The sequence below is a fragment of the Bradyrhizobium sp. Pha-3 genome (genome assembly GCF_042258615.1).
GTDB lineage: Bacteria > Pseudomonadota > Alphaproteobacteria > Rhizobiales > Xanthobacteraceae > Bradyrhizobium.
In genome coordinates, this window is the sequence record NZ_CP170152.1 from 3,254,218 (window position 1) to 3,368,458 (window position 114,241).

Consider the following 114,241-nt stretch of genomic DNA (forward strand, 5'->3'; position numbering starts at 1 on the left):
CGACGGGCACTCGGGCTAATGGGGCGCGCTCATCGAAAGGCTCTGAATAGCGCGATGACGCTTTCCCAGATTGTTGCGCGGACGACTGTTTCGGCCGCGACTTGAGCTAAGCGATTGGTGGAGACGGACGGGGAGGAGGATGACACACCCATTCTAGCTATCAGGCCAGATCGGTCCCGCAGCGCCTCGTGGCCGTACTCTTCGTTCTTCATGTAGACCAGAGCAAGCAGCCTCTCTTGTTCGGCTTTTGGTAGATGTGAAACCTGAGCCTGCACGCTGTTGTTGAACTCAATTAGCCTCGCTTTAACAAAACTCCTGTCGCGCCCAAGGATTTCGCGCCACAAATGATCCACTTGCGGCAGAAGGTCCATCTTGGGCAAGGCGCTTTCGGCGGCGAGTTGCCCTAACCGATTGATGGCGGCCGATGGACCACGCAGACCTAATCTGACCCTCAGGTCCTCTTTATCGTGTTGCATCAAACCCCAGTAGACGGCCATCTGTTGTACAACCGGCTCCATTGCCCCTCGTTGGTCCTCCGGGGGCAGGCGTGCAACCTGAGCTTCCATTCTGTTGGTGAACTCGTTGAACTTCCGTCTTCTGATCTCAACGTCGCTCTCATCAATGGTTTCGCGGAATACTTCGTCCAGTTGCTCTAGCAAATTCATAGGTGATGCCCCGAATATAGAGACTGCGATCTAGCACCACAGCATGTAGACCAAGCTGACAGCGACGACAGCGGTCCAGACTCGATAGTCTAGGCCTTTCGGCCGGCAAACTAATAATGACGATCGCAAAAGCAAATTGGGAGAACAATCAAACCGACGGCGGGGATACCGTCTCGCCGTTGCAGTTTCAGCCAATCTCAACGCGGCTGAGGTTTCCCACGACGATCGTGACCGAACCCCGCAGCGCCAGTGCGGACGTGATCTGACAACCATCCACCGGCTTCCGGCAACGCCTTATGGTGACGGCGGAATGTGAACCCTATTTGCATTCGAGGAGACGATTGGTGCTACCAGGCATTCTTGCGCGCGCAGGGACAGCCATAATCCTATGCAAATCAACACCCGACCGACGATCCAACGCGGAGCGCTGGATCGGTCGTGTCGAGCACCGCTCTATGGATCCATCCCCAGCGACTGACCGCCAAACTTGGACGGATCGTCATAGCGTGGCGTGTCGTCATAGCCGGGCATCGTAACGACGAAACGCGAAATCACACTATGGCTGTGATGCAGGATGAGATGTGGTGGTCGAAGGTGATGCACAGTTGCAGCGCCGGCAGACCCGCAGAACCCGATCAAAAGGCCCAAGGCCAAAACATATCTACGCATCGAACCAACTCCAGTAGCATCACTCACAGGCATGGCGATGGCCGTCGTAACCGAGGAAGGTGCCGGATGCGGGATCGTAGGAGCGATGGAGATGATGTGCGCAGGATGAAGCCATGGCGCGATCTGCAGCATAGGCGTTGTTCGCTCCGAAGACGGGAGCCGCGCCGCCGGGCAGTTCGAGGCCCATTCTGCCCGCAGGGGTCAGCGCGCCATCGTTTAGCACACTACGGTCCGGATATTGCGCGTCAAAGGCGGCCGGATGGCTGGCCGCCCAGGTGGGCAACTGCGCGCGCGCGGCGGTGACCGCAGTCATCGATAGCAGCGTCGTAGTAATCAGAAGTTTGAACGTCGTCATAGTCGTTCTCCGTGTTGTTGTGTGCGGAGAACTTGCGCCAGCGATCACTGCGGCTCTGTTGAGAACGTTTCCTTCGAGTACTTTATCGACCTCCGTTATATAGGTGGTGCATCTAAGGAATTTCGTGGAGTGAACATCACACTTGCGCGAACGGTGCAGGTGACGAAGTTTCCTGTATGAGATCAGCGTTCGACACGTGTGGCGGTCGTGATCGAATTGAGATCGGTAGGCCACTGCGTGTGCGATGGCGGAGGCGTCGTAAATTATTGTTTAGCCTCCTTGATGCCGAAGAGATGGCGGTCCGATACGTGCCTGAATAACATAGTTGACGTTGAGCCGAGTCCTTCTCCAGGTGTCCCCTTTGAGTATCGCCCGAATACGTTCGGATCATCGGCGCAATGGCCGTAAGCGACGATCTGCTTGAATGACGACCCTCTGCAGTTGCTTGAATTGCATGCGAACGGCGGCCTTTGACGAGCGATCAAGAAGCCACCGCGCGTGCTAGGCTGCCCGCCGATAAGAAAACAGGGCTTCCAAAATAGTGGGTCTAGCGATGTAAGGGACCCCCGACGGACCGGCAGCCCCACGCGAACTTGTAGACCTCCTCGCGGGTGACCGCGTGCTTCTTGGTTCTGGTACGGCTCTTTAGGGTGAAATCGTCCCAGGGGCTCGGGTGTTTCTTGTCGAATAGCTCCGGGTGCAGCCGACGCATGATCCGCCATACCTTGCGGCAGAGCCCAGACGGGCAGTTGCTCCGCCGGACCGGTCGACTTCGATACCGGAAGAGACGGGTCCGGGGCTTGACCGGAAGCCTGAGCGAGCGGGGAGGCGAGCGTGTTTCCGGGCCGATGAGATACGTGCGTCTATTCCGCAGGCGTCGGATAGACATCCTGCGACACCGCCTGGTGCCGTCGCGTGCCGAACAGCCAGTTCTGCAATCGATCGAGGTAGAGATAGACGATCGGCGTGGTGTAGAGCGTGAGGACTTGCGACAGGGCCAAACCACCAACGATGGCGTAACCCAATGGCTGGCGGATCTCTGATCCGACGCCGGTGCCCACCATCATCGGCACGGCGCCCAGCAGCGCTGCCATCGTCGTCATCAGGATCGGGCGGAAGCGCTTGATGCAGGCCTGGTAGATTGCCTCCTCCGGTGCGAGCCCATCATGCTGCTCGGCTTGGATGGCGAAGTCGACGAGCATGATGCCGTTCTTCTTGACGATGCCGATCAGCAGGATGATTCCGACTACCGCGATCACGCTCAGATCGAAATGCGCCGCCATCAGCAGCAGCAGCGCGCCGACACCAGCCGACGGGAGTGTCGAGATGATGGTGATCGGATGGATCAGACTTTCATAGAGCACGCCGAGGATGAGGTAGATCACGAACAGCGACGCAGCGATCAGGACGGGCGTGCTCTTCAACGAGGCACCGAAGGCCTGTGCATTGCCCTGGAAACTCGTCTGCAGCGACAGCGGCGGATGCAGCTGCTTTGCGATGGCTTGAATGCCGTTCACGGCTTCTCCGATCGCCGCCCCGGGCGCCAGATTGAACGAGATCGTCACAGACGGGAATTGCCCCTGATGATTCACGACGAGCGGCGCCACCTTCACGGCTGAATCGACCAGCGTCGAGAGCGGCACCTGCTGACCGCTTGATGACTTGACATAGATTCCGTTGAGCGCCTCGGGCCCATACTGGAACTTCGGATCGACCTCGAGAACGACATGGTATTGCTGCAGTGTCGTGTACATCGTCGAGACGATGCGCTGGCCGAAGGCGTCATCGAGGGTGTTGTCGATCGTATAGGGCAGAATGCCGTAGGACGAGGCGACGTCGCGCTTGATCGTGATGTCGAGCAGTGGCCCGGAATTGAGCTGATCGGTCGTCACGTCAGCGACCGTGGGCAATGTCTTGATCCTGTCGAGGAACCGGTTTGCCCAGTGGTTGAGTTCGCCGGGATCGGCGTCGTTCATGGTGTACTGGAATTGCGTCTTGTTCAGCCGCGCGCCGATGGTGATGTCCTGCGCGGGCTGCATATAGAGGGTGATGCCCTGGATTTTGGCGAGGCTGGCGCGCAGCCGCGCGATAACCTTGTCGATCGGATCGCGCTGGTCGGCTGGCTTGAGCTGAATGAACACGCGGCCGTCGTTGACCGTGGTGGTGCCTCCGCCGGCGCCGACCGCCGAACCAACCGTGGACACGGCGGGATCGCGCACGACCGTATCGAGCATGGCCTGCTGGCGCTCCGCCATCGCCTGGAACGAAATGTCCTGAGCGGCTTCCGATTGACCCAGGATCAGGCCGGTATCCTGTTGAGGAAAGAAGCCCTTGGGAATGATGACGTAGAGATATCCGGTCACCGCGATGGTTGCGATCATCACCATCAAGGTGATGAAGCGATGCCGCAGCACGACCTTCAGGCCCTCCTCATAGGCATTGAGCAGCAGATCGAAACCGCGCTCTGACCAGCGATACAGGCGCCCATGCTCGTGGCTCTCCGGCTTGAGCAGATAGGCGCACATCATCGGCGTCAGCGTTCGGGAGATCACCAGGGAAAGCACCAGCGCGACGCTCACCGTGATTGCAAATTCACGGAACAGGAGACCGACATAGCCGCCCATCAGGAAGAGCGGAATGAAGACGGCGATCAGCGAGAACGTGATCGCCATGACGGTGAAGCCGATCTCGCCGGATCCCTTCATTGCGGCGTCGTAGGGGGACAAACCCTCCTCGATGTGCCGCGTGATGTTCTCGATCTCGACCACCGCGTCGTCGACCACGAATCCGACGGCGATCGACAGCGCCATCAGCGACAGATTGTCGAGGCTGTAACCCATTTCGTAGAGGATCGCGAGAGTGCCGATCAGCGAGAGCGGAACGGTGACGGCTGGAATGATGGTTGCCCAGAAGCTGCGAAGGAAGATGAAGATGACCATCACGACAAGGGCGACCGTCAGCAGCAGCGTGAACTGCACGTCCGCAACCGAAGCGCGGATCGTCTGGGTGCGGTCCGACACGACGTTGATCTTGATCGCGGCGGGGATCGACGCCTGGAGCGTCGGCATCAGCGACTTGATCCGCTGAACCGTCTCGACGACGTTGGCTCCCGGCTGACGCTGGACCGAAAGCATGATGGCGCGATGGTTGTTGTACCAGCCCGCAATCAGATCGTTTTCGCCGGCGCTGACCGCGCGCCCGATGTCGCGGATGCGCACCGGCGATCCGTTGCGATAGGCGATCACGAGATCGGCATACTGATCGGGCTGAAACAGCTGGTCGTTGGTATTGAGCGTGTAGGTCTGGCGCGGGCTGTTGAGCGTCCCCTTGGCGAGATCGACGTTCGCCTGGCCGAGGACGGTGCGTACGTCCTCCAGATTGATTCCGCGTGCGGCAAGCGCCTGCGGATCGACCTGGATGCGAACCGCCGCCTTTTGCTGGCCGCCGATGCCGACGAGGCCCACGCCCTGGATCTGCGAGATCTTCTGCAGCAGAATGTTTTCGGCATACGCATCGACCGTGGTGAGCGGCAGGCTGTCCGAGGTGAGACCCAGCACAAGGATCGGTGTGTCGGCCGGATTGACCTTCCGGATCGTCGGCGGATAGGGCATGCCGGTCGGCAAATACGGGCTCGCCGCGTTGATCGCCGAAAGCGTATCGCTGACCGCACCGTCGATCTGGCGGCTCAGATCGAACTGAAGCGTGACCTGGGTGTAGCCAAGCGCGCTCGCCGACGTCATCTGCGTGAGCCCGGGTATCTCGCCGAATTGCAGCTCGAGCGGCGAGGCAACCGAAGACGCCATGGTCTGCGGGTCGGCACCCGGCATCTGAGCGGTGACGGTCAGCGACGGATAGTTGACGTTTGGCAATGCGGCCACCGGCATCAGCGGGTAGGCGACAAGCCCTGCGGCCAGCAATCCGACCATCAACAGGGCGGTTGCGATCGGGCGCCGGATGAAGGGGGCGGAGATATTCATGGGATCGGCGCCTGCATCGCGTCCTGTGCTGCGGCTTCCTGCGCGGCCTTGCCATGCAACAGGACCACATGCGTTCCCGGTTGCAGCTTGTACTGACCGTCGACCACGACCTGCTCATTGGCTTCGAGGCCGGAGACGATCAGCGCCTGACCGTCGCTGATTTGCGCGACCTTGATCTGACGGATGGAGACCGTGTCGTCGGAATTGACGACATAGGCATATGCCCCGTTCGGTCCTTGCTGGACGACGGAGGCGGGAACGGTCAGGCCGTTGTGGCGCGTGTCGAGCAGCAGTCGCGCATTAACCAGCCCGCCGGGCCAGAGACTCCGCTCGGCATTCGGGAAATTCGCCTTGAGCTGGATCGAGCCGGTCGTCTGCAGGATCTCGTTGTTGACGAGTCCAAGCTGTCCCTCGCCGAGCCGGACCGTGTTGTCCTGATTGTAGGCCAGAACGGTGAAAGGCGCTTTCGTCTTTCGTTGCTGTTGCTGGATCTGCGGAAGCACGGTCTCGGGCAGCGTGAAGATCAGCGAGATCGGGTTCAATTGCGTCACGACGCACAGGCCGTTGGTGCTTGACGGGCTGATGATGTTGCCGACGTCGATTTGGCGAATGCCGACGGTGCCGTTGATCGGGGAGGTCAGGCGCGTGAAGCTCAACTGCACTTTCGCGGCATCGATCAGAGCTTGGTCGGCCTTGATCGCGGCCTGAAGTTGTCCAACCTGGGCATCCTGGGTCTCGATCAGCTGAGGTGTGGCCCAGCCCTTGTCGCCCAACTGCTTGTATCGGGTTTGATTGGTCCGCGCGTTCGCAAGCTGCGCCTGATCGCGCTCGAGATTGGCGGTATATTGGTCGACCAGGGCCTGGTAGGGCCGCGGATCGATCTGTGCGAGCAGGTCGCCGGCATGGACCTGTTGGCCCTCGGTAAAGTTGATGCTGATGATTTGCCCCTGTATCTGCGCCCGCACAATATCCGTGTTGTAGGCAATCACCGTGCCGACGCCGGTCAGGTAGATCGGAACGTCGTGCTGCGTCACCGTTCCGGCGACGACTGGAACGCGAGGGGGAGCGGGAGCGGCCGCGGCTTTCCGTATCGGATGGAGATCAGCAGAGTGCAGCAGAGCGGCGCTCACAATGGCAGCGACCAGTATCGCGGCGGAGATGACGATTTTCGTTTTCATGGATGTTGCTCCCAACGGCAAAGTGCACTCAGCAACTGCCTGGTAGTCCCGTGGACGTGCCGAAGGACGGTCATTGAGACGGCACAGTCGAAGCCGTCGCCGGAGCGGTCATCGTCGGCCCCATCGGGGCGGTCAACGTGACGCCGGCGGTCGCGACCGGCACGGCCGGCGTAGCAAGCAACGCGGCAGAGCTGACGCCGAGATTGCTAATCTCCGTCGAACCCAGGGGTACCCCGGTTCGCGGGTTTCCGCCGGGCGTTATCGGAGACGTCGCGGTGGGAGCAGACGATGCGGTGACGTTGGTTGAGCCGGATCCGCACATGCCCGACATGCCGGCGGTATCGAGCGTGCCCGACGAGGTCGACATCGTCGAACCTTGCATTAGGCCCGACATGACCGAAGTCGATGAGGTGAGGTCGCCCGACGTGGCTGTGTTGCCGGCGGCCGTCGCGACGGTTGAGCTGCCAATCGCAATTCCGCCGCCGTCATAGGTCGACGTCGAGCCATACATTGCGCTTGGCGAGACTCCGAGGATTGAACACGGGCTGCCGGTCGCCGGAGCGGAAATGCTGCCGGTGACGGTTGGCGCGGGGCTCACACCTGACGAAGGCAGTTCGGTCGCGCCCAGGCCGATCCCCACCGGTGAAATCGGCGCTCCAGTCACGCTGCCGAGCGGAGAGGTGGCACCGACCGCAGGAGTCGGGAGAGCCATTCCGGTCACTTGCGCAACCGCCGTTCCTGACGCGAAGAAGGCAAGACACACGGCCATCAACCAGCTTCTCACGTGCATCTCCATTGGCATGAGGGAGCTCAGTGGAAATCTATCGATTGCCGCTCGCGGGCCCTTGCCCGTTTGCACGAAAATCGCCCGGTGGTTGGGAGAAGACCAAAATGAGACCCGCCGAAGCGGGTCCATTCTTCTGGCCACTGGTGTGCCTGCGGCGGCATCGTCGTGCATGGGCGTTGAAATCGCCCCGGCAACATCAGTTGTTCAGTTTTGGACCGCCATGATAGACGTGCTGATTGAGCGCGGACGCCGAGGCCGGCATTTGCGATTCGCGCGCGGCATACGGGTTGTATGTGTAGACGACAGTCCGATCGGATTCGCGGGGCATATGGGCTGCGCTCTCCGCCAGAGCCGGCACGGCAAGTGCAACAAGCATTGCAGTGGATGTGATGACGGTCGATATCGTTCTCATGGTTTGCTCCTGTTGTTCGCCCCTCGTAAGCGATCTGGACACTTCATGATGGGAAGCAAGCCGGCGCGCGAGGAGTTGTACGCGTCGGTACGCGCCTGGGCCCGCTTGCCGATTCATGACCAGAAGGTGTCCGGAAGATTGACGACGATGGGTATCGGCGTGCTGCGCACCACGACCCAACGGAAAGGCTCGAGCCGTGATGGATTGATCTCCATGTGCGGAACGAAGGCTGGAATGTGAATGAAGTCGCCGACCTTGGCGTGCGCGGAGAACTCGCCCTTGTCGCCCCAGCGGACTTCGCACCATCCTGACAGGACGAACGCGATGGTCTCCTGTTCGCCGTGGTGATGGATCCCGGTTCGTGCGCCGGGCTCGACTTCGAAGAGTCCGCCCCAGATGCTCGAGGCGATGCCCAGCGACGGTCCAATCGCAGCATAGCGCTGGGCGCCGGATGTTTGGGCCGTCGCCAGGTCGAAGCGATTCCGGGTGACGACATGGATCATGGGTTGGGTGGGCATCATGCAGCCTCCCGAGCGGGAGGCGCCATGAATTCGGGCCCGACAGGATCCTTGATGGTCACTTGCAGAATTCGGTCGATCTCGGCCATCGCGGCCTCGTCGATCCGCCAGCCGAGCGCGTCGGCAATCGGCGAGAGCTGTTCTGCGCGTCGCGCGCCCCACAACGCAATGTTCAACTCGCCACGATCGAGCACCCAGCGCACAGCCAGATGAAGCACTCGTCTGTTGAAACGATCTCGCGCGAACTGGTCAAGGCGCCTCACGGCGTCCAGGTACTGCTCATAACGCGGCAATCGAAACTTGGGGTCGCTCTTGCGAAGGTCGCCGCCGGTGAAAGCGCTCGGTGATGACATCTTGCCGGACAGCAGGCCGCGGCATAGCGAGCCGTAGGCGAGGAGGGCGATCTTCTCCTCCCGGCAATAGGGCAGGACGTCCTGCTCGATCGACCGTTCGAACAGATTGTAGGGCGGTTGAGCCGCATGCAGCGGCGCGACCTTGCGGAATTCGTCCATCTGCGATGGGCTGAAGTTGCTGACGCCGACGGCGCGAATCTTGCCGTCGCGGTGCAGCGCGCCGATTGCTTCGGCGGTTTCCGCAATGGGTGTATGCGGATCAGGCCAATGCACCTGATAGAGATCGATGACGTCGGTTCGAAGTCGACGCAGCGAATTTTCGACTTCCTCAATGATGCGCAGCTTGCCGGCGTCGCGGAACGGCTTGTCGTTCTTCCAATCGAGGCCAACCTTGGTGGCTATGACGGCGTTGCGGCGGCGCCCGCCGGCAAGGGCCTTTCCAACAATCTCCTCGGAACGGCCAAACCCATAGACCGGCGCGGTGTCGATGAGATTGATCCCGCGGTCGAGCGCTTCCCGGATCGTCCTGATTGCATCGCCTTCATCGGTCCCGCCCCACATCCAGCCACCGATCGCCCATGTTCCGAGTGCGATCCGGGACGCACGGATTGACGTGCCGGGAATGTCGATGAATTCCATATTCGTGCTGGGTGCTTGGACGATCGTCATGGCTTGTTCCTGCTTGATCTAAGGCCCACTCGCGCGTGCGCTGACGTCCTGCGCGGACGTCGATGGCGCGTGCAACACATTGACGGTGTTGGAATGGGTCACTTGCGAAGCCCGAGATATGGCCGCCAGGATCGCGACGTCCATTAAACTGGACTTCAGAATAGTCACTTTGGATTGAGGGCGGCTTCTGCTCGCCCCCGCCGTCGATCCGGACCCGCGCGAATGGATCCGGACCGAAGGCTGAGTGCGACTTGCGCACTAGCTGCAACTCAGCGGCAACGGCTGATCGGGATGCAGCGCATACCAATCGACGCAGGAGGGATCGCTGTAATAGCCGCCGTACCCGCGCGAATACCTGCCGTCGTGATGCATGGCGTGGTCGTGGAAGCCGGCGCCAGGATGATCGCCTCCGACGTGGATCACGCCGCCGGTATGAACGCCTCCGCCGATATCGCCGACATGCATACCGCCGATGGCACCCATGCCGCCGAGATGAGCGCCGCCGCCGATGCCGCCGAGGTGCGCGCCGCCGCCAAACCCGCCCATGTGGCCACCGCCGCCAAATCCGCCCATGTGACCGCCGCCGCCAAATCCGCCCATATGGCCGCCGCCGCCTCCGCCGCCTCCGCCTCCCCGTGCGTCGGCCGCGCCGACCGCCAGCGCGGAGACAAGCGCGGCCGTTGCCAGGATGATCATTGCTCGTTTCATCAGAATACTCCTCTGTGCCTGGAGTCTTGCCGGTCAACGTTAGACAGGAGCGTCACCGCGTCACCGACCAGACCCTGCGATGACCAGACAATTAGGAACGATCGCCGGCCCTGCCATTAAATTTGCCTTCAACAATGGCTGGAAGGCTGCGTCATCGCGGCAAGTTGAGAATGCGCGATGCTGAGGAGCCGCTGATCTTGAGCGCCGAGGTCGAACGAACAACGAAGCGGGCTGGAACAGAGTCCAGCCCGCTTCGTAGTTCAGAACGGCGTTGCTTCGCTCGCGCAACGTGCGAGAGCAGGCCGACGCATGTTGGGGTGAACTAGAACGCACCCGTGCCCGGTTCACAGGGAACGTTGTCGCCGGTCCACGGCGCCGTCGCAAAAGAACCGACGCGCGGCGCCGGAACGCAGGCGCGTTCGCCCTGATAGATCGGCGCGTCCGAGGCAGCGGCATTGGTCTCTACCGCGACTCGCCGGGTAGCGGCGCCTTGCTCGCGAGCCATTGCAGGCGTAGCGAGCATTGCGACCGCAATCAGTCCGGCCGACAGAATCTTGAGATTGGTCATTGAGCTTCTCCGTTGAAACAGCGGGCCAGGTCGATGGACAGCCCGCATCTGCAAGTGGGATCGCGACGGATCAGCCAAACACACGATGTGCTCACACGAGTTCAACGCGGCGTGAGCCGCGCATCGACAAGACGCATCGTGGCGAGAGTTATCCCGCTCGTGATTGTTGGGCGCATTCTCCTGGCGTTCTCTTGGGATTGTCCTGGCGCGCGTTGCGTCACAGCTCATCGATCACTTCGCAGTGCACCCGCCGCCAGGCGTGCGAACTCGCAACATCGGCATCGATACGTCCGCACTTGAGGGATATCAGGCGAGCCGCGCAGAGTTCTTCGAAGTCGCGGCGCCAGCACTCAAAGGAGTATCTTATGTCTGTCAGGAGATCTGGAAGAATTCTGGTCGCGTTGGCGCTGTTGACGACCAGTGTACCACTCGCCTCGTACGTCAGTTGCGTGCCGAGGCCGGATCATGTCATGCGGCTTGATCACGTCATGCGGTCGCATTTCCCTACTCATCGAAACAGGACTGCTGCCGTGCAGAAGGTGTCGCCCGCTCGGGACCCGAATTACGATCCCTTTGCCGACATGATCCTGGGATGACGTGCCTTCGGTGCAGCAGTGCGCGACAGAACTGAACCGAGGGGAGGCGACGCTCGAGAGCGTCCTGGAAGGCTCAGCGGATCAGAGTCCGGCTTCCTCCGAAGCGACGAGGCCGAGCGCGGTCCAGTCAAGCGGACCGTGACCGCGCGCGATTCCGGTGATCAGGCGCTCGCGCACCACCCCCACGGACGGCATCGGAGCGCCGGCAAGCTCGGCTTCGGCCAACGCCAGGCGCACGTCCTTGAGAGCCAGTGGCAGAGCCAACCCGGCGTTGTAGCTGCCGGCGATAAGCCTGTTGCCATAGCTCTTGTGGACGCGGCTGTCGAACATCGTGCCCGTCATGATATCCACGAACTGCTGAGGATCCTGTCCACGCTTGCGCAGCACGGTCACGATCTCCCCGAGTACTTCGAGAGCCGTTGCCGTCATCATGTTGCCGAGCAGCTTGATCAGATTGGCCTGCGCGGGATCGGTTCCGATGACGATGGTCCGACCCAGCGCGTCCGTCACCGACCGGCAACGGTCGCAGGAAGCCTCACTACCCGCGAGAATGACCGACAACTGCCGGGCTTTGGCGGCATCCGGGTTGCCGAACACGGGTGCGGCAACGTAGCCCTGGCCACGACGTTCATGTGCATGCAGAAACTCAGTGGACGCTGCGGTGCTGATGGTACTCATCGACAGATGGATCGCGCCAGGCTGCAGGCAGTCCGCAATCCCGGATGATCCAAAGAAGACGTCCCGTACCGCGGCGTCATCCGGCAACATCGTGATGACGATGTCGCTGTCGAACAAGTCCGACAGGCTCGTGGTGGCAGCCACGGCCAGTGCCTGCAGATCCCCGATGCGTTCCGGGCGACGCACATAGGCACAGACGTTCTGACCGTCGGCCGCCAGATTGGCGGCCATGGCCGAGCCCATCAGGCCGAGCCCGACAAACCCGATCTTCCCGGGCCTCAGCCCATCCACGTGCGGATTGCGTTTGCCGTCGCCTTCGTCGACATCGTCCAACATGGCGGCTCTCCCTTGATCGCTTGCCGATGAACGGTAGGCGGCCGGCGGAAACAAGTCGTCTAAATTCGAGTTCAGTGTCTGGAAGGATTGCGGATGCCCAAGGGACGCCGTAAGGCCCCGACCCGGCGCCGCCTGGCGCGGTGTCTGCCAGACTCTCTGAATCGCAATTTAATGGCTGGGCCTGGCAAGGAGGGCTATGTCTGTCGAGGGTACCCGGCCGTGCTTTGCCAAGGCGGAGTACATCCGAAAGTGGATCGCACTACTTTCGCGCAGGTCAACGGGGTAGCGCGATCCGGCTCATTCTAACCATCTTGGCGGCAAACTATGACTTTGCCAGCGAGCGAGCATATGATTTCCTGCAGGTTGGCCGGGCGCTTTGGAATATCTGAGATCGAGGCGATGACGAAGGTTCTTCTGATCGAGGACGACAGCGGAACGGCCGAGGAGATCGTGGCCGAGCTCAGCGAGCTTGGCTTCGAGGTAGAATGGGCGGCGAACGGGATCGATGGCCTGGACAAGGCCCGCACAGCCCATCCTGATGTCCTGGTGGTCGATCGAATGCTTCCTGGCATGGACGGGCTCTCCGTCATTGAGGCGTTGCGGAAGGACCAGGTCGGCACGCCGGTGCTGGTGCTGAGTGCGCTCGGGGCGGTCGACGACCGCGTACGGGGCCTGCGAAGCGGCGGGGACGACTACCTCACGAAGCCCTTTGCAGTTGTCGAGCTGATTGCAAGAATAGAAGCCTTGCTTCGTCGTCCGACGGATAGCCGCGAGACGACGTTGCGGGTCGGTCCTCTCGAGCTCGATCTGATCGAGCGGACGGCAAGGCGCGGCGAACGCGACATTGAACTCCTGCCGCGTGAATTTCGGCTCCTTGAGTACATGATGCGGCGAAGCGGTCAGTTGTTGACGCGGGCGATGCTGCTCGAGGAGGTCTGGAGTTACAAGTTCGTCCCGGCGACGACCAACCTCGTCGACGTGCATATGGGCCGCCTGCGGCACAAGGTCGATGGGGCGGGAGAGCCACAGATGATTCACAACGTCCGGGGCTCGGGGTTCATTCTGCGGGCACACCAATAGGCGTCACCGGCGCCCCAGCCTGACGATCGGATGGGTACGAACACCGACCGGCGAGACCGATGCAGCAGCTGCAGTTCATACGTTCGAACACATTTCGCCTGGCTTCGGCGGTAGCCGCGGTTTTTGCGGTATTCGTGGTCGTGCTCTTTGGTTTCATCTATTTGAAGATCGACGGCTATCTGATTTCCAGATCCGATCGCATGATCAGCATGCAGCTCGATTTCATGGCGGCCCTTCCGAGCGGCCGTCGCGTGGACGCGATCTCTGATCACCTTGGGCAAGACTCCCGCGGCGTCCAGTTCGCCGGCTTGTTTGATTCCGCCGGCGACCGGGTTGCCGGCAATCTCGAAGGTCTGCCCCAGGGTTTCAAGGCCGATGGATCGGTGCAGCCGTTGCGAGCGGCGCGCGTTGGTCAACCCGCAGGTGGTGATGCGCTGATTCGGGCGGTCGGCAGGCGTCTGGAAAGCGGCGATATGCTTGTCGTCGGGCGGAACGTCGACGAGACGCATGAGATATCGAGTGTTGTCGGGCAGGCGCTTGCGCTCGGCCTGCTGCCGGCCTTCTGCCTCAGTCTGATCGCGGGAGCCTGGTTGAGCCTGCGCGCTCAACGACGCGTGGAAGAAGTCAATCAGCGGGTGCGGCGGATCATTGCCGGCGACCTGCGAGAGCGTTTGCCGCATCGTAACATCAACGAGCCGTTCTCGAGGCTGGCTGCGATCGTGAACGGGATGCTCGATGAAATGGAAGCGATGATCAACGCACTTGCCGGCGTCGGCAATGACATTGCCCATGACCTGCGAACTCCCCTGACGCGCGCCCGGCTGACGTTGGAACGGGGCCGGACCCATGCCACCTCGCTGGAACAACTTCAGGAAGTCGCGGACAAGGCGATCGGAGGCATCGATCAGTCGCTCGCGATCATCACCGCGCTGTTGCGACTGACGGAGATCGAAAACAGCCGCCGTTCGGCGGGCTTCGGCAACGTTGCCCTTCATGAAATCCTGCGCGAGGTGTGCGACGTCTACGAGCCGATTGCCGAGGACAAGGGCATCAATCTTGGTGCCGATATCGATCGCAGCCTGCATGTCTGGGGCGATCGGGATCTGCTGTTCGAGGCCATCGCAAATCTGGTCGACAACGCAATCAAGTTCACACCATCCGGTGGCAAGGTGAGCCTTGAACTGTTGCGGGACCAGAACAAGACTATTGTTTGTGTGACCGACACGGGACCGGGTATCAGCGAGCATGAGCGGGAAGCCGTGCTGCGTCGGTTCTACCGCTCAGACAAGATCCGCAACACGGCCGGCGTTGGTCTCGGACTGAGCCTTGTGTCTGCAATCGTCAAGCTGCACGGTTTTCGGCTGACGATCCACCCCGGTCCCGGCGGCCGCATCGAGCTCGTCTGCCCTGACAAGGACGACAACTAGAGCTTCGGTTCTGATTGAATCAGAACCGAAGCTCCAGCTTTTTGTCTTGACGCGCTTCCGCACGCGAACGGGCGTCCACTTCGCTTGAAACGCTCTAGTCCCGCAACCGCCTGCGCTAGGAGGTCGGCGTCGCCCGTTGGCGACGTCGACCTTCCGGCCCTGACGGTCAGGAGGCGGGCTTGGCTGCAGCTGGCTTCTCCGCGGATGAGACGCGCCACACGGCATTGCCGACGTCGTCAGCGACGAGCAACGCGCCGGAGCGATCCACTGCCAGGCCAACCGGTCTGCCGTGAGTGTGATTGTTTCCGTCAAGGAAACCGGTGACCACGTCCTGCTGCGGGCCCGAGGGCTTGCCATCCTTGAACGGCACGAAAACCACCTTGTAGCCGTTGAGCGGCGTGCGGTCCCAGCTGCCATGTTCTCCGACGAAAGCGCCAGCCTGATAGTTCGCGGGCAGATTGTGCCCGGACGACATCGCCAATCCGAGAGGTGCCACGTGCGAACTGAGCGCGTAGTCGGGCACAATCGCCTTCTCGACCAGATCGGGCCGCTGTGGTTGAACGCGCGGATCGAGATGCCGGCCATAGTAGCTGTACGGCCAGCCGTAAAAGCCTCCGTCCTGCACGGAGGTGAGATAGTCCGGCACGAGGTCTGGTCCGATCTCGTCGCGTTCGTTGGCAATCGCCCACAGCTTGCCGGTCGTGGGTTCCCATTGCAGCCCGGTCGGGTTGCGCACGCCGCTGGCGTAAATGCGGTGAGCACCGGTGGCGCGATCAACTTCCCAGATCGCGGCGCGCTCATATTCGGCCTGCAAGCCGTTTTCTCCGACGTTGCTGTTCGATCCGACGCCGACGTAGAGCTTGGATCCGTCCGGGCTCGCCAGCAGGCTCTTGGTCCAGTGGTGATCGATCGGGCCGCCCGGAAGATCGGTCAGCTTGGTGCCCTTGTCGGTGATGCTGGTCTGGCCGTCCTGATACGGATAGCGCATGATCGCATCGGTGTTCGCGACATAGAGATCGTGACCGACCAGGGCCACGCCGAACGGCGAGTTGAGATGATCGAGGAACACGGTGCGCGTGTCAGGGATGCCGTCGCCATTGGTGTCGCGGAGCAGCGTGATGCGATCGGCATCCTTCGCCTTGGCGCCGGCAAACAACTGAACGACACCGGTGATCAGGTCCTTGGGACGGAAAACCGGCGCCTTCGGACCGTTACTTTCGACCACCAGCACGTCGCCATTCGGCAGAACGTAGAGCGATCGCGGGTGCTGCAGCCCGGTGGCGAGGGCATGGACCTGCAATCCTGGCGGCACCTTAGGGGTCTCGGATCCCCAGCCCACGGGCGTTGCGATCCGGATCGGAGGCACCAGGTACTGGTGCAGCGGTGGCAACGCCGGGTTGGCGCCGATCTGCAGCTTCGGATCGCCGCCCGTATCATCGCAACCCGCAAGTCCCAAGCCGGCGACCGCGACCATCACGGCGGCGACGCGCGGCAAGCTCTTCTTCAATTCGGTCATGCTTTTGCTCCCAGGCGACGGCGATTGGTCAAGGTCCAGCGCGGCGAGATCGTCGACAGCAGAAGGGCCAGGGTTAGGCCCGAAAGTATCAGCCCCGTGGGGACGACCGCGGTGTAGCCGTCGCGGCTGTGAACAAGGACATTGACAATGGACAGCACGGCCGCGGATGCGTAGGCCAGTGCACGGACCCATGCCGGTCTCTGGCCACGGAAGAGATCGATCACGGCAACGAGCGCGACCAGCGCGGCCATGACCAGTCCTCCGGCTATCAGCCAGATGGAAAAGCGTTCCCACGTCACCTCGGCGGTTCGCCAGTAGGCCAGGTCGGCGACGAACGCTGCGGCGAAGTAGGCGACTGGAAAGGGCACCAGTATCTGGTGAATCGGTTGTCTGTCGGGCTTTGCCCGTCGTTGGCCGGCATCGGCGGTGCTTTTCAGTTCGGTCACGGTTGTTTGCTCCGTTGGTTCAGGTTCGCGCTCTTGCGCCGGAGGAAGCAGCTCTATGGCCCGCATGCCCAAACGAAGGCGCCTGTCCTGGAAGTATCGTCACCTCGGGCGGATCATCTTTCGAATTCGCACGCACGCATCGCAGCCGCACGACCTGACACGATCCGGGAACGGCGGATTCGCAATCGTGCAAACAGGAAATCGCCAGGCGTGATGTGAAATAACTTGTCTATGATCGGGGCAGTCTGCCCAGCAACGGAAGCCGGAAGGACAGCAATGATCGTCGATCGTTCGCTCAAGCAACGGGCCAAGCTCATCTGGCGGGGCGGAAACCCCACGCTGTCATCGCGGCTCGTTGCCGAGGAGAAGGCGATCGCGCTCACCTTTGGCGGATCGACCCACGCCGTGATGATGGCGACGCCGGCCGATCTGGAAGATTTTGGCTTCGGCTTTGCCCTGACTGAAGGGATCATCGAGCGCGCCGATGAGATCGCTAGCATCGAGTTTATCGAGAGCGACCTCGGGGTCGAGGTTCGAATCTGGCTGGACCGCGACCGTTCCGATGAGCTCAGGGCGCGTCGCCGCGCGATGGTCGGTCCGGTCGGTTGCGGATTGTGCGGGATCGAGAGTCTGGAGCAGGCCAGCCAGGCGCCGCCGAGCGTATCGAGCCAGGCGACATTTCATGCACGCGACCTCCTGCAAGCCATGGGGGCGCTCGCGCCGTTGCAGCAGCTGAATCAGAAGACACAGGCCGTTCACGCAGCGGCGTTCTGGCGACCGCACGGCGGCGTCGGCCTGGTGCGGGAAGATGTCGGGCGTCACAACGCACTCGACAAGCTCGCCGGCGCGCTCATGCGCCAGAACATCGCGCGAGCCGACGGAGCCGTTCTCCTGACCAGCCGGGTGTCGGTCGAGATGGTGCAGAAGACCGCGCGGATCGGCGCGCCTGTCCTCGTCGCGGTGTCGGCCCCTACTTCGCTTGCGATCGAGACGGCGGATCAGGCCGGGATTTGCCTGATTGCGGTTGCCCGTGCGGACGGCTACGAGATCTTTACCCACCCCGATCGCATCGACTTCTCGGAGTCTCGCACCGTCGCAGCCTGAACGCTGCGCGCGGTCACGCGCGGCCGCATCAAGGCGATGCTGCGCACGTGCAAATCCGCAAGAGTCATTCGCTCCGGAAATGGCTCGTTTGAAAGGCCGCCTACCTGCAACCAGGCGGAAACATACCGCCGGTCAGGTGAAGGACAGATCAGATGGACGCCACGGCGCTGCTACTCTCCCGGATACAGTTCGGCTTCACCATCTCGTTCCACATCATCTTCCCGGCCTTCACGATCGGCCTTGCGGCCTGGCTCACCGTGCTCGAGGCCATGCACCTGCGGACTGGCCGTCCGGTCTATCAGTCGCTGTTCGAATTCTGGCTCAAGATCTTTGGCGTTGCCTTCGGAATGGGTGTCGTCTCGGGGGTCGTCATGGGATTCCAGTTCGGGACGAACTGGAGCGTGCTTGCGAAGATGTCCGGCCCGATCCAGGGACCGCTGCTCTCCTACGAGACCTTCACGGCCTTCATGCTGGAGGCCAGCTTCTTCGGAGTCCTTATCTTCGGTCGCAAGCGGGTGCGGCCGTGGTTCTATCTGTTCTCGACCGCAATGGTGTCGCTCGGGACGACACTGTCCGCCTTCTGGATCATGGTCAACAACAGCTGGATGCAGGTGCCGGTAGGCTATCTGCTCCAGAACGGCTACTTTGTCCCGGACGACTGGACCAGGATCATCTTCAATTCGGTCGTCTGGTCGCGCTTTCCGCACATGTTGCTGGCGGCGTATCTCACCGGCGCGTTCTGCGTTGCCGCCACCGGCGCCTGGTACGTGCTCCGCGGTGATTGCTACGCGGAGTCGAGGGTGATGCTGCGAATGGGTCTCTTCCTAGCAGCGCTGCTGCTCCCGGTCCAGCTGCTGTTCGGTCATCTGGTCGGCGATTACGTTCACGACTATCAGCCGGCAAAGTTCGCGGCCATCGAAGGCCGCTGGCACGATGAGCAATCGGCGAGCGAGGTGCTGATCGGCCTGCCCGATGCGGCGACCGGAAGCAACAAGTACGAAGTCAAGGTGCCGATCCTCGGAAGCATTATCGGCAGCATGAGCCTGTCCTCGAAGGAGGTCGGACTGGACGATTTCCCGCCGCAGGATCGTCCTCCGGTGCTGATACCGTTTCTCACATTCCGCATCATGGTCGGCTGCGGGCTGATCATGCTCGCGGTCGCCTGGCTCGGGTCTTACCTCAGCATCAGGCGTCGCCTACGGCGGAACCGCTTGATGCTTTGGACGATCTTTCTCTGCTTCCCGCTTCCGTTCGTCGCAATCCTCACCGGCTGGTATGTCGCCGAGGTGGGACGGCAGCCCTGGGTGATCTACGGACTGCTGCGCACGGCGGATGCCGTGACGCCGTTCCTGACGGCGCCGGCGGCGATGACCTCGCTCGTGCTGTTCGGCGCAGTCTATCTCTTCATCTTTTCGTTCGGCACTTTCTACATCTACCGGTTGCTGCGCGCCGGGCCGACGCGACTCGCGGTCGAGCCGCCGCATGGTGCCTCGCCAAATCGTCCGTTGTCGCTGGCCGAACCCGAACTCGTCGAACCGGCGACCGCAGGAGAATAGAGATGGTCTTGTTCTGGGTTGCACTTCTCGCCGTCAGCATCCTCATCTATCTGCTGCTCGACGGCTTTGACCTCGGTGTCGGCATGCTGTTCGGTCTCACCCGCAGCGAGGCGGACCGGGACACAATGCTGAACACCGTCGCGCCGGTCTGGGATGGCAATGAAACCTGGCTGGTCGTCGCCGGCGTGATCCTGTGGGGCGCGTTTCCACTCGTCTACGCCACGCTGTTGTCGGCTTTCTATCTGCCCGTCGTGGTCATGCTGCTTGGACTGATTCTGCGCGGCGTCGCGTTCGAGTTTCGTCACAGGGCGACATCGCGGTTTCGCTGGATCTGGGACCTGAGCTTCGTCGGCGGGTCACTGGCCGCGAGCTTCATGCAGGGCGTCACGGTCGGCGCCCTCGTGCAGGGATTGAAGTTCACCGACGGGGTCTATACCGGCGGCATATTCGGATGGCTCAGTCCGTTTTCCGTCCTGTGCGGCGTCGGGCTGTGTCTTGGCTATGCCCTGCTGGGCGCCTCCTGGCTGGTCCAGAAGTGCCATTCCGAAGTCCGTGACGCGGCGCGCCGCCAGATTCCCGTGCTGGCGACCGCCGTCCTGGCGTTTCTGATCATTGTCTTTGTGCACGCGTTGATCGAGAACCTTCCGATCATGCATCGCTGGCTCGACCGACCCTATCTCTTCGTCTTTCCGGCGATCGGGGCTGCGGCCGCGGTCGTGCTGGCAAGCAGCATCCTGCATCACAATGATCGCTGGCCGTTCTTCGCCGTCGCCGTCATCTTCAGCGCCTCCTTTGGGACCCTGGCGCTGTCGTTCTGGCCCTGTATGATCCCATTTGCCATTACGATTGACGAGGCGGCCGCGCCTCACGCCAGTCTTGCCTTCATGTTCTGGGGCGAAGGTCTGTTCGTTTTTCCGCTGATGCTGCTCTACGCAGCCATGGGATATCGCGTGTTCGGAGGCAAGGTGGGAACGAAGCCCGGTCACCACTGAACCGGCAAGATTGTCCGCGAAACGTTCGCGGCATTTCGCTCGAGCGCGGTGCTAATTCGTCTCGGAGGACGCAACGCTTCACATCGGGATTGGTGAACCGGAAGATCGACGCCACACGCCGCGGCGGCCTGTCGGTATCCTCGAGCGAGCGTCGCGCCGAAGCTACGCAGGCCATTCCACGCGACCACGCCCGTGTGACGGCGGTGTCGCTATTGGGTGATGGCGTGCTTGGGCCGTTGTCAGCTTGCGGCGAGCCGGGTGCGATGAACCTGAGTGGCCTGTCGCTGCGTGATCTCGAATATGTCGTCGCCATCGCCGTTATTCCGAGGTCTCCCTCGTTCTCAGCGAAGGCCTGACCGACGATCTCGTGCCGAAGCTGATCGGCGGCGAGATCGATGCCGTGCTTCTCTCGCTGCCGCAGACAGATCGCCGCGTTGGCGACGGCTGCCATCTTTTCAGAACCCTTCCTGCTGGCTTGCCCGAAAGGACATCCCGCCTCGCGGAGGGGCGGGCCGACCTGGGACGGACTGGATGTGGATGAACGGCTGCTTCTGGAGGAGGGGCATTGCTTGCGTGAGCAGGCGCTCGCCGGTTGCTCGACCTTGCGACGGAGCAATCGCCTGGGAACCAGCCTGGAAACCCTGAAATACATGGTCGCCGCCGGCGAGGGTTGCACGCTCGTGCCGGCGCTTGCCGTGTCTGAGCGTGATGCGGTGGTTTATTCGCGGCTGCAGGGCTCGACCTATTCCCGAAAGGTAGGGCTCGCCTGGGGCAGAAGCGATCCGCGCGCAACGGAGTTTTCGACGCTCGCGGCGAAGTTGAAGCAGATTGCGAATTCGTTCGACGTCGGCGTCGAGCCGATTTGACGCGGTCGCCTCGTCGTGCCCTGTGAGCACTCCGGATGACCGCTGAATGTCCGGGAAGCCATTGATCGAGATGGAATGATCAATGGCTTCCGGCATGCTCGGCTGCGATCGTTGATTGAACGAGATCGTGCCTAACTCTTCGGCATGATGCCCGGGCCCGTGTCCGGCCATTTCGCGATCGTAGCCTCGTCGACGTTGAGATGCTGCGCCACGAGCGCCGGCGGCGTGTGCGTGAGCCAGTTGGAGAGGGAGACCTCTTCGTAGCGGGAAGCGCGGAACACGGCGACGAATTGCATGTCGGTATCGCCGACATTTTCGACATAATGACCGAGATTGCGTTTGACATAGCCGATGTCGCCGGCATTGAAGTCCGTCGTCAGCGCGTTCGGTCCGGTATCGAACACGGTCATGCGCGCCTTGCCTTTGATGTAATACTGCCATTCGTCCGCATTCGGGTGCCAGTGCATCTCGCGAATGCCGCCGGGCCGGACCGTGACCAATGCCGCGGCGACGCCGGTGGAGACCTTGAAGTTGGTGCTGTCGGCGACCTGGAGGTATCCCGTATCTGACGACTTGACGGGGCGCGAGCATCCGAGCGGGAAGATGAAGGGATGCGTTGCGGCGGGGGCATCCTTCTGAATGGCCGCACGATCGGCGACGAGATCGCCGGGGACGGTGCCCTGGAAGATCCACAGATTGTGCAACGGAATTTTCGCGAACGTCTCGGCGGGGACGCCGAAGTTCTTGGCGAGCACTTCGGGTGGGGTATGCGCAAACCAGTCGGTGACGAGCAAAGTGTTGAATTCGTCGGCATGGCCGTCATCGAAGCAGATGACGAATTCGCATCCATCCGGACCCAGGCCCTGAAGTGAATGCGGCGCTCCCGGCGGGAAGTACCAGAGATCGCCTTCCTTGACGTCGGCAACATATGGACGGCCTTGCGCATCGAGAACGGTCACGCGGCAAGTACCATAGGTCATGATCGCCCACTCGGCAGCCTGGTGCCAGTGCAACTCGCGGATGCCGCCGGCGGTGAGGCGCATGTTGACGCCGGCGATCTCCTTGGAGATGGCAAAATCATCGACCGTGACCTGACGCGCCCATCCGCCGTTCTGAATTCGCTTCGGCGCATTGTTGAATGACGCCCAGGTTGTCGGCATGCCGCCGACGTCGGTTGCCGGAGGCGTTTGCGCCGACGGAAACTGACTGCCGAGCGCCTGGCTCTGGGGACCGGGATCAGCGAGATTCCCTGGTCCCTTGGCGTTGATTGCACCCTGCGGCGGCTCGTCCGGATTGCCAAAGGTCGCCGCCTTTGCCGCGGAGACCGTCATGGCCGCGCCCACCGCCGAGGCTGCCAGGAGGTTACGTCTGGAAATCATGGTCATACCCTCAAAAGGATTGCTCTGGAGCCGCCAGCGGCGGTCTCTTGCATCAACTTAGGCGAACGCTGGCAGGGCCCAATCCCGGAAAGGCGACAGGTTTTCCGGAACGCACTACGGCATTGTGCGTGATCGAACTCGCATGGCCGACGCTCCGCTGCGATCCGGGCATTTTCGAAAGAAAGCTCCGGGCGAGCGACGTAACTGATCTGACATCGGTATCCGCAGAGGTCCCCGCGATGTCGGAACGGAAGTCAATTCAGCCCTATCACCATCCCGCCGGAGGATGGGGCGCGCTCAAGGCCGTCGGTGCACACCTGATCGAGCAGGGGATTCCGGTGAAGGGCGCGGCCACGCTCGGATGCATGAACCAACCAGAGGGGTTCGATTGCCCGGGTTGTGCCTGGCCGGATCCGAAACATACGTCGTCGTTCGAGTTTTGCGAGAACGGCGCGAAAGCCGTGGCGTGGGAGGCGACCGCCAAGCGCTGTACGCCGGAGTTCTTTGCCGATCACACGGTGACCGAACTGTCCGCCTGGAGCGACTACGATCTGGAAATGGTCGGCCGTCTCACGCATCCGATGGCCTATGACGGGGCCGCCGATCGCTACCTTCCCGTGAGCTGGAGCAAGGCCTTCTCGATCATCGCTCGCCATCTGAACGCGCTGCCTGACCCGAACATGGCCGAGTTCTACACTTCCGGCCGCACCTCGAACGAAGCTGCCTTTCTCTATCAGCTCTTCGTTCGGGAGTACGGCACCAACAACTTTCCCGATTGCTCGAATATGTGCCACGAGGCGACCAGCGTGGGCTTGCCGCAGTCGATCGGCGTCGGCAAGGGCACCGTCGTGCTGGAGGATTTCGACAAGACGGATTGCATCCTCATCTTCGGCCAGAACCCCGGCACCAACAGCCCGCGCATGATGACCGACCTGCGCAACGCATCCCGCCGCGGTGCGTCCATCATCTCGTTCAATCCGTTCCGTGAGCGTGCCCTGGAGCGATTCCAGGCACCGCAAAGCCCGATCGAGATGACAACCCTGAGCGCGACGCAGATCAGCTCGCGGCTCTACCAGGTGCGCATCGGCGGTGATGTCGCCGTCATCAAAGGCATCATGAAGATCCTGGTCGAGGAAGACGACGCGGCGCGCGCGCAAGGCGGGCAGGCCGTCCTGGACTGGACTTTCATCCGTGACCACACGGATGGGCTTGACGCGCTGGTGAGCGATCTGAAGGCGACACAATGGCCCGAGATTGAACGCTGCTCCGGGCTTGGCCGCGCGGACATCGAGTACGCCGCGAGCGTCTACAAGAAGGCCGAGCGCGCGATCATCGTCTACGGCATGGGCATCACCCAGCACCGGCGTGGCGCGCAGGCCGTTCAGCAACTGGCCAATCTTGCCCTGCTGCGCGGCCATATCGGCCGTGAGGGCGCAGGCATCTGTCCGGTCCGTGGCCATTCGAATGTGCAAGGCGACCGCACGGTCGGCATCACGGAGGTGCCGTCGCAAGACTTCCTTGATCGGCTCGAGCTTCGTTTTGGCTTCAAGCCGCCCCGTGGACATGGCCACAATGTCGTTACAGCGCTCGAGGCGATGATCTGCGGTGACGTGAAGGTGTTCGTCGCGATGGGCGGCAACTTTGCCGCGGCGATCCCCGACTGGCAGCTGACACAGGCCGCCCTCCGCAGCCTCGATCTCACCGTCCATATTTCCACCAAACTGAATCGCAGTCACCTGATCCACGGGCGCGATGCCCTGATCCTGCCTTGCCTTGGCCGCACGGAGGTGGACATCCAGGCAGCCGGCCCGCAATCCATCACCGTGGAAGATTCCATGTCGATGGTGCACGCGTCGGCCGGGCGCAATCAGCCGGCCTCCGACCATCTGCTCAGCGAGCCCGCAATCGTTGCGGGCATGGCGCGGGCGACCCTGGGCGGCCGTTCCGTCGTTGATTGGGATGGCCTCGTCGCCGACTACGACCGTATCCGTGATGCGATCGAGGATGTGTTGCCGATCTTCCAGGACTTCAACGCCCGAATCCGAGCACCCGGCGGTTTCCACCTCGTTCCGACTGCGCGAGAGCGCGTCTGGGCAACGGCGAGCGGCAAGGCCAATTTCCTGGTGTTCGACGGCCTCGGCGAGGATCCGAACGACGACCACCCGGAAACGCTCTGGCTGAGCACGATCCGCAGCCACGATCAGTACAACACGACGGTATATTCGCTGTCCGACCGCTATCGCGGCGTGTACGGCCAGCGCGACATCGTGTTCCTCAACCAGCTCGAAATGGACAAGCGGGAATTCAAGGATGGCGATCGCGTCGATCTGGTGACCGCATCGGTCGATGGCATCGAGCGCCGGGTGCGCAATTTCCGAGTGGTAGGATACTCGTTCCCGAACGGCTGCTGCGCCGCCTACTATCCGGAGACCAACCCGCTGGTGCCGCTCTACGCCCACGATCCGCTGAGCTTCACACCGTCCTCGAAGGGCATCCCGGTCAGGCTCGAGCGCAGCAGCGCGACCGTTGCGGGCGATCTGTCAGCCAAGGAATAGTGCAATGCAAGGCGAGCTTCTCAAGATGCGGGCGTTAGGCATGACCGCCGAGACCTCGATTGTCGTCACGGCAGAGATGACAGCGGACATTTCGTTGCGGGCATGCCGAAGGTCTATGCGACGCCGATGATGATCCTGCACATGGAAATGGCCGCCGGTTTGGCGATCGCTCCCGAGTTGCCGCCGGGCTACGTCAGCGTCGGAATGTCCGTGGACATCAGACATCTCGCCGCGACGCCGATCGGGGGCAGGGTCCGGGCGTTTGCACGGGTCATCGGCGTGGAGGGGAAATGCGTGGCGTTCGAGGTCGAGGCCTGGAACGATCTCGGAAAGATCGGCGACGGCACGCATCGCCGCGGGATCGTCAATGTCGCCGGGTTCGAGAAGCGGTTCGGCGTTCGCGAAGTCTAGGCCTGACGGAAGTCTTGACCTGACAGAATCTTGGCTTGACTTCTGGCGTTTGGCACCCTCGCGCAGCCAGCGCTCCTGAGGGGGCCTATCGACAGATCAGGCGCGCTTTTCAAGGGAAGTCGGCAACGACAGGCTCCCGCTGGTGAGCGCAGGCAGGTCGTTGATGCTGCGCCAGCGTCTCGGCGTGCAACCTGCAAACCGCTTAAAGACAGTCGTGAAATGGGCCTGAGTCTGAAAACCGACTGCGAGCGCGATCTCGACGATGGTCATCGTTGTTTCCCTGATCAGCTCCTCGGCCCTTCGAACGCGCCGCCGCAGCAGAAACTCGTGCGGCCGCAGACCCGTCGCCACGCGGAACTGGGAAGCGAAGTGCATCCGGCTGAGCCCCGCAACAGCGGCCAGATCGGCCAAGGTGATCCTGGACGATATACGGGCATCGATATAGTCGACGACGCGTTTGAGGCGCCATTTCTGCAGAGCCTGGATATGACGGCCGTTCGTGGATGATCGAACGGCCGCTGCTCCACCCTGCGCCGGCCTCAGGCCAAACTGTCTGACGGCGATTGCAAGCTGGAGCGCATCGGCGGATTGGCGGTCATTGCCCTGCAGCGCCACCTTCATGGCATGAAGCAAGGACCGGATGACGTCGTCATCGGATTCGATTTCGTGGGATGCGCACGGCAGCGCCGGCAAGCCTTTTGCGAAGTCAACCTTGTCACCAGCATCATTCCGGCCGGAGACAGGTTGCGCAAACATGGGCTGCAGATTGCAAGTCTGGACTGACATTCGAATCGCTCCCAAAGCGGATTTCGGATCAAGCGGTCATGACCTAGGTAGGCCGGCCGGCTGCGGGTCCCACTAAATTGCGATTCATGAAGCTCGATCGAATCTGATCGGACGAGACACCGACGCAGCGCGAAGCCGCTTTGGCGAAGTCGCGAAGCGACAGTTGCCCCATCGCGCGCAAAGGCCGTGAAAGCGTGGTCAGTTGTGCGCCTTCAAGTCGAGGTCGGTGCTGCTCGACCGGGTCGAGCCAGCGGTGGCAGGCTTCGTGCCCCGCATGCAGGCGAGATCCTGCTCTGCCTGCCTCACTATTCTCTCGGCGAGCTGTCGGAGCGCGTCATTGTGACCGTACTTCATTTCAGTGCGGGCCATGTCGATGACGCCCTGATGATGAGGAACCATGATGTCGACGAAATCGCGATCGATGTCGCCGCTCGGCCTGGTGAGCAAGCTTCGGTTCATGTTGCTCATCGCGAGGTCGTTGTCGAAGAGAAGTTGCTGCTCGCCGATGTCGCTCACCGTCAGGACGTGAGATCGATGCCTCGGAGGCTCGGCCAGCGCGAATGACGTCACTGTAACCGAGAGGCTGGTTGCCAGCGAGATGGCGCGTCTGCGCACGAATCTGCGGGAAAACAGCGGCACGTCCGGCTCCAAGGCGTTGATTGATCGGATGGATGTCGCACAGCGGCGATCCCCACCTCAGACATGCCAAGAGTGATGGACGCACTCAATTAAATACGGATTTAAGGTTCGCGCGACGGGGCGCTCTCGGCGCCGCCTAAAAGCGAATTCAGGTTTCTGAAGTCCAATTTAGTGGCTGCTCCGGCTGGGGGCTTCCTACAGTTGAGGTGCCGGACCCAAAACGCAGGAGCAGCAGATGCAATCTCAGAGCGTCGTCGTCAACACCAACCTGACCGGAGCGCTGATTCCGCAGCCGGTCGGTCTTCGCGCCTATTCCACGGCCATCAGGCGTTTTGGTCTGCTGGAACGCGGCCGCGAGCAGCAGCTCGCGCGGCGTTGGCAGGAGCGGCGCGACAAGAGCGCGACGGATGAGCTGATCACGAGTCATCTTCGCCTCGCCGCAAAGGTGGCGCGAGGCTACAAGGGTTACGGACTTCCGATGGCGGACTTGATCGCGGAGGCCAATCTCGGACTCGTGATCGCCGCAGGCCGCTTCGAACCCGGACGCGACGCACGGTTCTCGAGCTACGCCCTGTGGTGGATCAAGGCGACCATCCACGAATACATCCTGCGCTCCTGGTCGCTGGTGAAGATCGGGACGACGGCCGCGCAAAAGAAGCTCTTCTTCCGGCTGCGCAGCGAAATGAGGAAGCTTGGGGGCGATGTTGCGACCCTTACGCCGGAGATGGCGCAAGCTGTTGCAGACAAGCTGGAGGTTACCGTCCGTGACGTCGTCGAAATGGATTGCCGACTCAGTGGCGATCTTTCGTTGAACACACGGGTCGGGGACGAAGACCGGACGACCGAGTGGGAGTCAATGCTAGTGGACGAGAGCGCGGATGTGGAGGCGATCGTCGCGGAGCACGATGAGACGGTCCGCAGGTCGAGAGCTCTTCACGCCGCGCTGGATGTGCTGACGGAGCGCGAGCGGCGCGTCTTCGAGGCCAGGCGTCTTGCCGAGCATCCGATGACGCTCGATCAGCTCGGCTGCGAATTGTCGATCTCGGGCGAGCGGGTGCGGCAGATCGAAACGCGTGCCTTCGCGAAAGTCAGGCGGGCGACAATAGCGGCCACCAGGTCCGGCGCCGAAGCCACGGAAGAGTAGACCACGGGAGCGCAGCGCGTGAGACATGCGTTCGCGCGCGCTCACGTTCGATTGAAAGACGAGCCGCAGCCGATCACGGCTGCCGGAATCATGAGTGAACTGTGAGGCTGCGCGAGGGCTTCGTCAGTTCATATTACCGCGAATAAACTTCATTTCAGTTGAGCGATCGACTGATCGACTTCATGTCTCTCCGAGGTCTCGCAACCGGGAGCTGGCAAGGATTTGACATGGGAATTGTTCGCTTCGCGCTGAGATTTCCACATACCTTCTATGTGGTGGCGGCCCTGATCCTGTTTCTCGGCGGTGCCGCGCTGTGGTCGATGCCGACTGACATCTTTCCGGAAATTCGCATCCCGGTGGTGACTGTCATCTGGCAGTACACCGGGCTTTCCACGCCCGAGATGGAACAGCGCGTCAGCACCTATAGCCAGTACTCCATCAGTGCCAACGTTAATGGAATCAAGAACATGGAATCGCAGACCCTCAACGGTCTGTCGGTCCAGAAGATCTACTTCCAGCCGGACGTCAATCTCGACCTCGCCATCGCGCAGATCGTCTCGGCGACAAATTCCATTCGCGCGTTGATGCCGCCGGGCATCCAGCCGCCGATCGTCGTTCAGTTCAACGCCTCGAGCGTTCCCGTGCTCCAGCTCAGCCTGAACTCCGACAGTCTCAACGAGCAGCAGCTCTATGACTTCGGTATCTATCGCGTTCGCCAGCAGCTTGCTCCGGTTCCGGGCGTCACGCTGCCGACGCCCGCCGGCGGCAAGTACCGCCAGATCATGGTGGACATCGATCCTGACAAGCTGCTGTCTCGCGGCCTGACACCGCTCGACATCGTGAACGCGGTCAATACCCAGAACCTCACGCTTCCGTCGGGTACGGCCAAGATGGGAGACACCCAGTATACGGTGCGCACCAATGCGACGCCGGCGACCATCGACGATCTCAACAAGATGCCGGTCAAGTTTACCAACGGTGCGACCATCCTGCTGAGCGACGTAGCGCAGGTGCGTGACGGATCGATGGTGCAGCAAAACATCGTTCGCGAGGATGGTCACCGCGCGGTTTTGCTCAGCATCATCAAGAACGGAAATGCGTCGACTCTGGCGGTCGTCAACGGGGTGAAGAAGGCGTTGACGTCCATTCGCGCCGCGGCTCCGGCCGGGCTCAAGATCACCGAGCTGTTCGACCAGTCGGTCTTCGTGACGAACTCGGTCAACGGCGTGCTTCGGGAAGGTGCCATCGCGGCGGGGTTGACCGCGATGATGATCCTGCTGTTCCTGGGGTCCTGGCGGTCGACCCTGGTGGTGATGATCTCTATCCCGCTGGCGATCCTGTCGTCGCTCGTCGTGCTCTATTTCCTCGGCGAGACCTTGAACACGATGACTCTGGGCGGTCTCGCCCTGGCGGTCGGCATACTGGTCGATGATTCAACTGTCACGATCGAGAATACCCATCGGCTGTGGACGGAGGAGGGCATGCCGCTCGCAGACGCAACCTTGCATGGCGCGGCCGAGATCGCCGTCCCCACGCTGGTATCGACGCTTGCGATCAGCTGCGTGTTCACTTCGGTGGTGTTTCTGGAGGGGCCCGCGAAGTATCTCTTTACCCCGCTGGGTCTTGCCGTCGTTTTCGCGATGCTCGCGTCCTACGGGCTGTCCCGAACCCTGACGCCGATCACGATCGGACTTCTGCTGAAGGGCGAGCGCCGGCATGTTCATGGCGAAGTCCCTACCGGCATATTCTTGCGAATGTCCGCGGCCTTCGAGCGCGGCTTCGAGCGGCTGCGTGGCGGCTACGCACAGCTCCTGGCCCTGTTGCTTCGCCGTCGCGCCATCGTGCCTGCCGTTGCGGTCCTGATCCTCGGCCTCGGCGCGGTGATGCTCACCCTCGTCGGCAGGGATTTCTTTCCGCTGATCGACGGCGGCCAGATCCAGCTTCACGTGCGTGCGCCTGCGGGCACACGCATCGAAAGCACCGAGGCGATCTTCCAGAAGGTCGAGGACAAGATCCGCGAGGTCATTCCCGAGAATGACCGCTCGCTGATCGTTGACAATATCGGGCTGCCGGCACGGGCCTACAACCTGGCCTTCGCCGATGGCTCGACAATCGGCGTCAACGACGGCGTCATCCTGGTCTCGCTCAAGGACGGCCACAAGCCGACCGCGGACTATATCAAGAGGCTGCGTCAGGTATTGCCTGCGGCGTTCCCCGAGGACACTTTCTATTTCCAGGCGGCCGATATCGTCACGCAGATCCTGAACTTCGGGCTGCCGGCGCAGATCGATGTCCGGACCGTCGGCTATGGCGCCAACAATCTGGTTGTCGCCAAGCAACTGCAGAAGCGTCTTGCTGCCATTCCGGGCATCGTTGATGCCCATCTCCAGCAGGAAATCGACGGTCCGGGGTTCTTTACGGATATCGACCGGACCCGGGCCGCCCAGCTCGGCCTCAACGCCAGCACGGTGGCGACCAACATCAACGTGAGCCTCAGCTCTTCCGTGCAGGTGTCGCCGAATTTCTGGACCGATCTGAGCGCCGGCATTCCATACTACCTCGCCGTGCAGACGCCGGAATACAGGATCAATTCGCTGAATGCGCTTGCCAACACGCCCGTCTCGACGTCGATTGCGGCGAGCGGCCAGACGGTGCCGGGCATGCTCAGCAACATCGCGACGTTCAAGCGCGATACCGTGCCCACTAATGCCAACCAGAGCAACGTCCAGCCGGTCTATGAGGTCTATGCCAGCGTGCAGGGCCGCGACCTCGGCAGCGTGGCGGCGGAGATCGGCAAGGTCACCGCCGACCTGCAAAAGCAATTGAAGCCGGGCAATTCCATTCAGGTGCTTGGCCAGATCCAGAGCATGAACGATTCCTTTCGGGATCTCGGCATCGGCCTGTTGTTCGCGGCGGTGTTCGTCTATCTCCTGATGGTCGTGAACTATCAGAACTTCGGCGATCCCTTTGTGGTGATCCTGGCGCTGCCGGCGACACTCTGCGGGATCGTGACAATGCTGTTCATCACCGGAACGACGCTCAACGTCCCTTCGCTGATGGGCGCGATCATGTCGGTCGGCGTTGCCTCGGCAAACTCGATTCTGCTGGTGACGTTCGCGCGCGAGCAGCAGCTGAAGGGGCATTCGGCGCTTGAGGCCGCATTGAGCGCCGGCCACACCCGCATCCGCCCGGTGCTGATGACGGCAGCTGCGATGATCGTCGGCATGATCCCGATGGCGATCGGCGGCGCCGGAGAGGAGCAGAACGCAGCACTCGCGCGCGCCGTCATCGGCGGATTGTTGTTCGCCACGCCCACGACCCTGCTCATCGTTCCCTACCTGTTTGCTTTGCTGCGCAAGGGCAACGACGGAAAGCCACACCATGGCGTGTTCGAGGAATTGCCGACATGACAGAGATTGATGTACGACCGCACGAGAACTTCCGGGACCTTGAGCCTCCGGGCAACGCGACCGGCCCAGTCTTGAGGGCCGAGGGCAAACCTGAACGCAGATCCGGAACAGCCATCTTCGGGGCGACCGCGCTGCTGTTGCTTGTTGGCGGGCTTGGTGCGGGCGGGTGGCGCCACTACCAGGCGGAACGCGAGGTCGCCGCGACGGCGGAGCAGGCGCGCACGTTTGTGCCGGATGTTCGCGTCGCGGCAGTTCGTGCCAGCGACAGCACGATGAAGGCTACATTGCCGGCGACCACGGCTGCTTTCGAGGCCGCCAACATCTTCGCCCGGACCAGCGGCTATGTCGAAAAGCGCTATGTCGATATCGGCGATCGGGTCAAGGCGGGCGCGTTGCTCGCCGAGATAGTCGCTCCCGAGCTCGATCACCAGATCGCACAGGCCCAAGCCACCCTGGCGCAGAGCCAGGGAAACCTGCAGCAGACCCAGGCGAGCCGCGAACTCGCGGAGGTCACCAACGGGCGCGACAGCAATCTGGTCAAGCAGGGTTGGCTCACCGCGCAACAGGGAGACAATGACCGCCTCACGCTGCGTGCGCAGCAGGCCGCGGAACAGGCGGCTAAGGCGAATATCGCGGCCCAGCAGGCCCAGATCAAGGTTCTGGGACAGGACAAGACCTATCAGCGCGTGGTGGCTCCATTCGACGGTGTGATCACCCAGCGCAATATCGACAACGGAAGTCTCGTGCAGTCGGGTTCGACCTTCATGTTCACGTTGATGCACGCGGATGTCATCCGCACGCAGGTATTCGTGCCCCAGGACGAGGCGTTCAGCGTGGAGCCCGGGGTCGACGCCGTCATCCGGGTTCCGGAAATCCCCGGGCGGGCGTTTCCGGGAAAAGTCACACGCATCGCGACGGCGCTGCAGCCCGGCAGCCGTACATTGCTGACCGAGATCGACGTGCCCAACTCGGACGGCGCGCTTCAGCCGGGGATCTATTGCACCGTCGAGCTGCTGATTCCGCGCAAGACCCCGTCGATGATCATACCGGCCGATGCCGTCGTCTTCGACGAGAACGGTCTGCATGTCGTGGTCGTGGAGGACGGCGCAGTTCATTTCCGCAAGATTTCGATCGCGCGTGATTTCGGCAAGGAGGTCGAAGTGCACGATGGCGTCAAGCCAGGCGATCAAGTCATTCTCAATCCGATGGTGAACCTGACCGAGGGAAGCAGGGTCACGGTACGCGGGCCGCAGACGAGCTGAATTTCCGTTGGCGATCGATGGCCGCGATGCGCGAAGCGACCGCTCAGGAGGGGGCTCCGGCTCAGACGTCCACCATTTTTCGACCTTGATCCGGGGCCTCTCTGGACGTTAGCGGCCACCAGCGCATTTCGTGAGGCGCCGGCCGGTGATCGGCAGACTCCTTCACGAGACGTGCGCGAAAATCGATATCCCCGCAGGAAGGTTCAGCTCAGCAACCGGAAGGCAGTGATGTGCCCGGCGTGGCCGAAGCGCCGTTGGGGCTGGAAGAAAACATCGACGCCGGATTGGCGAGGTTCATCGAAACGGCTTCGGTGCACGCAGGCGTGTTCGGTGTCGGCATCACGCTCGGTGCGGGACTTATGCTGGTGTTGGTCGTGTCGGGATCGGCCATCGGCGACTGGATGGTCCCGGGCGGCGGACTTGGCGGAATGTCGGGCGTGGAGACGGGCAACGCCGCGGCACTGATCTCCGTGTTGCCGGGTGCCGCCGTGCAGGAGCTCCCCGGCGTGGAGCTGCCGAGGGCAGACGGCGGTGCGATCGTGCCGGTCGTGCTGCCCGTGATCGGACCCACGATGGTAACGGACATCGCTGCCGGCAAGCTCGGCGACAGGCTTGTGCTCGTCATCGGCGGGGTCGATCCCGGCATGCCGGTGATGCTGCCCATCGTGCTCATCGCAGTCGGGCTTATAGGAGTGTTGGTGTTTGTGGAGGTAACGCTCATGACGGAAGGCGAAAGCTCCACCTCGGTGGGCGAGCAACTGATGCTGGTTCCGGGAAGCGTTGGATCTTGTGCCAACGGAGGTGAGGCCAAGGTGGTTGCCGGCGCTCCGGGAACGGTCGCGGCGGAGAAAAGACTCGAAAATGGACTCGGTCCCGCCAGGGCCGATGACACAATCGCGCCAGGCGTCGTCGGAATTCCCATGGCGGTCGTGCCCATGGTCGAGACCTGCGCGAAACAGCTGTTGCCGCTCAGCATGAGTGCTGCCGTCGCACAGAGGAGTGCACGCATTGGAAGCTCCGGCGTTCGATGGCGGTTGCAACAGGACGTAAGCGGCGAGATCGTTGGCCTCAATTCACTTTCGGCTGACAATCGCCTTCGCGGATCTTGGTCAAACGCACCCATCCGGCACGCGAGCTGCCACGTCATTGGCGCCCAAAGTTCGCGCGAAAGGCGGAGTGCGCTGCGGGTCGAGCAGCACTCCGTATGCCTGTCCGGGGCGTCCGCTTAGCGATGCCGCATCCCGAGATGGGCGCTTTTGCCGACGAACACCGGTGCTGCGCCACCGGGGTACTCGAGGCCCGTCCGGCCCGCCGGCGTCAAGGCGCCACCATTGAGCGCATCCCGGTTCGGGTACATCGCCGAGAAAGCGGCGGGCTCCTGGTCTGCGAAGGACCATGATGCAAAGGCTGATGGACTTGTTGCCGTCAGGATCAGCGCCGCACCAATCAAGGTCTTGAAGATAGTCATATCTGTTCTCCGTTGTGTTGTTCGTGCGGAGAATCTGCGACTGGCGATCTCTGCTGCTCTGGCGCTAGCGCTTCCCGATGAACTGTTCTGTACACGGTCATGTAGGTGTTGCCGGGCGTTGACGAGGATCACTCCTGCGAGAACTGTCGACGCCGGACTCTGTATTCTTTGTCATGATCGCTCTCGCGATCGTGCGTGGCCCGCGCGCATGTGGCGCCCAAATTCGAGTTCAGATCACCCCAGCATCTGGAGCAGCAATCATGAAGCTGATATCCCTTCTTTTTTTCGCCCTCTGTCTCATCCTTTCCGGCACCGAGGCTTTCGCCCGCGGCGGTATGGGGGGTATGGGGTCGCATATGTCGATGGGTAGCGGGCTCGGCATGGGTGGCGCGCTCGGCACGAGCGCCGCGACGCCAGGAACGAACTCGTTGGGCACGGCCCTTCCTTCGTCCGGTGTCGGCGGCCATGCCATGAAGGGGTCGCCGCTCGGCACCAACCCCGCCATCGACCAGGAGGATGCACAGCTTCAGAAGATGATCGAGAGTTCGATCTGTCGCGGATGTTGAGCCTGTCCACGAATGACAATACCCGCATTTCTGATCCTGCTGGCGTGCCAACTCGCCGGCGACCTGCTGCGCCAGGCCCTTGCGCTTCCCGTGCCGGGACCTGTGATCGGGATGTCAATCCTGACCGTGGTGCTGGTGTTCAGGGCGGGAAAGACGACCAGCAAGTCGCCGACAGTCGACGGCCTCGAACACACTGCCGAGACGCTGGTCCGTAACGTGGGACTTCTGTTTGTGCCGGCCGGCGTCGGTATCATCACGGAGATCGGAGCATTGCGGCTGCAATGGTTGCCGATCGCTGCGGGTTTGATTGGATCGACACTGTTGAGCCTTGCGGTCACCGGATGGGTCATGCATTGGAGTATCCGCCGGCGCGCGGCGAACCGGTCGGCGGTCGTCCTGCAGGCCTCGGAGAGAAGCTGAGCGAGAGCCTCGTCTGCCATGAGCGCTATTCAACATCTCTGCACTTCGCTCGGCGCGATGCAGGTATTCTGGCTCGCCGTGACGCTGGGGGCTTACATGCTCGGCAACGCGCTGCAGCGTGCGTGTGGCGGCTCGGCGCTCGCAAGTCCAGTGCTTGCGGCTATCATCCTCGTGGCTTCAATCGTCGTGGTGAGCGGGACGGATTACAAGGTCTACGCAGCGCAGACCCAGTTCATGAGCTTTCTCCTTGGACCGGCGACTGTCGCGTTGGCCGTTCCGCTCGCGCGGAGCGTCCGGCTGGTCAGGGAGAACCTGCTCGGAGTCGGGTTGGCGGTGCTCGCCGGCTCGGTTACCTCGATCGGCTCCGGCATAGGTCTGGTGTGGCTTTTCGGAGGCTCCCGCATGATTGCCCTTTCCATGGCGCCGAAGGCGGCCACCACGCCAATCGCGGTCGCAGTCTCCAGCCAGATCGGCGGCGTTCCGGCGCTGACGGCTGCACTCGCGATCCTTGGCGGCATTCTGGCGGCGGCTCTCGGTCGGAAGATGCTGACCATGCTGAAGATCGACGATTGGCGCGCCCATGGTCTGGCTGCCGGAATTGCCGGGAGCGGCATTGCCGCTGCAGAGGTGGCTGCCCGCAGTGAGCTTGGCGCCGCGTTCGCAGCACTGGGCATCGGGCTCAATGGTCTCATCATTGGGTTCATTGCGCCTGCGCTCGTCCAGCTCTGGAAGTAACAGGGACGAGAGAGCGGGAGCATGTCGCCAACGTGAACCGCCGAGCGGCCCGTGCGGGTTGGGAGCGCGTACGACATGCACTACTTGATGAGAGGGCAGGGGATGGAGCACGTCGATGCGTTTTCTTTTCTCTTTGGCCTTTGTGATCGCGATGTCCGGCCATGTGACCGCTGGCACCTGCATGGCAGGTACAACCAGCACCGGTTGATCGCGCATCATGGACAAGCGGTGCCGTCGGGTGCCTTCACACGTGGGCAACCCCGAATCGCCGTTCCCGGCTGGACCGATGAAGACACCGAGCGTTGGCTCGACAACGCCAGCTCGTCCTGGTCGCAGGCCTAGCGACGCGACCATTCTCGCGCGCTCGAGATAGTCCGAAGCGTACGACCGCGGCCCGGCGGTTGGCGCTAGGTCTTGCCCTTGGTCTTGACGAGATAGTCGACGATTGCAGGCACATCGCTCTCATCAACAGGAGCTTTGTAGGCCTTGATCATCTTGCCGACCTCGGACTCCCAGGCCGCTTTTGGCAAGGGAGGCTGGTTCAGCACCATGTCTGCCGAGTGGCAGGCCAGGCAGTTGTTGTTGATCGCATCCGCGTCCGAGCCGCCGGGAAACATTTGGTCGCCCGAAGGAAGCTCAACGGTCGTCGATGTGATCGCGGGGGCTTGTTGAACCCACGCGGGGGTGGACGTCAGCAGGGCTGCGGACAATACGCCGACGATGATAGCTGCGTGTCGCATCGTGCTGCTCCTAGGTCGTCGTGATGTGAACCGGCTCGATGACGTCGCGCATGAAGCCGCTGTTGTTCCAGTTGGGCTCTGCCGGTTGAACATCGCCCGCCAGATTCGTGCAGCGCGCCATGAGAGAATGACGGCCCGTCGCCAGCGGCGGGAGATTGGTCTGCCAGCGGCGGAAGCTGTACTTGCCATGGTCCTCGCCCAGCGTCGCGGGTTGCCAGGTCTTGCCGTCATCGACGGAATACTCGACCTTGGCGACACCTGTGTCGCCGCCGAAGGCAATTCCCCGGATCTCGGCGCTTGCTCCCGACGGCAGTGACGCGCCGTCCGCGATGTTGGTGATGAACGATCGCGGCGTCATGCGGCTGATCGGGACCATCTTCACGCCGGTCTGGCCGGGTGTGACGTTGGCGTGCGGGGGTATCTGGGATGGTATAGGCGGTGGCCATCCAGTAATTGTCGTCCGGGCGATCAAGCACTTCGATATCGCTCAGCATCTTGACCCAGTACGTCGAGTACCACCCCGGCACGATCAGACGCAGTGGGAAGCCGTTCAGCAGCGGCAGCTGCTCGCCGTTCATGGCAAAGGCGATCATGACCTCGCCGTCACGGGCGTGGTCGATGTCGAGCGACTTCTTGAAGTCTGGCGCCTCGGGCACCACGGGTTCATCCAGTCCCTTAAAGCGGACCTGGATGCCTCCCGATTTGACGCCCGCGCGATCCAGCACGTCCTTGAGCCGCACGCCGGTCCATCGTGCATTGCCCATCGCTCCATGCGCCCATTGCGCGCCGGGAACACGGGGCGCAAAAAAGCCTCGCGAATTGCCCGAACATTGATTGACCGCGGCAAGCTCCACCCGGGGCATCTTGAGCAGGTCGTCGATGGACAAGGACAGCACCTGATTGACGTGCCCGCGCACAGTGAGCCTGAAGGTGCCTGCATCGACCGAGGTGGGGATCACGGCCCAGTGCCAACGCACATAGAACCGGTCGTTCGGGGTGAATACGCTCCGATCGAACACCTCCATCGGCGTCTCCAGCAGTGGCGGTCGCGTGCGCTGCAGGATCATGTCCCGTTTCTGCGGGAATTCGTGCGTCATGGGCCGTTCCCGCGGTTCCCCGGCAATCGGCAGCCGGATCGACTGATCGGCCCAGGCCGACGAGCTGGCAAGCGTGATGCCTGCAATTCCCATGGTGCGGAGCAGGGCACGGCGAGACAGAGCCTGAGTACGTGCATCGCTTTGATGATGTGTCATCGATAGCTCCTTTTCGGGATGGGTTGACCCGTTCTGCCCTGCCACTTATCCGAGGATCAGGTCGGCGAAGGGGGCGTCGGCATGGATTCGTGGTTGCTGCGCACGAGCGTTCGGAACTCGCACGTTCACACCGGGAAAAAGTTGCTCGGCGTGCACGGCGTCCCGGATGTGCGGGACATGCGTAGCGTTAGTGGCGGCCAGTGCGGCCGGCGCACCCAGCGTGCAAGCGGCGATGGCCAGCGAAGCAATAGCGAGAAGAGAATGACGGGATCGAAGCATTGTAGGTCTCCTTTGATTGCGCTCTGGCAAGCTGCGATTTTCAATGTGCTTGCCATGTCCCGAAGCGTAGAGCCTGGCTCCGTCGTGGTCTAACGCGATTGTCAGGTCATTCTGATCGTCTGCGGCGATTGAAACGCGCGAGCCCGGTACGCCAATCACCTCCTCGGCATATCTAGGGGGCAGCGCCGGTCGCAATGCTGGACATCAGTGCGGCTTCTGCCTTGCTCACGTGCCGCTCCTTGTGACGGAGGACGTAGAACGAACGCTTTGCCAACTCGCTGTCCAGTTTGACCAGCCGCTTTGCCGCGACGGCCTTCTCGACGACCAGATCGGAAATGGCCGCGGCGCAGCGGCCCGTTTCAACCGCCGTTCGAATCGCCTCGTTCGACGCCAGTTCGAGTTGGACGGTCAGATCGGAAAGGCGTATCCCGCGTTTCTTCAACGCCCGCTCGAACATTGCACGTGTTCCGGAGCCGGGTTCGCGAAGGATCCATGGCGTCTTGCTCATCCAGTCAGGCGGCAGCTTTCGCTGCTCCGCCAGCGGGTGCTGTGCGCCCACCACCGCGACCAGCGAATCGCTATCGATGCGACGCGCAGACAATGCGGGGTCGTCGATGTCGCCCTCGATGAAACCGACATCGGCCATGCCTTCGCGAACGTCGGTTGCGACCTGCTCGGTATTGGCGATCCTCACGTCGATCTTGATACCGGGATGGACCGCCTGAAATGCGAGCAGCCTTGCGGGCAGCCAATAGCTGCCGACCGTCTGGCTCGCGGCAATCGTCAACTGTCCGGCCTTGAGCCCGGCAAAATCCCTCAGAACCTGCTCGGCGTCGTGGGCACGCGCCAGCACCGCCCGCGCCTCGGAAAGGAATGTGCGGCCCTCATGCGTGAGGACGATGCCCCGGCCGACCCGATCGAACAATTTGACGCCATAACGCGCTTCGAGCGCGGCGATTGCCGCGCTCGTAGCCGATTGGGTGAGGTTCAGTTCGCGGGCAGCCTTCGTCACGTGCTGCTTGTCGGCGACTGCGGCGAAGACCCGGAGCTGTTCGAGCGTCATTGAGCAGATCATCCCATGAGCTTGATGACCACAAGACTGAAGCTGGCGATGAAGAGGAAGGCCAGCGCGCCCAATATAGCCGGACGCAGGCCTGCAGCGTAGAGTTTCGACACGTCGGTCTCGAGGCCCATGGCGGCGAGCGCGATGGTAAGGAGGAATGTCGCCAGGGAGATCATCGCGCTCTTGGCGCCGCCCGGGATGGTGATGACGCTGTTGACGGCGACCACCGCGACGAAGCCGAGCGCGAACCAGGGGAGCGGCGGCCTCGCGGACTGTTCGCGAGTGCGCTGCACCGTGAACCGGGTCACGAGGCTCAGGGTCAGCACGACGGGTGCGAGAAGCAGGACGCGGGCGAGCTTGGAAACCGTTCCGTTCTCGCCGGCGCGCTGGCTGTTCTGGAAGGAAGCGGCAGCCACTTGTGCAATCTCATGGATCGATGCGCCGCTCCAGAGGCCGTAGGCGTGGCTGTCGAGATGCAGAAGCCGGGGCAGCAATGGATAGACGAACATGGCGATCGAGCCGAAGATCGTCACGCAGGCGATCGCGTAGGCGACGTCCTCGTCGGACGCCTCGGTGACGCTGTTGGTGGCGACCACCGCCGAGGCGCCGCAGATCGAGGTGCCCGCGGCGATCAGTTCGATCAGCTTTCGCTCGACGCCCAGGGCGCGGCCGGCTGCAAGCGTGAAGACGAACGTGGCAACGAGTGTGCCGGCAACAATGAAGAGTCCCTTTGCCCCCACGGCTGCAAGCTGAGTCAGCGTGATCTGGAATCCCAGCAGGACGATCGCGAATCGAAGCAGACGGCGCATGCTGAAAGCGATTCCAGGGCGGACGGAAGATGGTGTGCCGACCAGATTGCGCACCGCAATTCCGATCGCGATGGCCAGGATCATGGGGCTGAATGTCGCGATCTGCGGAATGCCGCGCATCAGGTTGGCGCCGAAAGCGATGATCGTGGCCAGGGCGATGCCGGGGACGATCGTAAGGGCGGGCCTTAGATGCGGCAGGAGGGTGTCACGTAGGGAAGACTTGGCTGAGAAGTTGCTGGAGTCTGTCGTCATGGTCATTGGCGTGTCTCCTGGGTTGCGCCAATTGTGGTTCGCGACGACAAATCGATCCAACAGATTTATTTATACATTCTGATCGATCAAACCGATTGTTTCTGCTGCAGGACCGGGCCGCATTCGTCGGACTGGCGCCGCATAACGTGCGCGGCGCCTGGCGATCGTCTGGCCGAGCCCCAACAATACGTATGCCGTGACATACCGGCCGCGCGCGGATCGTGGTCTTCAGGCGACCAAGTGCCGGCTCAAACCCTGCCATCGCGGCGTGACTGAATTCGCGCCGGTCGGCAATCATGCGCGAGCCGCGCGATCCCTAACGAGAGTTTTAGTTGTGACGGGTTGATGGTCTCCCAACTTTCAAAGTGTACACACAACCAAGGAGACGATCATGACGACCACAGCATCCGCATCTGCGTTAGCGATGGATCACGAGGATTGGATCAGCTGCTCTCACTGGGGCATGTTTCCGGTGCCACGAAAGACGCGCTGAGGCCTTCCCGGTTCCGGTGAGCGCGGACTGCGGTACCTCATCGGCTCGAAGCGGGCCTGCAGCGCGTCGCCTTACCTGGCCAGCGTCTTGGCGCGGCGCCGGCCTCACCGGCTATCGGGCGCTACTCAGCTCTCGTTCGAACCCATCGAGCCGCTCTGACAAAACGGATCTCGTCGCATCGACGATCATCCGTACGGCGGCGGCGCATGCAACCTACACAACTTCAACCATCCGGCTTGTCCATCGGCCGCGCTTGAATGTTTGGCGAAAGCTGCTGCCTTCGCATCGGCGATGGTCGTCGCGATGCGTGCTCAACTTCGTTGCGCTTGCCGCGAACGAATCTCGGTGCAAGCAGCCGAATTTGGCGGCCGGACGATTCTCGCGCTTATCCCGTCCCGATCGACGGACGGCTCGCAGCGGATCGAGCAGCAAGCCCATCCCAGCGAAGACATTCCTGTCCAAGCCGCGCATCGGCGATCGGATCATAGTCGCGCTCACCTGACCGGTTCGTGGTCGGGCCCCAATGCAGGTGCGATATGCGAAAAGCCGCTACGAGCCCATCCGCAAACGTCACAGTGCCGCGTCTGTTCGTGCTCGAACTGAATGCCGGATGCATTCACACCATGAATACGGATGGCTCCGATCGCAAGACCATCGTGACCGGCTGCCATCTCCCGGACGGCATCGTCGTCGATGCCGAAGCCGGTCATATCTACTGGACCAACATGGGCATCCCCAACCTGAATGACGGGACCATCGAACGCGCCGACCTCGACGGCAAGAACCGCAAGACCATCATCGCGCAGGGAGCCACTCACACTCCCAAGCAGATCATTCTCGATAGCAGCGTCGGCAAGCTCTACTGGTGCGACCGCGAGGGAATGCGCGTCATGCGCTGCAATCTCGATGGTTCACAGCTCGAGACGCTGATCGTGGCCGGACGCGGCGAATCCGATAGCCGCGATCAGACGCGATGGTGCGTCGGGCTGACGATTGATCCGAAATTCGGACACCTCTACTGGACGCAGAAAGGGCCTGACAACGCCGGGCTCGGCCGCATCTTCCGGGCCAATGTCGAAATCCCCACAGGCCAGACCGCAACCAACAGGTCCGACATCGAGATCTTCTACGACGGCCTGCCGGAGCCGATCGATCTCGAACTCGACCACGAGAACCGCGTCCTCTACTGGACCGACCGCGGCGATCCTCCGCGCGGCAACACCGTGAACCGCGCTTCGATCGACAACAAGCCGGCCGAGCCGGAGATCGTGGTGACCCATCTTATGGAAGGGATCGGCATCGGACTCGATGTTCGGAACGACCGCATGTTCGTCACCGATTTTGCCGGCTCGATCTACTCCGCACAGCTTGATGGATCCGGCGAGCGAAATGTCCTCTTCGCGCAGGGCAACCTTACCGGCATTGCCTACGCCGAAATCTAACGAATCGATCGGAGATACGACATGACCGACACCAAACCCATTCGCCGTATCGCAATCATCGGCACCGGCGTGATCGGCGCAAGCTGGTCTGCGCTGTATCTTGCGAGGGGATTGCAGGTGGTTGCGACCGATCTCGTTCAAGAGAACGGGCCCGAGCGGATCGATTTCAAGCAGAAGCTGTACGGGCAGCTCGACGAATTGCTGAAGCCCGATGTGATCATCGCATCGAGTTCGTCGGGGCTCACCATGAGCGAAATCCAGAAGGGCGCAGCGGCCCATCCGGAGCGTTGCGTGATCGCTCACCGTTCAATCCGCCGCATCTGATCCCGCTGGTGGAGATCGTCGGCGGGGCCGGAGGCTGCCCTCCTCCACGGTGACGTCCGACCAGACATGATCGATGAGCTCCGCCTTTCCGATAACCTTGCCTGGACGTTCAGCGAGATAGAACAAAATCTCGAATGCCCGACTGCCAAGGGAAAGCGTGACCCCATCACGACGCAGCACCCTCTTGCTACTGGAAAGCTCGAACGGACCAAATCTCAGCGTTCTATGAACACCACTGCCAGACATAGTCCGCTTATGCTCCATTGACCGCGATGGTTTCGCTTGGTCGTAGGGCTCAGTAGGGTCCGGCCTGTACCGTCGCACTCTTCCAGACCGGCGCGCGGTGGGCGAGGCGCACCACGGTGCAGATCGGATTGACGGAGGCCGTTCCTTGCTGGTCGGGGTGGACGTTGCGGATTGTGATCCCTCGCAATCGACACGGCGCCGAGAATTCCTGGACAGTGCTCAGCCCTGTAAAGATTGCGTGCATGCGTGCGGGAAGATTGGGTGCGGCGACATGGAACGAGCCAAATGAACGCGCCTCGTTGGCGCCGCCGTGGCCGGTCGGCCTGCTCGATCGCCCGACATAGATACCGCAACCGAATTTGCCGCAGGAGGTCGAAACCGGCCAAAGGGCGTGTCCGAACGGTCAACGCTCCGGAAGAGATCGCTCGCATCACCGGCCTGCCGCTCACACGTTGCGACGGCCGCGCTCCGAAGAGCGCTGTCGAGCGCTAATTTAATGCTCCATTCGTCGATTTGCGATCCCGTCGGCTCGGCACCTGCAGTGTTAGCCTGCCTTGATCCGCGGAGTTAGATTAGCGAAAAGATGGCCTCGCCATTTGGAAACGCCTGCCAACCTATTGAATTTGCTGGAGGCCATCTTGGCCATTTCTTCCAAATGCCCTTTGAAATCATTGCATATCAAGCAGGTTTTGATTCCGCCATTCCAGTTTCAATTCTCATATTGTCCACGGATCGGCAGACCGATCCGTCCCTTAGCCCGTTGCCCCAAATGGCAATTTGAGATGGCTGCATGTCCGGGATTTGAATCTGCTCGGCCATCATTTTTAGGCCGGCGATAGCTCGCGCACGAACGGCGGCTTTTTGGCGGGCTATCAAGACATGACGTTCGGAGTTAGGCTGCTTTCCGATAAGAAAGCAGAGCCTCCGAAATAGTGGGTTTCGCGATGTAGCGGACCCCCGCTACCACCTTTTTCCCAACACCAGGGGCTTCCCACCCTTTCGGGAAACTTAGCTCTCCAACGAACCCGTCACCCCAAAAACTATTTGGTTGGTAAACCGAGCACTCTCTAATAGGCGTATCGGATTGGCGAGGTCGGCCTGCAGCGACGCTCGCGAATTCGCTGACTTCGTTGTCTCGCTACTGGGTAGGACGCGTGTCACGCGAAAACGTGCTCACCTCCATCGCCGCTTCAGCAATCATTCCTTGTAGCAGTGCGAGACGACTACGCTTGTGGACGGCCGCGAACGGAACGGGTCGAGGCTCCGAACTGGTGGGGATGATGCGCAGTCGTCCTTCGCGTAGTTCGCTCTCATAGCAGATCGGCGGCAGAAGGCTCACACCGACATTGGCCATTGTAAGAGTCGAAAGAACGGTCATGCTGTTGCACAAATCCGGCCGCTGAACGGAGCCGCTCTGTTCTAGCCAGGACGACACCATCTCATAGTGGACTGAGGCCTCTCCCAACGAAAGAACACGGATGGAGGCAAAATCTGTCGGCTCATGCGCGTCATCCGGAACAGCCAAATTCGCTCCTCTCATCCAGCGGAATACGACAGACCCGAGTGGGTAGACCGCCATCCCCGGGTCAAATGATTCTCCCGGAAGGAGCGCGATATCCAGTTCTCCGGACTGAAGCCGTGACCGGAGCGGAACGGTCAGCGAAACGTCGAGTTCGAGGGTGATGTTCGGATAGCGCTGACGGACCGTCGCCACGAGCATAGGAAGCCATGTGACCGCGACGAGTTCAGCAACTCCAACGCGGACTATGCCGGAAAGCGAGCTGCTCGGTACGATCTGCTGCCGAATCTCCGACTGTAGATGCAGCGCGCGTTGCGCGTAGCCGACCAACTCGCGTCCCTTGGCGGTAACTGTAGCCTTCCGCTGGTTTCGGTCGAACAAGACCACGCCGAGATCGTTTTCGAGCTCCTGGATGCGTGCCGAAATTGTAGATTGCGTCGCATTGAGCTTGTTTGCTGCAGCTGCGAAGCTGCCGAGGCGGACGATCTCCAGAAATGTCTCAAGCTGACGAAAGTTCATTGAGCGGCTCCCCTCGTCCTATCGATTATCTCGTAGAGTATTGATCGAAAACAATCGTTTTCAATTGCAAACTTGGCCCCCTACTCTGTGTCCGATGGGGCGCCAGTGCGCTTCACCAGTAAAAAAACAAGCTGAGTTTCGCGGTGTGCGAAACGCATCGGCTATCCATGCCGCGAGCGACGCATTGAACTCGAGAAGGCTCGGGGACGGTGCGCGTCAGTGTAAGCATGGGGGGGAACGCGTTGCTTCCGAAATAGGGGAAAATCCAAGGAGGATTTAATGGCTTCGAGTTCGAACGGGTCGCACCTGAGCGACATTGATTCTGCACGACACGCCCGACGTGCCGTCATTGCGTCGACCGTGGGAACAATGATCGAGTGGTACGATTTTTACCTGTACGGGCTCGTTGCCGCACTCATCTTCGGCAAGCTGTATTTTCCTTCTCAGGATCCCTATTCCGCGACGCTACTTGCCTTCTCAACATTCTTCCTTGGCTTCGCGGCCCGTCCCATCGGTGCCGTGATCTTCGGCCATTTTGGCGATCGGATCGGGCGCAAAGGCACCTTGGTCGCGACGCTGCTTCTGATGGGCATCAGCACCGTGCTCATCGGACTCGTCCCTACCTATGACCAGATCGGAATCTGGGGCGCGGTAGCACTCACGGTATTGCGCATGCTCCAAGGCATCGGCGTCGGCGGAGAATGGGGGGGCGCGATCGCGGTCGCGACAGAATGGACGAGGTTCAATAGCCGGCGCGGCCTAGCCGCAAGCTGGCCGCAGTTTGGATCTCCATTAGGTATGCTGCTTGCGGTAACTGCGCTCACGGTTACCTCATATGCTGGCTCTCCGGAATGGTTCGAAACGATCGGCTGGCGCGTTCCCTTCCTGATCAGCGCTGCGCTTATCGCCGTGGGGCTCTATATTCGGCTCGGCGTCCTCGAAACGCCGGTGTTCCAGCAGATGCAGGAAAAGAAGCAGATAGTTCGTGCGCCGATCATTGATGCCGTTCGCGGGTACTGGCGAGAAATTCTCCTCACTTGTCTGATCCGGACTGGTCAACAGGCGCCGTTCGTCCTGTTCACGACATTCCTTCTTTCCTACGGCACGAGCCATCTAGGCGTGCAAAAGCCGTTCCTATTTAACTGCGTCTTGGCAGCGGCAGCTATCTCCCTTTTTACTACACCATTGTTCGGATACGTCTCGGATCGCATCGGTCGAAGGCGCATGTATCTCATCGGTGCCTTCACTATGATGGTGTTCGCATTCCCGTACTTCTGGATGATCGATACCAAGATTCCGTACCTCATAGCGCTCGCGATTCTGCTTTCATTGCCGATCCACGATATGCAGTACGCGCCACAAGCGGCGTTCATCGCGGAGAGCTTTCCACCGAGCGTGCGCTACTCCGGATCGTCGATTGGCTATCAGCTTGCGTCGATTACGTCCGGTGGTCCTGCACCGATGATTGCTGCATATTTGCTGCATACGTACGGAACATCAGCTGCGATCAGCGCGTACCTTGCCGTTATTGCAGCCATCAGTTTCCTGTCTGCGCTATTCCTCCGCGACCGCTCTCAGCACGATTACACAACCAACGAAGGATGGGTGCGTGAAGAGCGCACAACCATTGTCACCAATATAGCTCCTTCGTCGACGCAAGCATAACTTGGCCTCCGGAATGGCTTTACGGGCGCGGCAGTCTCTGCCGCGCCCGCAATTCATGATGCAGGCGTCATCGACTATTTCGAATGAAACACATCGAAAACAATCGCTTTTAATCGAGGTGACGTCACCTAGTATCGCACGCAGGTCGAGTGGTCAAAACGCAGCATGGCTTCGCGATCGCAAAGCTCAGCAATGATCAAAGGCAAGAAGAGGGAGGACTGCATGTCAGAGAAATCCGTTGACAGTAACGCCAGACTGTCGCCGCTCGACATCGTCAAGCGTCAGCCACTGATGCTGGGGTTGTTTCTGCCGATCCAATCGGGTGCCTGGAGCCCCTCACTTGCTCCACGAGAGACTTCGTGGACTTTCGAGTACAACGCCCGCTGCACTGTAATGGCGGAAAATCTAGGCTTCGACCTGGTCTTCGGACTTGCCCAATGGATGGGGAAGGGTGGTTACGGTGGCGAGATGAAGTTCCGCGAGATGGCGACGGATCCGCTCTTGATAACGGCGGGCCTCGCTGCGCTCACCAAGCGGATTTTGTTGGTGTCGACGGTGCACATCCTCTACGGCTGGCACCCGCTCCACTTGGCGAAGTTCGGCGCGACAATCTCGGAGATGAGCCGGGGACGCTGGGGACTCAACATGGTCACCGGCTACAAAAAAAGCGAATTCGAGATGTTCGGGCTGGACTCGATCGAGCACGATGATCGCTACGTGATGGCGGACGAATTCGTCACCATGATGAAGCGGCTATGGTCAGAGGACGAGAACATGACGATGGAGGGGCACTTCTGGAAGATGAAGGATGCCTTCATCGCGCCCAAGCCGGTCGGTGGCAAATGCGTGCTGGTCAATGCGTCCTCTTCTGGCGCCGGTCTTGCGTATGCGGTGAAGCACTCGGATCTGATCTTTGTGACGAGCCCCGCCGGCGCCAATCTAGACAGGGCCTGTGCCGCGCTTCCAGCTCATACCGCGAAGATAAGGGAGGCGGCAAAGGCGCAAAATCGGGATGTCCGCATTCTCATCAACCCGCACGTAATCTGCCGCGAAACGGAAGAAGAAGCATGGGCGCAATATCAGGCCATCCTTAAGCACCAGGATCCCGTTGCCGCGGAAAAGTTCTACAAGACGTTTACCGGCGGCGATCAGACCTCGTGGAAAGCTGCCACGCGCGAGGAATGGACGATCGGCGGCAATGTCCACATCGTGGGTACGCCGGCGCAGGTGGTCGACGGGTTCAGGCGATTGAAGGAAGCCGGATGCGACGGCGTCCAAATCAACTTCTTCGATTTCATTCCCGACCTGAAGTTCTTCGGCGATCGCGTGCTGCCGTTGATGCAGGAGGTGGGATTGCGACTTCCCTCCACGTTCACCGCCGCGGCTTAGTCTGCGCGAGACCCGACATCCGAGGTGCTTTAGATGACAGAACCTGCCGCTATCCCATCGCTCAACATCTCACCGAAGGAATTGCGCAATTTCGCCGGCCATTTTGCAACAGGCGTAGCTGTCGTCACGACCGCGCATCCCAACGGCGCGCTGCACGGCGTGACGCTCAACGCGGTGACCTCGCTCTCGCTGGACCCGCCACTGTTTCTTGTTTGTCTCGACCACAAGTCAAACACACTTGCGGCATTGCTCGCGAGCCGGCATTTCGGATTGCATTTCCTGTCGCGCGAGCAAGCCGAGATATCGCGCATCTTCGCGTCCAAGCAGAGCGACAAATTCGCAAACATCTGTTTTCGAAGAGGGGTTCACGGCAGCCCTCTGATCGAGGGCGTGGTCGCGGCCGCCGAGTGCAGGTTGTCCGACGTGTGCTCGGGCGGAGATCACGCCATCATCATCGGAGCAGTCGACAACATCCACATCTTTGGCGGCGAGCCGCTGCTTTATCACCGGGGCGGTTACGCCGCTCTCGAAAGTGAGAGGATGGTTGCGTGAGCGAGGAAGGGGTTACATTACTTAAGCCGCTGGCCGGGCTCCGCGTTCTGGAGTTTGCCCAGATTGCCGCGGGCCCGTTCACGGGTTGTCTGCTCGCGGACCTCGGTGCAGATGTCGTCAAAGTTGAGCGACCAGATGGCGGCGACGGCATGCGGGGGTGGCCTCCGCTCCATCAGGGTGACAGCGACGCAACTCCATTTAGCGGCAACTTCACCTCGGTAAATCGCAACAAACGGTCGATCGCGCTCGACATCAAAAGCGAGGCGGACGTACAGCGCCTCTACGCCTTGATCGAGAGCGCCGACGTCTTCATCGAGAACTTTCGCCCGGGAGTCCTTGTTCGGGCCGGTCTCGGCTATGAAGAGGTTAAGTCACGCAATCCTCGGCTCGTCTACTGCTCGATCACGGGCTATGGACAAACCGGCCCTTATGCTCAGAAGGGCGCCTTCGACGTCACCGTCCAGGCCATGAGCGGGATGATGAGCGTCACAGGCGAACCTGGCGGATCGCCGGTCAAGTGCGGCGTGCCGGTCGGGGACTTCGCGACCGGTCTTTATGCCGCTTTCGTCATTCTTGCCGCAGTGATGCGGGCACGCCGCACCGGTCATGGAGCCCACATCGACTGCTCCATCCTCGGCTCTCTGCTGGGCATCGCCGCTTTGCAAACGAGCGAGTATTTCGGGACCGGCGTTCCGCCACGCAGATTGGGCTCGGCCCATCCCCGCAACGCGCCCTATGCTGGTTTTGAGGGCTCCGACAGGCCGTTCACCATCGCTGCCGGCAACGAGAAGCTCTGGCGGGACACGTGCGCGATCGTGGGCCGGCCAGACCTGCCAGACGATCCCCGCTTCGCCACTCAATCATTACGTGCGAAGAACCAGGATCAACTCAACGCAATCCTCCAGCCGGTATTTTCTTCCCGGACTGCAAGCGACTGGTTGGCGGATTTCGATGCCAAGGGCATCCCCTGTGCGCCGATCAACAACTTTGCCGAAATCCTCACCGATCCGCACGTTCGCGAGATGGGCTGGGTCCAATCGATCACGATGCCGAATGGTGCAACGGCAGAAACTGTCGGATTTCCAATCGGCATTTCCAGGTTTGCATTCGAAATCACCCGCGCGCCGCCGCAACTCGGCGAGCACAACGAAGAGGTCTTCGACGAATGGACATAATGCCGTTCAGCGCAATCTCTGTCAGCAGGAGTCCAGCCATTGGTCGGGTACCAAGCCTGCTTAAGATCAACCGGCCGGAGAAAGCAAATGCGCTTGACACCGCTACGGTCGCAGGTTTGCACGCGGCAGTGCTTGATGCAGTCGCCGACGGCAAACCCTTTGCGCTGGCCAGTGACGGAGAGGTCTTCTGCGGCGGCTTTGATTTTACGGGCATCGAACGGGAGAGCGCAGGTGATCTTCTGCTGCGCTTCGCGCGGATTGAGCTTCTGCTCCAGACAGTCAGCTCAACGCCAGTGGTCTCATTTGCACTTCTCAACGGGGCCGCGTTCGGTGCCGGGGCGGATCTCGCTGCAGCGTGCGCTTACCGGATCGGGACACCTCGGGCGAAATTCCGCTTTCCGGGCTTTCGGTTCGGCGTCGCACTCGGCACAAGGCGGCTGACGAACATAGTCGGAACCGACCGGGCGCGCGCGATCCTACTTGAGGACCGCACATTGTCGGCGAAAGAGGCAGTTGAGGTGGGTCTCCTCACCCATCTGGTGGACGAACCGGAACTGATTCCGACAGTCGAGCGTCTGACGATCCAGCATGAAGGGCTGTCCCGCAACGCAACCGGTAATGTGCTGCGCCTTACTGGCGTTGACACGAATGACGCCGATCTAGCCGATCTCGTTCGATCTCTTAGTCCATCGGGACTGCATGAGCGGATCGCCTGCTATCGGGCAGGGCATGGCCGTTTGGCAGCAATCCGCGGCAACAGCGACTAGTACCTCGTCATAGTGATTATGACTCTACTGCGGCAAAACCAGAGACGGACGCTTTCTCCTCCGCCAGAAGACCCAAAGGAAGCGGAGAATCCGCAAGCTGAAGGAGCTGCGCCAGGAGATGAAGCGACGGATGCACCAACGGCTCCGCGACCAGCACAGGTGGCTGGCTGCGGTGCCGCGCGGGCACTACGCCTACTTCGGCATCTCTGGCAATAGCACCTGCCTCGGTCGCTTCCGTCTTCAGGTAACGAAGGCGTGGCTGCGGGTCCTGCTACGACGAAGCCAACGGCCGAAGCGGTCGTGGGAGCGGTTCAACACGATCCTGAAGGTCTTCCCGATACCGATTGGGCATGTACGCGACTGGCGTCACCAAATGGCCGAATCAAGTTACTCGTCAGCGGAGCCGGATGCGGGAAAGCTGGGCGTCCGGATCTGTGAGGGGGGCGTCGGGCAATCGACGCCTCTACTCGACCCTGCGGCGGTGTGATCGGTCGCGGGCAGGGAGGAAAGGGCGGTCTTCTGTTCAGTCATTGGTGAGATGACACTATCTCTGATTGGATCGAATTGGACAACGGTAGCTGGAGCTAGCCCAAACTGGCCCATGATGGGTTGGAGCGAGAGTTCAAGGCCTTTCAATTGGTTGGAAGACGGCGTGTGCACGACGTGTGCACCGGCAGAGCCAAAAAAATCTAGTAACCGCCAATGTAAGCGAGCCTTCTGAAGTGAGCGGATCCGTCTCCGGTTGGCGCACGTGCACGATCAAAATGTTCGAAGGCAGGGGAGCCAGGGCGAGTATCGCTTGTCGGACGTGGCAAGCGCCACTCCTGCGCTGCAGGCCGCAGCTTTGGAGAGTGAGGCTGTAGCAAAGCGGCGGCTAACGGACGAGTGCGACGCTGGTGCAGGACAGGGAAGACCACGGGTCGTTAGCCCGCCCTGATCAGATCGGCTGCGGGTAGGGCTGACCGATCCAAGGATTCCATGTGATGGTGCCCGGCGGATAGCCCCCAAGGGGCGGGCGCGTCGTGCAGCCAATGATAACGACCTCGCCGCCACGGCCGCCGCTCACCTGTTCCAGTCGCTCGAGCGAGAGGACCTCTGTTTCGAAATGATCGATAGACGTCTGGTTCCGAAGATTAATCGTGGTCATCGCATTCCTCCCGGGCGTGGTTGGATCGAGTGCCGGGCGTCCCGTCACTTCGGAGCCAATATGCCTCATCGCAGGCGGGCATACTGTGACATCCGTCACCTACCTCTTGGCCTAGATGTCGTAACGGAAATGGATCGCGGCTCTGCACTCTCCTGAGGCCTGTGACCCGGGAAGGTGACCTTGGCCACATCCGCGTGAGCACAGAGCATCATACTGATGCAATTCGAAAGAAGAGGATCACGCCATGAGCAACGGCAAAACCGACGTGGAAGAAACGATCAACCGCACTGAAGAATTCTATGATGTCAAATCCGAGCTTAGCGAAGAAGAACTATCCAAGGTGTCGGGTGGCCGCGGCCACCTGTGGGTGACGTGCGCGGTTGGGGAACACATCAAGGCAGCTAACATCACGTGTTGATGGCGGGTTGACATCCGCTGGACGCGTATAGGTGACGACTTTGCAAAGTCACAGACAATCGGAGGCTGCCATGAAAGACGCGTTGCAGGAGTTGAACGCTGACGAACTCGATACGGTATGCGGCGGAATGAAAACCGACCCGAACTACGTGAGCAAAGATGTCATCGACGCACGAGGTGGCAATTTCACGGTTTTGGGAATAACTTTCACCTTTGATGTAAACGGCAAGATCAGCAGCATCAGCTAGCGCTTTGGCGATGCCGCCGGTCTCATGGGCGCTTAACTCGCTGGCCTATTGCTGCCCAAGGTCTTCGGCGCGCGGCACCTCCGTGCGCCGGATCAGATTGCCCTAACCGCACGAGCCAGCCTATCCGACCATTTGCCGGCGCGCGAATTCTTCAAACGGTCCCGCTCCATTGATGAGCTCGCCATAGCCTCCGGATTGCACGATCTTGCCGCCCGACAACATCACGATGCGGTCGGCATGGCGGATGGTGCTGAGGCGGTGGGCAATGACAATTCGCGTTATGCTCAGCTGCCGCAACGAGGTGCCCACGACCGCCTGGGTCTGGTTGTCGAGTGCGCTGGTCGCCTCGTCGAACAGGAGGATGCGCGGAGAACGCGCCAGTGCGCGGGCGATCAACACGCGCTGACGCTGCCCGCCGGAGAGCGTGTTGATCCCTTCAGCAACCAGCGTGTGCATACCCATCGGCATCTGCCTGATATCGGCGTCGAGCGCCGCCAGCCTTGCAGCCTCCCATGCCTTGTCCAGCGTCAGTTCGACGCCGCCGCAGATGTTTTCGTAAATGCTGCCTGTTGCCAGCTTGGTGTCCTGCAGCACGACCCCGAGCTGGCGGCGCACGCCGTTGACCTCGATCGTGTTCAGCGCCTTGCCGTCATAGAAGATGGTCCCGGCTTCCGGCCGCTCGAAGCCAAGCAGTAGGCGCAACAGCGACGATTTTCCGCTGCCCGACGGCCCGACAATCGCCACGTATTCCCCTCTCGGAATGTGTAGGGTGATGTCCTCGAGAATCTTCGGTCCGCCCTCGATATAGCGGAAGGTGACGCCGGAAAACTCGATCTCGCCCGACAGATCTCCCGGCGCCCGTCGATCTTCCGCTATCTCGGCCGCGGTGAAGAGAATCGGCTTCATGCGGGTGAGGTGTGGAATCGCCACGAGCGATTCACTCATGCTCGCGGCCCAGTTGCCGACGGCCGCCGCGGTCTGCCCGAATGCGGCGAGGAAGCCAAGAAAGGCGCCGAGATTGGTCAGGAGCTGACTGTTGGTACGCGAGGCGATCGCGAAAATGCTCAACGTCGCCAGCATCGGGAAGGCCGTCTCGAACACCGTCAGAACGTTGGCTGCCCGTTGCGAGGCGATGAAGTAGCGCTTCTGCGTCGCAAACTGTCCCGACCATCGGGCCTGCGCGCGCGCCGCGGCGTTCGCCACGCGAAGCTTGCTGACGCCCGCGATCAGTTGCAGGACGAACCCGCTGACCTTGCCCTGCTGGTTGAAGTGCTTGCTCTCGTAGTAGATCCGCACGGCGCTGGTTGCGACGATCGCCGCTGCCCTTAGCACGATCATCAGGAGCGCGATGCTGCCGAGCCTGAGGTCATAGTAGAACATGAGCCCAATGCTGAAGAGGCCGAACAGAGCAGACGTGAAGCCCCGCAAGGTACGTCCGGTGAAGATCTGGCGCGCCGCCTCGATGCCCATCGAGCGGTTGACCAGATCGCCTGTCGTGTGGTCGCGAAACAGGGGAGCGGGCAGCCTTAGCAAGCGATCGATGAGGGCAGCCTGGAGCTTGTAGTCGAGCAGGCCTTCGAGCCTGAGCGTGACCATTCCATGCATCCCCTGCAGGCTTGCCATGGCTATCGCGGTGACGGAGAGCGCCGCCGCGCAAACGACGAGCTGGTCGATCTCGGTGCGAGGGATCACCGAATTGACCAGCAGGTTGGTCACGAGCGGCGGTATCAGCGACAGCAGCCCGATGGCGATGATCGCAAGCCCCATGCGGACGATGCTGCCGGCCAGGCTTCCCGTTGCGAATGACAACAGATCACGATAGCGAAGCTTGTGTGCCGGCAGGGCCTTGTAGAAGCTGACGGCCTCCGGAGCCAAATCGTTTGCGACCGAGCGGCTGACCGGGTGTCGCCGTCCTTGCTTCGAATCGACCATCATGTACCGGCCGCGCCGGTCGCGGATCAGGGCGACCGGGTCGCTTTCCGGCCCATGCCACCCCAACAGGGGGCCGGCGTCGGATTTCCACCAGCGATCGCGCAGCTGCACTCGGCGAATTCGCAATCGGGATGCACGCGCGACCTCCAGAATGTCGCCGAAGCTCTGGCCTGCGGGTCGGGTTCGGCTGGAGTGTGCAATCGAGCTTCCCAGCGCCTCTGCGACGATCCGGCAACTGGAGAGCAGGGGATCGGCGGAATCCAGTTCGAATTGGGTGCGATCGGCTGGCCTGGAGACGACCTCGGACAGGCGCTCGAAGGCATCGAGCGTCCGCGCGTGGGTCAATTCGGTTCGCCTGGCGAGCCGCTGCCGTTCGAGCGACAGATTGCGTCCAAGCGACCGTTCCAGACTGGCGACAACCACCGCGTGAAAAAGGTCGATCGCGGGCCAGACCAGCGGCGCTTCGAGCGCGGTCGCCTCCGCCACGATCCTGCAGCCGCGTGCTCCCGCGTCGAGCCAGAACCCCGCCGTGAGCGGGATGGGAAGATCTCCGGCTTCGAGTTCGAGGTCGAGGTTCAGCGGTTTTACGCTGCCAGCTTCGATGCGGGCCCAGACGATGCTCCGCCGTGGGCCGCAACTACGCGCGCCCGGCTGCAGGTCTCTCGCCTCGCCGCCGATCAATTCGGGACTGTTGTCTGATCGGGTCGAGCCAGCCGCGAGCATGCACAGCTGGGTAATCCAGCCGGACATGCGGTCGGAAGAGGCGATCTCGCTTCGCGAAACCGCGATGATCTCGGCGTCGGGCCCGCCGACTGCGACGATCTGCAGCCGGCTCGCCGATCTTTCGCAGGCGGTGTGCAGATCCAGGATGATCTCACCCACCTCACATCGAAACAGATGATGGCGGACGCCCCCGGTCTCGACGGCGAAGATATCGACGTGACCGGTACTCACCTCCAGCACCTGATCGCGTTCGTCGAGGAGAATGGGACGGCGTGGATCGATCGCCACGCGGCGAGAGCCGGGGGCCGCAATTGGCCTTACGGTCGCAAACTCATCCTTGGCGAGAGGGTCACTCATTCGCTTGCCACGAGCCTTGCATAAGCGCCCTGGAGTGCGACGAGTTGTTCATGGGTGCCGCGTTCCACGATCCGGCCACGCTCCAGCACGATGATTTCGTCGCAGTCGCGCACCGTGCTCAGCCGGTGCGCGATGATGATGCAGGTGCAGCCCCGGCGCCGCAAATTGTCGTCGATGGCCTTTTCCGTGATCGGATCGAGGGCGGCGGTTGCCTCATCCAGCACGAGAATGGATGGATTGCAGACCAGCGCTCGGGCGATCTCGATACGCTGGCGTTGACCGCCGCTGAAATTACTGCCGCCCTCATTGACGTGGCAGTCGTAGTTTCCGGGGCGCGCGGCAAGATCATGATGGATCAGCGCATCCCTGGCGGCGGCGATCAGATCGCGCTCGTCGACCGTCGAATCCCAAAGGGTCAGATTGTCTCGCGCGCTTCCCTCGAACAGAAAGATGTCCTGGTCGACATAAGAGACGGAATTTGCGAACTCTTCGGGCGGGAGGTCCGCCAGTTTCCATCGTTCGAAGAGAATTTCCCCCGACCACGGCTCGTACAGTCCGCAGATCAGCTTGCCGAGCGTCGACTTGCCGCTGCCGGAGACGCCGACAAGCGCCACGCGAGATCCCGCAGGTATCACGAGCGACAGATCGGCCAGTAGCGGCGGCTCGAGGACCGAATAGCCGAAGTTGACGTTGCAAAGCTCGACCCTGCCGGCGAGTTTTGGCGGAAAATCATCGGCCGAGTCGCGCAGTGACGCGGGGCGGAGGGGGTATTTGTAGATATCCTCGAGCCGTTCGAGCGCTCCCTTGATGGTCTGCAGGCCGCCGAAATAGTTGACGAGATTGGCGAAGGGTTCGGAGAAGTTCGCCGCCAGGGACTGGAACGCAACCAGGCTACCGAGCGTCAGCGAGCCCTGGATGACCCTCAAGCCACCGAGGCCGAGGATCGCGGCGACCATCAGGCCCGAGAGCAGCGTCGGCACCATGTCCAGGATGATGGCCGACACGCCAAGCTTCTGCTCGGCATTCAAATTGTTGGCCTGAAGGCCTGCCCATTTGCCGAAGGCATCGTCCTCCAGGCCGCTCGCCTTGATGGTCTCGATGGTGCGCACCATGCCCACGGTGGCGCCCAGGAGCTTGCCTTGTTCGACCGCGAGCCGGTAGCTGAGGTCTTGCCGCGGTGCTGCAACCAGGCGCAGCAGGAGCACGTTGAGGAGGGAGATCGCGGCGCACAGCAACGTGAGGCTGACATCGTAGACCGCCATCGCGGCACCGAACAGCAGCACCGACGTCAGGCTGAGCGCGTTCATCGTGACGCCGCCGGACAAAAGCCGGGCCACCTGCTCGTTGGACGCGACGCGGCTCGCAACATCGCCGGCATGGCGCTGGGTGAAGAATTCCAGCGGCAGCGCCATCAGACGCCAAAGGAAACGGCTGGTCATGACGACGGAGAGCTTGGCCTGCAGCCGCAGCAGGACCGACTGACGAACCGCGACCAGCACGGCGCGACAGGCCGCCGTCAATGCCATTCCGATCAGGAGCGGCATGAGCCAGCCATTGTTGTGCTGGATCAGGATGTCGTCGACAAATATCTTGGAAAAGCCGGCGGCAAGGATATTTGGCACGACGAGCGCGATGCTTACGATCACCAGCAGGGCAACCCCCACCCGAGAGTAACGCAACTCACGCAGCAGCAGGCCGATCCCGTTCGGCTTGCTGCCGACCTTTTTGAACTCTTCGCCGCACTCGAAGGCCAACACGACCCCGGTGAAGGCGAGATCGAGTTCGGCCATGCTGATGCGCCTGCGACCGGTCGCGGGATCGTTGATGTAGGCATGCCCGCCCTTGATGCCCTCCAGGACCACAAAGTGATTGAAGTTCCAGTGGATGATGCAGGGCTTCGGAATCTGGGCCAGCGCCGGGGGCTCGACGCTATAACCCCTTGCGACAAGGCCATAGCGGCGCGCTGCCCTGACGATATTGCTAGCCTTGCTGCCGTCCCGCGACACGCCGCAGGCGATGCGAAGCTGCTCCAGGGAAATCCAGGCGCCGTGATAGGCGAGGATGATCGCGAGCGCCGCAGCGCCGCATTCGACCGCCTCCATCTGCAGGATGATCGGCGTCCGCTTTACCTTCTTGCGCAACAGTTCTGGCATGCGGCTTCCCTGCTGCGGGCTTTCCCGGGCCGAGTGAGGAGAGGGCCTACCCATCAATTCCCGTGAGATGCCTGATCAAGGGGATCACCAGATCGAGCGGTCGTTGCCGCCGAGTCGTGATTTCCGCGCGCGCCAGGGTCCCGCTCGTCAAATGAGCGTCCGGGCCCTTGCCCACGGCCCAGCGATAGCCCGTCGCAGTGGAAGCATCCTCTTGAAGCGCCACCTCGGCGGCATACGGCGCGCCATTGTGGGAGAAGCGGGACACCAGGCTTTCATTGTGCAGCACAGCGCTGATGCCTTGAGGCGTCATCGGGAAGTCGGAGACGTTCAAGACAGTACCCAGCATCATGCCGAACTCTTCACGCTTGATGGTGCTCGGCTCGAGATGAACCTGCATTCCCGGCTTGATCTGCTTGCCATGTTCGGCCGGGATGTAGACGACGGCCTGGAGCTTCTTGCCTTCGCTTTCGATCTGGACCACCGGCATCCCGACGGAGAGCACGGAGCCGGGGGAGATCTTCACCTCGAGGACGCGCCCTTCAATCGGACTAAGCACCTGCGTGTTCTGGCTCAATTGCTCCGCGACCGCATGCATCTGCCGTCGCGCTTCGTTCAGGGTGAATTCGGACTGCTGGATCTCGCGCTCGCGCTGCGTCTCGAGATCCGTCTTTTGCGACCTGAGCTTCAGGATCTCGTTCTGCGCGTCGAGGCGGCGTTGCTGCGCATCGGCCAATTCCTGTCGCCGCTCCTCCAGATTGCGCCGCGTCGTGTAGCCCTTCGCGAGCAAACCTTCGAGGTTCTTGACGTCGACCGAAAGATAATCGACGCGCTGGCCCGTCGCCTTGATGACCTGTTCAAGTGCGGCTTCCAGCTTCTCGAAGTTCTGGCTCTTGGCGGCGAGTTCGCTCGCTACCTTCGATTTGAGGTCGGCGTATTCGTGCTGGCGCTCTTGGAGCACTTCGACCGCCGACTTGTGCTTCTGTTCGATGTCGGTCTGAACGATCTGGGCGATCGGCTGACCCAGCTCGACGTGGTCGCCGACCGTGACGGCAACGGATTGGAGCCGGCCGGCAGCAGCGGATACCGCGTCGACCACGTTGCCGCCATTGCTGATCAGGATTCCCTCGCCGGAGACGCGGGAGGGCACGCGTCCGAAAATGCCCCACACCAACGCGGCCGCCACCGCAACGAGGATCACCAGCGTGATAATCCAGTCGGCGGGCCTGGTGACGACGACAAGATGATCAAGCTGCTCCGGAGAGGCCGCACGGTCGATTGCCGCGGCGCGAAATGCCCGTTGCGGCTCGGGGGTCGCCCTCCTATTCTCCGGTTGTCCGAGCGTGTCCGAGGCCGACATATCTGCACGCAAAGCGTTCAACTGATTGAATGAATATGCCGGGATCATCGCATAGAACGGACGTGGTAACAACAAACGCCGGCGCGGAACCGGCGTCAGGGCTTGAATGCGCATGGTGATCGGCAACGCAAAGCGGCTGTTTGCAGCGCACGCACGGCATGTGATGCTTGCGGCGAGCCTTGCGGTGGGCCTGCTATGGTCCTCCGTTTCACGGGCCGGCGTCCTGTCCGAGAGCGACCTCAAGCAGGCGGAGAGCCTGAGGCCGCTGTTTGCGAGGCTGATGAACGATCTCGTCGAAGCCGTAAAGCGCCCGGATGTACCGAGCGGAGACGCTGGCTGCATCAACTCGACGATCCGTGAGCTCCTGCAGATCTCCGACGAACTCGCTAGCTACGAATACCTGATCACGATGGAGAAGGACCTGACTGACGTCGGCGACGACAACCCGTTGCGAGGCGTCGTCAAGTTTGCGGTTGAGAAAACCAGCGTCATTCTCATCGGCGAGAGGAAGCGGCTGGTCCAATTGTCCGAGCAGTGTGCCAGATATCCGGTAGGGCTTGAAAAGGCACAGGAGGCGTTGAAGGTCATCGATACGACGACCGGAATCCTTAGTTCCATTCGCGAACGTCTGTGAAGATGCGTGCCGGGGCCGATCGCGCGATTGAAGGAGTAGCTCGGCCTCGTGCATCATTCTTCCTGATTCGGAAAGAAAAGAGGTCGCCAATGGAGCGGCCTCTATTGGAGAGTCGACATGGCCGGCGATCAGAAGATGTGACCCAGTGCACCGAGCACGCTTCCGAGCGCGTCGACGATCGGCTCGACGATCGGCCTGATAATTCGGACGAGGCCGCCGCCGCCATGGCCGGTACCGGTGCCCGTGCCGGAGCCGTCTCCGCTCTTGCCCCCGACGACATGATCGAGGGTTTCGATCGAGATTTCGCGAATTTCAAACTCGAGGTTCATGGCTGTCTCCTGATGTAGGTGTTCGGGAAGGACGGTCCCCTCTCGATCCGTGGGCAGCACGATAGTCATTTGGCTCAGATCGACCGTGATGCGCGTCACAAGGTTCGATTGCGAGCGTACGCACGTCCCGTAGAGCCTGGTCCGCTTGCCGCCGCTGGGCGCGGGAGTATATTTGGCCGATGGCTGTCAGCTCGCCCGATCTGAAAGCGTTCTTGCTCTCCACACCTTTCTTCGGTGGCCTCGGAGACGCGAGCCTCGATCTCCTGATCTCAATGCTGGTCGAGCGCCGCTTCGACGTCGGCGCCACCATCGTAACGGAAGGAGAACCGGGGCGCTCAATGTTCGTTGTTCATTCCGGCGAGCTCCTGGTGGGCAAACTCGGGGATTCGGGGCGCGTCATTCGGATGGCGGATCTCGGACCTGGTGATTTTTTCGGCGAAATGACGCTCATCGAAATGCAGAACCGATCAGCGACCGTCGTCGCGCAGAGCTCGGCCGTATTGTACGAGCTCACGGCCCGAAGCCTCTATACGTACTACAAGGCCGACATCCACGCCTATGTGATCGTGATGCAGAACATCAATCGCGAGCTTTGTCGGCGGCTCCGTCGCGCCGACAGCCGCATTGCCGAACTGCTGATGCGCCACGCAAGTGGATGACGCGGACTCATGTGAGTCGTGTGGGCTGAGAAGAGACTGCGACCAGCGCCTACAGCGTTGATCGTACGACTGCGACGTTCCCCGGCCGCTGTTCGGCGAAGGAAATCACGTCGCCGGTTCGGCGAACGGTAAGCGCACCACGCAGGACGGTCTTGCGAATTGTGATCGGCATCACGGAGCGCCTCGGCGCCTCGAGCTACTGATGTCGTGTCGCTGAAGAGATCGGAGATCGGGAACAAGTCCAAGCCAATAGCGCAGTGTAACGAATGACCTTCGCTGCATGGCCCCGACGCCCGGCGCTTTCCGCGGCACAAGTACGACAGTGGAACTGTAAACCGGCCGACGAGGCCACCTCACAAACGGAGAGAGATCATGAGCAACTGCCTCAAGCGAGTTCTTCTGGACAACGAGTTGGACGCCGTCAGCGGTGGCCAGCTCACCGAAGTGCACTTTCAGCCGGACTACAAGGAGCCGACCGTCCTTTTGGATGACGGCATGAATATACGGACCACTGGCATTGGTCACAGCAATGTCGCCTATGACTCTCCCTTCACCCCCATTCCGGCGTGAGCCCGCGGCGGGATGGCGTTTTGTCCGAAGCGTCATCCCGCTCGAACCGGCGGCTCAGATATTCATACGGCCTCCTTGGAGCTCATTTGCCAGAGTTAGCTCAAACTTGCCCATGATGGATTGGAGCGAGAGGCCAAGTTTTTCAAAAGGCTAGACTGACGCGTGTGCACGACGTGTGCACCGAAAGATCAAGAAAAAGCCGTCAGCAGCAGGCGACCTCTGTTGCAGCGATGAGGCCTCCAGTGAACTGCTAACGGCCTGGCCTGATTGGGTGTTCCGTATTGCTTTGCGCTCCGCTCGCGAACTCGTGCATCAGCTGCGACGTGCCTGAAGGTCTCAAAAATTTAGTGCCGAGGTCACTCGGTATTGTCCCGTGATATAGGCCGGCATTTCCATCAGGCCGAGCGAATCCGCCTGGGCGAGGTCTCGCCTTAGTGTCGCGGTGATTTCGCCTGCGCGGGCCTGTGGATCTGCATTGAGACGATCCATGCCGACGTCCGAGTTCGCTATCGCTTCTCGTGTCCGCTCTGCAGGTATCTTCGGCCCTGATATTCGCATCATCGCGAAGTACGCATCGTCGTAGCGGTCGTGTTACTTAGCTTCCAGTGAAACGCGATCGGTGAGGAAAGCTCACCCACTCCCAGCAACCGATCTTGCACTACTCCGGTTGTTTTCCGACGGCCGCTTGGAAGCTTCCGGTTGGCCTAGGGCTGGTTCAAGAGTCGCGGAAGACCAGTTGTCGCTCTCGGGCGATGTGAGCCGCGCGGTCATTCACGACGAGGCGAAGTTCTACGCAAAAAGCCTGCTCGCCGTTCATAGGGCCCTCAGCCACCGCCAATCGCGAGGCGACACAAGTTGCTGCGCGTGAACGATCAGGCGCACGTCAATGCGGAGAAAGTCAGAGCGCGCGTTTGCGTCGGTTGTCTTCTTCGCTGATCACGTGCTCGCTGTTTCGATCCTAGGGTGTTTTATTACAACTTGAAACGATAGGTGTTGTGGGGTCGTAGCAACTGTGCAATGCTGATAACGCTTACCCGAAATATTTGTGGTCCATCGACCGAAATGCGCAGTGCCGCGGACTCCGTTTCTTGGAGCTTCCGCGAGGAGAAGTCAGTTGTAGTCATTCAATTTTCATCAGTGATCGAGGGAGGCGACGATGGCGTTAGTCCTCAAGAGCAAGGATGGCATCTGGTATTGGTCAGATGGAAACCTCTTAGACGTCAGTTTTCCAGCCGCGCTCTACGGAAAAATAGACGGAGTTTTTCTTCCGACCGATCCGACCTCGCCACCGGCAACTGAGGTGGTATGTCCCCGAAGTATCACGTTCACTGTGCCGGGCTCGCCGGGTGCGACTGTCACGGTTGTTGAGGACGGAGGCAGCCTCGACTTCACAGTGAACATGCTCGGGCCCAAGGCGGACCTGTCGGGGCTCTTCTTCGATCTTACCAACAACAAGCTATCCAGCCTCACTGTCAGTGGCGACCCGCAGATCACGCAGTTCGTGACTGGCGCAGGCAGCGTGATCAACCTGAAGAATGGGGTGAATCTGAACGGCGCCAAGGTGCCGGCGTTTGACGTCGGAATGGAGTTCGGGTTGGCCGGCATAGGTAGCGATCATCTGAATATCCAGTCCGCCAGCTTCGTCTTGAGCGATGGCGCTCATGACTTGTCAATTGACGACCTGCATCCGGCGGGTGAGACCGGCATCGTCGGAATCAGGACGCTGAGCGTTGGGCAGAAACTTGAAGCTGTGGCGCCATATGCGCCGACGGCGACGCCCGACACGGTGACGACGCTGGAAGATACGTCGATCGTGATTCCGGTGAGTGCCCTTGCGACCGACAGGAACGGCGGCGCGACCCTGAGCATCAGCGAGATCGGTTCGGGGGCAGAAGGACCGCAGTACGGTGCGGTCACCATCGCGCCGGACGGTCAAAGCCTGATCTACACGCCGACGACGCTCGACTACATGGTCGACGGGATTCTAACCGGCAATCAGGACGCTTTCCAGGTCTGTGTGACCGACAGTTTTGGCGGCGAAGTCACAAGCTTCGTTACGGTGAACGCCACGCCCGTTGCCGATCCGCCGAAGGTGACCGATCAGATCGCCGCGCCGCATGTGGGAGACGCAGCGACCACCGTCCGGTTCGACGTGACAGTGACATCGGGTGACTTCGCCACCATCGATCAAATGTCGGACTATATCAAGAGTCTGGCAGTTTCATTGACCGGTACCAGCACCAGCGGCATCACCATCACAGATACCGCCGGCCTATTGTCCGCCAACCTGATCAACGCCCCGGCCAATGCAGGACAGTTCACGGACGAACTCGTTGTTTCATTACCCTCCGGATCGACGTTCAACGACAGCCTGTCGATGACCGGAACGAATGCCGAGACCGAAAACACCGGCTCGCCGCCCACCGCTTCCACGACCATAAGTCAGGCCATTACGGCCGATACCGAGACGACGCTCGAGGATACGCCGATCACGATCCCGATCGGCAATCTGGTCAGTGGCGCGAACATGAAGATCACGCAGGTCGCACCAGGGCCGCTCGGGCCCAAATACGGCACGGTCAGCATCGCACCTGACGGCCAGAGCCTCATCTATACGCCGACAACCCTCGACGACATCGTGAACGGAACGCCGACCGGAGATCAGGATGTTTTCCAGGTCTATTCTTCCGACGGTGCCGGCAACAACGCCGTCACCTTGCTCACCGTCAAGGAAACGCCGGTGGCGGACACGCCTTCGGTGAGTGTGAAAGTCCTGCCGATGCATCCCGGTGACCCGATTAACGAGGTTCGCCTGCAAGTCACCTCTCAATCGGGCGACTTTGGCACCGTGAACCAGGGGTCGGACTTCATCCAAAGCATTGCGCTGAACCTGACCGGGACCACAAGCGCCAGTTCGATCACCGATACGCTTGGATTGCTGTCAGGCAACACAATCACTCTCAACTCCTCCAATCAGGGCAGTTTTCAGGACGAAATCGACGTCCTGATGCCGACGGACACCTCGGTTGTGGATTCGCTGGGCGTCACGGCGACGGCGGCTGAGACCGAAAATCCCGCTGTCACCGCCTCGAACAGCACGAGCCAATCGATCGCGATCGACAACGTCAAGACATCGAACGATCTGAACTTCCAGACGTCCGGGCAGAGCATCTGGGATACGGGAGCAGCCTTCAGCAAGGACTTTAACACCGGGTTCCTCGGTATCGACAAGAGTTACAGCACCTCGAAAAAGGCTGTGATTGGGACACTCGGCATCTCGACTACAATCGCAAGCGCGGGCGCCAATCTGCACTTCAGGGCGGGGGTGCAGGCGGACCTGAAAATCACGGCGGGCGACATCAGCGCAACGCTGCCGTTCCAGGTTGGATTGGACTCCAATTACAACAAGACGACCGACACCCTGCAGATCATGGCGACTGACATGGAGCTGGGCAATGGGCACTTCACGGCCCACGGTCCAAGTGGATCGTTCACCTTCGGGTTGGATCTCGGCCTTTCGGCCGGTGCACACGCCACCGTTTTCGGTACCGGTCCCAGCGTGAATGTAACCGTCGGGTCGTTCACCAAGCCGGTCCTTGGGTTCAGTCTGAAAAGCAGCCAGCTGAGCACGACCATCGATCTAAAGGGGGGATCGCTGACCCTCGCGTTCCCCAACGTGAACACCAACGGCGGCAACCCGAACCCCGGTACGATCTCGGGTACGGGAACGAGCAACGATATCGTGAACCTCTCGGGCGATCTCGTCGCGATCGCAAGCAACATCCTGCTTGGCTCCGACGTGACCGATATCAACGTCGGTCCGTTGTCGATCGATGTGCTGGACCTGATCCTGGGCATCGGTCTGAACGTCGTCCAGAAGTTCGATCTCAATTCATCCGGCTTGGTACCCGCGCTGGTCCTCGAGGATGGAACGGTCGAACCCTTGTCGTTCGGCACGCCGCTGACGATTCCGGACGCGTCGAGTCACGACTTGAACCACGACGGTAAGATCGACCTCAACCTCGGCTTGGTGCCGGCAGCGACCTTGACAAACAAGACATCGCTCGGTGCCACCATGAATGCGTCAATCACCGCGCTGGCGCTATCAGTCAGCCACATCGGCTCGTTCACGGCATTCAAAGCCGGAACGACCGTCCAACTCGGCACATTCCCGCCGATCTACAACAAGACGTTCGCGTTGAATGGCTTCGGGCAGCAAACCGTAACGCAGACGGTGTAGGTGTCGATGTAATTGGCTGAGTTGGGCTGTGACAAACGTCGATCAAGAGCAAGCGGGTCCCGTATCAGTCGTCGCTGGGGCTGATACGGGACTGCTCGCGCTCTGCCAGATTGCTCGACACCTGGGTGTCCCGGCAAGCCCCGTATCCATCGGCCGCCATCACCTGGCGGCTGGGCAAAGCGCGAGCGATGAAGACTTGATTCGCATCGCCCGACGTCTTGGATTACGGGCGCGCTTGGTAAAAACAAGTTGGGACCGGTTCGAGAAAACGCCGCTGCCGGCGATTCTCGTCAATAAGGACGGTCGATTCAGCATCGTCAGCCGTCTCGTCGATGGTCGTGCCGCCGTGCACGCCGCGGGCGCCGCGCTCCCGCATCTCGTGGAGCGCTCGGAGCTGGAGCAGGAATGGACAGGCGAACTGATTCTGCTCAGCAAACGCTTGTCGCCCACGATGCTGGTCAATAGCTTTGACGTTCGCTGGTTTCTTTCCGCGGTGCACCGGTATCGCTACGTACTGTCCGAAGTCCTGGTCGCATCCTTCTTCCTCCAACTGCTCGGCCTCGTGTCGCCGGTGTTCTTCCAGGTCGTCGTCGACAAGGTCCTGGTGCATCGGGGTCTGTCCACGCTTGACGTGCTGATGATCGGCCTCGCAACGGTATCGGTGTTCGAGGTGACGCTGGGTGCGCTGCGTACCTATGTATTCAGCCACACCACGAACCGCATCGATGTCGAACTGGGCGCGAGGCTGTTCGATCATCTTCTCGGCTTGCCGCTGGCATATTTTGCCAACCGCCGTGTCGGTGATTCCGTGGCGCGCGTGCGCGAACTGGAGAATATCCGCAACTTCATCACCGGCTCGGCGCTGACGCTCACCATCGATCTGTTCTTTACCTTCATCTTCCTCGGGGTCATGTACCTCTACAGCCCTTTGTTGACGTGGATCGTCGTTGCGTCGTTGCCGCTCTACGTGATCATCAGCCTGATCTTGACCCCGGTGTTGCGCCGCCGCCTGGATGAGAAGTTCGCTCGAGGTGCCGATAATCAGGCCTTCCTCGTTGAGTCGATCAGCGGTGCCGAAACCATCAAGTCAATGGCGGTCGAGCCGCAAATGCAGCGGCGATGGGAGGAACAATTGTCCGGCTACGTCCGGGCGAGCTTCCGTACCCAGACGCTGGGTAACATCGGCGGACAGATCGTCCAGTTCATCAACAAATTCACCATTGTCGTCACTCTCTATTTGGGAGCCAAGGGCGTGATGGCGGGCGAACTCACTGTCGGCGAACTGGTCGCCTTCAATATGCTGGCTGGTCGCGTAGCCCAGCCTGTGCTGCGCATCGCGCAGCTGTGGCAGGATTTCCAACAGACCAGGCTCTCGATCGCTCGCTTGGGAGATATTCTGAATACGCAACGTGAGCCAGCGCAAATGGGGGCGGCCGCACTCCCGTCAATCAAGGGCGAGATCCGGCTCGAACACGTCACGTTCCGCTATCTGGCAAGCGCACCACCGGTCCTGACCGACGTGTCGCTGCATGTGGCGCCGGGCCAGGTGATCGGCATCGTCGGACCATCGGGATCGGGCAAGTCCACCCTGGCGAAGCTCGTCCAGCGCCTCTATACGCCAGAATCCGGCCGGGTGCTGATCGACGGAGCCGATCTTGGGATGATCGATACGTCCTGGTTGCGCCAGCAGATCGGCGTCGTGTTGCAGGACAATGTCCTGTTTAATCGCTCGGTGCGGGAGAACATCGCGCTAGCCGATCCCGGCGCGCCGATCGAGCAGATCATCCGCGTCGCGACGCTGTCGGGCGCACACGACTTCATCTTGGAGCTACCTCACGGCTACGACACGATGATTGGCGAACGCGGTGCATCATTGTCCGGTGGTCAGCGCCAACGCATCGCGATCGCCCGAGCGCTGATGGCAAATCCCCGGATCCTGATTTTCGATGAGGCAACGAGCGCGCTCGACTATGAAAGCGAGCGTATCATCCAGGAAAACATGCGTCGTATCGCTGCAGGTCGGACTGTGCTCGTGATCGCACACCGGCTCTCGACGGTCCGCGGCGCCGATTGTCTCATCACGCTCGACCGCGGACGAAAGGTTGAGGAAGGCACGCACGAAGAATTGCTCCGGCGGTCAGGACGCTATGCGCAGCTCTACCGGCTACAGTCGGGGATATCCAATGCCGTCTAAGGACGCTTCTGCCGGTCGTGCGGCCGGCAAACTGATCCTCTTCCCGCGCCGTTCGGCGACCGAGCGGCGGGCTGCGGAGCGGGAGTTCCTGCCCGGGGCGCTTGAGATCATCGATACACCGGCTTCGCCTGCCGGGCGCCTGATGATTGGGGTCATCGTCCTTTTGGTGACGGTGGCGGTGACCTGGGCCTGTCTTGGTAAGGTGGACATCATCGCAGTCGCGAGCGGGCGGCTGATTCCGGCCGGAGAAGTGAAGCTGATCCAGCCGCTGGAGATCGGCGTTGTGAAGCGGATCGCGGTTGCCGAAGGCGATCAGGTCCGGCGCGGTGACGTACTGATTGAACTCGATCCGACCACGACCGGAGCAGACGTCGAGCGGATAGCGCGCGATCTGATGCAGTCGAAACTCGACGCAGCACGCCTGTCGGCGCAACTTACCGGCGACGCGGGCGCTTTCGTTGTCCCGTCGGACGCAGACTCCGCACTGGTCGAGACGGAAAGACGGCAATTGTTGACCGAGCTGGCACAGCACCGGGCGAAGCTTGACGGGATCGACCAACAGATTCAGGCCAAAGCGGCCGAGCGGGACGAATCGAAGGCAACCATCGCGAAAATTGATGCGACCCTTCCTCTGCTCGAAGAGAAGGTGCGGATGTACAGGGAACTGCTGGAGAAGAGTCTCACCTCGAAGGTTAACCTGCTTGAGTCCGAACGACAGCTGGTCGAGGCAAAACACACCCGCACCGCAACAGAACATCACGTTGACGCGACGGTCGCGCAGGTCGCGGCGTTAACGCAACAGTGGAAGCAGACCGATGAGGAGTTGCGGGATCAGGATATCAAGGAACTGGTCAAGGCGAACCAGAATGCCGCCCAATTGTCGCAGGACGGGATCAAGGCCCGACAGCGCACCGTCTTGCAGACGCTGCGGTCACCGGTCGACGGGACCGTTGAACAGCTGTCGGTCCACACAATTGGCGGAATTGTGACGCCGGCGCAAACGTTGATGGCTGTGGTCCCTCGCGAGTCAAAGCTCGAGATCGAGGCGGTGCTGCCGAACCGTGAAGTCGGGTTCGTCGAGATTGGCCAGCCCGCGGAAGTTAAGATCGAGGCATTTAGCTATACCCGCTACGGTCTCCTGCACGGCATCGTCCGGCTTGTCGGTCACGATACCTTGCGATACGCGCGCCCTTCCGCTGACGCATCCGGCAAGGATCCCCTCGCGGCGAAGGAACAACCTCCGCAAAGTTCTTCGGAGCGCGAGTCCTCTTACATGGTGCGCATTGCTCTGAACGAGACTGCGATCGACACCGAGCAGGGGCAAATGCAGTTGGGGCCCGGCATGGGAGCGACAGCCGAGATCAGAACCGGACAACGGCGCGTGATCGAGTACGTCCTGTCGCCGATCATGAGATACCGACACGAGAGCCTGCGCGAGCGATGAGCAACACATCCCCAGCAACTGCGATGACGAACACCGGGCGTGGTCCTGCCGAAGAATTCCGCGCGCAACTGGTTCAGCTATTTCAGGAGAACAAGGGCTTCCGCGATCAGGTGACAGAGATCGCCGACGCGCTTTCCGCTGCGGTCACGGCGCACCAATCCGGCAATCTGGTGCAGGCGGAAGCCGGATACCGTGGCATCCTTGCAAGGCTGCCCAACCATCCGCAGGCGCTGCATATGCTCGGAGCCATTGAATTGCAGCGTGGCAACTTCCAGCTGGCGATCGATACGATCCGGCAAGCGATCGGGGTTCATCCCGGCCATCCCGAGGCATGGGTCAACCTGGGAGCCGCGCTGCGAGCGATCAACGACAACAAAGAGGCCATGAGCGCGTATCAGCACGCCATCAAGCTCAAGCCTGACATGATCCTGGCCTATACCGAACTTTCAAGGCTGCTGATGGAGATCGGCCGCTATGAAGCAGCTGTTTCCTATTCCGAGGCGGCGGTCGCGACCGACCCCGGTTCCATGCCGGCGCGTATCCAGCTCGCTATTGCCTTTCGGTGGGCCGGGCGATTGCAGGATGCCATACGCCACTGGTCGGAAATCATCGCCCTGGCGCCCAACAGAGCGGAAACCTACTACGTTCTTGGAACGCAGTTCAGGGACATGGGACAGTTGCCGGAAGCACTGCGGTGCCACAACAAGGCGCTGGCCTTGAAGCCGGACATTCCTGAATTCCTGTGCGCGAAGGGCGCCACGCTGATCTACCTCAACCGGGCTGACGATGCGTTGGGGTGCTTCGAGCGTGCGGAAGCGCTTTCACCGGGCATGCCTGATGCGCTCACTGGTATCGGTTGGGCGCTGCGATCGCTGGGGCGGTTTGAAGAAGCCGATGGTTATTCCCACAAGGTGCGCGCTCTCAGCCCCGGGGATCTGCGATCATACAAGCACGTTTTCAGCGAGGGTAAGGCGCTGGAGGCGGAAGAGGAGCTGCATCTCGCCGAGCTGCTGGAGCGGCCTGATACTGGCCCTGACGGTCGTATTACCGCTGGTTTCGGCCTCGGACGCCTGTTCGACAAGGCAGGGCGATATGACGAGGCGTTTGCCCGATATGCGGGTGCAAATGCGCTGGTGCGCGAAATCTGGCCGAGGATGGCCGATCAATTTGACAAGGACGGCTTCAGTATCCGGATCGAGCGCTTGATCGAATGCTTTGGGGATCGATCCCGTCTTGAGCCGGCCGATTTCAGCAACATGTCGGAATTGCCGGTATTCGTCGTGGGAATGCCGAGATCCGGCACCACGCTTGTCGAGCAGATCTGTGCCAGCCATTCGCGCGTATTCGGAGCGGGTGAGCTTGGCGATATCATTCGGCTCGACAACATCCTGAACAGGCCGGATGTTGCCGGCTCGGCAGACAAGTTTCGTCAGACAGCGCGTCAGCTTGCCAAGGAGCATATCGTCAAGCTGTATGGTGATGCGAAAGGCGCGCATCGCGTCGTAGACAAGATGCCGGACAACATTCTTCACGTCGGTCTTGTCATGCGATTGTTTCCTCGGGCACGGATCGTCTGGTGCAGCCGCGACAATCGTGACACCGCGCTGTCGTGCTACTTTCAGATGTTCTCGCCAGGGGCCCAGCATTTTTCATACGACCTCGCTGATTGCGGGCACAGGGCGCGGCTGATCGATCGCTTGGCTCGGCACTGGATGACCTTGTTGCCCAACCGGATGATCGAGATGAACTATGAGGCTCTGACCGCCGATCTGGAAGGTCAAAGCCGGCGGCTGATCGCATTTCTCGGCTTGGAATGGGAGTCCGCTTGCCTGGACTTCCATCTTACCGAACGCGCGGTCTCGACCGTCAGCTACTGGCAGGTCCGGCAGCCCCTGTACCAGAGCTCGGTCGGGCGATGGCGGAACTACGAGAAACATCTCGGTCCCCTGATCGAAGCGTTGAGCCAGCATGAGTGACCCCAACGCCATGGTGCCCGACGGCGCGCCGCGGTCGCCGGCATCGTCCGCCGACATCCCGACACTGCTGAGGGATGCGATCGAGGCGTACGGAAACGGGCAGGGTGAAGATGCGGAGCGGCTTACGCGCAGGATTCTGGTACAGCAGCCAGATCATCTAGCGGGCCTGCAGATATTGGCCGCGGTGGCCGGGCAAACCGACAGGCTGCCCCTTGCGCTGCAGATCGCGCAACGAGCCGTATCACTCTATCCGAATCTGGCGTCCACTCACATACAATTGGCCAACCTGCTTCGGCAGGGCGGCAGTCTCGCGGATGCCATCAAGGAGCTTGATGCGGCGCTGTGCCTTCAGCCGGACAGTGCCGAGGCCCACAATGATCTCGGACTAGTCCACCTGGCCAAGAGCGAGTTCCAGCGAGCTGCGGATCGCTTCGCCGAGGCGTTGCGGCTCGATCCGAAATCGGGACTCATCCATTACAACATGGCGCTAGCGTCGGAGGCGCTCGGTTCGCTCCCCGCGGCCATGGCATGGTATCAGGAAGCCAGGCGGCTGCGACCAAGCCTTGTGGAAGCACACTTTAAGCTTGGCTTGCTGTTGGAAGAAGAGGGTCATCGCGAGCGTGCCGGCGAATGCTTCCGGGCTGCTGCCGCCCTGCGAGCTGGCACGGCATTCGCGCTGTTGTGTGAGGCCAGGGTGCAGGGCTTCGCGGGCGATGATGCTGCGGCAGAAGAGCTTGTCAGGCGTGCCATTTCTCTCGAGCCGCGCAAGAGCGATGCGCATGCCATGCTGGGTACCATTCTAATGCAGCGAGGACGCTTCGAGGAAGCCGCCGCATCATTCGATCTGGCCAACGCACTCAACACCCAGGACGTATTGGGTCCGGTAGGTCTGGTTGAGGTGAAACACCTCTCAGAGGCGGATCGGCCCCTGATCGGGCAATTGGAGCTCAAGCTCGAAAACCCGGCTATCACTGGGCACGAGGCGGTTCTCGTCCATTTCGCGTTGGGTAAGGCTTATGACGATCTCGGCGGGTATCGTCACGCCATTGAGCACTTCGACCGCGCCAATGCATTGAAGAAGCGCGTCAGGAACAAGCAATATGATCACAGGGCGCACGCGGCCCTGGTCGAGCGATTGATCCAGCGCTTCACGCCGCAGTTCGTCGCGCGCAACCGGGACATGGCGAGCCGGTGGGATGTGCCAGTGCTCATCGTTGGGATGCCGCGCTCAGGCACCACATTGGCTGAACAAATTCTCTCAAGTCATCCTGATGTTGCAGCGGGTGGCGAGCTGACCTTTTGGACCGACCGCGCTCCTGATTTCGGGGTGGATCGGGAAGGCAGGATAGATCGCGCATGGATGCGCGAAACACAACGCGCTTATCAGGTCATGCTGAGGCAGATTTCTCCCGACGCGCGCAGGGTCACTGACAAGCTGCCGCAGAACTTCCACAACGTCGGTCTGCTACATGCAACCTTTCCTGGCGCTCGGGTCATCCATTGTCGTCGCGACCCGATCGATACTTGCCTTTCGATCTATTTTAACAACTTTGCGAACGGCATGGACTTCTCCTTCGATCGGGCCTGGATTGTCGACTACTACGAGCAATACGCGAGACTGACCGACCATTGGCGGAAAGTGCTGCCGTCGGACTTTCTACTCGAGATCGAGTACGAAGAGCTGGTGGGGGCACCCGAGCCGGTCATACGAAGAATGCTCGACTTCTGCGGCCTGGAATGGAACGAGGCGTGTCTCCGGCCGGAGCGGAATCAACGGGTTATCAAGACCGCGAGCTTGTGGCAGGCGCGGCAGCCGATTTATGGCACGTCCGTATCCCGGTGGCAGCGGTACGAACCCTGGCTCGATGACTTCAATCGTTTGCTGGTCCACGAGCATCCGCAGAATAGGCCCTTCGAGTCGAGACAAGGCAGCCAATGGCAAGACATTTCAGAGGCGCGGCACTGAGCCCTTGTATGCAGCCCGCAACGTTGAAATGCGAGCGGGCTAATGGTGAGCCTGGAGGAATACGATGAGATTCGCAGCTCCGAGAAAAATCCTCATCATGGGGCTTCCGGGCGCCGGCAAAACAACTCTTGCTAACGCACTTGCACCACGGCTTAACGCCGTGGTTTTTAACGCCGACGAGGTGAGAAGCAATATCAACAAGGATCTTGGTTTTGGTGAGGCCGATCGTGTTGAGCATGCCTTGCGCATGGGCTGGTTGTGTGACCAGGTCGTGCGGACTGGGGGCTTCGCGATTGCGGACTTTATCTGTCCGACACCAGCGGCGCGTGCAGCTTTTCTCAAGGGAGGCGCTGCCTTGGTGGTCTGGCTGGACCGGATCCGGAAAAGTCGATTTTCTGACACCAACAGGCTGTTCGTCACGCCCGAGCAGTTTGGCGTTCGCGTCGATGCGGAAGGTTCGCCCCAATATTGGGCGGAGCAAATTTGCCGTCTGGTAAGGCCGATCTTCAATTCACAGAAGCCCACAGCGCTCTTCGTTGGTCGCTATCAGCCGTTTCACGACGGTCACAAGGCCCTGATCGCGGAGGGTATATGTCGGGTCGGGCAAGCCTGTATCGCCGTGCGCGACACAACTGGAGTGGATGCAAACAACCCTTTCGACTTCGAGTATGTGCGATCCCGAGTCGAGCACGGACTACGTGCTTACGAAGGTCAATACATTATCGTTCGGGTACCCAATATAACGAGCATCATGTACGGAAGAGATGTCGGGTACACAATCGATCGTCTCGATCTCGATCAGTCGGTGCACCAGATTTCTGCGACAAGCATACGAGCTGCCGAGGCTCGGCCGCATTCGAGCGTCCCCTAATGATTGCGGAATAGCCTGCAAAGAGACGCGATCGTTGAAGGTTATTGCTGTTTGCCAATGGTGAGTTGGACGATGGCAGAAGGGAGTGCCTTCGATCTATTGCCCGGGGCATTGCTTCTACCAGTCTGAGCTCGTTCAAATTGGTCCATGATGGATTGGAGCGAGAGTTCAGGTTTTTTCAATTGGTTAGAAGGCCCGTGTGCACGAAGTGTGCACCGGGAGATCAAGAAAGATCTTGCGACGTCTGGTGTGAATCGGCCTCGCGACAGGGGAAGTGATTTCGGGGCGACTCGCATGACGAAATTTTCTCAAGCTAGAGATCGTGCCCCCAACGGCCGCAATCGATGTTTATTCCATCTCGATTGGCATCGCGAGGCACTCATCACATTCGTCCGCAAGTCGAATTGGCGCGGAGACTGTCGTCACCCACATGACTCGCTGCAGAACAAGAAAATGGCCTTAAATGCACCAATGGCTTCGCCTTCGCCACCGAAGGACGACGTTAAGTCTGGGCACTGTCCATGCCGGCAAGAGAGAAACGGTGGTCATCTCGCGATGCCTCTTCTTGGCGAGGTATTCCAAAACGTCAACAACGTTGATCCGCACGATCGGCAGGTCTTCGAGCGCCTCGCGATCGGTCCGAGCCAATGATCAGGAGCGCCGCGCAGTACCGGGAACGTTTCAAGCGTAGATTGGCGAAGTGTGCACTTGCTGCGGACCCGCATTGCGAGGATGATGACCTGCAAGAGTTGGTGTCGTCCGTCATTTCGATGGGAGATCAGCTATGCGCGTACCGGTCTACTACGGTGATTACCTGCGGCTGGACCGGCTCCTGTCATCGCAGGAGCCCGAAAGCGCCAAAATTGGTATCAATGCCCATGACGAGATGTTGTTCATCATCGTCCACCAGGCCTACGAGCTATGGTTCAAGCAGATCCTGCATGAGCTCGATCGGGTTGAGGCGGATTTCGGCACGATCCCCGTCACCGATGATGCCATGGCCCGCGTGATACACGGGCTCAACCGTATCCATGAAATCCTCAAGCTTGTCGTGGCCCAGCTTGACGTGCTGGAGACCATGACGCCATTTGACTTCCTGGACTTCCGCGACCTGCTGATGCCGGCTTCGGGCTTCCAGTCCCTGCAGTTCCGGCTGATCGAGACGCGGCTCGGTCTGCCACATGAAACGCGCATTCCATTCGATGAGAAGGCGATCGACGAGCGTCTTTCCCAATCCGATCGCGACGCTCTTCGAGCCGCCGGCGCTCGGCCATCGCTATTTGACTTGCTCAATCGTTGGCTTGCACGAACGCCGTTTCTCGACTGGGGAGGGGAGACATTCCGCGAGGCCTATCGCGCTGCGGTGGAAAAACATCTGGCTCGCGATGCCGAGCTGGTACGCACGGATTCTGCGATCCCGTCGGAAAGGCGCGACCGCGAACTGAAGAATATCGAGCGTGCGGTAGCGTCGTTCTCGGAAATTTTCTCGGAAACAGGCGAGGGAGGCAGTTGGCGGCTGTTGCCGCAATCAGTTCAGGCCGCTCTTTTCATCACGCTTTATCGTGACAAGCCCGCTGTGCAGTCGGCGTTCCGTGTTTTGACCGCGCTCATGGACATCGACGAAACCATAACTCTGTGGCGATATCGGCATGCACTCATGGTGGAGCGCATGATCGGGTTGAAGATCGGTACTGGCGGCTCCTCGGGTCACGACTATCTTCGGATGACGGCCGAGCGACATCGCATTTTCGCTGACCTGTTCCGACTGTCCACTTTCCTCATTCCGCGCTCAGCCGTGCCCGAGCTTCCGGCTCCGATCCAACGGCAGATGAGCTTCGTGTACGCGTCATGACCGTGCTCGATCTTACCGCTCACTTCGGGAAGTTTCGCGCGGCGGCGCCTGAGCGGATCAACCTAGCGGCGCACAGCCACCACGACTGGCCGGACGTGACACTCGCGGCGCAGGAGCAGTGCTGGCACGATGCGGCGCGGCTCGCCGGCGAAAAATGGGACTTGGTGTTCGGTGAACTGATCCCGCGCGTCCAGGCCGGAATCGCCCGGCACCTTCAACTACCTGACCCGTCGACAATCGCAGTTGCGCCCAACACGCATGAGTTCCTGCGCCGGCTATTGTCCTGCTTTCCGTCGGATCGGCCCATTCGAATCCTGACGAGCGACGCTGAGTTCCATACCGCACAGCGTCAGTTCGAGCGCCTGGAGGAGGACGGCTCGGTTGCGGTCACGCGCATATCCGCCGAGCCCTTCGAGACCTTCGCTGAACGCTTTCATGCAGCGTGCGGGAGGGGCGAACATGACCTTGTCTTTGTAAGCCAGGTGTTTTTCACCTCCTCGGCAACCTCGGGAAATCTCAAGGTCCTGGTCGAAGCGGTACCTTCGCGCGATACTTTTATCGTAATCGACGGCTATCACGGCTTTCTGGCCCGTCCGACCGATCTGTCCGAGATTGCTAGCCGCACGTTCTATCTCTCAGGCGGTTACAAGTATGCGATGGCAGGGGAGGGATGCTGCTTCCTGCACTGTCCGCCCGGCTATGGGCCGAGACCCCGGGACACAGGTTGGTTCGCCGATTTCGGCTCCCTCGCAGCGCCTCCAGGGAAATCAGTCGGGTATCCGCGAGATGCCGGCCGATTCCTGGGCGCGACCTTCGATCCCTCGGGTCTCTACCGGCTTGCAGCCGTATTCGATTGGCTTGCCCGCGAGAGCATCGCGGTTGAGCAAATCCACTGTCACGCGCAGGCATTGATGACGTTGTTCATCGAGGGGCTTGCGCTTCAGCCCATTGAGGGATTGCGGTTTGCGGATTTGATTACGCCATGGGGCTCCAAGGCCCAACACGGCAATTTTCTTACCTTTCGGACGTCGCGTGCAGGCGAGATTGAGGCAAAGCTTGCCGAAGTCCACGTGCACTGCGATCACCGCGGCGACCGCCTTCGCTTCGGGTTCGGGATTTGCACGAATGCAGCGGACCTCGATCAGGCAATGGTGAGAATCAGGCGCGCGATTGGCAGCTAAAATCCGTCCGGCGCTTAATCGTGGGCCTGCCTAGCACCGAGCGATAACCAACCGGCGCCCGCCCGCGTACCGCCCGTCGCTGATCACGCCATTAAGCCCGGATCGCGTGTGCAACACAAGGTTCTCGGTAAACATCTCGCTTTTGAACGCGCAACGCGTCGTTCGAGCTTGCCGGCCTTGCAGTGTGGGTCGCGCGACGTGAGTCGCCCGAGCTTCGCTACACCGAGCTTGCCCGCGGCCGAGGCCAGCATTGCGTCGACGTCATCGACCATCCGTCGGCGATCGGCGGCCTCTTGCTGCGCAGCGGAAGCCGTAACCAGCACGGCGCTGGCCAAGAACATCCTAGTTCACCCTTCGAAGTGCCGCGCCCGCCTTTTCATAGGACTGGGGTTCCAGGCGATCCCGATTACTGCACCCGATATTTGCTCGCATAATGCTTCCCGAGAACCTTGCGGGTCTGATCGGACAATCGCCTGTTGCCGGTCGCAGGTGGCTTCGCGCGGCGCTTTTTTGGCTTCAGCCAATCCGTTCTCGAGCTGTGTTTTCTTGGCATGAGCATGGCTGCAGATCAAAGTTGTGAGGGGACCGCCTCCCCTTAAGAGACAATCTCGACCGGAATGCCGATCGCGAGACCGAGATCGCGGTCCGCGCGCCCTTGGTTGACCGCTATTTCGGCGAGCCCGTTCGAATTCTCATACCAAAAGGCCGCGCCTGGCGGCCGATCACTGAAGGTCCTCTCGCGCTCCAGTAGCCGACCTGCGGCGGCAATCCTGGCGTTGGGCGCGAGGATGGCCGCCCTCAACCCAGTCATGGCATTGCCAAAATGGTCGACGTAGACGATCTCACGGAGGTCGTCCGGCCAGTCTGCGCGGCGATCCGCGCCATCCCCCCGCGGCTGGCCGGGTGGTGGCTCGCCGAGCGCCAGAATGGCTGCGACAGGTGCGAAGAGGTCGCGCCCGTGAAAGCTGGCAGAGAGCCGCTCAGGCCTCCAGTCGATATCCCAACTGCATGTCTTTGCGGCACGGCGCTGAACCAACTCAAACAAGCCGTTGCCGGGACCGGCGTACCACCGGCCGTCGGCCTCACGCACAACGGCCGGGCACGTCCCGCCGACGTCGGGATCGACGAGGCAGAGAAAGACGGTTCCCACCGGAAACCATGAGGCATAGACCGCCAGGAGGTACGCGGACGCCTTGGGATTGCCCACCGGCGCATCCGCGAAGAGGTCGATAGCGGGAACGCCCGGCGCCATCTGGTGCAGCACCGCCTGTACCTGACCCGTATAGGGGCCGTGCAATCCGAAATCCGTGAACAGCACAATCATGTTGTCAGCTTGCGCTCGTGGCCCGCACGCCGCGACGTTGCGGTGCGAACCCTGTTGGACCTCAACGGCCGAGATTGTCGACGGTTCGGCTTACGATCTTCGCCCGATCGGGAGTAGAATGAGCCGACGCCCGCGGGCGCTCGTGCCCACAGGCGGGTCCGGCCGGACATCGTCGCGCAACTCTCCGTCACGCTGTTGGCCAAAAGCTGGGAATTGCCCAGTGATCCACACGACGAATCTATGACCGAACCCGAGCGTTTGGAAGCCGTTTCTGGACGCTACTGGCACCGGCTCGAAGCACCTCACTGCTGCGTGTTGAAGCGAGAGTTGGGAGGAGGTCCCGATGAATATTGACAGCACCACATTTGGCACGATTACGATCGACGGAAAAACCTATGAGCACGACGTGGTCGTTCGGCTTTCCGGCGAAGTTGTGAAGCGGAAAAAGAAGCTATCAAACAAGCTCTATGGTAGTTCGCACGTGCTTTCAGAAGACGAGGCAAGATTCCTCTTCGAGAAGGGATGCGACCAGGTCGTCATTGGCTCAGGTCAGTATGGCAACGTGCACCTGTCACCGGAAGCTGAAGCCTATTTCGAACGGAAGGGCTGCAAGGTCCTGTTGAAGCCCACACCCGAGGCAATCCGGATGTTCAACCGGTCGCGCGCAAGGAGGATCGGGCTCTTTCACGTGACCTGTTGACGTTTGCGAACACGGTCCGTGTCGACGAAACGGAGGGACCCAATGATTCACGCCACGTGCGATGCAGCTGATAACATCGTTTGCCTGGAGTTCGATGCCACGCCTCCGTTTCCTCATCCTAAGGCCCGAGGCAGCCGGCATCTCGAGGGATGAGGCCGGCCATTCAAATCTCATCCCTCAGGAGCCGGTCCAGTCGCGCGGCGTCGGGATCTGACCAGTTGAAAAGGAGATCATTATGTCAGCCAAGGAAGTCAAATTCGGCGTCGATGCACGCGACCGCATGCTCCGCGGTGTCGACATCCTCCACAATGCGGTGAAAGTGACGCTCGGTCCCAAGGGCCGCAACGTCGTGCTCGAGAAGTCGTTCGGCGCTCCCCGCATCACCAAGGACGGCGTCACGGTCGCCAAGGAGATCGAGCTCGACGACAAGTTCGAGAACATGGGCGCGCAGATGGTGCGCGAAGTCGCCTCCAAGTCGGCGGACGCGGCCGGCGACGGCACCACCACCGCGACCGTGCTCGCGGCTGCGATCGTCCGCGAAGGCGCCAAGTCGGTTGCCGCCGGCATGAACCCGATGGATCTGAAACGCGGTATCGATCTCGCAGTGGAGGCCGTGGTCGCCGACCTCGTCAAGAACTCCAAGAAGGTCACTTCAAATGAGGAAATCGCCCAGGTCGGCACTATCTCCGCCAACGGCGATGCCGAGATCGGCAAGTTCATCGCCGACGCCATGAAGAAGGTCGGCAACGAGGGCGTCATCACGGTTGAGGAAGCCAAGTCGCTGGAGACCGAACTCGAAGTCGTCGAAGGTATGCAGTTCGACCGCGGCTACATTTCGCCCTACTTCGTCACGAACGCCGAGAAGATGCGCGTTGAAATGGAAGATGGCTACGTTCTGATCAACGAGAAGAAGTTATCTCAGTTGAATGAATTGCTTCCCTTGTTGGAAGCCGTGGTGCAGAGCGGCAAGCCGCTGGTGATTATCGCTGAAGACGTCGAAGGAGAGGCTTTGGCCACGCTTGTGGTGAACCGTCTGCGCGGTGGCCTGAAGGTCGCGGCCGTCAAGGCTCCGGGCTTCGGCGATCGCCGCAAGGCCATGCTCCAGGACATCGCGATCCTGACCGGCGGCCAGGCCATCTCGGAAGACCTCGGCATCAAGCTCGAGAACGTCACGCTGCAGATGCTCGGCCGCGCCAAAAAGGTTATGATCGACAAGGAGAACACCACGATCGTCAGCGGCGCCGGTAAGAAGGCCGACATCGAGGCCCGCGTCGCTCAGATCAAGGCGCAGATCGAGGAGACCACCTCGGACTACGACCGTGAGAAACTGCAGGAGCGTCTCGCCAAGCTAGCGGGCGGCGTCGCGGTGATCCGCGTCGGCGGCGCGACCGAAGTCGAGGTGAGGGAGCGCAAAGATCGCGTGGATGACGCGATGCACGCGACCCGTGCGGCGGTCGAGGAAGGTATCGTACCAGGCGGCGGCGTCGCGCTGCTGCGCGCTTCCGAGCACCTCAAGGGCATTCGCACCAAAAACGACGACCAGAGGACCGGCGTCGAGATTGTGCGCAAGGCGTTGTCCTACCCGGCACGCCAGATCGCGATTAACGCCGGTGAGGACGGTTCCGTTATCATCGGCAAGATCCTCGAAAAGGACCAATACTCCTACGGCTTCGACTCGCAGACCGGCGAGTACGGCAACCTGATCTCGAAGGGCATCATCGATCCCACCAAGGTGGTTCGGGTGGCGATCCAGAACGCGTCCTCGGTGGCGGCTCTTCTGATCACCACCGAAGCCATGGTGGCCGAAGTGCCGAAGAAGAACGCGGGTGGCGGCGGCATGCCTCCGAGTGCGGGCGGGATGGGTGGCATGGGCGGTATGGACTTCTAACTCCGAATATTCAGAGCTCAACCATAAAGGCCCGGCAGCGATGCCGGGCCTTTGAGTTCGGCGGGTTTGTGCCACCTCCGGGTTACGCCGCGATTGTCGATACGACCAAGTTGCACGTAATTTGCTGGAGCTAGCTCAAGCTTGCTCATGATGGATTGGAGCGAGACCTGAAATTTTTCAAATGGTTAGTGAGCCGCGTGTGCATGACGTGTGCACCGGGAGATCAAGAAAAATCAAATCTGAACAGTCGTTCGAGGCGTGACGCGGACGTCGGCTCGACGCGATCGGATTGATGAGAGCAGGGCAGCTACCGACGACCGAGAAGCTGGCGTCGTTCCGTCGGCATTAGCGAACCGACCTGCCTTCGTGTCGCCATTGGGGAGGAGGCTGCCGTTCAAACGTAACGGTGAGGAATGTTGATGCCGGGATGAATTGCTCACGCGCTATCGATTCTGCGATTTTGTTTACCGCCTACGAGCCGCGTACTTGCGCGCGCAAGCAACTTGCGAGAATGCTGGCGAGCATCGATTTCGAGGCCGACGGTTCGACCAAATGTCAACAAGGTGGAGAAGCAAGGTCATCTCGCGGATTGAACTTCAATCGCGGGTACTGCACCGGCAATTTTGGCAGCTTTCTTGTCGGCCACATCCTCGCGTACGAAGCCATTGCCGTCGACTTCAATCGGGCGGAACCGGAAAGGCGCTTCAGTAGAAAATTTCCAGGGCATGTGAGGCGGTTCACATCGCGACGCTGCGGTCAGCACTATCAGATCACTGCAAAACTTCTTCGGGGACAGCTCCAACCGAACGGAGATTTCGCATGAAGGGTCTGATGGTAGCGGTCATCACCGCTTTTGCACTTCTTACCGCGGTGCTCGGCTTCCCGCGATCACACTCGGTCTCGGCCGTCGGGCGTGCCGACTTGGCAAGCAGTGCGACATTGCAAGAACTGCAAGGCGCCCGCGGCGCAGCCAAGTTGCCGGCCGAGGACTTCGACGACCGGTCCCTGGTCTTTCCGAGAGAGACGACGCGGTAGACAACCACCTGTCGGGCGAAGCGACCCGCAGCCAGGATCAACGCTGAGGGCGCGCTTCAGATTGAAACCTGGTCGGGCGACGAACGCTACGGGCCCAAGAAGGCGGCTGGAGGTGAGTCGTGGCTTCGGAGGAGACCAAGCGATTCCAATTCACCTCGATGAAGGTCGGCCTCCAGGATAGCCGAGAGAAGCGTCAGCACGACCGCGACGAAAATGAGCGATGGTGACGTTTCACGGGGCACGTCGGCATCGTGTGGCGAAATCGAATTGCGAAGTGACCGCCACAGCGAAATGAAATGCAGATACGCTTTGGGTCGTATTTGCATGCCGTCATCCTTGACGCTTCATGTTCAGCATAGGAGCCGGTGACCCTCAGTTCAAGCCAACAAGACGCCATTGCGGCATTGCGTAGCGGGGGCGTTCCGATCCCGCGGCGCAGCATGGAAACCGAACAACGGCTCCAGTCGTTGACCCTGGTCAAGCGCGTGCAAGCTATCCTGCAAGGTAACGGCAACGTGCTGGAGCCGACCCGCGAGCCGCCGATGAACTGGCTCTCAAATCTGTACGTCGTTGCCGCCTTGTGGGCATTTGATTTAACGCCGGCGCAAGGTCAACTCGCGGGTCACGGCGGCCCCGTCCGCGCGATTGCAATCTCGAGTGACGGCAACGGTGCTCTGTCAGGCAGTTTCGACACATCCGCCATTCGATGGTCACTCAAGACCGAATCCGCAGAGCAAGTCCTTCGTTTTCACTCCGATGCAGTGAATGCAGTCGTGTTCCTGAAGGACGGACGAATGGCGACAGCCGGAGCCGACGCGCGGATCGCGATCTGGACACCCGGCCGGGAGCAGCCGGATCAGGTCTTCGAGGGCCATCTCGCGCCAATCGTTTCGCTCGTCGTCTCGCCGGACGGAACGAAGCTCGCCACGGCGTCGTGGGACCATACGGTTGGCGTCTGGTCACTCGTCGGTGGCGCGTCGCAGATACTGAAAGGGCACACCCAGAACGTAAACGGAGTTGCCTTTTCTGCGGACGGACAATCGCTGGTCAGCGTCGGTTACGATCGCGAGTTGAGGATCTGGCCGATGGCGGCGGCAACGCCGGATGTCGTCCTGTTTCCGTCGCCTCTCAACGCTGTGGCGGTCGCGCCCGACGACGAGATCATAACGGGCGGAGGCGACGGAAAGGTACGATTTCTGACGTCGAGCAGACATGAGACCGGCGAGATCCTAGCCGGGTCGACCCCGATCGTCGCGTTGGCGATGTCCACGGACGGCACGTTGATCGCGGCAACGGAAATTGGCGGAGGAGTTTCCGTCATCGACCGGAAGGCGCGGAGCATCGTGCAAGCGCTGGCCACTCAGGGCGCGCCGGTTTGGTCGGCGGCATTCCTGCCCGACAATGCAACGTTGCTGACGGGGGGCGCGGACGGCAGGATCCGGCGCTGGAACGCACGAACGGGCGATCCAATCGGGTCGTCGCTGCGGGCTGCGCAAAGCGATCCCCTGGCGGCCTATGCGGGAGATCGTGGCGCCGAGGTGTTCAGGGCGTGTGTCGCGTGTCACACACTGTCCGCGGAGGAGCCGCAGCGCGCCGGCCCTACGCTCGATGGCCTGTACGGTCGCAGGATTGCGTCGTTGCCGGGATATCGCTTCTCCGACGCGCTGACGAAAATGGATATCGTCTGGACCCCCGAAACGCTGGCAAGACTGTTCGAGCTCGGCCCGAATACCTTTACGCCGGGCACAAAAATGCCGGAGCAGCGGATCGGCTCGGTCGAGGACCGCAAGGCGCTCACGGATTTCCTGGGGCGTGCGACGTTGGGGCGACGGTAGCGGCCCGTTACACAGCTTTATGCAGTTAGAAGCCGGGCCATTTCTCTACCGGAAGGTTCGTTGGGTTTGGATACCCCTTGATCAATCGGACAACGTCGACGTTTGGATGTTCCTTCAGGGCCTCGGAGACGCAATTGTTGACATATTTCCGGCGCGCCAGCCATTTGACCTTCCTGCCCTTCGCCTCCGCCTTGCAGGCAACGATCGCCTGTTTCAAGGCGACCTTGTCGGCGTTCGACAGGCGCGCGGCTTCGACGGCCGCCGGGATCATCGCTGCACCAAGGGCAACTCCAACGGCAATGAATGCAAAATGAGCTTTGGTGAGATGAGACATGGTGCGCCTTCCCAAGTGCTGCTCCCAATTGGTTCTAACTCTTGGTTTCCCGTTCGCGCAGATAATCATCGGTCGTGCGAGGCGCCGCGCGCTGTGGCACGCCGGCAAACGGGTCGAACTGCTGCTCGCTCATGGTGATCACGCGGCAATCCGCGCACATTCTTACCGTATCGAGCCGCTTGTCGCCGGCGGGATACATCCAGTGCCGGCCCTCGAGTTTCGCTGCGATCTTCTCAATCGTGCTCTTCACGCCAAACGGTTTGTTGCAGCGGATGCAAAGCGCCGGCTCTTCCTCCTTGATGATCGTTGCCGGGGCCCTGGCGGCCCGGAAGTCGATCTGCGGCTTGAGCGTGATCACCTTTTCCGGGCATGTGCTCTGGCACAGACCGCACTGCACGCAGGCATCTTCGACGAATTTGAGCACCGGGCGTTCGGGATCGTCGCGCAGCGCACCGGTCGGGCAGGCCGATACACACGACAGACATAAGGTGCATCCCTCCACATTGACGCTGATCGCGCCAAGCGGTGCGCCTTCAGGCAGCGCGATGACGTCGGCCGGCGAGGGAGCGAGGCGGTGCAACTCGTGAAGCGCGAGGCGGAGCAATTCGCGCCGTTTGCCGACGGACCGGAAGGTCGCTGGGTGCTGGACGGTCGGCGCTGGCTCGATTGACCAGAGCGTCTTGCCGAGTGCGTCCGGATCGTCGGTTTCGATGGCTTCGACCCTGCGTCCTTCGAACCCAAGCCCGGAGATAATCGCATGAGCCATCGCGATCGTCTTGAAGAGGCCGGCGACGTCATGCCGCGGCTTTGCGCGCAGGAGAAAGCGTATCCCAGCCGCACCGTAGGCGAAGGAAGCGACGGCGGCCTCCAGTCCAACCTGCGTCACCTCGTTCACCGCGAGCGGCAGCACGCTGGCCGGAAGCCCGTCGCCATGGCGGGCGAGCGCATCGATCAACGCGCTGCCGTGCTGGCCATCGTGGAACAGGACGACGGCATGGGCGCCCCCGGCCGCGTGATAGGACGAAAGCATCGCGCGCAATTTGTGCAAGAGCGCGTCGGCCGGCGGCAGGGTATAGGTTGCCGCACCGGTCGGACAGGCCGCAGCGCATTGGCCGCATCCGGCGCAGACCTCCGCATTGATCCTGACGTGATCGCCATCCGGCGTGATCGCCCCGGTCGGGCAAAGATCGAGGCAGCGATGACAACCGGTCAGCTTCGACCGCGAATGCACGCAGAGGTCTGCTGTGAAATTGACGTATTGCGGCTTGTCGAAGCTGCCGACGAGATCGCGAGCCTTGAGGACCGCGCGCAGCATCGCGGGCGGATCGCCCGGGTCGGCGCGGAGATAACCTTCGCGCAAATCATGCGCGAGAAAAAGCGGCGTCCCGCCGGAAAGATCCAGGATGAGGTCGCAGCGCGACGTCAGGCCGTTGCGTGAAGCCTCGAACAGCAGCGTGTCGCGCGAGGATGCGCGAGGCGTGGCATAGTCGTCGATCACAAGCTCGAAGGCGCCCAAATGTCCCTTGGCGTTGCGAATCGTCCCCCTGACGATCGGGAACGACGTTGTCGCCGGCGGTGCAATCTGCGCTTGCCCCGTGATCATGACCGTCACGTCGAGGTGATCTGCAAGCAGCTGGCCCGCTTCAACCGCGACGTCGTCGCGGCCATAGATCAGGATCACGCCGTCGCTCGACAGGGTGACAAACGGGTAGGCTGGCACGGGCTCGGACGCGGCGGCGAGCAGGCCTGCCATTTTCGGCCCCGCCTGTCGTCCTTCCAGGGACCACCCTGCGGTCTCTCGAATGTTGACGAACTCTGTTGTTTCCGAGCGGCCCTCCATCGCATCGGCAAACAACGGCGCCTCCTGGGTGCAGCCGACGATCATGGGGCCCGCAACTTTCGCTGCAGCGCGAAACCGATCCAGCTCGGCTCGGCACAGGTGTCGGAATTCGGCGATCGAGCTGCTGCGGCAGCCTCGCTTGATCGTTGCGGTGTCGAGACGCATCGTGTCTTCGCACGAGCAGATCAGGATCGTCTTCGGCGAATCCGGCATGTGCAGCTATTCACCTCCCGAAGCGGTCGGGCAACGAGGGGGGCGGACTCGCGCCGTCCCCTTTGGTCGGATAAGCTATTATCACATGGGAAGAAATGGAAGCTGGAGGTCCGTCTGTCGCCGACCGTCCGCATACGCTCATCGATCGCGGAGCCCGTTGAGCTGCCTCCGCCGTTCAGGCTCGTGAGGCTGCGCGAGAGGCGCGACGCCTTCGCCCATGCGATCGATATCGCGGAGGAGAGTGGGGCAGGTACGCTGACTTATGTGGGGCGGTTCGATCTTGCCGAGTTCGCGGTCGTGCTCGAACCCCGCGAGCCCTTGTGCACCGCGCGCCGCGCCTTCTATGCCGCCATGGTGGCATTGACCGATGCCTTGCGCGCCTATGCACCCCCGAACAAGGAGGTCGCCATCGACTGGCCGGATGCGGTCCGTGTCGACGGCGGGCTCGTCGGTGGCGGCCGGCTTGGCTGGCCATCGTCCGCGCAGGAGGATGAGCCGCCGCGCTGGTTGGTGTTCGGTGCCATGATCCGGACGGTTGCGATGACAAATGCGGAGGCGGGCGTCCATTCACTTGCTTCGGCGCTCGATCAGGAGGGCTTTGGCGAGGCCGGCGCGGTTCAAATCACGGAAAGCTTTGCCCGGCACCTGATGCTCGCGACCGAAACCTGGCAAGTCGACGGTTTTGACGCCATCGCACGCGAGTTCCTGAGCCGGCTGACGGACGTACCGCAGACCTCTCGCGCGATCGCTGACAACGGCGATCTTCTGGTGCGCCGTGTTGGAGCAACTGGGACCGAGCGGCGCGATTTGAGGAAATGCCTGCTATCGTCCTCGTGGCTCGATCCGAAGCTCGGAGGGCCACGCCTGTGAAGCTCTTGCGCACCATTGCGCTCGATCCGTCCGACACGTTCGTATTCGACGTGTCCGCGGAGCCCGGCGAATGGGCGGTGTCGGGCGCGTTCCGCTTCCTGGATCTGGATTTGGCGCAACTGGACGGTAAGGACCGTTCTGCGTTCCGCGGCGGTTTTCTCGGAGTGCAATCCTGGGGTTGGTCGACGCTGGCGCAGATCGTTCCCGCGACCGCGGACGATCGCCGCGCGCTGGTGGAGCTCCTGGCGCAGCGGCTGGTCGAACGGTTCGGTGCGCCGGATCTTGCAACCGCGCGGGTGGCGGCGGAAGAGGAAGCTTCCTTTGCGCAATCGCTCTGCACCCATCCGATTGGTACGCTGATTGCCGTCCATCGCTCGGTGCGCGATGGCGAGGTTCGCGAGTCCTTCCGAAGCTTGCGGCTGCGCGAGGGGCAAGGGCACGGCAAGGCGTTCTCGTTCATGGAAGTGGAGGATGACGCCGAACCCGGCGGCGATCTCAGTCTTGCCGACATGAGCAAGGAGCCGGGGCGATGAAGGATTTCTGGATCGCCTGCGGCCACCACCTGCTCGATCGCAACGCGAGCGGAGGGCTCGTTGTCACGGATGAATACCTGAAAGCCTATTTCGCGCGCCCCGAGCTGATGCCGCCGGATGACGCGTGCGCGGTCGAGCGTCGCTTGCACCGGCAATTGCTCGCCGACCCGCGCCTCCCGGTCGGGGACAAGGAGGTGGCCGCGATCGACGATGCAGACGCGCGGGAAAACTGGCAATTCGTGCTGGCATTTCGTGACCTCCTGCTGCGCCATCCGACGCTGGAGGCCGCCTATCTCGCGACGGTTCGTTCAGGCTCGGCCATTCTGCCGCCGCTGTTCATGAACCAGCTGGTGCATGTGATCCTGCGCAATGCGCTTGATCGCTGCGAGGATACGTTTCAGCTGCGCGCAGCCGAGTTGTTCTTTCGGCCGCAACGAATCCTGCCGCACGAGCATTTGCTGCTCCTGGGAGACGAGGAAATCATTGGCGGGGGTAGCCCGACGCCGGTGCTGTCGTTAATGTCCATGCTGGGCGCGACGAGCGATACCCAATTCGACGTTCTCAGCCAGGAAAACGCCGACAGCTATTGGCAGCGCAATGACCAGTTCGATATGGCGCTTGATCTGACCGGCGGAGGGCGGGGGCGCGCCGCGTTGGCAGACGCAATGCGGCGCTGGATCTCGCATCTGCTCGGGATCGATGTGACGATCGAGCCGTTGACCGAAGTGCGCAACGCAGCACTCACCTGGTATGTGGGCCTGGATTCCGAGGCGACCCGCATCGGCGACCGGCTTTGGCAGGGCGAATCCCTCGACGACCGCACCGCGGGGCGCGTGCTGGCGCTGTTTCGGCTGAGCTTTGCGGATCCCGGCCTGGTCGTCGACACTGCGGGGCGCATGCCGGCCTATCTGATCCTTGCAATGACGTCCGATCAGGTCGTCCGGATGAAACCGCAGAACTTGCTGACGGGACTGCCAATCAAGCATCTGGAGGCTGCGACATGAGCCCTGTCGCAGAGCCGCTGGTCCGTCTCCCCGTCGGCGTTGTGGTCGAGCGCCGCAGAGCGGATTCTCCGTGGATCGACGTCGTCTGGCGCGGCATCGGCGTGCTGCCGGACGAGCCGGAGGTGACGCCGTGGACGGTGATCCGCGAGCAGGAGGGAGTGACGCTGTTTTACGCCGGCAGCGCGACAGTCGATCTCTACCGCTCGGAAACCGAGCGCTACCGCGACAATCTCACCTCTGGTGCGCCCAGCATCTGGATCGTGTTGAGCCCTGCCGAGGGAGCCTCGCCCTACCTCCTTTCCGCGGTCACGGCGGATCCCGCCGAAGGGGAGGCGTTCACGGGGGCCGGTGTCAATCTCGTCGAAGCGGTACCGATGCCCGAGGTGCTGCGCCGGGCGATTGAAGATTTCATCGCCAAGCACTACGTCGAGAATGAGTTCTTCAAGCGCGAGCGGAGCCGCGCCGATCCGGAGGCGCTGGCGCAACGGCGCCATGAAGGTGGGCACGAATGAGCGAAGGCGACTTTCTGGCGCGCTGGTCGCGACGCAAGCAGGCTGCGAGGGACGGCCACGCCGAACCAAGACCCGAACAACCCGCCGAGGCGAATGGTTCGGCGATGGCTGCCCCTGACACGGTGGAGCCCTGTCCCACCGAGTTCGACTTGTCGAGTCTGCCGCCCATCGAATCGATTGATGCCGCGACCGACCTCTCGCCTTTCCTTCGCGAGGGCATTCCGCGGGAATTGAGCCATGCGGCGCTTCGTCGGGCCTGGAGCGCCGATCCTGCCATTCGCGATTTCATCGGGTTGGCGGAAAACGCCTGGGACTTCAACGACCCGTCGGCCATGCCCGGTTTCGGTCCACTGGACTATTCGTCCGAGCAGGTTGACGAACTCGTCCGCCGCGTTGTCGGGGACCTCGTGCAGGCTGCCGAGAACGCGACCAACGCGATCGAAGAGACTGTCGAAGACGCCATGCGACCGACTGCTGCTGCCGTCGACGATTCGGCGCAAGCACCAAATCCGGCGAGGGCGTGTGCGGATCTCCCGCTGTCCGACAAGTCCGCAAGCGCGGGACCTCCGTCAAACTCTGCTGCACCGCAACTGCAGGGCGCGAGCGAAGAGTCTGCCGTTCGGCGCCGCGCACATGGCGGCGCGCTGCCCCGATAGGGTGCGACCAAATGCTATAGTCATAGGCTATGCCGATCGATTGACCGCCCTCCGCCACCCGACTAGTCTTTGTTAAGCAAACGCAATCAAGCGCTTGGCCCCAGGATGGGAGGGCGGTGTGCGCGATGCGGGCCTTGAACGTGCCATCGATGCTGCCGGGGGTGTAGCCCAACTAGCCCGGAAAATCGGTATTGCCCAGCCCTCGGTCTCGAACTGGAATCAGGTGCCGGCGCGACGCGTGATTGCGGTCGAAATCGCGACAGGCGTCTCGCGAGAAATTCTTCGTCCCGATCTCTATGGCGAGCTTGCGGTATCGGACCTGCTTGATCCGATCGAAGTCGGACGTATGCAGGAATACGCACTGCTTGCGACCCTGCTCTCGGCGGCGCCGTCGCAAGCCTTGCTTGAGCAGATCGCACAACTGAGCGGCGATGTGACGCCGCTTGGGCGCGCCCACGCCGCACTTGCGGAGGCCGCTTCGATCGCGGTCGCGACCGAGGTCGAACGCGAATATTTTGACCTGTTCGTCGGCGTTGGGCGCGGCGAGCTACTGCCCTACGCGTCCTACTATTTGACCGGCTTCCTCAACGAGCGCCCGTTGTCGCGACTTCGCGACGATCTGGCCGCGCTTGGCATCGAGCGGGTGGAGAGCAATCCAGAACCAGAGGACCATGCGGCGACGCTATGCGAAATCATGGCGGGCCTTGTGGCTGGTCGTTTCCCGGTGTCGCTCGCAGCACAGCGCGTCTTCTTCGAGAAGCATGTGTCCCGCTGGATCGGAGGTTTGTTCGCTGACATGGCGAAGGCCGAAAGCGCCAAGTTCTATCGCGCGGTCGGGATGCTGGGATGCGTGTTTTTGGAGATTGAGACAGAGGCCTTCAAGTTCGCCAATTGACCAGTTGCCCGGTCCAGGAGAGGTGCAATGAGCGACGAGAAGAAAATGACGGCAAGCCGCCGCGACTTCCTTCGCAAGGTCGGACTCGGCACGGTCGGCGCCGGCGCTACGCTGGCAACCCCCTTGATCGCGCCGGCGCAAGCCGACAGCGAGACCGAGGTTGAGAAGCGCAAGGCCCGCTACAGGGAAACCGACCACGTGAAGGCGTACTATCGCGTCAATCGCTATCCGCGTTGAGGGAAGCGGCCATGCTGATCAGGAGAACACCGCGTTCCGATTCCGACCGACGTGGATCCGTCGCGGCCCTCCTGTCCGGGCAAACCGGCGGTCTCGACCGCCGCACGTTCCTACGCCGGTCCGGCCTTGCCGGTGGGGCGTTTGCAGCGCTCAGCACGCTGCCTCTCGGCAGCGTTCGCAAGGCGGAAGCTGCCGCCGCGGGGCCGCTCACCGCGGGAGCGACTGTTCGCAAGAGCGTCTGCACGCATTGCTCGGTTGGATGCACCGTGACCGCGGAAGTGCTGAACGGCGTATGGATTGGCCAGGAGCCGACCTGGGATTCCCCTATCAATCGCGGATCGCACTGTGCCAAGGGCGCCTCCGTGCGCGAGCTCGTGCACAGCGAGCGGCGGCTACGCTACCCGATGAAGCTCGTGGGCGGGCAGTGGACCCGGGTCTCCTGGGAGACCGCGATCAACGAGATCGGCGACAAGCTGCTGGAGGTCCGCGAGAAGTCGGGTCCCGATTCCGTCTATTGGCTCGGGTCGGCTAAGATGACCAACGAAGGTTCCTACCTATTCCGCAAGCTTGGCGCGTTCTGGGGCACCAACAACACCGACCATCAGGCGCGTATCTGCCATTCGACGACCGTCACCGGCGTGGCCAACACCTGGGGCTACGGCGCGATGACCAACAGCTTCAACGACATCCGCAACGCCAAGACCCAGATGATCATGGGCGGCAATCCGGCCGAGGCGCATCCGGTGTCGTTGCAGCACCTGCTGGAGGGTAAGGAACTTCAGAAGGCCAACTTCATCGTCATCGACCCGCGTCTGACGCGAACCGCGGCGCACGCGACTGAGTATGTCCGCATGCGTCCAGGCACCGACATTCCGGTGCTCTACGGTATGATGTGGCACATCCTGCAGAACGGTTGGGAGGACAAGGAATTCATCCGGCAGCGCGTCTATGGTTTCGACGATCTTCGCAAGGAGGTCGAAAAATGGAATCCGGAGGAGGTCGAGCGCGTTACCGGCATTCCCGGTGAGCAGCTCAAGCGTGTCGCGAAGATGTTCGCGACGGAAAAGCCGTCGACACTGATCTGGGCCATGGGTCAGACTCAGAAGACGGTCGGCACCGCCAATGTGCGGGCGAGCTGCATCCTGCTCCTGATGACCGGAAATGTCGGCGGACCGGGCATGGGCGCCAACATCTTCCGCGGCCATGACAATGTTCAGGGAGCAACCGACGTCGGGCTCGATATCGTCACGCTGCCGTTCTACTACGGGCTCGCCGAGGGCGCGTGGAAGCACTGGTCGCGCGTTTGGGAAGTCGACTATGATTTCCTGAAGTCGCGCTTCGACTCCAAGCAGATCATGGAAGCGCCCGGCATCCCGCTAACCCGCTGGTTCGAGGCGGTGACGCTGCCGAAAGACCAGGTCGCCCAGAAAGACAATGTGCGGGCGGTGTTCGTGCAGGGACACGCCAGCAACAGCATCACCCGCATTCCGGAATCCCTGAAGGGTCTGAAGGCGCTCGACCTGCTTGTCATCGCCGACCCGCATCCGACCACCTGGACCTCGCTCGCCGTGGAGGCCGGGCGCAAGGACGGTCTCTACATTCTCCCGGTCGCCACACAATTCGAGTGCAAGGGGTCTCGTGTCGCCTCGAACCGCTCGCTGCAGTGGGGCGAGCAGATCGTGAAGCCGATCTTCGAATCCAAGGACGACCTCGAGATCACCTATCTGCTGGCAAAGAGGTTCGGCTTTGCCGACAAGATGTTCAAGAACATCAAGGTCGAGAACAATTTGCCCGAGGCCGAGGACATCCTGCGCGAAATGAATCGCGGCAGCTGGTCGACCGGCTATTGCGGGCAATCGCCCGAGCGTCTCAAGGCGCATATGAAGAACCAGGCGAAGTTCGACATGCTGACGATGCGGGCTCCGAAGGACGATCCGGAAGTCGGCGGCGACTATTACGGTCTGCCCTGGCCGTGCTGGGGCTCGCCGGAGGTCAGGCATCCGGGCACGCCGCTGCTCTACAACACAAATCTCGGCGTGATGGACGGTGGCGGCACGTTCCGGCCGCGCTTTGGCATCGAACGCGAGGAGAAGCTAGCCGACGGCACGACGCGGAAGGTCAGCCTGCTCGCCGACGGGTCCTATTCGAAGGATTCGGAAATCAAGGACGGCTATCCAGAATTCACGCTGGCGAGCCTGAAGAAGCTCGGCTGGGACAAGGATCTGACGGAAGCGGAGATGGCGGCGATCAACAGGATCAATCCGGCCACTCCAGACGCGGTGTCGTGGTCGCTCGACCTTTCGGGCGGCATTCAGCGCGTCGCGCTGATGCACGGCTGCGTGCCCTATGGCAACGGCAAGGCGCGCATGAACGCGTTCGGCTTGCCGGATCCCATTCCGGTTCACCGCGAGCCAATCTACACGCCGCGCGTCGATCTGGTCGCCAAATATCCGACGCTTCCCGATGCCAAGCAGTTCCGCATGCCCAATATCGGGTTCTCCGTGCAGAAGGCCGCGGTGGAGAAGGGGATTGCCAAGCAATTCCCGCTCATCCTCTCCTCGGGCCGCCTGGTCGAATACGAGGGCGGCGGCGAAGAGACGCGAACCAATCCGTGGCTCGCCGAACTCCAGCAGGACATGTTCATCGAGATCAGCCCCGCCGATGCCGCCGATCGCGGCATCAAGGATGGCGGCTGGGTCTGGGTGAGCGGTGCTGAAAACAACTCGCGTGCCAGAATGAAGGCGCTGGTGACCGAACGGGTCGGCAAGGGCGTTGCCTGGATGCCTTTCCATTTCGGCGGCTGGCTCGCGGGCAAGGACCTTCGCGGCAATTACCCGAAGGGGACCGACCCGATCGTGCTTGGCGAAAGCGCCAATACGATCACGACCTATGGCTATGATCCTGCAACCAACATGCAGGAGACCAAAGTCACCCTCTGCCAGATCGTCGCAGCCTAGAGGAGCAACGCACATGGCTCGGATGAAATTCCTCTGCGACGCCGACCGCTGTATCGAGTGCAATGCCTGCGTCACGGCCTGCAAGAATGAGCATGAGGTGCCCTGGGGCATCAACCGGCGCCGCGTCGTCACAATCAACGACGGTAAGCCCGGAGAGCGATCGATCTCGATGGCTTGCATGCACTGCACCGATGCGCCCTGCGCGGCGGTCTGCCCCGTGAACTGCTTCTACACCACCGCCGATGGCGTGGTGCTTCATTCCAAGGATCTGTGCATCGGTTGCGGCTATTGCTTCTATGCGTGTCCGTTCGGCGCGCCGCAATATCCGAAGATCGGTAATTTCGGCTCCCGCGGCAAGATGGACAAGTGCACGTTCTGCGCCGGCGGACCCGAGGCCGACGGCAGCAAGGAGGAGTACGAGAAATACGGAGCCAATCGCCTCGCCGAGGGGAAATTGCCGCTCTGCGCCGAGATGTGCTCCACCAAATCGTTGCTCGCCGGTGATGGCGAGATCATCGCCCAGATCTACAAGGAACGTGTGATGAAGCGCGGTTACGGGTCAGGCGCCTGGGGCTGGAAGACCGCTTATCGCGAGACCATCGCGTCCTGAACGCGAGACTCGCGCAAATCTCGGGAGGACCTCATGGCGTCTCTTGCAAAATGCGTCCGTCTCGCCCTGGGCGCATGGGCGCTTTCGTTGATGATCAGCGCGTCGGTGCCGTCCATCGCCCAACAAGTCAACCCGACCGCCAGCGCGGTGAAGGAGCAACAGCTTCTGCAGGAGCTCAACCGGATTCAAGGACGCGTCAGCATTCCGGATCAGCGGTCGGGCGTGCTGGAGCAGCCGGCAGGGCGCGAGTGGCGGGAATTCCGCAACGTCACCCTGCGCTGGATCGGCGGAATTGCCATTCTCGGCACGCTTGCCGTGCTCGTCGTCTTTTATCTCGCCTGCGGCATGGTCCGTCTGCAGGGTGGGAGGGCGGGGCGCACGATCGTGCGCTTCAGCGCATTCGAGCGCTTCGTACACTGGATGACCGCGACCTGCTTCATCACTCTGGCGATCTCCGGACTGAACATCACCTTCGGCCGTCCGCTGCTATTGCCGTTGATTGGCCACGAGGCATTCTCCGAATGGTCGCAATGGGCGAAGTACGCGCATAACTATCTGAGCTTCCCGTTCACCATCGGAGTTGCGTTGATCTTCCTGATGTGGCTCGGCGGCAATATCCCGAACAAGGTCGATGTGGAGTGGATCAAGCGCGGCGGCGGCATCGTAGGTCACGACCATCCGCCGGCCTATCGTTTCAACGCCGGCCAAAAGGCGGTCTACTGGATCGTCGTGATCGGCGGCGCGGCCGTTGCAATCACCGGATATGAGCTGATGTTCCCGTTCTACCTGTCCGGCATCGAAGGAATGCAAATCGCCCAGGTCGTCCACTCGATCGTGGCGGTGCTGTTCGTCGCGGTGATGCTGGCCCACATCTACATCGGCACCATCGGTATGCAAGGCGCCTTCGAGGCGATGGGCAGCGGCATCGTGGACGTCAATTGGGCGAGAGAGCACCACAGCCTGTGGCTCGAGGAGGAGGATGCGCGCGCCGCGGCAGACGGGCGCTCGAAGCCGGCCGCCACAGCGGCGGAGTAACGCCGCCCCCGGGGGCGAGATCGCTAAAGTCGCACGGCCGTCGTTGCAAAGGCCTCTGCGACCGGCTCTTGCACGCGATCAAGGACCGCGGCGCCGACTCCCGCCACGGCGACGGCGGCCACACAGGCGAGCAGGAAGGCTCTCATGGCAATCCTCCCAAAGAAGTCGAGTGCAGCGGGAGATTACACAAAACGGATCGTCACGGACAGCGCCGTTCCCCCGCACCGTCGAACCGCGCCATGCCGATCGGCAAGAATCAATCTCGTTGGATTTCGATTGCTGGAGCTAGCTCAAACTTGCATATGATGGATTGGACAGAGAGTTCAAGTTTTCCAAGTGGTCAGAAGGCGGCGTGTGCACGATGTGTCCGCCGGGAGGTCCAGGAGAATCTCGCTACGGCCAACGTGAATGGGCTTTCCGAGGTGATCGGGGCGCTGATACGGTGTCGTTGCTGCCGGACGAGCTAGCGTGGACGCGCTGATTTCGCGCCCCACATGCAAAGGCTTGATGGTTCGAAGCCGAACTGTCGGGGCCTATGGGTTTCCTCATCCTCGATTTCGTCGACGCCGACGGAATACTCAAAAACCATGCCGTCCGGACCTTGGAAATACAGAAAGCGCGCGCCGGACGTCGGGTGACGACCGGGACCGAAGACGATCGGGACGCGCTGACCGGACAAATGGTAGTACGAGCGCAATACATCGTCGTTGCTCTCGACCTGATGGTTGATGTGCTGAACGCCTGGCCCCCGTCCTGGTGCCAGGGCCACGGTGTGGTGGATAGCATTGACCCGCATGAGTGCGATGTCGCCGATGCGGTCGCTGACCCGTGCGTTGCAGACTTGGGTCCAGAACCGCTCGTCCCGCAGCGGATCGGTGGTAAACAGACCTACATGGCTGAAGCCGGTAATTCCGGCATCGCGGGTGGCAAAATATCGCTTGCCGCTGCGCTCGGGCCGCACGACCAGTTCGATCTGGTTGCCGGTCGGATCCTTGAAGCCGATGAAGGCCTTGACCTTGCGGAGCACGCACTCGTCCGGCGTGCCGGCGCGGACGGCATGGCCGAGAGCGTCGAGCGTCGCGCCGGCGGCGTTGAGCTTGTCCTCATCGGTGACCTCGAAGGCGACCGTCTGGTCCCGCGGATCGCCTTCGAAATAGCAGAGCGTATGAGCGCGGTCGTCGGATCGCAAATAGAGCGCGGTCTTCGCCTGCTCGCCAATTTGCAGGCCGAGGCTCCTGGTCGCGAAACTCTGCGCATCCTCGAGGTTGGAGGCGCCCAGCCGTACATAAGCGAGATCTCGCAATTCAATCATCTGGCGCTCCGTCGTCTTCAGCGTTGATCAGTGGCGGCTGGCTGCAGTTCCGGGATGCCCTGGCATTGGCTGCCCCACTCGCAGAGCGAGTCAGGATGGGTGGAAAACTGCCGGGGGCGATGATCGGGTTCGACGTCGTTGAGGCCGTGGCTGTACGAGAAGACGTGTCCCTCGGGTCCCTCAAACCTCAGGAAGATCTGTCCCGACGCGGGCTCGCGTCCGGGACCGTGCAGGATCCTGATCTGACGCTCCTGCACGAAATAGTGGCTCTGCATGATCGCATCCAGGCTCTCGACGCCGTAGCTCACATAGAGAATTCCTGGGCGGTCGGATGGATAGAGCGCAATGCGGTGGTGCTTTTGGTCGATCCTCAGATATGTGATGTCGCCAGCCCAGTCACTGATGCGGGCGCCCAGGATTGAGGTCCAGAATCGCTGGTCATCCCGCAACTGCGAGCTGCGTAGCCCCACGCCCTGTAGTCCAGCGACGCCCGCGTCGCGGCTTGGAAAATAGCGTCGGCCGCTTTGCGCCGGCCGCAACACCAGGTCGATCTCGTTGCCACTAGCGTCTTGCGCGATGAGCGCGTCGCGCACAAACCGCTGTTTACATTCGTCCCGGCTGCTCCGGCGTACGCCGAAGCCATCCCCCTGTAGCGCATGTTCGACATGCTCGAGGGCGGCTTCGTCCGACACCTCAATCCCGACTGAGGACGCCATGGGCGCCGGCACCAGCGACAGCGTGTGATAGCGATCGTCCGAGCGGAACAGCAGCGCCTGTTGGTCCGGCACCGGCTGCAAGCCTAGAATATCGGTCGCGAAAGCAGCCGCCAAGAGAGGCTCACGGACGGCGAGTCTGACGTAGCAGAGCGCGATCACAGGGCCTTGGGGACCTCTGTCAGCTGAATTGCGTCCCGTCATGGCCGTTTTCTCGACTGCTTGGGGATCGAATCCTCGATGTGCTGCCGCACGATCTTGCGCCAGACCGCGAGCAGGCGCGAGAAATGCTCGGGATCGTTCTCGATCAACATTCGGACCGAGAAGCCGCGAACCACGCTGAGCGTGAGCGCGAGCACGTCCCTGGCGAGCTGTTCCGGGATTCCCGACGATATCAGCGTGTCGAGCCAGGTTGCCTCGATCGAGAAGCGGGTTTGCCGGGCAAACTGCTGGGTCTCTCGTTTGAGCCGCCGCGTGCTTTCGTCGCTCATGCCGATGGCGAGCTCGATGAAGAAGTAGTCGCCGAAGAAGAAGTCCTGGGCGTCCTTGATGATACTGTCGATCGGATCGCCGCCATCGTGTCGCGCCGATTGCGCACGGCGTGTGCTCTGGGTGAACGTGATCTCGTTGACGTAGGTCAATACGGCCACCACAAGCTCGTGCTTGCTCGGAAAATGGTGCATCAGCGCACCGCGCGAAACGCCTGCGAGGTCGGCGACCTCCACGGTTCGCAGGCCGCCGAAGCCATTCTGGCGGATCAGCTTGACGGCTGCGTCCATGAGCTGCTTGCGCGTGGTCTCGCTGCGCTCCGCCTGGGTTCGCCGCAGCGCGTATGTCGGCTCCGCCGTGCTGTCGCGGCGCGATCTCAGTTTCTGTCGGGTTGCGGGCGGCCGCGACGTGCCGGCGGCACGCCGGGTCCTGGGCTTGGGGTCGTCAGAATTCGACATAGACGCTGCCTGCTATCACCTTGACCGGAAAGCTCTTCAACGGAACCGTACACGGCATGCCGGTCGGCGCGCCGCTTGTGACGTCGAATGTACCAAAATGCCAGGGACATTCGACGATGTTTCCGGCCAGAATACCCTCTTCGGACAACGAAGCCTCGCCATGGGTGCACAGGTCCGCCGTCGCGTAGATCGTTCCTTCCACATTGTAGATGGCAAGATTGGTGCCGTCGGGCATCGCCGCGGGACGAATTTCACCTTCCGGAAAGTCCTGAACCGTGCCAACGAGGACACCATTGATCGTGGTCGTCATAGCATGGTGCTTCCGCCGTTGACGCTGATGACCTGTCCGGTGACGAACGAGGCCTCTTTCGACGCGAGATAACATACCATCGAGGCCACCTCGTCCATCTCGGCTGCGCGCCCCATCGGTACGACGTCAACGAAGCGTTGCAACGCCTTCGGCGCCCTGAGGGTGGCCTCCCGCACCTGGGGCGTGTCGACGATACAGGGAGCGACGACGTTCACGGTGATGCCGTCCTTGGCAAACTCGCGCGCCAATCCGGTCGCCATCGCATGCACGCCGCCCTTGGCGGCATTATAGGCCGCGTGATCCCAAAGTCCGTTGCGGACCGAATCGGCCCCGATGTTGACGATGCGTCCATAGCCCCGGGCTTTCATGACCGGAACGGCGTGCCAGGTGCACCACAGCGCAGTCCAGAGATTGCGATCGATCGTCGTCCGTAACGTGTCGGGCGTGTGGTCCAGAAACGGCTTGATGATCCCACCGCCGGCGTTGTTGACCAGAATGTCGAGACCCCCGAAATTATCCACCGCCGACTTGATCACGCCGCGTGCGACGTCTTCCCGGGACAGGTCGCCGGCTTTCATGATTGCCCGCCCGGCGCCGCTCGCGGCGATGTCATCCGCAACGGCGCCGAGGCGTCCCTCGTCGATATCCGAAAGCACGAGCTTGGCTCCGGCGTCGGCGAAATGGCGGGCGATGACTGCGCCAATGCCGCTGGCAGCGCCGGTCACCACGATTGATTGTCCTTCGAACCGTAAAGCCATGTAATTTTACCCGTCAGAGCACGATGCTGATGCGACCGCTCGGGCGCAGTCCGTCACCGGCGAGGAGGCAGCGCTTTTCCCGGATGCGGAGGCCCTCGCCGTCGACCGCCAGCCGATATCTGCTGGTTCCGAAGTAGAGATCGGTGACGCCATCCTTGGTCCGCAGGGTCTGGAAAACACAACTGACGTCAATCTCGTCCTCGCGTCTTGCCTGGATCCGGACGTTGCCAACGATGCGGCTTGTCTTCGAATGCGGAAACTCCGCGTGCGCCGTGCGTTTCATCAGCCGCTTGACCCGTTCGCCGAGCCGCAAGCGATCGTCCGCGATGTAGAACAGGTTGCTGTCCGACGAGGCATCGGCCGGCAGATCGGTGCAGGGCACTTCATATTTCGCATCGTCCGTGAACAGCGTGAGCCACTCCGGCAGACGCCATTGATCGAGCAACTCGGCCTCGTTGAACAGGAAGTCTTCCACTTCGGTTCGGGTCAGGGATTGCATGTTGTCCTCCTCAGGCCGCGACGCCTTTGATGCCGGATGCTGGGGCAGGGAACATCCGCTTGTTCCACTGAGTCCAGAATGCCCGCATCTGCAACTCGTCGTCGTGATGCGCCTTGTCCTTGCCCATTCCCTTCGAGATGTCGTTCCAGAGGGCTTCCTTGGAGTTCTCGAAGCCGCGCTGGCAATGTTCCAGCGCCTCGGCGTCGTCAGGTGTCGCGAAACCGCCAGGGCCCAAGAATTCCAGGAAGTTGTTGAGACGATACTTCCGCGCCCACGCCGATTCATCGTTTGGCGCAAGCGCCCAGGCGTTGATGACCATGTAGTCGGGGGCCACCGGGAAATAGGTGCGCACAGTCAGCGCCATGATGTCGTTGACGACAAGGTTCGGAAAAATGAACAGATTGCGGTTCTTGCGCGCGATCCGATCGGCGCGTTCCTGGCCGTGGCGCTTGACGAGGTTGTCGTAGAGTTGGTCGATCTCCGATTTGCCGGCTTCACCCCATCCGGGAATCCATTGCGCAACCGGGCGTCCCCACGGGGCGCCGTATTCGAGCACGGCGTGGCCGTTGCCGAGATCGTATCCGTAACCGCCACCGCCCATGCCGCCAGCAAGATTATCGGTCGAGCTCATCAGGATGTCGAAATACGTCGCATGGGTGGTTGCGGCATGATAGCCGTCGATACTGTTCTCGGTGAGCAGCTTCCAGTTCGCCCGGATCGAATATTCTTGGCTGCCGGCGACGATCGACATTCCCGCATCGGTCTGATCGCAGATGACGTCGAGGAATTCTTTGGCGCCGGCGAGATAGTCGACGAGCGGAACGATGTTGCTGTCGAACGAGATGAAGTTGAAGTCGCGATAGGTTTCGAACCGCGGCACCGGCTGCATGTTCGAGGTGTCGCGGCCTTTGAAGCCCTCGGGGTAGGAGGCTTCACCGGGCTGACTGCGCAGCTTGCCGTCTGCGCCGAACACCCAGCCGTGGTAGAAGCACTGGAACGACTTGGCGTTGCCCTTGCGCTCGCGGCACACCTGGGCGCCACGGTGTGGGCAAGTATTGAGCAGGGCGCGCAATTGGCCCTTGCTGTCCCGGGTAAACAAGACGCCGCGGCCCGCAACCTTGCGGGTGATGAAGTCACCCGGCTTCGGCAGTTCGGACGAATGCCCGAGGTAGAGCCACGAGCGGTCGAAGATCATTTCCTTTTCGGCCCTGAAGATCTCGGGGTCAACGAAGTTGCGTCGCGCCACCTTGAAAATGCGCTGTGCCGGATCGACGAGCAGTGCGGGCTGGTGTTGTGCGTTCATTGGGGTCCTCTTCCCTAGGCGGCGAGTGAGCGCTTCAGTTCGAATGCAGGATTTTCCAGGTCGCTTTTTCGAACGGGCTTGCGCGAGGCGACGAGGCGGCGCAGCACCGCCATGTCTCGCGCGGAATTGACGGTAATGCCGCCGATGACTTCGCCGTCGCGGACGCTGATGCTGACGAAGCGTCCAGCCGCAACGTCTCCCCTGACGATCTCGTCTCCGCCGGCCGGATTGCCGACCACCTGGATGTTGGCGTCGTACTGGTCGGACCAGAACCAGGGCGGGGCATCATAGGCGGTACTGACGCCAGCCATGGATTTTGCGGTGGCGATCGCCTGGTTCTGCGCGTTGGCCCAGTTCTCGACGCGCATCCAGCGGTCGTGACTTCGGCTCCACTGCTCGGCGACGTCACCAGCGGCAAAAATGCCATCGGCGGCGGTTGCGCCGGTCGACGTGACGCGGACGCCGCGTTCGGCATCGAGGCCCAATTGACGCGCAAGCTCGGTGACTGGTTCGACGCCGACGCCGACCAAAGCAAGATCGGCCGGAATGAAGCGACCGTCGCCGAGCTCCAATCCGCGAGATGTCGCCTGCCTGACTGAGCCGCCACAAATGATCTCGGCGTCTCGCGACGTATGCAGATGCTGAAGATATCGGCCAAGCGACGCGGAGCCGATTTGAGGCAGCAGCCGGTCGGCTTTCTCGACGATCGTGACGAGACAGCCGCGCCCGATCGCGGCCGACGCGACTTCGAGGCCGACGACCCCGCCGCCAACCAGCGCGACCCTGCGCCCGGGCTGCAGCTCCTCGCGCAGCGCGAGCGCGTCGCCCATGCCTCGCAGGTAGCGGACCGGGAGTGGAGCATTCTCGAGTTCAATCAAGCGCCGCACGCGGGTCCCGGTCGCGAGCAGCAGGCAGTCGAATGGCAATTCCTGCCCGTTCGCAAGGCCAACGATGCGTTTCTGCCCATCGGCTGCTACCACGCGCGACGACGTGCGCAGTGCGATATCGAGCTCATTCCACTCCCGGCTCTGCCGGATCAGTGTCGGATTGGGGTCCCGGTCGATCAAAATGGCTTTCGACAATTGCGGGCGTTCGTAGGGAAGGTGCTCTTCCTCGCCCACGAGGATGATCGACCCGCGATGGCCGGCCGCGCGCAATGCCTCGGCGGCCCGGGCGCCTGCCTGTCCGGCGCCAACGATCACGATGCGCGCTTGCTGCGGGCTCAACGTCATTCGCTCCCTTGGCGCGGCTTTTCCGTGCTGCGCCATCACGACGCTCCGAGGCGTCTTGACAGCGAGAATAAAAACAATCATTCCTGTTTGTAAAGTGATTTCTGCGGCGCGCGCGAACGCAGGCAGCGTTCACGCAAAGAAGCTCGCAATAAAGCGACAGGGAGAGCGCATTGGGCACGGTGATTGATATTCACACGCATATTGTGCCTCCGCGGCTGGCCGCGGACCCGAGGCGGGACGTGCGCTGGCCAAGCGTCAATCATTCGATGGGGGATCAGGCCGCGGTGATGATCGCCGGCAAGGTATTCCGAAAGATCGATACGAGATCGTGGGATGTCGAGCGACGCCTTGCAGACATGGCCGAGGATGGCACCGACATGCAGGTGCTCTCGCCGATGCCCGAACTGTTGTCGCACTGGCTGCCTGCTGACGATGCGGAATACCTCGCGGAGGTCATGAACGACCAGATCGCGGCCATGATCGCGTACGCGCCACGCAACTTCGCCGGCATCGGGATGGTGTGCATGCAGGATGTGGCGCGCGCCGTCCGGCAGCTCGAGAAGGTCAGGGCGTTCGGCCTGGCTGGGATCGAGATCGGTACGCACATCGACGGTGTGGCGCTTGGCAGCGAGCGCCTGTTTCCGGTGTACGAAGCGGCTCAATCGCTCGGCCTCGGCATCTTTGTGCATCCGCTGCATCCGGCCGGCATGGATCGCGTGGGCGGCAGCCCAGAGTTCGCTGCGACGGCGGTGTTTCCGCTCGAAACGGCGCTTGCTGCCGTGTCGCTGCTCGCGGCTGGCGTCCCCGAGATATTTCCGCGGCTACGGATCCTGCTCAGCCATGGCGGGGGAGCGCTGCCGTGGATTCTGCCGCGGATGGATTTTGGCTGGTCGCTCGGCGCGAAAGGCAAGATGACGCGGGCGCCTTCGAAGCTTGCCCGGCAATTCTGGTACGACAGTATCCTCTACGATCCGGTTTCATTGTCGTTCCTTGGCAATGCGGTGGGCGAGGGCCGCATCGTTGTCGGATCGGACTACCCCTTTGCGATACGACAGAAACAGCCGGGCGCGTTGGCAAAGCGCGCGCTGAGCAGTGATGCGGTGCTCGCGGAAAATTCCTTTGGCTTCCTCGGCCGGCGATACGACGTGGAGCCGCTCGGACTTGCAGTGGCGCAAGCGACGGGCGGACAGGCGAGGCCATCCCATGGCTGATTGCCGCTCACTGCCTCAGATGTGCCTGCTCGGTCCCATCCCGCCGCGAACGCCTGGCCGCAGCGATGCGCAGGTGCCTTCGGACGCGGCGAGGGGCACAAGCAAATACGGACGGATACCGTTCGTCTATTTCTACCAGAATGGCGATGCAGCCAATCCTGCATTCGGTTTGCTCGACATCGAGATTGCGGTCCAGCGTCGGGCTCCCGGCGTCTTCGAATGCGAGGTCTACGCGATCGGAGATGGCTATCAGAGCGGTCACGGTGCGAGCTTACCCGAGCCGCTCGCGATCGAATTCCGCGGTCGAGGTCATACGGTTACCAGAGCTCAATGGTGGTACCCGGCCGTCCTCAGCGGTCACATGGACGCGCTGACGTTTTCAACTCCGCTCGCGTTGACGGACGAGGAGTTTGGCTTTCTCGACAGCATTTTGCTGCCCCCGGCACGCGCCGAGGTGACGGTTTGTCTGGAGTGAGCGCGATGCATGACAGCACAATCGTGATTGGGGAGCACCATGTTGCGCGCCAGACTTTGCTCGACCAGGGCAGTCGTGCCGCCACTGTTCTTGAGGAGGTCGGCGTCCGCGAAGGCGACGCGATCGCGTTGCTGATCCGAAACGACCCCTGCTACTTCGAGATCCTGCATGCGGCCGCGTTGCTCGGGGCTTACGTGGTTCCACTGAATTGGCACGGCAAAGCAGACGAAATCGCCTACATTCTGGCCGACTGCACCCCGCGGGTCCTGATCGGGCATCGCGACCTGATCGCGGCGGTCGAACGCGTCGTTCCTGCCGAACTGCCGACATTCGTCATCGAAGATCCAGACGCGGGCACTCGGTCGCTGTCGGCCTCACCGCCTCACGCACAGGCGTGGCCCGAGTTCCGTGACAGGGGCGCACGATGGAAGCAGCCTGCGCGCGCGCCCCGGGGAACGATGATCTACACCTCAGGCACGACAGGACGTCCCAAGGGCGTTCGGCGTGCGCCGATGACGCCTGAGCAGATCGGGAAGAACGCGGCGCTGTTGCGCGAGATCTACGGCATCGAGGATGGCATGCGGGCATTTGTTTGCGGGCCGCTCTATCACGCATCGCCTGGCGCCTTCGCGCGACAGGCCTTCCAGCATGCCGATTTGACGGTGCTCCAGCAGAGCTTCGATCCCGAGGATCTGCTGCGTGTCATCGCCCAGCACCGGATCACGCATCTGACGATGGTGCCGACGATGTTTGTCCGGCTGCTGCGGCTCAGCGATGCGACGCGACGGAGCTACGACCTGTCGTCGATCCGATGGGTGACGCACACCGGCGCGGCCTGCCCGCCGGCCGTGAAGCGGGGGATGATCGAGTGGTGGGGGCCGGTGATTCACGAGACCTATGGCGCGACCGAGACCGGTGCCGCCGTTGGCTGCAATGCGGAGGAATGGCTTGCTCATCCCGGTACGGTCGGCCGGCCGATGCTGGGGACTGAACTGCGGATCTATGACGAGGCCGGCGGCGAGGTTGCTCCCGGTGGTATCGGCGAGATCTACCTGCGCACCGAAGCCTATTCGGATTTCACCTATCACGGCCGTCCGGATCAGCGCGCGCAGGTCGATCGCGCCGGGCTCGTGACCTGCGGAGATGTCGGCTATCTCGACGTCGACGGTTTCCTCTACATCTGCGATCGCAAGCGGGACATGGTCATCTCGGGCGGGGTCAACATCTACCCGGCCGAGATCGAGAGCGTTCTGGTCAATTGTCCCGGTGTGCGGGACTGCGCGGTGTTCGGCGTCCCCGATGAGGAGTTCGGCGAAAGCCTGATCGCAGCGATCGAAGCCGAGCAGACGCTACGCCCGCGGTGGCCGACATCAAGGTATTCCTCGAGCAGCGTCTCGCGCGCTTCAAGGTGCCAAAGCGCTTCGTTTTCCACGACGCGCTGCCGCGCGAGGTGAGCGGCAAGATATTCAAGCGGAAATTGCGAGACGGCTATCTTCAATCCGGCGTCGCGCCGGTCTGAGCAACTTTACCAGTAGGAGATCGAGAGTGGACCTGAGTGATAAGTTTGTCGACGTCGCGGGGACCCGCACGCGTTACCACGATGTAGGACACGGAGAGCCGACGATCTTGATCCACGGCGGTGGGCCCGGCGCATCCGGCCTCAGCAACTACCGCAAGAATGTGGAGCCGCTCGCGGCCGGGCGCCGTGTTATCGTCGTCGACTTGCCCGGCTTCGGCGAAACCGAAGGCAAGTTGCAGGACGGACCGATCTTCGAGGCGATGGGCGAGTTCGTTCGCGCCTTCATGGATGCGATTGGCGTTCAGACGGCAAGCTTCGTCGGCAACTCGCTGGGCGGCGCGACTTCGCTCGCAGTCGCGCTGCGCGCCCCTGAGCGGGTCAATCGTCTGGTTCTGATGGGAACGGGCGGCAGCCAGGCGATCTTTACGCCGATGCCGACGGAAGGCCTGCGTCGCATGGCGATGTTCCACGGCGGCGAGGGACCCTCGATGCAGAAGTTGAGGGGCGTCATCGAGCTCCTGGTATTCGATTCGAAATCGATCACGGACGCATTGCTCGAGGAACGATTGAAGGCCGCAATGCGCAAGGACGTCATCGACATCTTCAAGCGACCGCCGCTCGACATTTGGCGCGAGAATCTCGCCGGACTGAAGCACCGGACACTGATCGTCTGGGGACGTGACGATCGCGTCGTGCCACTCGATTCTGCTTTCATTCTACTCAAGACCATGCCGAACGCGCAGCTTCACGTCTATCCCAAATGCGGTCACTGGGCGCAGTGGGAAAAGGCCGACGAGTTCAACGCGCTGGTCGCCGACTTCCTGGATCGACCATGAACGCGGTCGTTGACAGGCTCGCAACACGCTTGCAGCAGGCGGAATCGGCCCGGCAACCGATCGATCCGCTTGCAGGCGAGATCGGCGAGGGCAACGTTGAGGCTGCCTACGCGGTCCAGTCCGAGGTGACCCGGCGGGGCATCGCAGGCGGGAGACGATTGGTTGGCCGCAAGATCGGCCTCACGTCGAAAGCCGTGCAGCAGCAGCTTGGTGTCGATCAGCCCGACTATGGCGCCTTGTTCGCGGACATGGAAGTCCCGACGGGAGAGGCGATCACGGCTGCGCGGCTGATCCAGCCCCGCGTTGAGGCCGAGATTGCGCTCGTCCTCGAGCGCGATCTCGCTGGCGAAGACCTCACGCTCGGCGAGCTGATGCGATCGACCGCTTATGCCGTGGCTGCGCTCGAAGTGGTCGATAGCCGGATACGGGATTGGAAGATCAGCATTCTCGATACCGTGGCAGACAACGGCTCGAGCGCGCGGTACGTGCTCGGCGCATCGCCGCGACGATTGACCGACGTGGATCTCGGGGCCTGCGGCATGACGATGACCTGCAACGGCGCGATCGCATCCATCGGCTGCGGCTCGGCTTGTCTCGGTCACCCACTCCGTGCCGCACTCTGGCTGGCGCGGGCCATGGCGCGCGCTGGCCAGCCGTTGCGGAGCGGGGACGTCGTACTGACGGGCGCCCTTGGCCCGGTGTGCCCGGTCTCGGTAGGCGAAGTCTACGAGGCGACGATCTCCGGTTTCGGCCCCGTCAGCGTGACGTTCACGTAGCCGAGCCCGCGCAACAGATCATTGGAGCCGTTCAAGAGCTTCAAGATTACCAGCAATCGAAAGGGGAGGAGCTGATCATGGGATTGATTTCGAGAAGATCTGCGGTCGCGGGCCTGGGAGCCAGCGCCCTCGTATTGGGGAGCGGCCCGCGGGCGCGTGCCGCAGGAAATTATGGACCCGGTGTCACCGACACGGAGATCAAGCTCGGGACCACTGCACCTTACAGCGGACCGGCTTCCGGCTACGGCGTCTATGGACAGGCGCAAACCGCCTACTTCCAGATGATCAACGACAATGGTGGCATCAACGGTCGGAAGATCAACCTGATCTCGCTCGATAATGCATTCTCGCCGCCGAAAGCGGTCGAGCAAACCCGCAAGCTGGTCGAGTCGGAGGAAGTGTTCGCGATCGCGGGATTTCTCGGTACGGCAACCAATGCCGCCGTGCAGAAGTATCTCAATGCCAAGAAGGTGCCGAACCTGTTCCTGACGTCGGGCGCCGAGCGCTTCAATGACCCCAAGGAATTTCCCTGGATCGTACCGTTCTACCCGATCTACGTCGCGCAGGGAGCGGCGCTGGGCACATTCATCCTGAACCAGAAGCCGGATGCCAAGATCGCCGTCCAGTATGTGAACGACGATCTCGGTAAGGATTTCCTTCGCGGTCTCAAGAAAGGGCTCGGCGGCAACGTCAGCGCCATCGTCAAGGAAGTCAGTCACGAGATCACTGAACCGACGATCGACAATCAGGTCGCCGATTGCAAGGGGGCGGGCGCCAACGTCTTTGTGCAGCTCACTTATTCCAAGTTCGCGGCGCAGGGTATCCGAAAGGTTGCTGCACTCGGCTGGAAGCCCCTGCACATTGTCAATTCGAATTGCAGCTCGACCGGAGGAACGTTGGCGCCGGCTGGCCTCGATAATGCCAAGGGGCTGGTCTCGGCCTGGTGGGAAGTCATAGCGACGGATCCACACCAGCGAGACAAGCCTCGTGTCAAAGCCTATGTTGATTTTATGAAGAGGTACATGCCGTCGGTGAGCATCGACGACAACACCGCGACTCCAGGCTACAACAACGCTTACATGATCGAGCAGGTCCTTAGGCGATGCGGTGACGAACTGACGCGAGAAAATCTGCTGAAGCATGCGACCGTGCTCAGCAATGAGCAGCCGCCGCTCTTCCTGGACGGCATCAAGGTCAGCAATTCGGCGACAGACTATCGCGCCATACATAATCTCCAAATCACCCAATTTGACGGCACCAACTGGATGCCGATCGGAGACATGGTCGATCTTGACGGCATTGCATCTTAGGCCCGGACGGCATTTCGGGGCGGCGAGAACCTCACCGGAGGATTTCGCTAACGCTTTTCAGTCGGCGGGCAGCTGGTCGCCAATCAGAGACTCGCTGACGCCGTCAAATGTGGCGATCCGCAGAGTTCTAACGGTGCGTAGTCACCGGGTCTCAAACGATCGAAATTCCTCGGCCACGGCCAAAGTGTACATGGTGCCTTCCGACGGTTGGGTGGTCGTGATGGCAGATCCGCAGGTCAGGTCCTCGGACCTCGTTGAAATCGCAAGCAGAAGTGGTGAGTTTCGTAAGCACTATGGTGTCGTGCTCGGAGCATTCCCGTACCTCAGTTCGATCAGCGCGGCACGGCCGCGGTCAATCTGGTGGTGTGGTGCGCTGACAGCTCTGATCGGCGCGGGTGTCGTATGGCTCAAGAGCCGGGCCGGCGGCGGCTAGCTTTCTGAATGGCGAAGATAGGAGCCACAAGCCGTCGAGCTGCGCAAGGTTAGTTCGTTACGATCTGGGGCGCAGTAGATGTTGTGAGGGCATCTCCGGCCGATCAAAGGACCGCAATGGATTACTGTTTCAGCGCCTAGAGATGACGCGTGTGTCTTCATTGTGCCCCAGTTATTTCTAGGCACGCGTCAAGGGAGGCTATCGGCTTGGAGAAAAGATGCCCCATGATCGTGCGACGAATACCTATTCTCGGTCGGATAGGCCCCGTTGTGTGATCGCTAAGTCATTGATTGTTCTCGATCTATAGCTGACTCTTAATCAGCGGGTCCCAGGTTCGAGCCCTGGTGCGCCCACCAAAGGAAAAGACCTTCTTTTCCAGTACCTTCGCAAGGTCGCGGTCGACGGCTAAACGCGTCGCGTGCGCCGGTTCTCTCTGATTTGCTTCACTTGGCGAACGTCGGGCGATCACGCGATCGCTTGAATGGAGCTGGAGAAGACGCTCGGCGGCCGGCGCAGGCCATAATGGTCGCGCAGTGTCGCGCCGGCGTAGTCATCGCGGAACAGGCCGCGCTTGCGCAGGATTGGGACGACCTGCTCGGCAAAGACGTCGAATCCGCCGGGCAGCCAGGGCGGCATGACGTTGAAGCCGTCGGCGGCGCCGTTCTCGAACCAGGTCTGGATGTTGTCGGCGATCTTTTCCGGCGGGCCTGCAATCACCCAGTGGCCGCGCGCGCCGGCCAGGCGCTGGACGAGCTGGCGGCGAGAGCCGGCCCGTCGGCAAAGAAGATCGCATCGAACTTGTGCGCCTCGGCCTTCTGCGCCAGCTCCTGATAGTAGGTGACGTCGAGGATCCGCTCCGCAGCGGAGCCCTTGTAGCGCCAGGCGGCCTCGTGATGGCCACCCGGATAGATGAAGAGATTGAGAGAAAGCTGTCGATCGCTCATGCCTGCGGCTCGCGGAATGTTGGGGGTGGTCAGTTGCCGGTTGACGGCTTGTGTGCAAACGCGAAACGCAGGTAGCACTCCAGAGGCAGCCCTTCCGGTGTTCGTTTCGTCTCGACGAGGCGGGCAAACGCGCCGCGGATCCGTTCGCGTTCCGATGGTGAGAAGGCCTCGAGGAAGTTGCCGAAGGCGCTGGCTTCAGACCATCGCAGCAGCGAATTGACGTCCTCGTGCACGTCGGTCCGCGCGCGCAGCTCGCTGCGGTAAGCGACGAAGCCGCCGGCTGCGAACAATGACCTGAGTTCTTCTCGGAGCTCGTCTTGCCGCCGCTTGGCTTCCGCTTCCGTGCTGCCGATGACGGTCGCAAGTCCCGGCAGAATCACGATGGAGCTTCCGGCGCGGCCGTACGCGGCAGCCCTGGCACGCAGATCGCGCGCATAGGCGACACCTTCGTCGATCGTTTGTGCCAGCGTGAACATCGCTTCGGCCTGCGCGGCGGCGAGGGCGCGGCCGCCGCTCGTCAGACCCAGCGTCGCGCAGGGGCGCGCGATGTTGTAGGGCTCGTTGTAGGTCGTCGACGCCGTCGCGATCAACCCGATATGGCTGGTCGCGGCGGCGACGGTTGCCAGCACAATGGTCGGCTCCAGCGACATGAACGAGCGGTAGTCGATGCGGTCGGTGATGGCGGGTGTGTCGGCCAGGAAGATCGCATCGAGCTTGCCGCGCTCTGCGATCTGGGCGACGCGGACGTAGTGGCCGACGTCGAAACAGGCGCGCGGGTAGCTGTCGGGCAGTCGCCAGGCCGACGCATAGACGCCGGAATGCAGAAGATTGACGTTGAGGTGAAGCTGACGATGAGACATGGCGGCCGTATCTGCGATGATGCTGGTCGCTAGATATCGGCATGACGCGTGCGGGAAAATGCATCGCGCCCCGGAGCCGGCAGAAAGAAATATCCGTCCCCGCCGGCGCGCCTTGTGCGCAAGCTCGTGTCGCGTTGTTCGCCGATGGCGCAACATCCGGCATGCGGCGACACGAATCTTCTTTGCGCGGTAAGGCAGCTGAAAGCTTCGTCCAACTCTCCGCAAATATCTGAAATTGCCAGTCGGGCTGGCGCGCGCAACGATGTGTCGTGGCGCGCCTTGCGCCGCGACCGATCCGCCTGGAGCTTTCAATCATGTCGAACCCACCTCATCGCGCCGAACGCGTATCCGCGCCTGAAGGCTCGGTCGCGTTCGAGGCCGACGTTCTGGTGATCGGCGGCGGCCCCGCGGGGACCTGGGCTGCGGTCAGCGCCGCCGAGCGCGGCGCGCGGGTGGTGCTCGCCGACAAGGGATTTTGCGGCACCTCGGGCGCCACCGCCGCGGCGGGAACGGGCGTCTGGTACATCGATCCGGATCCGGCCTTGCGCGAAGCCGCGATGGCCAGTCGTGAGAAGATGGGCGGCTATCTCCAGGATCGCCGCTGGATGGCGCGCGTGCTCGACAGCACCTATCAGCGCAGCAATCGCCTGGCCGATTGGGGATATCCCTATCCCGTGGACGACCGCGGCAAGTCGCAGCGCAACTCGCTGCAGGGTCCCGAATACATGCGCCTGATGCGCAAGCGCACCAAGCAGGCCGGCGTCACCATTCTCGACCACAGTCCGGCGCTCGAACTGCTCGTCGACGACGACGGGGCCGTCGCCGGCGCCAGCGGCGTGCGCCGGCAGAAACAGGATCGCTGGACGGTGCAAGCCAAGGCCGTTGTGATCGCCACCGGCGGCTGTGCATTCCTCAGCAAGACGCTCGGATCGAACGTGCTGACCGGCGACGGCTATCTGATGGCCGCCGAGGTCGGTGCCGAATTCAGCAGCATGGAGTTCTCCAACCCGTACGCGATCTCACCGGCGTTCGGCTCGGTGACCAAGACGTTGTTCTACGGCTGGGCCAGCTTCACCTATGAGGACGGCAGCGTGGTGCCCGGCGCGGCGTCGAAGGGCGGACGATCGGCGATTGCGCGTGCGCTGCTCGAAGGCCCGGTCTATGCCCGGCTGGACAAGGCGGATGACGATGTGCGGCATCACATGCGCGTGTCGCAGCCGAACTTCTTCCTGCCGTTCGATCGCACCGGGATCGATCCCTTCAAGCACCGCTTTCCCGTCACGTTGCGGCTGGAGGGGACCGTCAGGGGTACCGGCGGCATTCGTATCGTTGACGACAGTTGCGCCACCAGCGTTCCGGGGCTCTATGCGGCGGGCGACGCGGCGGCGCGCGAATTGATCTGCGGTGGCTTCACCGGTGGTGGCAGCCACAATGCCGCCTGGGCGATGTCGTCGGGAGCATGGGCCGGGCAGGGCGCCGCTGACTATGCCACGCAGGTCGGACCGGCTGCCAGGCGCAGATTGTCGTCCGCCGCCGCCGTGGCGTTTCGAAGCCGGCCGCGCCGTGCATTCGCACCGGCCGCGCTGGCGAGGGCCGTTCAGGCCGAGGTCTTCCCGTATGAACTGAACTACTTCCGCGAGGCATCGCGATTGCAGGGCGCGCTCGGGCGTCTTGACGCGGCGTGGCGCGATGTTTCGGAAGCAGACGCCGCCGACACATCCGAGATCGTGCGGGCGCGCGAGGCCGCGGCGATGCTGGCGACCGCGCGGTGGATGTACCGCAGCGCGCTCGCCCGTCAGGAAAGTCGCGGCATGCATCGCCGCGACGACTTCCCCGACCAGGACAGCCGGCAGCGGCATTACGTGACGACCGGCGGCCTCGACGAGATCTGGACCTCGGCCCGGCCTCATGCCGAGGCCGGCTATGCGGAGGCTGCGGAGTGATCGAGGTCATTGATGGCGAGCGCTGCACGTCCTGCGATATCTGTGTCAACGTCTGCCCGACCAACGTGTTTGACAAGACGAACGGAATTCCGGTAGTCGCCCGGCAAGGCGATTGCCAGACCTGCTTCCTCTGCGAGCTCTATTGTCCCGAGGATGCGCTCTATGTTTCGCCCTTTGCGGATCAGGCGCAGCCGATCGACGTCGTTGCGCTCAAGCAAGCGGACAGCATGGGCAGCTATCGCCGGGCTGTGGGCTGGACCGATGAGACCAGCGATCGCCGCGGCGTCGACCGCAGCTATTTGCTCTTTGGTCATTGAGACGCGGCCGCGCGCGTCGCGACCAAGACGACCTTATGGACTGACTGAATGAACGTGCATCAATCCCTGACGGCAGCGGAGCCTGTCGAGGCGCTGTCGCCATTGGCGCATCCGCCGACCACGGCCGATGCCATGGTCCGGTTCGAGCAGGTCGCGAAAGCCTACCCGGCTTACCGCGACAAGCCGAGCGTGCAGGCGCTGAAAGACATCGACTTCGCAATTCCACGTGGCTCGATCACCGGTGTGATCGGGCGTTCCGGTGCCGGCAAGTCCAGCCTGGTGCGGCTGATCAACGGGCTGGAGAAACCATCGAGCGGCCGCGTCGTCGTCGACGGCCGCGATATCTCCGGACTTTCGGGCCGCGATCTGCGCTTGGCGCAGCGCTCGATCGGCATGATCTTCCAGCATTTCAACCTGCTCTCGTCGCGCACGGCCGCCGACAATGTCGCGCTGCCGCTCGAGATTGCGGGCTGGTCGAGGCGCGACATTGCGGTCCGCGTCGCGGAGCTGCTCGAGCTCGTCGGCATCGCGGACAAATACGATCGCTACCCGTCCGAGCTGTCGGGCGGCCAGAAGCAGCGCATCGGTATCGCCCGCGCGCTGGCGACGCGGCCGAACGTCCTGCTGTCGGACGAGGCGACGTCGGCGCTCGATCCGCAAACGACCCGTTCGATCCTCGATCTCCTGGCCAACATCAATCGCGAGCTTGGCGTCACCATCGTCCTGATCACCCACGAAATGTCGGTGGTGCGTCAGCTCGCCAAGGAAGTCGTGGTGATCGACGGCGGTCATATCGTCGAGCGTGGTCACGTCGCCGACATCTTCACGCATCCCGCGCATCCGGTCACGCAGGCATTCCTCTCCGAGGTGATCGGCGACAGCGTTCCGGTGTCGCTTGCAAGCCGCCTGCAACCGCAGCCGGTTGCCGGTGGTCGCGCCGTCATTCGCGTCCAGGTTCGCGGTGCCGATGCCGGCGACACCATCATCGCCCGCCTTGCGCGCGAACTCTCGATCGACGTCGCGCTGCTGTCGGCCCGGATCGACGAGATCGGCGGTCAACATGTCGGCTCGCTGTCGCTGGGTATTCCTGGCGGCGA

Annotated in this window: 103 protein-coding genes and 3 pseudogenes (1 of these 106 cut by a window edge); 62 read left to right on the forward strand and 44 right to left on the reverse strand. The window is 61.7% G+C overall.

Annotation, left to right across the window (positions count from 1 at the left end; translation table 11 throughout):
* Positions 1–29: 29 nt before the first annotated feature.
* The 11 genes from ACE10Z_RS15195 to ACE10Z_RS15245 all read right to left on the reverse strand — a co-directional run bounded on the left by ACE10Z_RS15195 (position 30) and on the right by ACE10Z_RS15245 (position 12,469).
* On the reverse strand, positions 30–665 hold the full coding sequence (locus ACE10Z_RS15195; RefSeq protein ID WP_375788633.1) for a hypothetical protein: 636 nt from the start codon (positions 663–665) through the stop codon (positions 30–32).
* A 688-nt stretch (positions 666–1,353) separates the two neighbouring features.
* Positions 1,354–1,689 (reverse strand): BA14K family protein, encoded by a 336-nt coding sequence (locus tag ACE10Z_RS15200; protein ID WP_375788634.1) that lies wholly within the window; start codon positions 1,687–1,689, stop codon positions 1,354–1,356.
* Positions 1,690–2,552: 863 nt separating this feature from the next.
* The gene (locus ACE10Z_RS15205; protein WP_375788635.1) at positions 2,553–5,666 is read right to left on the reverse strand and encodes an efflux RND transporter permease subunit; all 3,114 of its coding nucleotides are present in this window, start codon (positions 5,664–5,666) and stop codon (positions 2,553–2,555) included.
* On the reverse strand, positions 5,663–6,844 hold the full coding sequence (locus tag ACE10Z_RS15210) for an efflux RND transporter periplasmic adaptor subunit (RefSeq protein WP_375788636.1): 1,182 nt from the start codon (positions 6,842–6,844) through the stop codon (positions 5,663–5,665). The genes ACE10Z_RS15205 and ACE10Z_RS15210 overlap by 4 nt, the downstream gene beginning before the upstream one ends.
* A 70-nt stretch (positions 6,845–6,914) precedes the next feature.
* Positions 6,915–7,646 carry a hypothetical protein gene (locus ACE10Z_RS15215; protein WP_375788637.1) on the reverse strand — a complete coding sequence of 244 codons (732 nt, stop codon included), beginning with the start codon at positions 7,644–7,646 and terminating at the stop codon, positions 6,915–6,917.
* Positions 7,647–7,827: 181 nt separating this feature from the next.
* Positions 7,828–8,043, reverse strand: coding sequence for a hypothetical protein (locus ACE10Z_RS15220; protein ID WP_375788638.1), 216 nt, complete (start codon positions 8,041–8,043; stop codon positions 7,828–7,830).
* 113 nt (positions 8,044–8,156) lie between these two features.
* Entirely contained in the window at positions 8,157–8,561 is a 405-nt protein-coding gene (locus tag ACE10Z_RS15225) for a cupin domain-containing protein (RefSeq protein WP_375788639.1), read from the reverse strand.
* Positions 8,561–9,583: an aldo/keto reductase gene (locus ACE10Z_RS15230; RefSeq protein WP_375788640.1), complete on the reverse strand. Its 1,023-nt coding sequence runs from the start codon at positions 9,581–9,583 to the stop codon at positions 8,561–8,563. The genes ACE10Z_RS15225 and ACE10Z_RS15230 overlap by 1 nt, the downstream gene beginning before the upstream one ends.
* 258 nt (positions 9,584–9,841) lie before the next feature.
* A complete protein-coding gene (locus ACE10Z_RS15235; RefSeq protein ID WP_375788641.1) occupies positions 9,842–10,291 on the reverse strand; it encodes a hypothetical protein in 450 nt (149 codons plus the stop codon).
* Between the two features lie 322 nt (positions 10,292–10,613).
* Entirely contained in the window at positions 10,614–10,859 is a 246-nt protein-coding gene (locus ACE10Z_RS15240) for a hypothetical protein (RefSeq protein ID WP_375788642.1), read from the reverse strand.
* A gap of 677 nt (positions 10,860–11,536) precedes the next feature.
* The gene (locus ACE10Z_RS15245; protein ID WP_375788643.1) at positions 11,537–12,469 is read right to left on the reverse strand and encodes an NAD(P)-dependent oxidoreductase; all 933 of its coding nucleotides are present in this window, start codon (positions 12,467–12,469) and stop codon (positions 11,537–11,539) included.
* A gap of 399 nt (positions 12,470–12,868) precedes the next feature.
* Between ACE10Z_RS15245 and ACE10Z_RS15250 the strand changes: the two genes are divergently transcribed.
* Both ACE10Z_RS15250 and ACE10Z_RS15255 read left to right on the forward strand, forming a co-directional pair.
* Positions 12,869–13,549 carry a response regulator transcription factor gene (locus ACE10Z_RS15250; RefSeq protein ID WP_375788644.1) on the forward strand — a complete coding sequence of 227 codons (681 nt, stop codon included), beginning with the start codon at positions 12,869–12,871 and terminating at the stop codon, positions 13,547–13,549.
* Positions 13,550–13,608: 59 nt separating this feature from the next.
* Complete coding sequence (locus tag ACE10Z_RS15255) at positions 13,609–14,976, forward strand: ATP-binding protein (protein WP_375788645.1); 1,368 nt, start codon at positions 13,609–13,611, stop codon at positions 14,974–14,976.
* A 166-nt stretch (positions 14,977–15,142) separates the two neighbouring features.
* Here the strand turns inward: ACE10Z_RS15255 and ACE10Z_RS15260 are convergent, their stop codons facing one another.
* Together ACE10Z_RS15260 and ACE10Z_RS15265 are read right to left on the reverse strand one after the other, a co-directional pair.
* The gene (locus ACE10Z_RS15260) at positions 15,143–16,492 is read right to left on the reverse strand and encodes a PQQ-dependent sugar dehydrogenase (RefSeq protein WP_375788646.1); all 1,350 of its coding nucleotides are present in this window, start codon (positions 16,490–16,492) and stop codon (positions 15,143–15,145) included.
* Positions 16,489–16,938: a DUF2231 domain-containing protein gene (locus ACE10Z_RS15265; protein ID WP_375788647.1), complete on the reverse strand. Its 450-nt coding sequence runs from the start codon at positions 16,936–16,938 to the stop codon at positions 16,489–16,491. The genes ACE10Z_RS15260 and ACE10Z_RS15265 overlap by 4 nt, the downstream gene beginning before the upstream one ends.
* A gap of 276 nt (positions 16,939–17,214) precedes the next feature.
* Here ACE10Z_RS15265 and fdhD point away from each other — a divergent pair, with 276 nt between their 5' ends.
* From fdhD to ACE10Z_RS15290, 5 genes are all read left to right on the forward strand, one after another.
* Positions 17,215–18,042 (forward strand): formate dehydrogenase accessory sulfurtransferase FdhD, encoded by an 828-nt coding sequence (gene fdhD, locus ACE10Z_RS15270; protein ID WP_165128514.1) that lies wholly within the window; start codon positions 17,215–17,217, stop codon positions 18,040–18,042.
* 152 nt (positions 18,043–18,194) lie between these two features.
* A complete protein-coding gene (locus ACE10Z_RS15275; protein ID WP_375788648.1) occupies positions 18,195–19,598 on the forward strand; it encodes a cytochrome ubiquinol oxidase subunit I in 1,404 nt (467 codons plus the stop codon).
* Between the two features lie 2 nt (positions 19,599–19,600).
* Entirely contained in the window at positions 19,601–20,590 is a 990-nt protein-coding gene (cydB, locus tag ACE10Z_RS15280) for a cytochrome d ubiquinol oxidase subunit II (RefSeq protein WP_375788649.1), read from the forward strand.
* 92 nt (positions 20,591–20,682) lie between these two features.
* Positions 20,683–20,946 carry a hypothetical protein gene (locus ACE10Z_RS15285; RefSeq protein WP_375788650.1) on the forward strand — a complete coding sequence of 88 codons (264 nt, stop codon included), beginning with the start codon at positions 20,683–20,685 and terminating at the stop codon, positions 20,944–20,946.
* 78 nt (positions 20,947–21,024) lie between these two features.
* Positions 21,025–21,456, forward strand: a complete 432-nt coding sequence (locus tag ACE10Z_RS15290) for a LysR substrate-binding domain-containing protein (RefSeq protein ID WP_375788651.1) — start codon at positions 21,025–21,027, stop codon at positions 21,454–21,456.
* Between the two features lie 131 nt (positions 21,457–21,587).
* On the opposite strand, the gene ACE10Z_RS15295 is transcribed toward ACE10Z_RS15290, so the two are convergent.
* Positions 21,588–22,835 carry a cupin domain-containing protein gene (locus ACE10Z_RS15295; protein ID WP_375788652.1) on the reverse strand — a complete coding sequence of 416 codons (1,248 nt, stop codon included), beginning with the start codon at positions 22,833–22,835 and terminating at the stop codon, positions 21,588–21,590.
* 239 nt (positions 22,836–23,074) lie between these two features.
* Between ACE10Z_RS15295 and ACE10Z_RS15300 the strand changes: the two genes are divergently transcribed.
* Positions 23,075–25,390: an FdhF/YdeP family oxidoreductase gene (locus tag ACE10Z_RS15300; protein WP_375788653.1), complete on the forward strand. Its 2,316-nt coding sequence runs from the start codon at positions 23,075–23,077 to the stop codon at positions 25,388–25,390.
* Positions 25,391–25,415: 25 nt separating this feature from the next.
* Positions 25,416–25,801 (forward strand): annotated as a pseudogene (locus tag ACE10Z_RS15305) (thioesterase family protein).
* Between the two features lie 96 nt (positions 25,802–25,897).
* Here ACE10Z_RS15305 and ACE10Z_RS15310 read toward each other — a convergent pair.
* Both ACE10Z_RS15310 and ACE10Z_RS15315 read right to left on the reverse strand, forming a co-directional pair.
* Positions 25,898–26,587 (reverse strand): helix-turn-helix domain-containing protein, encoded by a 690-nt coding sequence (locus tag ACE10Z_RS15310; protein ID WP_375788654.1) that lies wholly within the window; start codon positions 26,585–26,587, stop codon positions 25,898–25,900.
* Positions 26,588–26,785: 198 nt separating this feature from the next.
* Positions 26,786–27,226: a DUF305 domain-containing protein gene (locus ACE10Z_RS15315; RefSeq protein ID WP_375788655.1), complete on the reverse strand. Its 441-nt coding sequence runs from the start codon at positions 27,224–27,226 to the stop codon at positions 26,786–26,788.
* 235 nt (positions 27,227–27,461) lie between these two features.
* On the opposite strand from ACE10Z_RS15315, the gene rpoH reads away from it, so the two are divergent.
* The 4 genes from rpoH (at position 27,462) to ACE10Z_RS15335 (ending at position 34,271) form a co-directional block, all read left to right on the forward strand.
* On the forward strand, positions 27,462–28,370 hold the full coding sequence (gene rpoH / locus ACE10Z_RS15320) for an RNA polymerase sigma factor RpoH (RefSeq protein ID WP_375788656.1): 909 nt from the start codon (positions 27,462–27,464) through the stop codon (positions 28,368–28,370).
* Positions 28,371–28,597: 227 nt separating this feature from the next.
* The gene (locus ACE10Z_RS15325; protein ID WP_375788657.1) at positions 28,598–31,780 is read left to right on the forward strand and encodes an efflux RND transporter permease subunit; all 3,183 of its coding nucleotides are present in this window, start codon (positions 28,598–28,600) and stop codon (positions 31,778–31,780) included.
* The gene (locus tag ACE10Z_RS15330) at positions 31,777–33,042 is read left to right on the forward strand and encodes an efflux RND transporter periplasmic adaptor subunit (protein ID WP_375788658.1); all 1,266 of its coding nucleotides are present in this window, start codon (positions 31,777–31,779) and stop codon (positions 33,040–33,042) included. Before ACE10Z_RS15325 ends, ACE10Z_RS15330 begins: the two co-directional genes overlap by 4 nt.
* Before the next feature lie 239 nt (positions 33,043–33,281).
* The gene (locus ACE10Z_RS15335; RefSeq protein WP_375788659.1) at positions 33,282–34,271 is read left to right on the forward strand and encodes a hypothetical protein; all 990 of its coding nucleotides are present in this window, start codon (positions 33,282–33,284) and stop codon (positions 34,269–34,271) included.
* On the opposite strand, the gene ACE10Z_RS15340 is transcribed toward ACE10Z_RS15335, so the two are convergent.
* On the reverse strand, positions 34,268–34,510 hold the full coding sequence (locus ACE10Z_RS15340) for a hypothetical protein (RefSeq protein WP_375788660.1): 243 nt from the start codon (positions 34,508–34,510) through the stop codon (positions 34,268–34,270). The genes ACE10Z_RS15335 and ACE10Z_RS15340 overlap by 4 nt on opposite strands.
* Before the next feature lie 260 nt (positions 34,511–34,770).
* Between ACE10Z_RS15340 and ACE10Z_RS15345 the strand changes: the two genes are divergently transcribed.
* The 4 genes from ACE10Z_RS15345 to ACE10Z_RS15360 all read left to right on the forward strand — a co-directional run bounded on the left by ACE10Z_RS15345 (position 34,771) and on the right by ACE10Z_RS15360 (position 36,573).
* Positions 34,771–35,076: a hypothetical protein gene (locus tag ACE10Z_RS15345; RefSeq protein ID WP_375788661.1), complete on the forward strand. Its 306-nt coding sequence runs from the start codon at positions 34,771–34,773 to the stop codon at positions 35,074–35,076.
* 12 nt (positions 35,077–35,088) lie between these two features.
* Positions 35,089–35,496, forward strand: coding sequence for a CidA/LrgA family protein (locus ACE10Z_RS15350; protein ID WP_375788662.1), 408 nt, complete (start codon positions 35,089–35,091; stop codon positions 35,494–35,496).
* An 18-nt stretch (positions 35,497–35,514) separates the two neighbouring features.
* Positions 35,515–36,231, forward strand: coding sequence for an LrgB family protein (locus ACE10Z_RS15355; RefSeq protein ID WP_375788663.1), 717 nt, complete (start codon positions 35,515–35,517; stop codon positions 36,229–36,231).
* A 102-nt stretch (positions 36,232–36,333) separates the two neighbouring features.
* Entirely contained in the window at positions 36,334–36,573 is a 240-nt protein-coding gene (locus ACE10Z_RS15360; protein ID WP_375788664.1) for a hypothetical protein, read from the forward strand.
* A 65-nt stretch (positions 36,574–36,638) separates the two neighbouring features.
* Here ACE10Z_RS15360 and ACE10Z_RS15365 read toward each other — a convergent pair whose 3' ends face one another.
* From ACE10Z_RS15365 to ACE10Z_RS15385, 5 genes and pseudogenes are all read right to left on the reverse strand, one after another.
* On the reverse strand, positions 36,639–36,971 hold the full coding sequence (locus tag ACE10Z_RS15365) for a cytochrome c (RefSeq protein ID WP_165128540.1): 333 nt from the start codon (positions 36,969–36,971) through the stop codon (positions 36,639–36,641).
* 10 nt (positions 36,972–36,981) lie between these two features.
* Positions 36,982–38,224: pseudogene (locus ACE10Z_RS15370) on the reverse strand (molybdopterin-dependent oxidoreductase).
* A 45-nt stretch (positions 38,225–38,269) separates the two neighbouring features.
* Positions 38,270–38,503, reverse strand: coding sequence for a hypothetical protein (locus ACE10Z_RS15375; RefSeq protein ID WP_156928355.1), 234 nt, complete (start codon positions 38,501–38,503; stop codon positions 38,270–38,272).
* 172 nt (positions 38,504–38,675) lie between these two features.
* Positions 38,676–39,566 carry a LysR family transcriptional regulator gene (locus ACE10Z_RS15380; RefSeq protein ID WP_029078341.1) on the reverse strand — a complete coding sequence of 297 codons (891 nt, stop codon included), beginning with the start codon at positions 39,564–39,566 and terminating at the stop codon, positions 38,676–38,678.
* Between the two features lie 8 nt (positions 39,567–39,574).
* Positions 39,575–40,633 (reverse strand): YeiH family protein, encoded by a 1,059-nt coding sequence (locus ACE10Z_RS15385; protein ID WP_375788665.1) that lies wholly within the window; start codon positions 40,631–40,633, stop codon positions 39,575–39,577.
* Between the two features lie 1,110 nt (positions 40,634–41,743).
* Here ACE10Z_RS15385 and ACE10Z_RS15390 point away from each other — a divergent pair.
* Positions 41,744–42,562 carry a 3-hydroxyacyl-CoA dehydrogenase gene (locus ACE10Z_RS15390; RefSeq protein ID WP_375788666.1) on the forward strand — a complete coding sequence of 273 codons (819 nt, stop codon included), beginning with the start codon at positions 41,744–41,746 and terminating at the stop codon, positions 42,560–42,562.
* A 21-nt stretch (positions 42,563–42,583) separates the two neighbouring features.
* Positions 42,584–42,886 carry a 3-hydroxyacyl-CoA dehydrogenase NAD-binding domain-containing protein gene (locus ACE10Z_RS15395; protein WP_375788667.1) on the forward strand — a complete coding sequence of 101 codons (303 nt, stop codon included), beginning with the start codon at positions 42,584–42,586 and terminating at the stop codon, positions 42,884–42,886.
* On the opposite strand, the gene ACE10Z_RS15400 is transcribed toward ACE10Z_RS15395, so the two are convergent.
* Together ACE10Z_RS15400 and ACE10Z_RS15405 are read right to left on the reverse strand one after the other, a co-directional pair.
* Complete coding sequence (locus ACE10Z_RS15400) at positions 42,869–43,150, reverse strand: transcriptional regulator (RefSeq protein ID WP_375788668.1); 282 nt, start codon at positions 43,148–43,150, stop codon at positions 42,869–42,871. The genes ACE10Z_RS15395 and ACE10Z_RS15400 overlap by 18 nt on opposite strands.
* 31 nt (positions 43,151–43,181) lie before the next feature.
* Complete coding sequence (locus tag ACE10Z_RS15405) at positions 43,182–43,319, reverse strand: hypothetical protein (protein WP_375788669.1); 138 nt, start codon at positions 43,317–43,319, stop codon at positions 43,182–43,184.
* A gap of 396 nt (positions 43,320–43,715) precedes the next feature.
* On the opposite strand from ACE10Z_RS15405, the gene ACE10Z_RS15410 reads away from it, so the two are divergent.
* Entirely contained in the window at positions 43,716–43,913 is a 198-nt protein-coding gene (locus ACE10Z_RS15410) for a hypothetical protein (RefSeq protein ID WP_375788670.1), read from the forward strand.
* A gap of 357 nt (positions 43,914–44,270) precedes the next feature.
* On the opposite strand, the gene ACE10Z_RS15415 is transcribed toward ACE10Z_RS15410, so the two are convergent.
* A complete protein-coding gene (locus ACE10Z_RS15415) occupies positions 44,271–45,170 on the reverse strand; it encodes a LysR family transcriptional regulator (RefSeq protein ID WP_375788671.1) in 900 nt (299 codons plus the stop codon).
* 279 nt (positions 45,171–45,449) lie between these two features.
* Here ACE10Z_RS15415 and ACE10Z_RS15420 point away from each other — a divergent pair, with 279 nt between their 5' ends.
* The 5 genes from ACE10Z_RS15420 (at position 45,450) to ACE10Z_RS15440 (ending at position 50,718) form a co-directional block, all read left to right on the forward strand.
* A complete protein-coding gene (locus ACE10Z_RS15420; protein WP_375788672.1) occupies positions 45,450–46,835 on the forward strand; it encodes an MFS transporter in 1,386 nt (461 codons plus the stop codon).
* Positions 46,836–47,057: 222 nt separating this feature from the next.
* The gene (locus ACE10Z_RS15425; RefSeq protein ID WP_375788673.1) at positions 47,058–48,224 is read left to right on the forward strand and encodes an LLM class flavin-dependent oxidoreductase; all 1,167 of its coding nucleotides are present in this window, start codon (positions 47,058–47,060) and stop codon (positions 48,222–48,224) included.
* Positions 48,225–48,257: 33 nt separating this feature from the next.
* A complete protein-coding gene (locus tag ACE10Z_RS15430; protein WP_375788674.1) occupies positions 48,258–48,776 on the forward strand; it encodes a flavin reductase family protein in 519 nt (172 codons plus the stop codon).
* Positions 48,773–49,951, forward strand: coding sequence for a CaiB/BaiF CoA transferase family protein (locus ACE10Z_RS15435; RefSeq protein ID WP_375788675.1), 1,179 nt, complete (start codon positions 48,773–48,775; stop codon positions 49,949–49,951). Before ACE10Z_RS15430 ends, ACE10Z_RS15435 begins: the two co-directional genes overlap by 4 nt.
* Complete coding sequence (locus ACE10Z_RS15440) at positions 49,951–50,718, forward strand: enoyl-CoA hydratase/isomerase family protein (RefSeq protein WP_375788676.1); 768 nt, start codon at positions 49,951–49,953, stop codon at positions 50,716–50,718. Before ACE10Z_RS15435 ends, ACE10Z_RS15440 begins: the two co-directional genes overlap by 1 nt.
* A gap of 937 nt (positions 50,719–51,655) precedes the next feature.
* On the opposite strand, the gene ACE10Z_RS15445 is transcribed toward ACE10Z_RS15440, so the two are convergent.
* Positions 51,656–51,865 carry a hypothetical protein gene (locus tag ACE10Z_RS15445; protein WP_298362658.1) on the reverse strand — a complete coding sequence of 70 codons (210 nt, stop codon included), beginning with the start codon at positions 51,863–51,865 and terminating at the stop codon, positions 51,656–51,658.
* Positions 51,866–52,109: 244 nt separating this feature from the next.
* On the opposite strand from ACE10Z_RS15445, the gene ACE10Z_RS15450 reads away from it, so the two are divergent.
* Complete coding sequence (locus ACE10Z_RS15450; RefSeq protein WP_375788677.1) at positions 52,110–52,283, forward strand: bacteriocin; 174 nt, start codon at positions 52,110–52,112, stop codon at positions 52,281–52,283.
* A gap of 70 nt (positions 52,284–52,353) precedes the next feature.
* The gene (locus ACE10Z_RS15455; protein ID WP_375788678.1) at positions 52,354–52,530 is read left to right on the forward strand and encodes a hypothetical protein; all 177 of its coding nucleotides are present in this window, start codon (positions 52,354–52,356) and stop codon (positions 52,528–52,530) included.
* A gap of 120 nt (positions 52,531–52,650) precedes the next feature.
* Here the strand turns inward: ACE10Z_RS15455 and ACE10Z_RS15460 are convergent, their stop codons facing one another.
* The 3 genes from ACE10Z_RS15460 to ACE10Z_RS15470 form a co-directional block, all read right to left on the reverse strand.
* Positions 52,651–55,473, reverse strand: coding sequence for an NHLP bacteriocin export ABC transporter permease/ATPase subunit (locus tag ACE10Z_RS15460; RefSeq protein WP_375788679.1), 2,823 nt, complete (start codon positions 55,471–55,473; stop codon positions 52,651–52,653).
* 65 nt (positions 55,474–55,538) lie between these two features.
* Positions 55,539–57,695, reverse strand: a complete 2,157-nt coding sequence (locus ACE10Z_RS15465; protein WP_375788680.1) for an NHLP family bacteriocin export ABC transporter peptidase/permease/ATPase subunit — start codon at positions 57,693–57,695, stop codon at positions 55,539–55,541.
* A 46-nt stretch (positions 57,696–57,741) separates the two neighbouring features.
* The gene (locus ACE10Z_RS15470) at positions 57,742–59,178 is read right to left on the reverse strand and encodes an NHLP bacteriocin system secretion protein (RefSeq protein ID WP_375788681.1); all 1,437 of its coding nucleotides are present in this window, start codon (positions 59,176–59,178) and stop codon (positions 57,742–57,744) included.
* On the opposite strand from ACE10Z_RS15470, the gene ACE10Z_RS15475 reads away from it, so the two are divergent.
* Complete coding sequence (locus ACE10Z_RS15475) at positions 59,159–59,686, forward strand: hypothetical protein (protein WP_375788682.1); 528 nt, start codon at positions 59,159–59,161, stop codon at positions 59,684–59,686. The two genes, ACE10Z_RS15470 and ACE10Z_RS15475, sit on opposite strands and share 20 nt — an antisense overlap.
* A 128-nt stretch (positions 59,687–59,814) precedes the next feature.
* Here the strand turns inward: ACE10Z_RS15475 and ACE10Z_RS15480 are convergent, their stop codons facing one another.
* Positions 59,815–60,015 (reverse strand): hypothetical protein, encoded by a 201-nt coding sequence (locus ACE10Z_RS15480; protein ID WP_375788683.1) that lies wholly within the window; start codon positions 60,013–60,015, stop codon positions 59,815–59,817.
* A 179-nt stretch (positions 60,016–60,194) separates the two neighbouring features.
* On the opposite strand from ACE10Z_RS15480, the gene ACE10Z_RS15485 reads away from it, so the two are divergent.
* On the forward strand, positions 60,195–60,674 hold the full coding sequence (locus ACE10Z_RS15485) for a Crp/Fnr family transcriptional regulator (RefSeq protein ID WP_375788684.1): 480 nt from the start codon (positions 60,195–60,197) through the stop codon (positions 60,672–60,674).
* A 372-nt stretch (positions 60,675–61,046) separates the two neighbouring features.
* Positions 61,047–61,244 (forward strand): hypothetical protein, encoded by a 198-nt coding sequence (locus ACE10Z_RS15490; protein ID WP_375788685.1) that lies wholly within the window; start codon positions 61,047–61,049, stop codon positions 61,242–61,244.
* Between the two features lie 336 nt (positions 61,245–61,580).
* On the opposite strand, the gene ACE10Z_RS15495 is transcribed toward ACE10Z_RS15490, so the two are convergent.
* Positions 61,581–61,733 (reverse strand): hypothetical protein, encoded by a 153-nt coding sequence (locus ACE10Z_RS15495; RefSeq protein ID WP_375788686.1) that lies wholly within the window; start codon positions 61,731–61,733, stop codon positions 61,581–61,583.
* A 667-nt stretch (positions 61,734–62,400) separates the two neighbouring features.
* On the opposite strand from ACE10Z_RS15495, the gene ACE10Z_RS15500 reads away from it, so the two are divergent.
* The 9 genes from ACE10Z_RS15500 (at position 62,401) to ACE10Z_RS15540 (ending at position 76,968) form a co-directional block, all read left to right on the forward strand.
* Entirely contained in the window at positions 62,401–65,484 is a 3,084-nt protein-coding gene (locus ACE10Z_RS15500) for an Ig-like domain-containing protein (RefSeq protein WP_375788687.1), read from the forward strand.
* A gap of 28 nt (positions 65,485–65,512) precedes the next feature.
* The gene (locus tag ACE10Z_RS15505) at positions 65,513–67,678 is read left to right on the forward strand and encodes a type I secretion system permease/ATPase (protein WP_375788688.1); all 2,166 of its coding nucleotides are present in this window, start codon (positions 65,513–65,515) and stop codon (positions 67,676–67,678) included.
* Complete coding sequence (locus tag ACE10Z_RS15510; protein ID WP_375788689.1) at positions 67,668–69,122, forward strand: HlyD family type I secretion periplasmic adaptor subunit; 1,455 nt, start codon at positions 67,668–67,670, stop codon at positions 69,120–69,122. Before ACE10Z_RS15505 ends, ACE10Z_RS15510 begins: the two co-directional genes overlap by 11 nt.
* Positions 69,119–71,098 carry a sulfotransferase gene (locus ACE10Z_RS15515; RefSeq protein WP_375788690.1) on the forward strand — a complete coding sequence of 660 codons (1,980 nt, stop codon included), beginning with the start codon at positions 69,119–69,121 and terminating at the stop codon, positions 71,096–71,098. Before ACE10Z_RS15510 ends, ACE10Z_RS15515 begins: the two co-directional genes overlap by 4 nt.
* Complete coding sequence (locus ACE10Z_RS15520) at positions 71,091–73,064, forward strand: sulfotransferase (RefSeq protein ID WP_375788691.1); 1,974 nt, start codon at positions 71,091–71,093, stop codon at positions 73,062–73,064. Before ACE10Z_RS15515 ends, ACE10Z_RS15520 begins: the two co-directional genes overlap by 8 nt.
* 64 nt (positions 73,065–73,128) lie before the next feature.
* Positions 73,129–73,935 carry an adenylyl-sulfate kinase gene (locus ACE10Z_RS15525; RefSeq protein ID WP_375788692.1) on the forward strand — a complete coding sequence of 269 codons (807 nt, stop codon included), beginning with the start codon at positions 73,129–73,131 and terminating at the stop codon, positions 73,933–73,935.
* 294 nt (positions 73,936–74,229) lie between these two features.
* Positions 74,230–74,586, forward strand: coding sequence for a hypothetical protein (locus tag ACE10Z_RS15530; protein ID WP_375788693.1), 357 nt, complete (start codon positions 74,230–74,232; stop codon positions 74,584–74,586).
* A gap of 133 nt (positions 74,587–74,719) precedes the next feature.
* On the forward strand, positions 74,720–75,787 hold the full coding sequence (locus ACE10Z_RS15535) for a tryptophan 2,3-dioxygenase family protein (RefSeq protein WP_375788694.1): 1,068 nt from the start codon (positions 74,720–74,722) through the stop codon (positions 75,785–75,787).
* Positions 75,784–76,968, forward strand: a complete 1,185-nt coding sequence (locus ACE10Z_RS15540; protein WP_375788695.1) for an aminotransferase — start codon at positions 75,784–75,786, stop codon at positions 76,966–76,968. Before ACE10Z_RS15535 ends, ACE10Z_RS15540 begins: the two co-directional genes overlap by 4 nt.
* A gap of 595 nt (positions 76,969–77,563) precedes the next feature.
* Here ACE10Z_RS15540 and ACE10Z_RS15545 read toward each other — a convergent pair.
* Positions 77,564–78,292 (reverse strand): S-adenosyl-l-methionine hydroxide adenosyltransferase family protein, encoded by a 729-nt coding sequence (locus ACE10Z_RS15545; protein WP_375788696.1) that lies wholly within the window; start codon positions 78,290–78,292, stop codon positions 77,564–77,566.
* Positions 78,293–78,635: 343 nt separating this feature from the next.
* On the opposite strand from ACE10Z_RS15545, the gene ACE10Z_RS15550 reads away from it, so the two are divergent.
* Positions 78,636–78,992, forward strand: a complete 357-nt coding sequence (locus ACE10Z_RS15550; RefSeq protein WP_375788697.1) for an Mth938-like domain-containing protein — start codon at positions 78,636–78,638, stop codon at positions 78,990–78,992.
* Positions 78,993–79,227: 235 nt separating this feature from the next.
* Positions 79,228–80,880 carry a chaperonin GroEL gene (gene groL / locus ACE10Z_RS15555; protein WP_375788698.1) on the forward strand — a complete coding sequence of 551 codons (1,653 nt, stop codon included), beginning with the start codon at positions 79,228–79,230 and terminating at the stop codon, positions 80,878–80,880.
* A 577-nt stretch (positions 80,881–81,457) separates the two neighbouring features.
* Here the strand turns inward: groL and ACE10Z_RS15560 are convergent.
* Complete coding sequence (locus ACE10Z_RS15560; protein WP_375788699.1) at positions 81,458–81,607, reverse strand: hypothetical protein; 150 nt, start codon at positions 81,605–81,607, stop codon at positions 81,458–81,460.
* A 92-nt stretch (positions 81,608–81,699) separates the two neighbouring features.
* Here ACE10Z_RS15560 and ACE10Z_RS15565 point away from each other — a divergent pair, with 92 nt between their 5' ends.
* Together ACE10Z_RS15565 and ACE10Z_RS15570 are read left to right on the forward strand one after the other, a co-directional pair.
* A complete protein-coding gene (locus ACE10Z_RS15565) occupies positions 81,700–81,915 on the forward strand; it encodes a hypothetical protein (protein ID WP_375788700.1) in 216 nt (71 codons plus the stop codon).
* 542 nt (positions 81,916–82,457) lie between these two features.
* Positions 82,458–83,750, forward strand: a complete 1,293-nt coding sequence (locus tag ACE10Z_RS15570) for a c-type cytochrome (RefSeq protein ID WP_375789839.1) — start codon at positions 82,458–82,460, stop codon at positions 83,748–83,750.
* Between the two features lie 25 nt (positions 83,751–83,775).
* Here the strand turns inward: ACE10Z_RS15570 and ACE10Z_RS15575 are convergent, their stop codons facing one another.
* Both ACE10Z_RS15575 and ACE10Z_RS15580 read right to left on the reverse strand, forming a co-directional pair.
* Complete coding sequence (locus ACE10Z_RS15575) at positions 83,776–84,084, reverse strand: hypothetical protein (protein ID WP_375788701.1); 309 nt, start codon at positions 84,082–84,084, stop codon at positions 83,776–83,778.
* Positions 84,085–84,118: 34 nt separating this feature from the next.
* Positions 84,119–86,089 carry a 4Fe-4S binding protein gene (locus ACE10Z_RS15580; RefSeq protein ID WP_375788702.1) on the reverse strand — a complete coding sequence of 657 codons (1,971 nt, stop codon included), beginning with the start codon at positions 86,087–86,089 and terminating at the stop codon, positions 84,119–84,121.
* A 210-nt stretch (positions 86,090–86,299) separates the two neighbouring features.
* On the opposite strand from ACE10Z_RS15580, the gene ACE10Z_RS15585 reads away from it, so the two are divergent.
* From ACE10Z_RS15585 to ACE10Z_RS15630, 10 genes are all read left to right on the forward strand, one after another.
* Complete coding sequence (locus ACE10Z_RS15585) at positions 86,300–87,007, forward strand: biotin/lipoate--protein ligase family protein (protein ID WP_375789840.1); 708 nt, start codon at positions 86,300–86,302, stop codon at positions 87,005–87,007.
* Positions 87,004–87,540: a DUF6505 family protein gene (locus ACE10Z_RS15590; protein ID WP_375788703.1), complete on the forward strand. Its 537-nt coding sequence runs from the start codon at positions 87,004–87,006 to the stop codon at positions 87,538–87,540. The genes ACE10Z_RS15585 and ACE10Z_RS15590 overlap by 4 nt, the downstream gene beginning before the upstream one ends.
* Entirely contained in the window at positions 87,537–88,544 is a 1,008-nt protein-coding gene (locus tag ACE10Z_RS15595; RefSeq protein ID WP_375788704.1) for a DUF6352 family protein, read from the forward strand. The genes ACE10Z_RS15590 and ACE10Z_RS15595 overlap by 4 nt, the downstream gene beginning before the upstream one ends.
* Positions 88,541–89,056 carry a DUF3305 domain-containing protein gene (locus ACE10Z_RS15600; RefSeq protein WP_375788705.1) on the forward strand — a complete coding sequence of 172 codons (516 nt, stop codon included), beginning with the start codon at positions 88,541–88,543 and terminating at the stop codon, positions 89,054–89,056. The genes ACE10Z_RS15595 and ACE10Z_RS15600 overlap by 4 nt, the downstream gene beginning before the upstream one ends.
* The gene (locus ACE10Z_RS15605; RefSeq protein WP_375788706.1) at positions 89,053–89,712 is read left to right on the forward strand and encodes a DUF3306 domain-containing protein; all 660 of its coding nucleotides are present in this window, start codon (positions 89,053–89,055) and stop codon (positions 89,710–89,712) included. The genes ACE10Z_RS15600 and ACE10Z_RS15605 overlap by 4 nt, the downstream gene beginning before the upstream one ends.
* Before the next feature lie 118 nt (positions 89,713–89,830).
* Positions 89,831–90,607, forward strand: coding sequence for a Cro/CI family transcriptional regulator (locus ACE10Z_RS15610; RefSeq protein ID WP_375788707.1), 777 nt, complete (start codon positions 89,831–89,833; stop codon positions 90,605–90,607).
* Positions 90,608–90,634: 27 nt separating this feature from the next.
* The gene (locus ACE10Z_RS15615) at positions 90,635–90,844 is read left to right on the forward strand and encodes a twin-arginine translocation signal domain-containing protein (RefSeq protein ID WP_375788708.1); all 210 of its coding nucleotides are present in this window, start codon (positions 90,635–90,637) and stop codon (positions 90,842–90,844) included.
* Between the two features lie 11 nt (positions 90,845–90,855).
* Entirely contained in the window at positions 90,856–93,801 is a 2,946-nt protein-coding gene (locus ACE10Z_RS15620) for a formate dehydrogenase subunit alpha (RefSeq protein ID WP_375788709.1), read from the forward strand.
* A 13-nt stretch (positions 93,802–93,814) separates the two neighbouring features.
* Positions 93,815–94,411: a formate dehydrogenase FDH3 subunit beta gene (gene fdh3B / locus ACE10Z_RS15625; RefSeq protein WP_375788710.1), complete on the forward strand. Its 597-nt coding sequence runs from the start codon at positions 93,815–93,817 to the stop codon at positions 94,409–94,411.
* Positions 94,412–94,444: 33 nt separating this feature from the next.
* Positions 94,445–95,446 carry a formate dehydrogenase subunit gamma gene (locus ACE10Z_RS15630; RefSeq protein WP_375788711.1) on the forward strand — a complete coding sequence of 334 codons (1,002 nt, stop codon included), beginning with the start codon at positions 94,445–94,447 and terminating at the stop codon, positions 95,444–95,446.
* Between the two features lie 463 nt (positions 95,447–95,909).
* On the opposite strand, the gene ACE10Z_RS15635 is transcribed toward ACE10Z_RS15630, so the two are convergent.
* The 8 genes from ACE10Z_RS15635 to ACE10Z_RS15670 form a co-directional block, all read right to left on the reverse strand.
* Complete coding sequence (locus ACE10Z_RS15635) at positions 95,910–96,758, reverse strand: VOC family protein (RefSeq protein WP_375788712.1); 849 nt, start codon at positions 96,756–96,758, stop codon at positions 95,910–95,912.
* A gap of 17 nt (positions 96,759–96,775) precedes the next feature.
* Positions 96,776–97,588, reverse strand: a complete 813-nt coding sequence (locus ACE10Z_RS15640) for a VOC family protein (protein WP_375788713.1) — start codon at positions 97,586–97,588, stop codon at positions 96,776–96,778.
* A gap of 83 nt (positions 97,589–97,671) precedes the next feature.
* Positions 97,672–98,418: a TetR/AcrR family transcriptional regulator gene (locus ACE10Z_RS15645; RefSeq protein ID WP_375788714.1), complete on the reverse strand. Its 747-nt coding sequence runs from the start codon at positions 98,416–98,418 to the stop codon at positions 97,672–97,674.
* Entirely contained in the window at positions 98,405–98,728 is a 324-nt protein-coding gene (locus tag ACE10Z_RS15650) for a non-heme iron oxygenase ferredoxin subunit (protein ID WP_298362697.1), read from the reverse strand. The genes ACE10Z_RS15645 and ACE10Z_RS15650 overlap by 14 nt, the downstream gene beginning before the upstream one ends.
* Entirely contained in the window at positions 98,725–99,453 is a 729-nt protein-coding gene (locus tag ACE10Z_RS15655) for an SDR family NAD(P)-dependent oxidoreductase (protein ID WP_375788715.1), read from the reverse strand. The genes ACE10Z_RS15650 and ACE10Z_RS15655 overlap by 4 nt, the downstream gene beginning before the upstream one ends.
* A 46-nt stretch (positions 99,454–99,499) precedes the next feature.
* Positions 99,500–99,985: an aromatic-ring-hydroxylating dioxygenase subunit beta gene (locus tag ACE10Z_RS15660; RefSeq protein ID WP_375788716.1), complete on the reverse strand. Its 486-nt coding sequence runs from the start codon at positions 99,983–99,985 to the stop codon at positions 99,500–99,502.
* 10 nt (positions 99,986–99,995) lie between these two features.
* Entirely contained in the window at positions 99,996–101,288 is a 1,293-nt protein-coding gene (locus ACE10Z_RS15665; protein WP_375788717.1) for an aromatic ring-hydroxylating dioxygenase subunit alpha, read from the reverse strand.
* Between the two features lie 14 nt (positions 101,289–101,302).
* A complete protein-coding gene (locus tag ACE10Z_RS15670) occupies positions 101,303–102,514 on the reverse strand; it encodes an NAD(P)/FAD-dependent oxidoreductase (protein ID WP_375788718.1) in 1,212 nt (403 codons plus the stop codon).
* A gap of 185 nt (positions 102,515–102,699) precedes the next feature.
* Between ACE10Z_RS15670 and ACE10Z_RS15675 the strand changes: the two genes are divergently transcribed.
* From ACE10Z_RS15675 to ACE10Z_RS15700, 6 genes are all read left to right on the forward strand, one after another.
* Complete coding sequence (locus tag ACE10Z_RS15675; protein WP_375789841.1) at positions 102,700–103,731, forward strand: amidohydrolase family protein; 1,032 nt, start codon at positions 102,700–102,702, stop codon at positions 103,729–103,731.
* A complete protein-coding gene (locus tag ACE10Z_RS15680; protein ID WP_375788719.1) occupies positions 103,724–104,206 on the forward strand; it encodes a hypothetical protein in 483 nt (160 codons plus the stop codon). Before ACE10Z_RS15675 ends, ACE10Z_RS15680 begins: the two co-directional genes overlap by 8 nt.
* Before the next feature lie 5 nt (positions 104,207–104,211).
* Entirely contained in the window at positions 104,212–105,660 is a 1,449-nt protein-coding gene (locus ACE10Z_RS15685; protein ID WP_375788720.1) for an AMP-binding protein, read from the forward strand.
* A 91-nt stretch (positions 105,661–105,751) separates the two neighbouring features.
* The gene (locus tag ACE10Z_RS15690) at positions 105,752–106,561 is read left to right on the forward strand and encodes an alpha/beta fold hydrolase (protein WP_298362715.1); all 810 of its coding nucleotides are present in this window, start codon (positions 105,752–105,754) and stop codon (positions 106,559–106,561) included.
* 29 nt (positions 106,562–106,590) lie between these two features.
* Entirely contained in the window at positions 106,591–107,337 is a 747-nt protein-coding gene (locus ACE10Z_RS15695; protein WP_375788721.1) for a 2-keto-4-pentenoate hydratase, read from the forward strand.
* On the forward strand, positions 107,262–108,647 hold the full coding sequence (locus tag ACE10Z_RS15700) for an ABC transporter substrate-binding protein (protein ID WP_375788722.1): 1,386 nt from the start codon (positions 107,262–107,264) through the stop codon (positions 108,645–108,647). The genes ACE10Z_RS15695 and ACE10Z_RS15700 overlap by 76 nt, the downstream gene beginning before the upstream one ends.
* An 898-nt stretch (positions 108,648–109,545) precedes the next feature.
* Here the strand turns inward: ACE10Z_RS15700 and ACE10Z_RS15705 are convergent.
* Positions 109,546–110,884, reverse strand: a pseudogene (locus ACE10Z_RS15705) (LLM class flavin-dependent oxidoreductase).
* Between the two features lie 314 nt (positions 110,885–111,198).
* Here ACE10Z_RS15705 and ACE10Z_RS15710 point away from each other — a divergent pair.
* The 3 genes in view from ACE10Z_RS15710 to ACE10Z_RS15720 are tightly spaced (at most 48 nt apart) and all read left to right on the forward strand, a layout consistent with a single transcriptional unit that may run on beyond the window.
* A complete protein-coding gene (locus ACE10Z_RS15710) occupies positions 111,199–112,827 on the forward strand; it encodes an FAD-dependent oxidoreductase (protein ID WP_375788723.1) in 1,629 nt (542 codons plus the stop codon).
* Positions 112,824–113,144: a 4Fe-4S binding protein gene (locus tag ACE10Z_RS15715; protein WP_375788724.1), complete on the forward strand. Its 321-nt coding sequence runs from the start codon at positions 112,824–112,826 to the stop codon at positions 113,142–113,144. The genes ACE10Z_RS15710 and ACE10Z_RS15715 overlap by 4 nt, the downstream gene beginning before the upstream one ends.
* Positions 113,145–113,192: 48 nt before the next feature.
* Positions 113,193–114,241, forward strand: the 5' portion of a protein-coding gene (locus ACE10Z_RS15720; protein ID WP_375788725.1) for a methionine ABC transporter ATP-binding protein. Its footprint extends 76 nt past the window's final position; 1,049 of the gene's 1,125 nt are visible here — the first part of the coding sequence; its start codon is at positions 113,193–113,195; its stop codon lies off the right edge, out of view.

Excerpts from the sequence above, each read along its gene's own strand:
- ACE10Z_RS15420 (WP_375788672.1), top strand. The coding sequence starts at position 45,450 with ATGGCTTCGAGTTCGAACGGGTCGCACCTGAGCGACATTGATTCTGCA.
- rpoH (WP_375788656.1), top strand. The coding sequence starts at position 27,462 with ATGCAATCTCAGAGCGTCGTCGTCAACACCAACCTGACCGGAGCGCTG.
- ACE10Z_RS15710 (WP_375788723.1), top strand. The coding sequence starts at position 111,199 with ATGTCGAACCCACCTCATCGCGCCGAACGCGTATCCGCGCCTGAAGGC.
- ACE10Z_RS15345 (WP_375788661.1), top strand. The coding sequence starts at position 34,771 with ATGAAGCTGATATCCCTTCTTTTTTTCGCCCTCTGTCTCATCCTTTCC.
- ACE10Z_RS15545 (WP_375788696.1), bottom strand. The coding sequence starts at position 78,292 with ATGATTGTGCTGTTCACGGATTTCGGATTGCACGGCCCCTATACGGGT.
- ACE10Z_RS15575 (WP_375788701.1), bottom strand. The coding sequence starts at position 84,084 with ATGTCTCATCTCACCAAAGCTCATTTTGCATTCATTGCCGTTGGAGTT.
- ACE10Z_RS15580 (WP_375788702.1), bottom strand. The coding sequence starts at position 86,089 with ATGCGTCTCGACACCGCAACGATCAAGCGAGGCTGCCGCAGCAGCTCG.
- ACE10Z_RS15400 (WP_375788668.1), bottom strand. The coding sequence starts at position 43,150 with ATGGAGCATAAGCGGACTATGTCTGGCAGTGGTGTTCATAGAACGCTG.
- ACE10Z_RS15380 (WP_029078341.1), bottom strand. The coding sequence starts at position 39,566 with ATGACGCTCGAACAGCTCCGGGTCTTCGCCGCAGTCGCCGACAAGCAG.
- fdh3B (WP_375788710.1), top strand. The coding sequence starts at position 93,815 with ATGGCTCGGATGAAATTCCTCTGCGACGCCGACCGCTGTATCGAGTGC.
- ACE10Z_RS15615 (WP_375788708.1), top strand. The coding sequence starts at position 90,635 with ATGAGCGACGAGAAGAAAATGACGGCAAGCCGCCGCGACTTCCTTCGC.
- ACE10Z_RS15295 (WP_375788652.1), bottom strand. The coding sequence starts at position 22,835 with ATGATTTCCAGACGTAACCTCCTGGCAGCCTCGGCGGTGGGCGCGGCC.
- ACE10Z_RS15245 (WP_375788643.1), bottom strand. The coding sequence starts at position 12,469 with ATGTTGGACGATGTCGACGAAGGCGACGGCAAACGCAATCCGCACGTG.
- ACE10Z_RS15525 (WP_375788692.1), top strand. The coding sequence starts at position 73,129 with ATGAGATTCGCAGCTCCGAGAAAAATCCTCATCATGGGGCTTCCGGGC.
- ACE10Z_RS15490 (WP_375788685.1), top strand. The coding sequence starts at position 61,047 with ATGAGCAACTGCCTCAAGCGAGTTCTTCTGGACAACGAGTTGGACGCC.
- ACE10Z_RS15410 (WP_375788670.1), top strand. The coding sequence starts at position 43,716 with ATGGCCTCGCCATTTGGAAACGCCTGCCAACCTATTGAATTTGCTGGA.
- ACE10Z_RS15390 (WP_375788666.1), top strand. The coding sequence starts at position 41,744 with ATGAATACGGATGGCTCCGATCGCAAGACCATCGTGACCGGCTGCCAT.
- ACE10Z_RS15665 (WP_375788717.1), bottom strand. The coding sequence starts at position 101,288 with ATGAACGCACAACACCAGCCCGCACTGCTCGTCGATCCGGCACAGCGC.
- ACE10Z_RS15515 (WP_375788690.1), top strand. The coding sequence starts at position 69,119 with ATGAGCAACACATCCCCAGCAACTGCGATGACGAACACCGGGCGTGGT.
- ACE10Z_RS15385 (WP_375788665.1), bottom strand. The coding sequence starts at position 40,633 with ATGACCATGACGACAGACTCCAGCAACTTCTCAGCCAAGTCTTCCCTA.
- ACE10Z_RS15215 (WP_375788637.1), bottom strand. The coding sequence starts at position 7,646 with ATGCCAATGGAGATGCACGTGAGAAGCTGGTTGATGGCCGTGTGTCTT.
- ACE10Z_RS15355 (WP_375788663.1), top strand. The coding sequence starts at position 35,515 with ATGAGCGCTATTCAACATCTCTGCACTTCGCTCGGCGCGATGCAGGTA.
- ACE10Z_RS15200 (WP_375788634.1), bottom strand. The coding sequence starts at position 1,689 with ATGACGACGTTCAAACTTCTGATTACTACGACGCTGCTATCGATGACT.
- ACE10Z_RS15480 (WP_375788683.1), bottom strand. The coding sequence starts at position 60,015 with ATGAACCTCGAGTTTGAAATTCGCGAAATCTCGATCGAAACCCTCGAT.
- ACE10Z_RS15225 (WP_375788639.1), bottom strand. The coding sequence starts at position 8,561 with ATGCCCACCCAACCCATGATCCATGTCGTCACCCGGAATCGCTTCGAC.
- ACE10Z_RS15510 (WP_375788689.1), top strand. The coding sequence starts at position 67,668 with ATGCCGTCTAAGGACGCTTCTGCCGGTCGTGCGGCCGGCAAACTGATC.
- ACE10Z_RS15365 (WP_165128540.1), bottom strand. The coding sequence starts at position 36,971 with ATGCGACACGCAGCTATCATCGTCGGCGTATTGTCCGCAGCCCTGCTG.
- ACE10Z_RS15240 (WP_375788642.1), bottom strand. The coding sequence starts at position 10,859 with ATGACCAATCTCAAGATTCTGTCGGCCGGACTGATTGCGGTCGCAATG.
- ACE10Z_RS15680 (WP_375788719.1), top strand. The coding sequence starts at position 103,724 with ATGGCTGATTGCCGCTCACTGCCTCAGATGTGCCTGCTCGGTCCCATC.
- ACE10Z_RS15450 (WP_375788677.1), top strand. The coding sequence starts at position 52,110 with ATGAGCAACGGCAAAACCGACGTGGAAGAAACGATCAACCGCACTGAA.
- ACE10Z_RS15660 (WP_375788716.1), bottom strand. The coding sequence starts at position 99,985 with ATGCAATCCCTGACCCGAACCGAAGTGGAAGACTTCCTGTTCAACGAG.
- ACE10Z_RS15360 (WP_375788664.1), top strand. The coding sequence starts at position 36,334 with ATGGAGCACGTCGATGCGTTTTCTTTTCTCTTTGGCCTTTGTGATCGC.
- ACE10Z_RS15430 (WP_375788674.1), top strand. The coding sequence starts at position 48,258 with ATGACAGAACCTGCCGCTATCCCATCGCTCAACATCTCACCGAAGGAA.
- ACE10Z_RS15330 (WP_375788658.1), top strand. The coding sequence starts at position 31,777 with ATGACAGAGATTGATGTACGACCGCACGAGAACTTCCGGGACCTTGAG.
- groL (WP_375788698.1), top strand. The coding sequence starts at position 79,228 with ATGTCAGCCAAGGAAGTCAAATTCGGCGTCGATGCACGCGACCGCATG.
- cydB (WP_375788649.1), top strand. The coding sequence starts at position 19,601 with ATGGTCTTGTTCTGGGTTGCACTTCTCGCCGTCAGCATCCTCATCTAT.
- ACE10Z_RS15425 (WP_375788673.1), top strand. The coding sequence starts at position 47,058 with ATGTCAGAGAAATCCGTTGACAGTAACGCCAGACTGTCGCCGCTCGAC.
- ACE10Z_RS15605 (WP_375788706.1), top strand. The coding sequence starts at position 89,053 with ATGAGCGAAGGCGACTTTCTGGCGCGCTGGTCGCGACGCAAGCAGGCT.
- ACE10Z_RS15350 (WP_375788662.1), top strand. The coding sequence starts at position 35,089 with ATGACAATACCCGCATTTCTGATCCTGCTGGCGTGCCAACTCGCCGGC.
- ACE10Z_RS15495 (WP_375788686.1), bottom strand. The coding sequence starts at position 61,733 with ATGGATCGTCTCAATGCAGATCCACAGGCCCGCGCAGGCGAAATCACC.
- ACE10Z_RS15550 (WP_375788697.1), top strand. The coding sequence starts at position 78,636 with ATGAATATTGACAGCACCACATTTGGCACGATTACGATCGACGGAAAA.
- ACE10Z_RS15440 (WP_375788676.1), top strand. The coding sequence starts at position 49,951 with ATGCCGTTCAGCGCAATCTCTGTCAGCAGGAGTCCAGCCATTGGTCGG.
- ACE10Z_RS15500 (WP_375788687.1), top strand. The coding sequence starts at position 62,401 with ATGGCGTTAGTCCTCAAGAGCAAGGATGGCATCTGGTATTGGTCAGAT.
- ACE10Z_RS15235 (WP_375788641.1), bottom strand. The coding sequence starts at position 10,291 with ATGAAACGAGCAATGATCATCCTGGCAACGGCCGCGCTTGTCTCCGCG.
- ACE10Z_RS15475 (WP_375788682.1), top strand. The coding sequence starts at position 59,159 with ATGCGCATGGTGATCGGCAACGCAAAGCGGCTGTTTGCAGCGCACGCA.
- ACE10Z_RS15535 (WP_375788694.1), top strand. The coding sequence starts at position 74,720 with ATGCGCGTACCGGTCTACTACGGTGATTACCTGCGGCTGGACCGGCTC.
- ACE10Z_RS15260 (WP_375788646.1), bottom strand. The coding sequence starts at position 16,492 with ATGACCGAATTGAAGAAGAGCTTGCCGCGCGTCGCCGCCGTGATGGTC.
- fdhD (WP_165128514.1), top strand. The coding sequence starts at position 17,215 with ATGATCGTCGATCGTTCGCTCAAGCAACGGGCCAAGCTCATCTGGCGG.
- ACE10Z_RS15310 (WP_375788654.1), bottom strand. The coding sequence starts at position 26,587 with ATGTCAGTCCAGACTTGCAATCTGCAGCCCATGTTTGCGCAACCTGTC.
- ACE10Z_RS15645 (WP_375788714.1), bottom strand. The coding sequence starts at position 98,418 with ATGTCGAATTCTGACGACCCCAAGCCCAGGACCCGGCGTGCCGCCGGC.
- ACE10Z_RS15635 (WP_375788712.1), bottom strand. The coding sequence starts at position 96,758 with ATGATTGAATTGCGAGATCTCGCTTATGTACGGCTGGGCGCCTCCAAC.
- ACE10Z_RS15485 (WP_375788684.1), top strand. The coding sequence starts at position 60,195 with ATGGCTGTCAGCTCGCCCGATCTGAAAGCGTTCTTGCTCTCCACACCT.
- ACE10Z_RS15565 (WP_375788700.1), top strand. The coding sequence starts at position 81,700 with ATGAAGGGTCTGATGGTAGCGGTCATCACCGCTTTTGCACTTCTTACC.
- ACE10Z_RS15255 (WP_375788645.1), top strand. The coding sequence starts at position 13,609 with ATGCAGCAGCTGCAGTTCATACGTTCGAACACATTTCGCCTGGCTTCG.
- ACE10Z_RS15630 (WP_375788711.1), top strand. The coding sequence starts at position 94,445 with ATGGCGTCTCTTGCAAAATGCGTCCGTCTCGCCCTGGGCGCATGGGCG.
- ACE10Z_RS15520 (WP_375788691.1), top strand. The coding sequence starts at position 71,091 with ATGAGTGACCCCAACGCCATGGTGCCCGACGGCGCGCCGCGGTCGCCG.
- ACE10Z_RS15340 (WP_375788660.1), bottom strand. The coding sequence starts at position 34,510 with ATGACTATCTTCAAGACCTTGATTGGTGCGGCGCTGATCCTGACGGCA.
- ACE10Z_RS15415 (WP_375788671.1), bottom strand. The coding sequence starts at position 45,170 with ATGAACTTTCGTCAGCTTGAGACATTTCTGGAGATCGTCCGCCTCGGC.
- ACE10Z_RS15325 (WP_375788657.1), top strand. The coding sequence starts at position 28,598 with ATGGGAATTGTTCGCTTCGCGCTGAGATTTCCACATACCTTCTATGTG.
- ACE10Z_RS15395 (WP_375788667.1), top strand. The coding sequence starts at position 42,584 with ATGACCGACACCAAACCCATTCGCCGTATCGCAATCATCGGCACCGGC.
- ACE10Z_RS15210 (WP_375788636.1), bottom strand. The coding sequence starts at position 6,844 with ATGAAAACGAAAATCGTCATCTCCGCCGCGATACTGGTCGCTGCCATT.
- ACE10Z_RS15595 (WP_375788704.1), top strand. The coding sequence starts at position 87,537 with ATGAAGGATTTCTGGATCGCCTGCGGCCACCACCTGCTCGATCGCAAC.
- ACE10Z_RS15205 (WP_375788635.1), bottom strand. The coding sequence starts at position 5,666 with ATGAATATCTCCGCCCCCTTCATCCGGCGCCCGATCGCAACCGCCCTG.
- ACE10Z_RS15620 (WP_375788709.1), top strand. The coding sequence starts at position 90,856 with ATGCTGATCAGGAGAACACCGCGTTCCGATTCCGACCGACGTGGATCC.
- ACE10Z_RS15600 (WP_375788705.1), top strand. The coding sequence starts at position 88,541 with ATGAGCCCTGTCGCAGAGCCGCTGGTCCGTCTCCCCGTCGGCGTTGTG.
- ACE10Z_RS15540 (WP_375788695.1), top strand. The coding sequence starts at position 75,784 with ATGACCGTGCTCGATCTTACCGCTCACTTCGGGAAGTTTCGCGCGGCG.
- ACE10Z_RS15685 (WP_375788720.1), top strand. The coding sequence starts at position 104,212 with ATGCATGACAGCACAATCGTGATTGGGGAGCACCATGTTGCGCGCCAG.
- ACE10Z_RS15570 (WP_375789839.1), top strand. The coding sequence starts at position 82,458 with ATGAACTGGCTCTCAAATCTGTACGTCGTTGCCGCCTTGTGGGCATTT.
- ACE10Z_RS15220 (WP_375788638.1), bottom strand. The coding sequence starts at position 8,043 with ATGAGAACGATATCGACCGTCATCACATCCACTGCAATGCTTGTTGCA.
- ACE10Z_RS15195 (WP_375788633.1), bottom strand. The coding sequence starts at position 665 with ATGAATTTGCTAGAGCAACTGGACGAAGTATTCCGCGAAACCATTGAT.
- ACE10Z_RS15650 (WP_298362697.1), bottom strand. The coding sequence starts at position 98,728 with ATGACGACCACGATCAATGGTGTCCTCGTTGGCACGGTTCAGGACTTT.
- ACE10Z_RS15375 (WP_156928355.1), bottom strand. The coding sequence starts at position 38,503 with ATGCTTCGATCCCGTCATTCTCTTCTCGCTATTGCTTCGCTGGCCATC.
- ACE10Z_RS15455 (WP_375788678.1), top strand. The coding sequence starts at position 52,354 with ATGAAAGACGCGTTGCAGGAGTTGAACGCTGACGAACTCGATACGGTA.
- ACE10Z_RS15465 (WP_375788680.1), bottom strand. The coding sequence starts at position 57,695 with ATGCCAGAACTGTTGCGCAAGAAGGTAAAGCGGACGCCGATCATCCTG.
- ACE10Z_RS15300 (WP_375788653.1), top strand. The coding sequence starts at position 23,075 with ATGTCGGAACGGAAGTCAATTCAGCCCTATCACCATCCCGCCGGAGGA.
- ACE10Z_RS15560 (WP_375788699.1), bottom strand. The coding sequence starts at position 81,607 with ATGCCCTGGAAATTTTCTACTGAAGCGCCTTTCCGGTTCCGCCCGATT.
- ACE10Z_RS15530 (WP_375788693.1), top strand. The coding sequence starts at position 74,230 with ATGACGAAATTTTCTCAAGCTAGAGATCGTGCCCCCAACGGCCGCAAT.
- ACE10Z_RS15250 (WP_375788644.1), top strand. The coding sequence starts at position 12,869 with ATGACGAAGGTTCTTCTGATCGAGGACGACAGCGGAACGGCCGAGGAG.
- ACE10Z_RS15445 (WP_298362658.1), bottom strand. The coding sequence starts at position 51,865 with ATGACCACGATTAATCTTCGGAACCAGACGTCTATCGATCATTTCGAA.
- ACE10Z_RS15275 (WP_375788648.1), top strand. The coding sequence starts at position 18,195 with ATGGACGCCACGGCGCTGCTACTCTCCCGGATACAGTTCGGCTTCACC.
- ACE10Z_RS15230 (WP_375788640.1), bottom strand. The coding sequence starts at position 9,583 with ATGACGATCGTCCAAGCACCCAGCACGAATATGGAATTCATCGACATT.